115 protein-coding genes and 1 riboswitch (1 of these 116 cut by a window edge) are annotated in these 113710 nt (G+C 68.6%); of the genes, 57 read left to right on the forward strand and 58 right to left on the reverse strand.

Annotation, left to right across the window (positions count from 1 at the left end; all coding sequences use genetic code 11):
* The 6 genes from H7J06_RS12465 to H7J06_RS12490 form a co-directional block, all read right to left on the reverse strand.
* On the reverse strand, positions 1–483 hold a 483-nt coding region (locus H7J06_RS12465; protein ID WP_264039186.1), incomplete at its 3' end, for an amidase family protein.
* 27 nt (positions 484–510) lie between these two features.
* On the reverse strand, positions 511–2619 hold the full coding sequence (locus H7J06_RS12470) for a catalase (protein ID WP_264039187.1): 2109 nt from the start codon (positions 2617–2619) through the stop codon (positions 511–513).
* Positions 2620–2775: 156 nt separating this feature from the next.
* On the reverse strand, positions 2776–5013 hold the full coding sequence (gene katG, locus H7J06_RS12475) for a catalase/peroxidase HPI (protein WP_264039188.1): 2238 nt from the start codon (positions 5011–5013) through the stop codon (positions 2776–2778).
* A gap of 33 nt (positions 5014–5046) precedes the next feature.
* Positions 5047–5499, reverse strand: a complete 453-nt coding sequence (locus H7J06_RS12480) for a Fur family transcriptional regulator (protein WP_264039189.1) — start codon at positions 5497–5499, stop codon at positions 5047–5049.
* A 32-nt stretch (positions 5500–5531) separates the two neighbouring features.
* Complete coding sequence (locus H7J06_RS12485; RefSeq protein ID WP_264039190.1) at positions 5532–5876, reverse strand: DUF3140 domain-containing protein; 345 nt, start codon at positions 5874–5876, stop codon at positions 5532–5534.
* An 82-nt stretch (positions 5877–5958) separates the two neighbouring features.
* The gene (locus H7J06_RS12490) at positions 5959–6414 is read right to left on the reverse strand and encodes an FAS1-like dehydratase domain-containing protein (RefSeq protein ID WP_264039191.1); all 456 of its coding nucleotides are present in this window, start codon (positions 6412–6414) and stop codon (positions 5959–5961) included.
* Between the two features lie 184 nt (positions 6415–6598).
* Between H7J06_RS12490 and H7J06_RS12495 the strand changes: the two genes are divergently transcribed.
* Genes H7J06_RS12495 through H7J06_RS12510 form a run of 4 tightly spaced genes read left to right on the forward strand, consistent with a single transcriptional unit; the run spans position 6599 to position 10232 of the window.
* Positions 6599–7765 carry a glycosyltransferase gene (locus H7J06_RS12495; protein WP_264039192.1) on the forward strand — a complete coding sequence of 389 codons (1167 nt, stop codon included), beginning with the start codon at positions 6599–6601 and terminating at the stop codon, positions 7763–7765.
* The gene (locus tag H7J06_RS12500) at positions 7689–8672 is read left to right on the forward strand and encodes a glycosyltransferase (RefSeq protein ID WP_264039193.1); all 984 of its coding nucleotides are present in this window, start codon (positions 7689–7691) and stop codon (positions 8670–8672) included. The genes H7J06_RS12495 and H7J06_RS12500 overlap by 77 nt, the downstream gene beginning before the upstream one ends.
* Positions 8669–9520, forward strand: coding sequence for a glycosyltransferase family 2 protein (locus tag H7J06_RS12505; protein WP_264039194.1), 852 nt, complete (start codon positions 8669–8671; stop codon positions 9518–9520). The genes H7J06_RS12500 and H7J06_RS12505 overlap by 4 nt, the downstream gene beginning before the upstream one ends.
* Positions 9521–9560: 40 nt before the next feature.
* Positions 9561–10232, forward strand: a complete 672-nt coding sequence (locus H7J06_RS12510; RefSeq protein ID WP_264039195.1) for a GAF and ANTAR domain-containing protein — start codon at positions 9561–9563, stop codon at positions 10230–10232.
* A gap of 8 nt (positions 10233–10240) precedes the next feature.
* Here H7J06_RS12510 and H7J06_RS12515 read toward each other — a convergent pair whose 3' ends face one another.
* Positions 10241–10948, reverse strand: coding sequence for a HemK2/MTQ2 family protein methyltransferase (locus H7J06_RS12515; RefSeq protein WP_264039196.1), 708 nt, complete (start codon positions 10946–10948; stop codon positions 10241–10243).
* Between the two features lie 149 nt (positions 10949–11097).
* Between H7J06_RS12515 and H7J06_RS12520 the strand changes: the two genes are divergently transcribed.
* Both H7J06_RS12520 and H7J06_RS12525 read left to right on the forward strand, forming a co-directional pair.
* Entirely contained in the window at positions 11098–12315 is a 1218-nt protein-coding gene (locus tag H7J06_RS12520) for an NAD(P)/FAD-dependent oxidoreductase (protein ID WP_264039197.1), read from the forward strand.
* Positions 12316–12365: 50 nt separating this feature from the next.
* On the forward strand, positions 12366–12755 hold the full coding sequence (locus H7J06_RS12525; protein WP_264039198.1) for a nuclear transport factor 2 family protein: 390 nt from the start codon (positions 12366–12368) through the stop codon (positions 12753–12755).
* 60 nt (positions 12756–12815) lie between these two features.
* Here the strand turns inward: H7J06_RS12525 and H7J06_RS12530 are convergent, their stop codons facing one another.
* Together H7J06_RS12530 and H7J06_RS12535 are read right to left on the reverse strand one after the other, a co-directional pair.
* On the reverse strand, positions 12816–13172 hold the full coding sequence (locus H7J06_RS12530) for a VOC family protein (RefSeq protein ID WP_264039199.1): 357 nt from the start codon (positions 13170–13172) through the stop codon (positions 12816–12818).
* A gap of 106 nt (positions 13173–13278) precedes the next feature.
* Positions 13279–13458, reverse strand: coding sequence for a DUF6131 family protein (locus H7J06_RS12535; protein ID WP_264039200.1), 180 nt, complete (start codon positions 13456–13458; stop codon positions 13279–13281).
* A gap of 111 nt (positions 13459–13569) precedes the next feature.
* On the opposite strand from H7J06_RS12535, the gene H7J06_RS12540 reads away from it, so the two are divergent.
* Entirely contained in the window at positions 13570–14238 is a 669-nt protein-coding gene (locus H7J06_RS12540; protein WP_264039202.1) for a LuxR C-terminal-related transcriptional regulator, read from the forward strand.
* Between the two features lie 10 nt (positions 14239–14248).
* Here H7J06_RS12540 and H7J06_RS12545 read toward each other — a convergent pair whose 3' ends face one another.
* Positions 14249–15109: an SDR family NAD(P)-dependent oxidoreductase gene (locus H7J06_RS12545; protein WP_264039203.1), complete on the reverse strand. Its 861-nt coding sequence runs from the start codon at positions 15107–15109 to the stop codon at positions 14249–14251.
* 100 nt (positions 15110–15209) lie between these two features.
* Here H7J06_RS12545 and H7J06_RS12550 point away from each other — a divergent pair, with 100 nt between their 5' ends.
* The 3 genes from H7J06_RS12550 to H7J06_RS12560 all read left to right on the forward strand — a co-directional run bounded on the left by H7J06_RS12550 (position 15210) and on the right by H7J06_RS12560 (position 17373).
* Complete coding sequence (locus H7J06_RS12550; protein ID WP_264039204.1) at positions 15210–15782, forward strand: TetR/AcrR family transcriptional regulator; 573 nt, start codon at positions 15210–15212, stop codon at positions 15780–15782.
* 56 nt (positions 15783–15838) lie between these two features.
* A complete protein-coding gene (locus H7J06_RS12555) occupies positions 15839–15988 on the forward strand; it encodes a hypothetical protein (RefSeq protein WP_264039205.1) in 150 nt (49 codons plus the stop codon).
* Between the two features lie 164 nt (positions 15989–16152).
* Positions 16153–17373, forward strand: a complete 1221-nt coding sequence (locus tag H7J06_RS12560; protein WP_264039206.1) for a GGDEF domain-containing protein — start codon at positions 16153–16155, stop codon at positions 17371–17373.
* A gap of 8 nt (positions 17374–17381) precedes the next feature.
* Here the strand turns inward: H7J06_RS12560 and H7J06_RS12565 are convergent, their stop codons facing one another.
* Together H7J06_RS12565 and H7J06_RS12570 are read right to left on the reverse strand one after the other, a co-directional pair.
* Complete coding sequence (locus tag H7J06_RS12565; RefSeq protein WP_264039207.1) at positions 17382–17636, reverse strand: DUF6480 family protein; 255 nt, start codon at positions 17634–17636, stop codon at positions 17382–17384.
* Entirely contained in the window at positions 17633–17791 is a 159-nt protein-coding gene (locus H7J06_RS12570) for a hypothetical protein (RefSeq protein WP_264039208.1), read from the reverse strand. Before H7J06_RS12570 ends, H7J06_RS12565 begins: the two co-directional genes overlap by 4 nt.
* A gap of 103 nt (positions 17792–17894) precedes the next feature.
* Between H7J06_RS12570 and H7J06_RS12575 the strand changes: the two genes are divergently transcribed.
* Entirely contained in the window at positions 17895–18536 is a 642-nt protein-coding gene (locus H7J06_RS12575) for an SOUL family heme-binding protein (protein WP_264039210.1), read from the forward strand.
* Between the two features lie 71 nt (positions 18537–18607).
* Positions 18608–19042, forward strand: a complete 435-nt coding sequence (locus tag H7J06_RS12580) for a nitroreductase family deazaflavin-dependent oxidoreductase (protein ID WP_264039211.1) — start codon at positions 18608–18610, stop codon at positions 19040–19042.
* 17 nt (positions 19043–19059) lie between these two features.
* Here H7J06_RS12580 and H7J06_RS12585 read toward each other — a convergent pair whose 3' ends face one another.
* Positions 19060–20724 carry an ABC-F family ATP-binding cassette domain-containing protein gene (locus H7J06_RS12585; RefSeq protein ID WP_264039212.1) on the reverse strand — a complete coding sequence of 555 codons (1665 nt, stop codon included), beginning with the start codon at positions 20722–20724 and terminating at the stop codon, positions 19060–19062.
* Between the two features lie 102 nt (positions 20725–20826).
* Here H7J06_RS12585 and H7J06_RS12590 point away from each other — a divergent pair, with 102 nt between their 5' ends.
* Positions 20827–21822, forward strand: coding sequence for a glycoside hydrolase family 6 protein (locus H7J06_RS12590; RefSeq protein ID WP_264039213.1), 996 nt, complete (start codon positions 20827–20829; stop codon positions 21820–21822).
* A gap of 3 nt (positions 21823–21825) precedes the next feature.
* Here H7J06_RS12590 and H7J06_RS12595 read toward each other — a convergent pair whose 3' ends face one another.
* Together H7J06_RS12595 and H7J06_RS12600 are read right to left on the reverse strand one after the other, a co-directional pair.
* Positions 21826–22503 (reverse strand): IF2 family translation initiation factor, encoded by a 678-nt coding sequence (locus H7J06_RS12595; RefSeq protein WP_264039214.1) that lies wholly within the window; start codon positions 22501–22503, stop codon positions 21826–21828.
* Positions 22504–22529: 26 nt separating this feature from the next.
* The gene (locus H7J06_RS12600; RefSeq protein ID WP_264039215.1) at positions 22530–23087 is read right to left on the reverse strand and encodes a CsbD family protein; all 558 of its coding nucleotides are present in this window, start codon (positions 23085–23087) and stop codon (positions 22530–22532) included.
* Between the two features lie 250 nt (positions 23088–23337).
* Between H7J06_RS12600 and H7J06_RS12605 the strand changes: the two genes are divergently transcribed.
* A complete protein-coding gene (locus H7J06_RS12605; RefSeq protein WP_264039216.1) occupies positions 23338–24240 on the forward strand; it encodes a DNA-formamidopyrimidine glycosylase family protein in 903 nt (300 codons plus the stop codon).
* Here H7J06_RS12605 and H7J06_RS12610 read toward each other — a convergent pair.
* Positions 24237–25052, reverse strand: a complete 816-nt coding sequence (locus H7J06_RS12610) for a YhjD/YihY/BrkB family envelope integrity protein (RefSeq protein WP_264039218.1) — start codon at positions 25050–25052, stop codon at positions 24237–24239. The genes H7J06_RS12605 and H7J06_RS12610 overlap by 4 nt on opposite strands.
* A 24-nt stretch (positions 25053–25076) precedes the next feature.
* Between H7J06_RS12610 and H7J06_RS12615 the strand changes: the two genes are divergently transcribed.
* Positions 25077–25751: a CDP-alcohol phosphatidyltransferase family protein gene (locus H7J06_RS12615; protein ID WP_264039219.1), complete on the forward strand. Its 675-nt coding sequence runs from the start codon at positions 25077–25079 to the stop codon at positions 25749–25751.
* On the opposite strand, the gene H7J06_RS12620 is transcribed toward H7J06_RS12615, so the two are convergent.
* Positions 25660–27318: a phytoene desaturase family protein gene (locus H7J06_RS12620; RefSeq protein WP_308205773.1), complete on the reverse strand. Its 1659-nt coding sequence runs from the start codon at positions 27316–27318 to the stop codon at positions 25660–25662. The genes H7J06_RS12615 and H7J06_RS12620 overlap by 92 nt on opposite strands.
* Positions 27315–28433: a glycosyltransferase family 2 protein gene (locus tag H7J06_RS12625; protein ID WP_264039220.1), complete on the reverse strand. Its 1119-nt coding sequence runs from the start codon at positions 28431–28433 to the stop codon at positions 27315–27317. Before H7J06_RS12625 ends, H7J06_RS12620 begins: the two co-directional genes overlap by 4 nt.
* A gap of 90 nt (positions 28434–28523) precedes the next feature.
* Between H7J06_RS12625 and H7J06_RS12630 the strand changes: the two genes are divergently transcribed.
* Both H7J06_RS12630 and H7J06_RS12635 read left to right on the forward strand, forming a co-directional pair.
* Positions 28524–29315, forward strand: a complete 792-nt coding sequence (locus H7J06_RS12630) for a carotenoid biosynthesis protein (protein ID WP_264039221.1) — start codon at positions 28524–28526, stop codon at positions 29313–29315.
* Positions 29312–30907, forward strand: a complete 1596-nt coding sequence (locus H7J06_RS12635) for an FAD-dependent oxidoreductase (protein ID WP_264039222.1) — start codon at positions 29312–29314, stop codon at positions 30905–30907. The genes H7J06_RS12630 and H7J06_RS12635 overlap by 4 nt, the downstream gene beginning before the upstream one ends.
* Here H7J06_RS12635 and H7J06_RS12640 read toward each other — a convergent pair.
* Positions 30859–33117: a putative bifunctional diguanylate cyclase/phosphodiesterase gene (locus H7J06_RS12640; RefSeq protein WP_264039223.1), complete on the reverse strand. Its 2259-nt coding sequence runs from the start codon at positions 33115–33117 to the stop codon at positions 30859–30861. The two genes, H7J06_RS12635 and H7J06_RS12640, sit on opposite strands and share 49 nt — an antisense overlap.
* Before the next feature lie 179 nt (positions 33118–33296).
* Here H7J06_RS12640 and H7J06_RS12645 point away from each other — a divergent pair, with 179 nt between their 5' ends.
* Positions 33297–34037, forward strand: coding sequence for an SDR family oxidoreductase (locus H7J06_RS12645; protein WP_264039225.1), 741 nt, complete (start codon positions 33297–33299; stop codon positions 34035–34037).
* A gap of 10 nt (positions 34038–34047) precedes the next feature.
* Here H7J06_RS12645 and H7J06_RS12650 read toward each other — a convergent pair whose 3' ends face one another.
* Entirely contained in the window at positions 34048–34332 is a 285-nt protein-coding gene (locus tag H7J06_RS12650) for a hypothetical protein (protein ID WP_264039226.1), read from the reverse strand.
* 250 nt (positions 34333–34582) lie between these two features.
* Between H7J06_RS12650 and malQ the strand changes: the two genes are divergently transcribed.
* The gene (gene malQ / locus H7J06_RS12655) at positions 34583–36595 is read left to right on the forward strand and encodes a 4-alpha-glucanotransferase (protein ID WP_264039734.1); all 2013 of its coding nucleotides are present in this window, start codon (positions 34583–34585) and stop codon (positions 36593–36595) included.
* On the opposite strand, the gene H7J06_RS12660 is transcribed toward malQ, so the two are convergent.
* The 15 genes from H7J06_RS12660 to H7J06_RS12730 form a co-directional block, all read right to left on the reverse strand.
* Positions 36582–37274, reverse strand: coding sequence for a YoaK family protein (locus H7J06_RS12660; protein ID WP_264039227.1), 693 nt, complete (start codon positions 37272–37274; stop codon positions 36582–36584). The two genes, malQ and H7J06_RS12660, sit on opposite strands and share 14 nt — an antisense overlap.
* Positions 37275–38864 (reverse strand): gamma-glutamyltransferase, encoded by a 1590-nt coding sequence (locus H7J06_RS12665; RefSeq protein ID WP_264039228.1) that lies wholly within the window; start codon positions 38862–38864, stop codon positions 37275–37277.
* Positions 38865–38917: 53 nt separating this feature from the next.
* Positions 38918–39682 carry an amino acid ABC transporter ATP-binding protein gene (locus tag H7J06_RS12670; protein ID WP_275079347.1) on the reverse strand — a complete coding sequence of 255 codons (765 nt, stop codon included), beginning with the start codon at positions 39680–39682 and terminating at the stop codon, positions 38918–38920.
* Positions 39679–40473: an amino acid ABC transporter permease gene (locus tag H7J06_RS12675; protein ID WP_264039229.1), complete on the reverse strand. Its 795-nt coding sequence runs from the start codon at positions 40471–40473 to the stop codon at positions 39679–39681. The genes H7J06_RS12670 and H7J06_RS12675 overlap by 4 nt, the downstream gene beginning before the upstream one ends.
* A 3-nt stretch (positions 40474–40476) precedes the next feature.
* Positions 40477–41319, reverse strand: a complete 843-nt coding sequence (locus tag H7J06_RS12680) for an ABC transporter substrate-binding protein (RefSeq protein WP_264039230.1) — start codon at positions 41317–41319, stop codon at positions 40477–40479.
* Between the two features lie 138 nt (positions 41320–41457).
* Positions 41458–42132: a TetR/AcrR family transcriptional regulator gene (locus tag H7J06_RS12685; RefSeq protein WP_264039231.1), complete on the reverse strand. Its 675-nt coding sequence runs from the start codon at positions 42130–42132 to the stop codon at positions 41458–41460.
* Positions 42133–42226: 94 nt separating this feature from the next.
* Positions 42227–43240: a zinc-dependent alcohol dehydrogenase gene (locus H7J06_RS12690; RefSeq protein WP_264039232.1), complete on the reverse strand. Its 1014-nt coding sequence runs from the start codon at positions 43238–43240 to the stop codon at positions 42227–42229.
* Positions 43241–43253: 13 nt separating this feature from the next.
* Complete coding sequence (gene araA, locus H7J06_RS12695; RefSeq protein WP_264039234.1) at positions 43254–44765, reverse strand: L-arabinose isomerase; 1512 nt, start codon at positions 44763–44765, stop codon at positions 43254–43256.
* Positions 44762–45475, reverse strand: a complete 714-nt coding sequence (locus H7J06_RS12700) for an L-ribulose-5-phosphate 4-epimerase (RefSeq protein WP_264039235.1) — start codon at positions 45473–45475, stop codon at positions 44762–44764. The genes araA and H7J06_RS12700 overlap by 4 nt, the downstream gene beginning before the upstream one ends.
* A complete protein-coding gene (gene araB / locus H7J06_RS12705) occupies positions 45472–47148 on the reverse strand; it encodes a ribulokinase (protein WP_264039736.1) in 1677 nt (558 codons plus the stop codon). Before araB ends, H7J06_RS12700 begins: the two co-directional genes overlap by 4 nt.
* Entirely contained in the window at positions 47148–48176 is a 1029-nt protein-coding gene (locus H7J06_RS12710; RefSeq protein ID WP_264039236.1) for a LacI family DNA-binding transcriptional regulator, read from the reverse strand. Before H7J06_RS12710 ends, araB begins: the two co-directional genes overlap by 1 nt.
* Positions 48173–49174 (reverse strand): ABC transporter permease subunit, encoded by a 1002-nt coding sequence (locus H7J06_RS12715; RefSeq protein WP_264039237.1) that lies wholly within the window; start codon positions 49172–49174, stop codon positions 48173–48175. The genes H7J06_RS12710 and H7J06_RS12715 overlap by 4 nt, the downstream gene beginning before the upstream one ends.
* Positions 49175–49181: 7 nt before the next feature.
* Positions 49182–50267: an ABC transporter permease gene (locus H7J06_RS12720; protein WP_264039238.1), complete on the reverse strand. Its 1086-nt coding sequence runs from the start codon at positions 50265–50267 to the stop codon at positions 49182–49184.
* A complete protein-coding gene (locus H7J06_RS12725; RefSeq protein ID WP_264039239.1) occupies positions 50267–51799 on the reverse strand; it encodes a sugar ABC transporter ATP-binding protein in 1533 nt (510 codons plus the stop codon). Before H7J06_RS12725 ends, H7J06_RS12720 begins: the two co-directional genes overlap by 1 nt.
* 89 nt (positions 51800–51888) lie before the next feature.
* Complete coding sequence (locus H7J06_RS12730; protein WP_264039240.1) at positions 51889–52875, reverse strand: ABC transporter substrate-binding protein; 987 nt, start codon at positions 52873–52875, stop codon at positions 51889–51891.
* Between the two features lie 280 nt (positions 52876–53155).
* Between H7J06_RS12730 and chvE the strand changes: the two genes are divergently transcribed.
* The 4 genes from chvE to H7J06_RS12750 are packed head-to-tail and all read left to right on the forward strand — an operon-like array spanning position 53156 to position 57283.
* Positions 53156–54265 (forward strand): multiple monosaccharide ABC transporter substrate-binding protein, encoded by a 1110-nt coding sequence (gene chvE, locus H7J06_RS12735; RefSeq protein WP_264039242.1) that lies wholly within the window; start codon positions 53156–53158, stop codon positions 54263–54265.
* A 29-nt stretch (positions 54266–54294) separates the two neighbouring features.
* Complete coding sequence (mmsA, locus tag H7J06_RS12740) at positions 54295–55803, forward strand: multiple monosaccharide ABC transporter ATP-binding protein (RefSeq protein ID WP_264039737.1); 1509 nt, start codon at positions 54295–54297, stop codon at positions 55801–55803.
* Positions 55804–57042: a multiple monosaccharide ABC transporter permease gene (gene mmsB, locus H7J06_RS12745; RefSeq protein ID WP_264039243.1), complete on the forward strand. Its 1239-nt coding sequence runs from the start codon at positions 55804–55806 to the stop codon at positions 57040–57042.
* A 1-nt stretch (position 57043) separates the two neighbouring features.
* Positions 57044–57283: a hypothetical protein gene (locus H7J06_RS12750; protein WP_264039244.1), complete on the forward strand. Its 240-nt coding sequence runs from the start codon at positions 57044–57046 to the stop codon at positions 57281–57283.
* Here H7J06_RS12750 and H7J06_RS12755 read toward each other — a convergent pair.
* Positions 57280–58932: a diguanylate cyclase domain-containing protein gene (locus H7J06_RS12755; protein WP_264039245.1), complete on the reverse strand. Its 1653-nt coding sequence runs from the start codon at positions 58930–58932 to the stop codon at positions 57280–57282. The genes H7J06_RS12750 and H7J06_RS12755 overlap by 4 nt on opposite strands.
* A gap of 118 nt (positions 58933–59050) precedes the next feature.
* On the opposite strand from H7J06_RS12755, the gene H7J06_RS12760 reads away from it, so the two are divergent.
* Together H7J06_RS12760 and H7J06_RS12765 are read left to right on the forward strand one after the other, a co-directional pair.
* Positions 59051–59986: an SDR family oxidoreductase gene (locus H7J06_RS12760; RefSeq protein WP_264039246.1), complete on the forward strand. Its 936-nt coding sequence runs from the start codon at positions 59051–59053 to the stop codon at positions 59984–59986.
* Positions 59987–59994: 8 nt separating this feature from the next.
* Positions 59995–60837: a helix-turn-helix transcriptional regulator gene (locus tag H7J06_RS12765; protein ID WP_264039247.1), complete on the forward strand. Its 843-nt coding sequence runs from the start codon at positions 59995–59997 to the stop codon at positions 60835–60837.
* Here the strand turns inward: H7J06_RS12765 and H7J06_RS12770 are convergent.
* Positions 60834–61772, reverse strand: a complete 939-nt coding sequence (locus tag H7J06_RS12770; RefSeq protein WP_264039248.1) for a D-2-hydroxyacid dehydrogenase family protein — start codon at positions 61770–61772, stop codon at positions 60834–60836. The genes H7J06_RS12765 and H7J06_RS12770 overlap by 4 nt on opposite strands.
* Before the next feature lie 105 nt (positions 61773–61877).
* On the opposite strand from H7J06_RS12770, the gene budA reads away from it, so the two are divergent.
* The 7 genes from budA (at position 61878) to H7J06_RS12805 (ending at position 67034) form a co-directional block, all read left to right on the forward strand.
* Positions 61878–62606: an acetolactate decarboxylase gene (gene budA / locus H7J06_RS12775; RefSeq protein WP_264039250.1), complete on the forward strand. Its 729-nt coding sequence runs from the start codon at positions 61878–61880 to the stop codon at positions 62604–62606.
* A 1-nt stretch (position 62607) separates the two neighbouring features.
* Positions 62608–64275, forward strand: coding sequence for an acetolactate synthase AlsS (gene alsS / locus H7J06_RS12780; protein ID WP_264039251.1), 1668 nt, complete (start codon positions 62608–62610; stop codon positions 64273–64275).
* 38 nt (positions 64276–64313) lie between these two features.
* The gene (locus tag H7J06_RS12785; RefSeq protein ID WP_264039252.1) at positions 64314–64676 is read left to right on the forward strand and encodes a cupin domain-containing protein; all 363 of its coding nucleotides are present in this window, start codon (positions 64314–64316) and stop codon (positions 64674–64676) included.
* Positions 64677–64687: 11 nt separating this feature from the next.
* Positions 64688–64849 carry a hypothetical protein gene (locus tag H7J06_RS12790; RefSeq protein ID WP_264039253.1) on the forward strand — a complete coding sequence of 54 codons (162 nt, stop codon included), beginning with the start codon at positions 64688–64690 and terminating at the stop codon, positions 64847–64849.
* A gap of 72 nt (positions 64850–64921) precedes the next feature.
* Positions 64922–65113 (forward strand): hypothetical protein, encoded by a 192-nt coding sequence (locus H7J06_RS12795; protein WP_264039254.1) that lies wholly within the window; start codon positions 64922–64924, stop codon positions 65111–65113.
* 188 nt (positions 65114–65301) lie between these two features.
* Positions 65302–65949, forward strand: a complete 648-nt coding sequence (locus H7J06_RS12800) for a pyridoxamine 5'-phosphate oxidase family protein (RefSeq protein ID WP_264039255.1) — start codon at positions 65302–65304, stop codon at positions 65947–65949.
* 53 nt (positions 65950–66002) lie between these two features.
* The gene (locus H7J06_RS12805; RefSeq protein ID WP_264039256.1) at positions 66003–67034 is read left to right on the forward strand and encodes a fused (3R)-hydroxyacyl-ACP dehydratase subunits HadA/HadB; all 1032 of its coding nucleotides are present in this window, start codon (positions 66003–66005) and stop codon (positions 67032–67034) included.
* A 4-nt stretch (positions 67035–67038) separates the two neighbouring features.
* Here H7J06_RS12805 and pknB read toward each other — a convergent pair whose 3' ends face one another.
* On the reverse strand, positions 67039–68523 hold the full coding sequence (gene pknB / locus H7J06_RS12810; RefSeq protein WP_264039257.1) for a Stk1 family PASTA domain-containing Ser/Thr kinase: 1485 nt from the start codon (positions 68521–68523) through the stop codon (positions 67039–67041).
* Positions 68524–68715: 192 nt separating this feature from the next.
* Between pknB and H7J06_RS12815 the strand changes: the two genes are divergently transcribed.
* Together H7J06_RS12815 and H7J06_RS12820 are read left to right on the forward strand one after the other, a co-directional pair.
* Positions 68716–69624, forward strand: coding sequence for an MBL fold metallo-hydrolase (locus H7J06_RS12815; RefSeq protein ID WP_264039258.1), 909 nt, complete (start codon positions 68716–68718; stop codon positions 69622–69624).
* Between the two features lie 52 nt (positions 69625–69676).
* On the forward strand, positions 69677–70087 hold the full coding sequence (locus H7J06_RS12820) for an ester cyclase (protein ID WP_264039260.1): 411 nt from the start codon (positions 69677–69679) through the stop codon (positions 70085–70087).
* Between the two features lie 18 nt (positions 70088–70105).
* On the opposite strand, the gene H7J06_RS12825 is transcribed toward H7J06_RS12820, so the two are convergent.
* Complete coding sequence (locus H7J06_RS12825; protein WP_264039261.1) at positions 70106–70717, reverse strand: lysophospholipid acyltransferase family protein; 612 nt, start codon at positions 70715–70717, stop codon at positions 70106–70108.
* Between the two features lie 304 nt (positions 70718–71021).
* Between H7J06_RS12825 and H7J06_RS12830 the strand changes: the two genes are divergently transcribed.
* The 5 genes from H7J06_RS12830 to H7J06_RS12850 all read left to right on the forward strand — a co-directional run bounded on the left by H7J06_RS12830 (position 71022) and on the right by H7J06_RS12850 (position 76434).
* Positions 71022–71501: an SRPBCC family protein gene (locus tag H7J06_RS12830; RefSeq protein WP_264039262.1), complete on the forward strand. Its 480-nt coding sequence runs from the start codon at positions 71022–71024 to the stop codon at positions 71499–71501.
* Positions 71491–73083 (forward strand): phytoene desaturase family protein, encoded by a 1593-nt coding sequence (locus H7J06_RS12835; protein ID WP_264039263.1) that lies wholly within the window; start codon positions 71491–71493, stop codon positions 73081–73083. Before H7J06_RS12830 ends, H7J06_RS12835 begins: the two co-directional genes overlap by 11 nt.
* Before the next feature lie 73 nt (positions 73084–73156).
* A complete protein-coding gene (locus H7J06_RS12840) occupies positions 73157–73585 on the forward strand; it encodes a pyridoxamine 5'-phosphate oxidase family protein (RefSeq protein WP_264039264.1) in 429 nt (142 codons plus the stop codon).
* 188 nt (positions 73586–73773) lie between these two features.
* Positions 73774–74919 carry an ATP-binding protein gene (locus H7J06_RS12845; protein WP_264039265.1) on the forward strand — a complete coding sequence of 382 codons (1146 nt, stop codon included), beginning with the start codon at positions 73774–73776 and terminating at the stop codon, positions 74917–74919.
* A gap of 126 nt (positions 74920–75045) precedes the next feature.
* The gene (locus H7J06_RS12850) at positions 75046–76434 is read left to right on the forward strand and encodes an L-serine ammonia-lyase (RefSeq protein ID WP_264039266.1); all 1389 of its coding nucleotides are present in this window, start codon (positions 75046–75048) and stop codon (positions 76432–76434) included.
* A 24-nt stretch (positions 76435–76458) separates the two neighbouring features.
* Here H7J06_RS12850 and H7J06_RS12855 read toward each other — a convergent pair whose 3' ends face one another.
* Positions 76459–77133 (reverse strand): GntR family transcriptional regulator, encoded by a 675-nt coding sequence (locus H7J06_RS12855; protein ID WP_372515310.1) that lies wholly within the window; start codon positions 77131–77133, stop codon positions 76459–76461.
* A gap of 96 nt (positions 77134–77229) precedes the next feature.
* Positions 77230–77901, reverse strand: a complete 672-nt coding sequence (locus tag H7J06_RS12860; RefSeq protein ID WP_264039267.1) for a GntR family transcriptional regulator — start codon at positions 77899–77901, stop codon at positions 77230–77232.
* A 103-nt stretch (positions 77902–78004) separates the two neighbouring features.
* On the opposite strand from H7J06_RS12860, the gene H7J06_RS12865 reads away from it, so the two are divergent.
* The 5 genes from H7J06_RS12865 to H7J06_RS12885 all read left to right on the forward strand — a co-directional run bounded on the left by H7J06_RS12865 (position 78005) and on the right by H7J06_RS12885 (position 84503).
* Positions 78005–79243: a sarcosine oxidase subunit beta family protein gene (locus tag H7J06_RS12865; protein WP_264039269.1), complete on the forward strand. Its 1239-nt coding sequence runs from the start codon at positions 78005–78007 to the stop codon at positions 79241–79243.
* A 19-nt stretch (positions 79244–79262) separates the two neighbouring features.
* Positions 79263–79538 carry a sarcosine oxidase subunit delta gene (locus H7J06_RS12870; protein WP_264039270.1) on the forward strand — a complete coding sequence of 92 codons (276 nt, stop codon included), beginning with the start codon at positions 79263–79265 and terminating at the stop codon, positions 79536–79538.
* Positions 79535–82378, forward strand: a complete 2844-nt coding sequence (locus tag H7J06_RS12875) for a glycine cleavage T C-terminal barrel domain-containing protein (protein WP_264039271.1) — start codon at positions 79535–79537, stop codon at positions 82376–82378. Before H7J06_RS12870 ends, H7J06_RS12875 begins: the two co-directional genes overlap by 4 nt.
* Entirely contained in the window at positions 82371–82970 is a 600-nt protein-coding gene (locus tag H7J06_RS12880) for a sarcosine oxidase subunit gamma (RefSeq protein WP_264039272.1), read from the forward strand. Before H7J06_RS12875 ends, H7J06_RS12880 begins: the two co-directional genes overlap by 8 nt.
* A 168-nt stretch (positions 82971–83138) precedes the next feature.
* Positions 83139–84503, forward strand: a complete 1365-nt coding sequence (locus H7J06_RS12885) for an HNH endonuclease signature motif containing protein (protein WP_264039273.1) — start codon at positions 83139–83141, stop codon at positions 84501–84503.
* Between the two features lie 23 nt (positions 84504–84526).
* Here H7J06_RS12885 and H7J06_RS12890 read toward each other — a convergent pair whose 3' ends face one another.
* The 3 genes from H7J06_RS12890 to H7J06_RS12900 form a co-directional block, all read right to left on the reverse strand.
* Positions 84527–85234: an alpha/beta fold hydrolase gene (locus H7J06_RS12890; RefSeq protein ID WP_264039274.1), complete on the reverse strand. Its 708-nt coding sequence runs from the start codon at positions 85232–85234 to the stop codon at positions 84527–84529.
* Between the two features lie 86 nt (positions 85235–85320).
* Positions 85321–85749 carry an NAD(+)--rifampin ADP-ribosyltransferase gene (gene arr / locus H7J06_RS12895; RefSeq protein WP_264039275.1) on the reverse strand — a complete coding sequence of 143 codons (429 nt, stop codon included), beginning with the start codon at positions 85747–85749 and terminating at the stop codon, positions 85321–85323.
* 108 nt (positions 85750–85857) lie between these two features.
* Positions 85858–86949, reverse strand: a complete 1092-nt coding sequence (locus H7J06_RS12900) for a GGDEF domain-containing protein (protein ID WP_264039277.1) — start codon at positions 86947–86949, stop codon at positions 85858–85860.
* 140 nt (positions 86950–87089) lie between these two features.
* Here H7J06_RS12900 and H7J06_RS12905 point away from each other — a divergent pair, with 140 nt between their 5' ends.
* The 3 genes from H7J06_RS12905 to H7J06_RS12915 all read left to right on the forward strand — a co-directional run bounded on the left by H7J06_RS12905 (position 87090) and on the right by H7J06_RS12915 (position 89729).
* Complete coding sequence (locus H7J06_RS12905; protein WP_264039278.1) at positions 87090–87545, forward strand: Rieske (2Fe-2S) protein; 456 nt, start codon at positions 87090–87092, stop codon at positions 87543–87545.
* 97 nt (positions 87546–87642) lie between these two features.
* Complete coding sequence (locus tag H7J06_RS12910; protein WP_264039279.1) at positions 87643–88728, forward strand: NAD-dependent epimerase/dehydratase family protein; 1086 nt, start codon at positions 87643–87645, stop codon at positions 88726–88728.
* 45 nt (positions 88729–88773) lie between these two features.
* A riboswitch (ZMP/ZTP riboswitch) is annotated at positions 88774–88852 on the forward strand.
* Between the two features lie 16 nt (positions 88853–88868).
* On the forward strand, positions 88869–89729 hold the full coding sequence (locus H7J06_RS12915; protein WP_264039280.1) for a bifunctional 5,10-methylenetetrahydrofolate dehydrogenase/5,10-methenyltetrahydrofolate cyclohydrolase: 861 nt from the start codon (positions 88869–88871) through the stop codon (positions 89727–89729).
* 23 nt (positions 89730–89752) lie between these two features.
* On the opposite strand, the gene H7J06_RS12920 is transcribed toward H7J06_RS12915, so the two are convergent.
* Entirely contained in the window at positions 89753–90028 is a 276-nt protein-coding gene (locus H7J06_RS12920) for a hypothetical protein (RefSeq protein ID WP_264039281.1), read from the reverse strand.
* A 91-nt stretch (positions 90029–90119) separates the two neighbouring features.
* Between H7J06_RS12920 and H7J06_RS12925 the strand changes: the two genes are divergently transcribed.
* Both H7J06_RS12925 and H7J06_RS12930 read left to right on the forward strand, forming a co-directional pair.
* Entirely contained in the window at positions 90120–90578 is a 459-nt protein-coding gene (locus H7J06_RS12925) for a MarR family winged helix-turn-helix transcriptional regulator (RefSeq protein ID WP_264039282.1), read from the forward strand.
* 79 nt (positions 90579–90657) lie between these two features.
* Positions 90658–92259, forward strand: coding sequence for an alkaline phosphatase D family protein (locus tag H7J06_RS12930; protein WP_264039283.1), 1602 nt, complete (start codon positions 90658–90660; stop codon positions 92257–92259).
* 6 nt (positions 92260–92265) lie between these two features.
* Here the strand turns inward: H7J06_RS12930 and H7J06_RS12935 are convergent, their stop codons facing one another.
* Positions 92266–93465: an MFS transporter gene (locus H7J06_RS12935; RefSeq protein WP_264039284.1), complete on the reverse strand. Its 1200-nt coding sequence runs from the start codon at positions 93463–93465 to the stop codon at positions 92266–92268.
* Between the two features lie 92 nt (positions 93466–93557).
* Here H7J06_RS12935 and H7J06_RS12940 point away from each other — a divergent pair, with 92 nt between their 5' ends.
* A complete protein-coding gene (locus tag H7J06_RS12940; protein ID WP_264039285.1) occupies positions 93558–94106 on the forward strand; it encodes a TetR/AcrR family transcriptional regulator in 549 nt (182 codons plus the stop codon).
* A gap of 9 nt (positions 94107–94115) precedes the next feature.
* On the opposite strand, the gene H7J06_RS12945 is transcribed toward H7J06_RS12940, so the two are convergent.
* Genes H7J06_RS12945 through H7J06_RS12965 form a run of 5 tightly spaced genes read right to left on the reverse strand, consistent with a single transcriptional unit; the run spans position 94116 to position 99335 of the window.
* The gene (locus tag H7J06_RS12945) at positions 94116–95186 is read right to left on the reverse strand and encodes an ABC transporter ATP-binding protein (protein ID WP_264039287.1); all 1071 of its coding nucleotides are present in this window, start codon (positions 95184–95186) and stop codon (positions 94116–94118) included.
* Between the two features lie 32 nt (positions 95187–95218).
* Positions 95219–96043, reverse strand: a complete 825-nt coding sequence (locus H7J06_RS12950) for a carbohydrate ABC transporter permease (protein ID WP_264039288.1) — start codon at positions 96041–96043, stop codon at positions 95219–95221.
* A complete protein-coding gene (locus H7J06_RS12955; protein WP_264039289.1) occupies positions 96040–96987 on the reverse strand; it encodes a carbohydrate ABC transporter permease in 948 nt (315 codons plus the stop codon). Before H7J06_RS12955 ends, H7J06_RS12950 begins: the two co-directional genes overlap by 4 nt.
* A 3-nt stretch (positions 96988–96990) precedes the next feature.
* Positions 96991–98352, reverse strand: coding sequence for an extracellular solute-binding protein (locus tag H7J06_RS12960; protein ID WP_264039290.1), 1362 nt, complete (start codon positions 98350–98352; stop codon positions 96991–96993).
* Positions 98349–99335 carry a carbohydrate kinase family protein gene (locus tag H7J06_RS12965; RefSeq protein WP_264039291.1) on the reverse strand — a complete coding sequence of 329 codons (987 nt, stop codon included), beginning with the start codon at positions 99333–99335 and terminating at the stop codon, positions 98349–98351. Before H7J06_RS12965 ends, H7J06_RS12960 begins: the two co-directional genes overlap by 4 nt.
* Positions 99336–99485: 150 nt before the next feature.
* Here H7J06_RS12965 and H7J06_RS12970 point away from each other — a divergent pair, with 150 nt between their 5' ends.
* Positions 99486–100283, forward strand: coding sequence for a DeoR/GlpR family DNA-binding transcription regulator (locus tag H7J06_RS12970; protein WP_264039292.1), 798 nt, complete (start codon positions 99486–99488; stop codon positions 100281–100283).
* On the forward strand, positions 100280–101656 hold the full coding sequence (locus H7J06_RS12975) for a 6-phospho-beta-glucosidase (protein ID WP_264039294.1): 1377 nt from the start codon (positions 100280–100282) through the stop codon (positions 101654–101656). Before H7J06_RS12970 ends, H7J06_RS12975 begins: the two co-directional genes overlap by 4 nt.
* A 13-nt stretch (positions 101657–101669) precedes the next feature.
* Here the strand turns inward: H7J06_RS12975 and H7J06_RS12980 are convergent, their stop codons facing one another.
* The 6 genes from H7J06_RS12980 to H7J06_RS13005 form a co-directional block, all read right to left on the reverse strand.
* Positions 101670–102338 carry a cutinase family protein gene (locus tag H7J06_RS12980; RefSeq protein ID WP_264039295.1) on the reverse strand — a complete coding sequence of 223 codons (669 nt, stop codon included), beginning with the start codon at positions 102336–102338 and terminating at the stop codon, positions 101670–101672.
* Positions 102339–102522: 184 nt separating this feature from the next.
* Positions 102523–103326, reverse strand: a complete 804-nt coding sequence (locus H7J06_RS12985) for a class I SAM-dependent methyltransferase (RefSeq protein WP_264039296.1) — start codon at positions 103324–103326, stop codon at positions 102523–102525.
* Between the two features lie 77 nt (positions 103327–103403).
* Positions 103404–104618 carry an acetyl-CoA C-acetyltransferase gene (locus tag H7J06_RS12990; RefSeq protein WP_264039297.1) on the reverse strand — a complete coding sequence of 405 codons (1215 nt, stop codon included), beginning with the start codon at positions 104616–104618 and terminating at the stop codon, positions 103404–103406.
* Between the two features lie 145 nt (positions 104619–104763).
* On the reverse strand, positions 104764–105351 hold the full coding sequence (locus tag H7J06_RS12995; RefSeq protein WP_264039298.1) for a CGNR zinc finger domain-containing protein: 588 nt from the start codon (positions 105349–105351) through the stop codon (positions 104764–104766).
* 56 nt (positions 105352–105407) lie between these two features.
* Positions 105408–108251: an MMPL/RND family transporter gene (locus H7J06_RS13000; protein ID WP_264039299.1), complete on the reverse strand. Its 2844-nt coding sequence runs from the start codon at positions 108249–108251 to the stop codon at positions 105408–105410.
* A complete protein-coding gene (locus H7J06_RS13005) occupies positions 108248–108667 on the reverse strand; it encodes an MmpS family transport accessory protein (RefSeq protein WP_264039300.1) in 420 nt (139 codons plus the stop codon). Before H7J06_RS13005 ends, H7J06_RS13000 begins: the two co-directional genes overlap by 4 nt.
* 187 nt (positions 108668–108854) lie before the next feature.
* Between H7J06_RS13005 and H7J06_RS13010 the strand changes: the two genes are divergently transcribed.
* Genes H7J06_RS13010 through H7J06_RS13025 form a run of 5 tightly spaced genes read left to right on the forward strand, consistent with a single transcriptional unit; the run spans position 108855 to position 112446 of the window.
* Positions 108855–109163 (forward strand): metal-sensitive transcriptional regulator, encoded by a 309-nt coding sequence (locus H7J06_RS13010; protein WP_264039301.1) that lies wholly within the window; start codon positions 108855–108857, stop codon positions 109161–109163.
* 37 nt (positions 109164–109200) lie between these two features.
* Positions 109201–109827: a mycothiol-dependent nitroreductase Rv2466c family protein gene (locus H7J06_RS13015; RefSeq protein ID WP_264039302.1), complete on the forward strand. Its 627-nt coding sequence runs from the start codon at positions 109201–109203 to the stop codon at positions 109825–109827.
* A gap of 12 nt (positions 109828–109839) precedes the next feature.
* The gene (locus H7J06_RS32825) at positions 109840–110016 is read left to right on the forward strand and encodes a DUF8730 family Cys-rich protein (RefSeq protein WP_488199442.1); all 177 of its coding nucleotides are present in this window, start codon (positions 109840–109842) and stop codon (positions 110014–110016) included.
* Positions 110013–111197, forward strand: coding sequence for an NAD(P)/FAD-dependent oxidoreductase (locus H7J06_RS13020; RefSeq protein WP_264039304.1), 1185 nt, complete (start codon positions 110013–110015; stop codon positions 111195–111197). The genes H7J06_RS32825 and H7J06_RS13020 overlap by 4 nt, the downstream gene beginning before the upstream one ends.
* 58 nt (positions 111198–111255) lie before the next feature.
* Complete coding sequence (locus H7J06_RS13025; protein ID WP_264039305.1) at positions 111256–112446, forward strand: lycopene cyclase family protein; 1191 nt, start codon at positions 111256–111258, stop codon at positions 112444–112446.
* Between the two features lie 5 nt (positions 112447–112451).
* Here the strand turns inward: H7J06_RS13025 and H7J06_RS13030 are convergent, their stop codons facing one another.
* Positions 112452–113710: the 3' portion of an FAD-binding oxidoreductase gene (locus H7J06_RS13030; protein ID WP_264039306.1), read on the reverse strand. 151 nt of this gene lie beyond the right edge of the window; only the last 1259 of its 1410 coding nucleotides appear in the window; its start codon lies beyond the right edge, outside the window; it ends in the stop codon at positions 112452–112454.

Consider the following 113710-nt stretch of genomic DNA (forward strand, 5'->3'; position numbering starts at 1 on the left):
GCACGGCACGACACCCGCCGCGACCGCGGCGGCCGACCCGCCGGAGGAGCCGCCGGGCGTGCGCCCGACGTCCCAGGGGTTGCGCGCCGGCCCCCACGCCACGGATTCGGTGATGCCCTTGGCCCCGAACTCCGGGGTGTTGGTCTTGCCGAAGATGACCAGCCCGGCGTCGAGCCAGCGCCGGACGACCGTCGAGTGCTCCGCGGCGGGCCGCGACGTCAGCGCACGCGACCCCGCCGAGGTCGGCAGGCCCGCGTAGTCCTGTGCCAGGTCCTTGACGAGGAACGGCACCCCGGCGAACGGGCCGTCGAGGTCGTCGGTGGGCGTGGCGGGAACGTCACGGACGATGGCGTTGATCCGCGGGTTCACTGCCGCGGCCCGCTCGCGCGCCAAGTCGAGCAACTCGGCCGCGGACACCTCACGGCCGGCGACGAGCTTGGCGAGCCCGGTGGCGTCGTGGGCGCGATACTCCTCGAAGTCCATGCCTGACTGTAGATCCCGCCGACGTCCCTACGATCCAGCGGGCGGCACCGCCGACGCCATCACCTTCGACGCGCGATCCCACGCCCGGTGCATCCCGAGTTCCGCCACCAGGGTTGCGGTGAACGACTTGTCGACGTCGCCGGCGACCGCGATGCCGGCACCCTTGAGTGGTATGCGGGCGGCCTTGAGGACCGCCGTCCCGTCGCCCCACGCGGCGATCGCCTTGCAGTGCCGGAAGGCCTCCTGCAACAGCACCACGAGCTTGATGTCGGCCGCCGTGGTGCCGCCTGCGATCACCACCGCGTCGAACTCGATCGAGCGGGCGGTGGCGAACGTCCGGTCCACCGTCACCGAACGGCGACCCGACCTGAGAACGCCGCCGACCGGCGCTACCACCAGCGCCGTCGCGCCGAGTGCCGCCGCCGACTTGACCAACTTGGCGATGCCGGCGAGGTCGGACCCGGCATCGGCGACGATGCCGATCTTGCGTCCGTCGATCGGTCCGGGCTGGGCGACGATCTGCACCAGGGCCGGCGACACCACCACGTCCGTCGGAGGGGTACCGGTCGGCGCAGGCAGGCCCAGTCCCGCGGCCACCTGCCGGCATAGGTCGGCATCGACGTTTGCCAGGACCGCGAGCTGACGTTCCTTGATGGCCTGTTCGTAGACCTTGCCCAGTTCGAACGTGAACGCCTCCACGATGTGGGCCTTCTCCAGCGTCGTCATGCTCTGGTAGAACATCGCCGGCTGGGTGAAGTGGTCGTCGAAGGACGCGGGCTGCGCCCGCACCGCCGAACCCTCGACGCGGCGTGGGGTCTGGACGTAGCCGCCGTGATCCTCGTCGGCCGGCATCGGCTCGTCACCGTCGATGCTGTTGGGGTGGTATGCCGCCTGACCGGTGTGAATTGCGCTCTGGTGCATGCCATCTCGGAGCATGTCGTTGACCGGGCAATGCGGCCGGTTGATCGGCAGCTGGGCGAAGTTGGGGCCGCCGAGGCGGGTCAGCTGGGTGTCCAGGTAGGAGAACAGTCGCGCCTGCATCAGCGGATCGTTGGTGACCTCGATGCCCGGAACCAGGTGACCGGTGTGGAAGGCGACCTGCTCGGTTTCGGCGAAGTAGTTGGTGGGGTTGCGGTTCAAGGTCATCTTGCCGATGAGCTGCACCGGGGCCAGTTCCTCCGGGACCATCTTCGTGGGATCGAGGAGGTCGATGCCCTCGAAGGAGTCCGTCCCGTCGTCGGGCATGACCTGCACGCCCAGCTCGAACTCCAGGAACGCGCCGGCCTCGATGCCGTCGGCCATGTCGCGGCGATGGAAGTCAGGGTCGCATCCGGCGGCGATCTGCGCCTCCTCCCACACCAACGAGTGCACCCCGGCGACCGGCTTCCAGTGAAACTTGACCAGGCTGGTCGCGCCCTTGGCGTTGACGAGCCGGAACGTATGGACGCCAAAGCCCTCCATGGTGCGATATGACCGCGGGATGCCGCGGTCACTCATGTTCCACATGACGTGGTGGGTGGCTTCGGTGTGCAACGACACGAAGTCCCAGAAGGTGTCGTGGGCCGACTGGGCCTGGGGGATCTCGCGATCCGGCTGCGGCTTCGCGGCGTGGATGACGTCGGGGAACTTGATGCCGTCCTGGATGAAGAACACCGGCATGTTGTTGCCGACCAGGTCGAAGTTCCCCTCGTCGGTGTAGAACTTCACCGCGAACCCACGGGTGTCACGAACGGTGTCGGCCGACCCCCTTGATCCGAGCACGGTCGAGAAGCGGGTGAAGACCTCGGTCGTGGTGCCCTTCTTGCCGAGGAACGCGGCCTTCGTGAACTTGCCTGCCGTCCCGTAGGACTCGAACACGCCGTGGGCGGCCGCACCGCGAGCGTGCACCACGCGCTCCGGAATGCGCTCGTGGTCGAAGTGCGTGATCTTCTCGCGTAGGTGAAAGTCCTCCAGCAGGGTCGGCCCGCGGGGCCCCGCCTTGAGGGAGTGGTCGGTGTCGGGAAGACGCAACCCCTGCGCAGTGGTCAGATACGTACCGGACTGAGCGCGCGGATCTTGATGAGACGATTCACCGTTTACGACGCCGGTGGCACTGACGGGCGTCGGGGCGGACTGATCTGGCTTGCGAGCGGGCATGGAGCTCCTTGAACGGCGACGCGTGACTTCGGCATCTGCTCAGCCGGATTCATTGCCCTTACCCCCGCTCGCCAGCCTCACACCTGCCGGCCCCAAAGACGACCGGGCCGGATCCCGAAGGATCCGGCCCGGCATCGGACTACTACCTCGCGGCGACTACGACAAGTCGAACCGATCGAGGTTCATGACCTTCACCCACGCCGCGACGAAGTCCTCGACGAACCTCTGCCGGTTGTCGTCCTGTGCGTAGACCTCCGCGACGGCGCGCAGCACCGAGTTGGAGCCGAACACCAGGTCGTTGGCGGTGGCCGTCCACTTGAGCTCACCGGTTGCGCGATCGCTGCCCTCGTAGACGTTCTCGCTTGTCTCCGACGGCTTCCACGACGTGCTCATGTCGAGCAGGTTGACGAAGAAGTCGTTGCTCAGCTGACCCGGCTGATGGGTCAGGACACCAAGCTTGCTGCCACCGTGATTGGCGCCGAGCGCACGCAGGCCACCGATGAGCACCGTCATCTCCGGGGCGGTGAGGTCGAGGAAGTAGGCCTTCTCGACCAGGAGCTTCTCCACCGCCGTCTTCTCACCGGGCCGGATGTAGTTCCGGAAACCGTCGGCGCGCGGTTCGAGCACCGCGAAGGACTCCACGTCGGTCTCGGCCTGCGTGGTGTCGGTGCGACCCGGCGCGAAGTGCACGTCGATCTCGTACCCCGCGTCCCTGGCGGCCTTCTCCACCGCGGCGGACCCGGCCAGCACGATGAGGTCGGCGAGAGACACCTTCTTCCCGCCGGTTGCCGACGCGTTGAAGTCCTGCTGGATCCGCTCCAGAGCCGGCAGCACCGAGGCCAGCTCGGACGGCTCGTTGACTTCCCAATTGCGTTGCGGCTCAAGGCGAAGCCGGGCGCCGTTGGCGCCACCGCGCTTATCGGTGCTGCGGAAGCTCGACGCCGCGGACCAGGCCGTCTTGACCAGTTGCGGCACTCCGATGCCGGCGTTGAGCACCGCGGTCTTGAGCGAGGCGACGTCGTCCTCGTCGATCAACGCGTGGTCGACCGCGGGTACCGGGTCCTGCCACAGCTGCGGCTCGGCCACCCAGGGCCCGAGGTAGCGGGTGACGGGTCCCATGTCACGGTGCAGCAGCTTGTACCAGGCCTTGGCGAACGCCGCGTTGAGTTCCTCGGGATGGTCGAGCCACCGCCGGGTGATGGGACCGTAGATGGGGTCGACCCGCATCGAGACATCGGTGACCAACATGGTGGGCTTGCGCTTCTTGGTGGCGTCGAACGGATCGGGGATGATCTCCTCGGCGTCCTTGGCCTCGAATTGCCATGCGCCAGCGGGACTCTTGGTCAGCTCCCACTCGTGGCCGTAGAGCAGTTCGAGGTAGGCGTTGCTCCACTTCGTCGGGGTGGGGGTCCACACCACCTCGAGCCCACTGGTGACGGTGTCGCCTCCCTTGCCGGAGGCGTAGGCGCACTTCCATCCCAGGCCCTGCTGCTCGATGGGCGCACCCTCGGGCTCTGGGCCGACCAGTTCGGCGTCGCCGGCGCCGTGGGTCTTGCCGAGGGTGTGTCCGCCGACGATCAGCGCCGCCGTCTCCTCGTCGTTCATGGCCATCCGGCCGAAGGTCTCCCGGATGTCGTGAGCGGCGGCCAGCGGATCGGGCTTGCCCTCCGGACCTTCGGGGTTGACGTAGATCAGGCCCATGGTGGTCGCGCCGTACGGCTCCTCCAGCTGACGCTCGCCGGAGTATCGCTTGTCGGTACCCAACCAGGTGTCCTCCTGGCCGAAGAGGATCTCCTCGGGCTCCCAGATGTCCTCCCGACCGAAGCCGAAGCCGAACGTCTCGAAGTCGGCGGACTCCAGCGCGACGTTGCCGGCGAAGACCAGCAGGTCGGCCCAGGAGATCTTGTTGCCGTACTTCTGCTTGACCGGCCACAGCAGGCGGCGGGCCTTGTCGAGATTCGCGTTGTCGGGCCAGCTGTTCAGCGGGGCGAAGCGCTGGCTGCCCTGACCGCCACCACCGCGGCCGTCGAAGATGCGGTAGGTGCCGGCGGAGTGCCAGCTCATCCGGATGAACAGGCCGGCGTAGCTGCCGTAGTCGGCGGGCCACCAGTCCTGCGAGGTCGTGATGACCGACAGGACATCGGCCTTCAGCGCGTCGACGTCGAGCTTGGCGAACTCCTCGGCGTAGTCGAAGTCCGCGCCGAGCGGATTGCCCTTCTCCGTCTGGCGATGCAGCACGGAGACGTCGACCTGCTCGGGCCACCAGTCCTGATTCCTCAGGGGCGCATGCGCTTTGGGCTCGGGCGCATGGATCGCCGGGTTCTCGCTCTCGCTGTTGGAGCGGGTTCCGGAGGCCGGGGCTGGCGGGCGGCTATCGGATGTATCGGTGGACACGACATTCCTTCCGGGTTGACGAAACGGGCTGTTTCACGGGGTGGATCGAGCGGGGCTGACCGCCGAACAGTCGGGACAGTAGCCCCAGTAGATGACTTCCGCCTCGTCGACGGTGAAGCCCTCGAGGTGACCGTCGTCGGCGGGTACGAGACAGGGCGCATCGCCGACGGCACAGTCGACGTCGGCGACCGAGCCGCACGACCGGCACACCACGTGATGGTGGTTGTCACCGACGCGCGACTCGTAGCGGGCCAAGGATCCAGCGGGCTGAATGCGTCGTACGAGTCCGGCGGCGGTGAGCGCGCTCAGCGCGTCGTAGACGGTTTGATGCGAGACGTCGGGCACCTCGCTACGGGTGGCGCGGGTGATCGTCTCCGTGTCGGCGTGGGGGTTGGCGTACACGGCGCCGAGCACGGCGATTCGCGGCCGCGTCACCCGAAGCGCCGCCTCTCGCAGCAGCCGCTGAAACTCCACGGGACCACCCACGCCCTCTGTTCTAATACGCTTTCTGGAACCAGTCAAGAGTTCTCTTTGAGGGGATCGTGCCCCCAGTTCATCAGGGAGTGGCGCCACGCCGTGTCCTCGACGTCACCCGACGGCCGTTGCGCAACATGGCGTTTGACGTAATCGATCACCCTTCGCATCTGGTCGAAGTCGGCATGCGAGAGGTCGGACTTCTTCGTCTCGAGGATCTGCGCGACGTGTCGACCACTCGCGTGGCCGGTCGACTCGCCGCCGTCGGGCCGTTGCCCCACCGACTGCGAGTGGTCACCATCAAGCCACCTGCGAAGCTCCGACGCCGTCATGTTGACCGCGCCGGAGAATTCCCTCCACGTCCGTTGCCGCCCTACCTCGTCGTCCACCTTGGCGCTCCCCACCACACTTCGTGCGCATCGCCACGTGGCGGGCACTTACCCGGTGGGGCGCCGGGGAAACACCCGCCGGTCAGCCCTCGTCGGACTCGGTGCGGCCCGCCATGGTCGTGTAGTCCTCCTGGACCGTCTCGCCGTCCTGGTTGAGGATCCAACTCCGCAGCGTCAGCACGTCGGCACCGAAGGCCCGCCGCAGCGAGTCGATGCGGATGCGGCAGCGCAGGACGTCACCGGCCTTGATCGGAATGAGGAACTTCAACCCCTGCTCGGCCTGAATGAGCCGCTCGTCGGTGATGGTGATGTCGGCGTGGTCGAAGAACGCCATCTGGGCGTGATAACCGAAGACGGAGATGAACGTCAGCGGCGCCAGGATCGCGTCGTGGCCGAGGGCGCGCGCGGCCCCCTCGTCGACGTAGGCGGGGTCGTCGTTCTTCACGGCGACCGCGTACTGGCGGATCGCCTCGCGCCCGACGACGTAGTGATCGGGGTACTCGTAGGTCATCCCCACGATGTCCGGTGACAGCGCCATGGGTGTCGAATCTAGCTGGCCACGGGTCGCTGAACGCCAGCTGACCCGGTCCGGCGAGAACCGACGCGGATTGAGACGTTACAAGTCCGCGGGACCGGGTACGTAGGCTGGCGCATGGTCCGTCCGATGGATCATCATCGGAAGGGGTGCGTGTGGTCGTGGCCGGTCGCGAACGGGCAAGAGTGTGACGTCACGCCTGCACATCGCCCTCATCGCACACAATCGGTTCCCGATCCGTCAGCCGTTCTCCGGAGGCTTGGAAGCCCACGTCTGGCATCTGGCGCGCTCGCTCGCCGAGGAGGGCCACCGGGTCACCCTCTTCGCCTCCGCCGGCTCCGACGTGGGATCCGACCTGCCGGGTCTGACCATCAGCCCGCTGTGCCGCAGCGCCGCCGCCGACCGACCCTTTCCCCCGCCGGGGGCGGTCTGGGAGTCCGACCAGTACGCCTACCTGGACCTGATGGGCGGTCTCGTCGACCAGCGCCACCACCGCTTCGACGTCATCCACAACCACGCCCTCCATCACGTCCCCATCCACCTCGCCCCCCGGCTGCCCATGCCGATGCTGACCACCCTGCACACGCCGCCGATCCCGTGGCTCGAGTCCGCGATCGGGGCGACCGGCGGTGCCGGTTCCGCGTTCGCGGCGGTCAGCGGTTACACCGGCGACGCCTGGAGCCACGTCGTGGCCGACCGCATGCACGTCGTCCCGAACGGCGTCGACCCCGGCTGCTGGCCGCCCGGGCCCGGTGGTGACTACCTGGTCTGGTCGGGCCGTCTGGTTCCCGAGAAGGGAACGCACCTCGCCATCGCGGCGGCAGCGCTGTCGGGACGTCGCCTGGTGCTCGCCGGACCCATCGGAAACGCCGAGTACTTCCGCGAGGCGATTGCTCCGAAGCTGAGCGAACGAGTCTGCTACGCAGGGCATCTCGACCAAAAACGGCTGGCGTCTCTGGTCGGCGGCGCGGCCGCCGCCCTGGTCACCCCGGTGTGGGACGAGCCGTACTGTCTGGTCGCCGCCGAGGCGACGACGTGTGGTACCCCCGTCGTCGCCTTCGCCCGCGGCGGGATACCCGAGGTGATCGACGCTCAGAGCGGACGGCTCGTCACACCCGGCGACGTCGCCGCCATGGCGGCCGCGATCCCCGAGGCGATCGGGCTCTCACGGGAAGCCGTGCGCCACAGCGCGGTCATGCGATGCAGCGCCCGCTCCATGGTGACGCGGTACCTCGCGATCTACCGCAACCTCATCGACGAACGGAACGCCGCCGACAATGATTGGCTACTACGTGCATCATCACGGACGCGGACACCTCTCCCGAGCGACGAGCATCTGCGCACGTCTGCGTGAGCCGGTCACCATGCTGTCGTCGCTCTCGATCGAGGCGCAGCCGGGGGTGGCGACGGTTCGGCTTCCCCGCGACGACGACGGGGACGACTTCCCCGATGCGACGGCCAACGGTACGTTGCACTGGGCACCGCTGGGCAACAACGGGTTACGCGACCGGATGGCCATGATCGCCGAGTGGGTCTCGACGCACCGGCCGACGGTGATGGTCGTCGACGTGTCGGTCGAGGTGACCATGCTGGTGCGTCTGTTGGGTGTCCCCGTCATCGTGGTGGCGATGCCCGGTGAGCGGACGGACCCACCTCACGAACTTGCCTACCGCGTCGCCGAGCACATCCTGGCGGCGTGGCCGGAGAACCTCTACGAGCCACCGTGGCTGGTGCCGCACGCGGCCAAGACCACCTACGTCGGCGGCATCAGTCGCTTCGACGGCCGTCCCCGGCCGTCGCCCCCCTCCGACCATCGCCCCGGCGTGCTGGTGCTCAACGGTTCGGGTGGTGCGGATCTGGACGTCTCCGCCATAACACGTTGCGCCACGGCACATCCGGAGTTTCGGTGGTCGTCGCTGGGGGTGGCCGGGGGTCCGTGGGTCGAAGACCCCTGGCCGCAGCTGTGCACTGCCGACGTGGTGGTCTCCTCGGCCGGCCAGAGTTCGGTGGCCGACATCGCCGCCGCCGGCCGACCGGCGATCATCATCGCCGCCGAGCGTCCGTTCACCGAACAGCGGGCCACGGCGCGGGCCCTGGAGCGCGCCGGGCTGGCCGTGGTGCGACCACAGTGGCCGGACCTGGCGGACTGGCCACGCCTCATCGACGACGCGCGCGCCCTGGGATCGGACGTGTGGGAACGCTGGCGGACCGCCGACGCGGCCGCCCGGGCCGCGGCGGTGATCGAGCGGGTGGCGGCGTGAGGACGGCGGTCGTGACGGCGGTGCGCGGCCGCACCGGACACCTGCGCAAGCAGCTCGACGGTCTCGACCGCAGCACCAGTGTGGCGGACCGTCACGTCATCGTGGCCGTCGACGACGACACCGTCGCCGGGCAGGTTCAGGATGCACGGGTGACCGTCGTGCCGCTGAACTCGGATTCGCCGCGGATCCCAATGGCGGCGGCGCGCAACCTCGGTGCCCGGGTGGCGATCGACGACGGCGCGGATCTACTCGTCTTCCTCGACGTGGACTGCATTCCCTCGCCCGACCTGCTCGGCTACTACCAGCGCGCCGCGGGCACACCGGCGCACGAGGAGGCGCTGCTCTGCGGCCCGGTCACCTACCTCCCGGCGCCCGGGCCCGGCGGCTACGACCTCGCCCGGCTGGCCGAACTCACCGATCCCCATCCGGTGCGACCCGCGCCGCCCGCAGGAATGACAGTGGCAGGCGACGAGTACCACCTCTTCTGGTCGTTGTCGTTCGCCGTCACCGTCGCGGTCTGGCAGCGGATCGGCGGCTTCAGCACCGACTACGTCGGTTACGGGGGCGAGGACACCGACTACGCCCAGCTTGCGGCCGCTGCTGACGTCGGCTTGCGCTGGGTCGGAGGCGCTCATGCCTATCACCAATTTCATCCGGTGTCCGATCCCCCGACCGAGCACCTGGCCGACATCGTCGCCAACGCGATCACCTTCCACCGGCGCTGGGGATGGTGGCCGATGAAGGGCTGGCTCGACGCCTTCGAGCTGCAGGGGCTCATCACCCGCGACCTCCACGGCACACCCCGCGTCGTCGACTGGGCGCCGGTCGGTGGACCACACGTCGTTTGACCAGGCCGACCTGGGGGCATCCGGGGGGGTGTCCCAATCGATGAACCACGCGCTCGCCCTCCGCATGGCCGAGCTGGCGAGAAGCCTGGTGCCCAAGCCCAGCCTGGACACCATTCTCGAGGAGGTCACCGCGGCTGCCGTCGACCTGATCCCCGGAGTCGACACCGCAGGCATCCTGTTGCTGGAACGCGGCGGGAAGTTCAGCTCGGTCGCGACGACGTCAGAGCTTCCGCACCAGCTCGACCTCCTGCAGGTGACATTCAACGAGGGGCCGTGCGTGCAGGCCGCACTCGCCGACACGGTCGTGCGGACCGACGACTTCCGCGAGGAGACGCGGTGGCCGCAGTACTCCCCCGCCGTCGTCGAGATCGGGGTGCTCAGCGGTTTGTCGTTCAAGCTCTACACCGCCGACCGAACGGCCGGCGCGCTGAACCTCTTCGGATTTCAGCCGAACACGTGGAGTTCCGACGCCGAGACCGTCGGCACGATCCTCGCCGCCCACGCTGCCTCGGCCATCATCACCACCCAAGCCCAGACCCAACTGAACGCAGCCCTCTTGAGCCGGGACCGGATCGGGCAGGCGAAGGGCATCATCATGGAGCGCTTCGGCGTCGACGCCGTCCGAGCCTTCAACATGCTCCGGCAGCTGAGCCAGGAGGGCAACGTCAAGCTCACCGACATCGCCCAGCGGGTCATCGACTCCGGGAACTGAGCCCCTGCTCAGACCCGATCGGCTCGGACGACGGCCAACAACTCCTGGCGTCGGCCCACCTCGAGCAGCCCGATCCTTTCCAGCCAGTGCGCCCGCGCCGTCAGCACGGGGCCGAACGGAATCCACTGCTCGGCGACGACGCGCGCCCGCAAGCCGGCTTCCTCCAGACCCTCGACCGTCCGGTCCACGTTGGAGAACTCGGAGTGCACGATGAAGATCGTGCCGCCGTCGGCGAGCATTTCCGGTGCGCGTTCGCACAGCGGGTCCAGGATCCGGCGCCCGTCCCGTCCGGCATTCCACGCGGTTGCCGGCCCGGCCTCCTCCGACACCGGTGAGTCGTCGGCACCGTCGTCGAACGGCACGTAGGGAGGGTTGCAGGTGACGACGTCGAAGGGCTCGAATTCGACTGCCCGCGTCCACGATCCGCGATGCACCTTGACACCCAGACCGGCGGCGGCCGCATTGCGCCTGGCGCAGGCGACCGCGCGGGAACTCATCTCGAAGGCGGCAACCGATGCCGCGCCCTGCTCGGCCGCGGCCAACGCCACCACACCGCTGCCCGAACACAGATCGGCGGCACGGTTCCCGGCGGCCAGACCGGATGCCCGAAGGGCCTCGATCAGGAGGGCCGAGTCCTCCTGTGGCGGATACACACCGATCGGCACCTGAATCGGGCCGGATCGATCGGTGAGTTCGTCGGTGAAGATCGTGGTCACTGCGTTGCTCCGTCGCGTCTTTGGGGGCGGTGACTAGCGACATGCCCCGTCCCCGCGGCTTTAATCTCCGGATGGTGAACGAATCCCCCCGACTCCAGGGTGTCGCCGGCGGCGGGCGTGGAACGGCCCGTTGCGGGTAAGTCACTGCCATGACCTCACCGATCGGACACGTCGACGCGAGCTTCGAGGTCGTGGTCATCGGTGGTGGCAACGCAGGCATCAGCGCCGCCGCGCGGCTGCTCAAGAAGGGCGTCACCGACGTCGCAGTGGTGGAACCGCAGTCGGTGCACACCTACCGCCCGCTGCTCTCCTACGTCGGCGGCGGCCAGGCCGACATGCGCAGCGCCGAACGCACCCAACGCTCGGTCACGCCCAAGGGCTGCACCTGGATCCGCGACTCGGCCGTCGCGGTCGACGCGGGAGAGCGGACGGTGCGGTGCGCCTCGGGTCGCGCCCTTCGCTACCGCGACCTGATCCTGGCGCCGGGCCTGGTGCCCGACACCGACGAGCTTCCCGGCGTCGACGCGGCGATGGAGAACCCCGCCGTGACGAGCAACTACCTCGACGCGGCGGAGAAGACGTGGGAGTTGGTGCAGCGCATTCCCATTGGCGGGCACGCGGTATTCACCGTGCCCCGGCCGCCGGTGAGCTGTACGGGCACCACCATCAAGCCGCTGTTCCTCGCGGCCGCGTACTGGCAACGCACGCGTCGTCTTCCCGGCGTTCAGATGACGCTGGTGGTCGACCGTCCGACACTGCTGGACGCACCGGACCTGGACACCAAGATCCGCGCCGAACTCCGCAATCTCGGCGTGCGGGTGCTGTGTGACACCGCGGTCACCGGACTGTTCCCGGAGGACCGTCACATCACCGTCACCAGTCGACGCGACGGCGCGGTGCGCCCCATCTCCTACGACCTCCTGCACCTGGTGCCGCCGTTTCGCGGGCCGCGCTGGCTGGCCTCCTCGGGACTGGCCGCCGACGACGCCTGCGGCGTCGCCGACGTCGACCCGGCGACCTTCCGGCATCGCCGCCATCCCGAGGTGTGGGCAGTCGGGGACGGGGCGAACGTCGGCACCGACCCGTCCGGAGGCGCTCTGCGGCCGCAGGTCTCGATGATGGTGGACAACCTTCTGGCCGCGCGGCACGGTCACCCCGCGGCGGAGGCCTACGACGGGTACACCGTCGCACCGATCGCCACCGATGAGCGCCACCTCATCACCGGTGAGTTCACCAGAGACGGGGCGCTCGCCTCGTCGCTGCCTGCCTTTCTCGACCCACTCAAACCCAGGCGCACGGCATGGGCGTTCGACCGCTACGGCCTCCCGCAGATCTATTGGAACCTCTTGCTGCGCGGCAGACTCTGACGTTCGCGTCATCTTTGGTTGGCCGGATCGGCGCCGGGTAAGGGCAGGTCATGGATGAGCTGACGAAGAAGTTCGTGACCGCCCTCGGCGAACTGCACCGCGCCGACGACGTCGAACCACTGGTGGCGCTCTTCGGCGACGGCGCCACCCTGAACAAGGCCGGCATGCCCCACGGGCAGAGCGGCAAGGATGGTGCGCGAACGTTCTGGGAGCAGTACCGGCGCGTGTTCGGCGAGATCGAGTCGACGTTTCACCACGTCGTCACCGGAGACGGGATCGCCTTTCTGGAGTGGACGTCCAACGGCACGTTGACCAACGGCTCGGAATTCGGTTACGACGGGGTCAGCGTCCTGGAATCCAGCGGGGAGGAGATCGAGGCGTTCCGCACCTTCTACGACACCGCGGCGTTCCTCGAGAAGCAGAGCGCGATCAGGTCCTAGGCCCTCTCGACACCAAAGAGCCCCATTCCCAACAGAAATGGGGCTCTTGGCACGCCGACGTCACTCCGACGGCGGCTCGAACAGCTGCAGGTCGTTGCCCTCGGAGTCCTTGAACGCCGCGATCCGGCCCCAGGGATGCTCACTGACCTCGCCGACGAACGTGACGCCCGCGTCGGTGAGACGGACCAATTCGTCGTAGAGGGTGCCGTCGGGCTGCAGCGTGAGCACTGCCCCGCCGGTGTGCTCACCGTGCGTCTCCTCGCGACCGTTGAGTCCGATCGACACCCCGTTGGCGTCGAGCTCGGACCAGTCGTCGCCCTCGCTCTTGACCGTCAAACCGAGGGTCTCTCCGTAGAACTTCAGTGCCCGACCCATGTCTTCGACGGGCATCCACACCGTCGCCACACCACTAGCCATTGTTCCTCCACTCGTGAACCGATGTACCTCTGGTGCACTTACCCGGTGCATCGAGCACTACACCCGTTGAGCGGCAACACTTTCGCGAGGGCGACGACCGTGGGTGTCAGTAGTAGTGCCGGCGACCTCCGACCGCCCGGCCACGAGATCCCAGGAGCGCCAGCACGACGCCGACGACGAGCAGGATCACGCCGACGACCAGAAGTAGGTGCGCGAAGGCGAAGGTGGGTACGAGGCTCGGCAGGATGAAACCGAGGACGATGAGGACGATTCCCAGAACGATCATGATGGACCCTTCATTCGAGGTGGTACGCGCCGAGGGCGCTCGACGCTGAGTCCAATGAAAGACCCTTTGGGGTGGTCCGGATACACCCCTAGGGCGGTAATGTCCCTCCCCATGGCCCCCTCTGACAAGCGTCCGATCACCGTCGCACTCGTCGACGACTACGACGTCGTCGTCATGGGCGTGGCCAACATGTTCGACAACTACCGCGACCGCGTCGTGGTAGCCGAACTCGACACCACGATGGGCGTCAGCGACGAGGTCGACGTCGTGCTCTACGACTCGTTCGCCCAACCGGAGTCCGATCACCACGAGATCGGCGTGCTGGTCGCGAATCCGCGGGCCCGGCGAGTCGTGGTGTACACGTGGAACTTTCATCCCGACCTCATTGAGAGCGCCAAGAAGCATGGGGCGCACGGCTATCTGTCGAAGACGCTGCCGGCCCGCGACCTGGTGGCCGCGCTCGAAGCCGTCCACGCCGGCGAGATGGTGATCAGCGAGGCGCCGGCCCGAACCCGCAGCGCGGTAGGCCTCGACTGGCCCGGCCGCGGTGAGGGGCTGAGCGACCGCGAGTCGGAGATCCTGGCGCTCATCACCCAGGGCAAGAGCAACGCGGAGGTGGCGGCTCTGACCTACCTGTCACCCAACACGGTCAAGTCCTACATCCGCACGATCTACCGCAAGATCGACGCCACCAGCCGAACCAAGGCCGTGCTGTGGGGCGTCGACCACGGGTTCACCCCCGACCATCACCGGATCGAGCACTGGAAGGGTGGCCCCTAGGCTGCGTCGGTCACGCCTCCGCGGGGAACTCGACGGGATAGGGCTCGGCGAAGTCGGCTGATCTGCCCACCGCCGCCCACTTCCGGTCGGTGGCGAGCAGTAGCTCGTCCTGGCGGATGGATCCCTCGACGGCGTTGACCCCGAGCGGCAGGTGGTACGGCAGATCGCTGCGGCGCGACATCGTGACCAGGATCTCCGCGGCGCGCGCCGGATCGCCCGCCGAGATCGCGTCGCTGGCCCGGATGGCGTTCATCGCTCCAACCGTGTCGGCGTACCGGTCGGGGATGTCGGCGACCTCCATGGACGAGCCGGCCCAGTCGGTGGCGAAACCGCTGGGCTCGACCACGAGGACTCGGACGCCGAACGGCGCCGTCTCGGCCGCAAGCGTGCGGGAGAAGCCGTCGATGGCGAACTTCGCGGCCTGGTAGGAGGCAATGCCCGCCGACCCTCCGACGCGGCCGCCCATCGACGAGAACTGCACGATCAACCCGCCACCCTGCTCGCGCAGGACGGGGATCGCGGCCTTGGAGACGTGGTAGACGCCCCAGAAGTTGGTGTCGAACTGAGCGCGGAAGTCCGCCTCGTCGCCGGTCTCGATGGGCGCGACGTTGGCATATCCGGCGTTGTTGACCACGACGTCGATACGCCCGAACCGCGCCCGGGCCTGCGCGATCGTCGAGGTGGCCTGCGCCGGATCGGTGACGTCGAGCGTCAGGGGCAGGACGTGCTGCCCGTGGGCGTCGACGAGGTCGGCGAGTTGTTCGGGTCGACGGGCGGTGGCGGCGACGTCGTCGCCGGCGGCCAGCGCGGCGCGCACCAGTTCGCGCCCGAAACCTCGCGACGATCCCGTGACGAACCAGACCTTGCTCATGTTCTCCTCCATTCGGATATCCGATAGTCGAACTATCACATGGCTGGAACGTGCCCGCGCTAGATTTACTTCCCGCCGGACCGATCAGGGGGTGCCAGTCGTGCGTCGAGACGCCGCCGCCAACCGCGAACGGCTGGTGGCCGCAGCCGAGGCGGTGTTCGCCGAGCACGGATCAAGCGCGACGCTCGACGACGTCGCGACGGCCGCCGGCGTGGGACCCGCGACCCTGTACCGACGCTTCGCCAACAAGGACGCGCTGGTCCGCGAGGTGCTCTCCGCATTCTTCGGCCGCCTCGTGGAGGCCGCCGAGACCGCGGCCACGGGGCCCGCCGACCGCGGCCTCGAAACGTTCCTGCGGACCGTCGGCGTCGAACTCGCCCAGAAGTCGGGCCTGTCCGCTCCGGTCTGGGGCGAGCTTGCCCCCGAACCCGTCGTCGAGGAACTTCGCCGGCTCTCCACCGAGTTGCTGATCGGCGCACAGCGCGCCGGAGCGGTGCGAGCCGACGTGACCCCCGACGACGTGGCCGCGGCCGTCTGGGCGCTGCGCGGCGTCATCGCCTCCGAACGCGTCGACCCGGAGCGCCGCGGCGCCCAGCTGTGGCGGCGGCATCTGGAGACCATTCTCCGCGGTTTCGGCGACGACGCCGGGCCCAGCGGTCGTCGGACCGTTTGATCCGCGCGGCCCCGGGAACGCCCACGACGGTGTCCCATCTGGCGAACGGAGTGACTATGCCCAAAGGCAGCGGCATCTACGAGGACGAACCGCGCGAGCATCGCAAGACGTACTCGCAGGAATCGGACGACGACCCGCAGCGGGCGAGCGCGGAGTCGGCGCCGGACGACAGCTCGTCCGACGACGCCGGGGAGCCCACCGGCTAACCCGGCCTGACGCAGGTCGACCACATTGCGTGTTGGACCACTCCCCGCCCCGGGTAGAGTCGAGCGCTACCGGACGTGACCAAGACCCCGTCACGTCACGAATGTGGCAAATACGCGCGGCGTTGCTGCGCTCCGGTGTACCAGCCAGGCGGGGGAGCTCGATCGTGACGGCGATTCGATGGTGGTGGCGTCAGCCTGACCACTTCGATTGGCTCAGCGCCTTTCTTCACGTCCGCCGGATGGCGACGATGACCCGCGGCGTCCTGGTCGCGGTCACGCTCTGCCTCGCCGTCGTCCCGTTCGCCATGCTGCTGGGCTCCGCCCCGCCGGTGTCGACGCTCGACCGGACGCTCAGCGTGGCGGCCGGGATCGGTGGGATGGCCGGTGCGGCGCTCTGGCTCCATCGCTTCCCGTCGAAGACCCAGTCGATCGCCTTCTCGATCACCGCCAGCCTCAGCATCGCGTGCGCGGTGCTGGCCCAGAGCGATCCGCTGACCGCCATCCTGGGATGCACCACGTTCGCGACCATCTCCGGTTACATCGCGCTCTTCCATACCCCCGCGTTGATGGTCGCCAACCTGATGGTGGTCCTCGCGGTGTCGGCCGTGCCGGCCGTGGCCCTCGTCGACGTCGACGGCTACGTGCGCACGGCGAGCGCCTTCGCGGTCGTGCTCATCGGCAACGTCGCCGTCCCGTACGGCGTTCAGATCATCGTCCACACGCTGGGCGTCGACCTTCTCAAGGCGGACCGTGATCCGCTCACCGGGCTCTACAACCGCCGGGCGTTCTACCGACGGACCGCCGCACTGGCCACCGCCGGCGACGGTGACGGCACGCTACTCATCGCGATGATCGACCTCGACGAGTTCAAGCGCCTCAACGACACCCTCGGCCACACCCACGGCGATCTCGCCCTGGCGGCCGTCGGCCGGGCGCTGCGCGACCATGCGCCCCGCGGGTCGGTCATCGGCCGCGCCGGAGGCGAGGAGTTCCTGGTCGCCGTCGACGTCGGCCAGTCCACTCCCGCTGCGATCGGGCAGGGTTTGTGCAAGGCCATCGAGGTGCTGCCGTTTCCGACGACCGCCAGTGTGGGGACCGCGTGCGTCACGTTCCACGAGGTGCTGACGGGCGACGGCCCCTACGAGGCGATCACCAGCGTGATCGCCGCCGCGGACGCCGCGATGTACGAGGCAAAGCGCAACGGCGGCAACCGCACCCGCCACTACGTCAACCTGGCGAGGCCCCTCGACATGTCGTCCCGCCAGCGGACGTGGAGCCCGACCACCCGCCGCTGGGAGGCGCTACCCGCCGTCGGCGGGCCAGTACCGGCGCCCGCCGATCACCGGCACCGACTACGCGAGCGGGACTGGTCTGCCTCGTGGTGACCACCGCGTCACCATCGGTCCATGACCCCCGCAACCTGCAGTAGATAGACCACCGAGACGATCAGGAAGATCGCGAAGATGACCCCGACGGCGATCAACGCCGCGACACCGGTCGGCGTCATCTTGCTGCGCGGGGGCGGATTCCGGTTGGCCGACTGCGTCGTCGAGCCCGAGTCTGGCGGGGTCTCCCCGGGTTGCACACCATGGGCGTCGCCCACCGTAGGGATCTCGACGGGGTCCGGATCCGGTGGTACGGCCGTCATCGCCGCCACGCCGATCCGCCACCGGTCGCAACGTCGGACCGCGCCATCAGCGCCAGGAGCGGAATGTGCGGCTGCCCAAGGATGCGTTGGTTCCGCCCCGGTCGGACGAATTCCACCGCCCTGTCGAAAGCGCTGGTCAAAGTCGTCAACGTCATGGCCACCCCTCCTATCTGCTCGGTCTTGACGACATCCCCGCCCCCCGGTGGTCTCAAACTCCGGCGGCGGTTGCAGCGCCCGCCATCCGGGTACGGTCCAGGCATGACGCAGCCATTGCACCAACTGGCGAACGTGGTGACGCAGGTTGCCGAGTCCGTGCTGGGAATCGCCGGAATCCGGGTGGGCACCGAGGAGCCGCCACACGACACCGAACGGCTGGCCGACGGCCTGGAGATCCGCCGCTACCGACCTCGCATCGCCGCCGAGACGACCGTCGAGGCCCCCGAGGAGCAAGCGCGCAGCGAGGGCTTCCGGCGGTTGGCTCGCTACATCTTCGGCGGCAACGGGGGGTCCGACAAGATCGCCATGACGGCGCCGGTCAGCCAGGCGGCATCCGGCAGCCGCACGATCGAGATGACCGCCCCGGTGTCGCGCTCGGGTGACGACGAGAACGGCTGGGTGATCCGCTTCTTCATGCCCTCGAAGTGGACGATGGCCACGTTGCCCGCCCCCGACGACGACAGGGTGCGCCTGGTCGAGGTCCCCCCCGAGACCATGGCGGTGCTGCGCTTCACCGGCGACCGTGGCACGGCCGCGGTCGCCGCCAAGTCAACCGAACTCCTGAATGCGCTGCGCGACAAGGGAATCGAAGTCAGCGGCGAACCTCAGGCCTGGTTCTACGACCCGCCGTGGACGGTACCGTTCCGTCGCCGGAACGAAGTGGTCGTGCCCGTCGCGACCTGACGAGGTCGCGGCGCCCGGGCCAATCGGGACGACCCGGGAATAAATGCGACCGCATCGGTGTTGTGCGCCCCGTGACTGACAACGCCGGAACCGAAGCCGAACTAAGCCCCACCGACTGGGTGCGCGACCAGACCAAACGCATTCTCGAACAGGGCACCACCGACGGCGTCGAGGTACTCGACCGCCCGATCGTCCTGTTCACCACCACCGGGGTGAAGTCGGGGAAGAAGCGCTACGTGCCCCTGATGCGCGTCGAGGCCGACGGCAAGTACGCCATGGTCGCCTCCAAGGGTGGAGATCCCAAGCACCCGTCGTGGTACTTCAACGTCAAGGCCAACCCCACCGTCGTCGTACAGGACGGTGACAAGGTCACGACCCTGACCGCCCGTGAGATCGACGGCGAAGAGCGCGAGCAGTGGTGGAAGCTGGCCGTCGAGGCCTACCCGCCCTACGCCGAATACCAGACCAAGACCGACCGTCAGATCCCCGTCTTCGTCCTGGAGTGAGCCGGCCCGGGGCGGGTCTACACCTCGGTGACCCGCCCTCGCTCGACCACCAACGTCCGGTCCAACCGGACGTTCTGGAGCATCCGTCGGTCGTGCGTCACCAGCAGCAAGGCACCGTCATAGCCGTCCAGCGCCTCCTCGAGTTGTTCGATCGCGGCAAGGTCAAGGTGGTTCGTCGGCTCGTCGAGCACCAGGACGTTGGTACCCCGGGCCTGCAGCAACGCCAGGCCCGCGCGGGTGCGCTCACCGGGAGACAGGTCGTCGACGCCGCGTTCGACGTGATCCGCGCGCAGGCCGAACTTGGCCAGCAGCGTCCGTACGTCCGCCGTGGTCCACTCCGGCACCCGCTCGGAGAACCGGTCGACGAGCCGTCCCGCCCCGGTGAAGTCGGCGCGAGCCTGGTCGACCTCGCCGATCGCCACGTTGGCCCCGAGACTGGCCCGACCCGCGTCGGGCAGTTGACGACCCAGCAGCAGCCGTAGCAGCGTCGACTTCCCCGCGCCGTTGGGACCGGTGATCCCGATCCGCTCGCCGGCGTCGACCTGCAGTGACACCGGGCCGAGCACGAAGTCGCCCTGCCGCACGACGGCGTCGGCGAGGGTCGCCACGACCGAGCTCGAACGGGGCGCGGCGCCGATGGTGAATTCGAGGGTCCACTCCTTGCGGGGTTCGACGACCTCCTCCAGCCGCGCGATCCGGCTCTCCATCTGCCGCACCTTCTGGGCCTGCTTCTCACTGGACTCGGTGGCAGCCCGCCGCCGGTTCTTGTCGTTGTCCGGGGCCTTGCGCATCGCATTGCGCACACCCTGGCTCGACCATTCCCGCTGTGTGCGGGCGCGCGCCACCAGGTCGGCCTTCTTCTCGGCGAACTCGTCGTACTGCTCGCGCTTGTGGCGGCGACCGACCTCGCGCTCCTCCAGATAGCTCTCGTACCCGCCGCCGAAGACCGTGGTGGTGTTCTGAGCCAGGTCGAGTTCGAGGACTCGCGTGACGCTGCGCGCGAGGAACTCGCGGTCGTGGCTGACCAGAACCACCCCGCCCCGAAGGTCGTGTACGAACTGCTCCAGCCGGGCGAGGCCGTCGAGGTCGAGATCGTTGGTGGGCTCGTCGAGCAGCACGACGTCGAAGCGCGACACCATCAACGCCGCCAGCCCCACCCGCGCGGCTTGTCCGCCCGACAACGAGGTCATCGGGGTGGAGTCCGGTCGTACGTCGGTGGTGTCCAGCCCGAGATCGGCGAGCACCGCGGGCAGTCGCTCGTCGAGGTCCGCCGCGCCGCTGGCGAGCCACCGGTCCAGCGCAGCGGAGTAGACGTCGGCGGGGTCTGCCCCGCCAGGGCCGGAGGTCTCGTCCGCCAGCGCCGCCGCCGCATCGTCCATGGCCTTGGTCGCGGCGGCGCAGCCCGTGCGACGCGCGACGTACGCGGCGACGGTCTCTCCCGGCACCCGCTCGTGCTCCTGCGGCAGCCACCCCACGAACGCGTCCGGCGGGGCCAGGCTGACCGTGCCCTCGAGCGGTTCGAGGTCCCCGGCCAGGATTCGCAGGAGCGTGCTCTTGCCCGCGCCGTTGGCACCCACCACCCCGATGACGTCACCCGGCGCCACGGTCACGTCGAGACCTTCGAAGAGGGTGCGATGGGCGAATCCGCCGGCCACGTTCTTCGCGACGAGCGTTGCAGTCATGGGCCCATCGTCTCATCGTCGCAGCACGGACAGGATGTGCCGAGGGGCGCCGCGGTCGACGATTGGCACTTCCGCGGCCGGGCCGTTAGCTTCCCAGGGGTGATGACCTCAGCTGCCGGCGCAGTCGCACGGTGGATCTCCCCGTTCCTGGCGGTCGCCGCCGTCGCCACCACCACCGTCGTCGCGGCAGACCCCGCGCACGTCGTCAGCGCACCGGCGGTGCGGCTGGCCGCCGACGGAAACCCGTTGGCCACCTTGCCCTTCTACGTGAACCCGAACTCGAAGGCCATGCGCGCCGCGAACGGCGCCGGCAGTCCCGAGTTGACCGCCATCGCCAACACGCCCACCGCGTACTGGATGGACCACCTGTCCACCCCCGCCGTGGACGCGAAGTACATCGCCGACGCCCAGGCCGCAGGCACGATGCCGATCCTGGCGCTCTACGGAATCCCGCACCGCGACTGCGGCAGCTTCGCCGCCGGCGGATTCAGCTCGGCCGGGGCCTACCGCGGGTGGATCGACAACGTGGCGGCGGACATCGGGGGTGGGCCGGCCGCCGTCATCCTGGAGCCCGACGCGCTCGCGATGGCCGACTGCCTCTCCGGTGACCAGCGCCAAGAACGCTTCGACCTGATGAGCTACGCGGTCGACACGCTGACCCGCAACCCGGCCACGGCCGTCTACGTCGACGCCGGCCACTCCCGGTGGGTGAGCGCCGACGACATGGCCGCCCGGCTCAACCAGGTGGGCATCGCCAAGGCCAGGGGGTTCAGCCTCAACACCGCCAACTTCTTCACCACCGGCGAGGAAACCGGGTACGGCGACGCCATCTCCGGAATGGTCGGCGGCAAGCCCTACGTGATCGACACCTCGCGCAACGGCAACGGCCCCGTCGAGGGCGACCCGCTGTACTGGTGCAACCCCAGCGGGCGCGCACTGGGCGTCGCTCCCACCGCCAACACCGGGAACGGAAACATCGACGCGTTCCTCTGGGTGAAACGCCCCGGCGAGTCCGACGGCTCGTGCCGCGGGGGCGCCGGGGCGGGCACCTTCGTCAACCAATACGCGATCGACCTGGCCCGCAACGCGGGTCAGTAGGGATCAGGACTTGGCGGACCGCTCGGCCTGACGCTTTTCCTTCTCCACGTCCGCCAGCTCCTCGAGCCGGTCGGCGTCGGCACGCTTCGTCTGAGCGGCATCCCGTCGCTCCTTGGCGTCGTCCAACGTCGCGTCGGCCGCCTCGGTCACCCGCTTCTCGGCGGAGTCGATGCGCTGCTCGTCGGCCCGCTTCGCCGCCTCCGCCTGCTTCTTCAGGCGAGCGGCGATGTCGTCGGCTTCCTTCTTGGTGTCGCCGGCGCGCTTTTGGGCGGCCTGCGTGGCCGCCTGCTTGCGCTTCTCCGCGGAGACCTTTGCCTCGTCGACGGCCTGCTCCTTGGCGGCCCGTGCGTCGCGAACCTCCTCGACGACGTCCTGGCGAGAAGCCTTGAGCTCCTCCTCGGCCTGCGTCACCTCCGCGTTGGCCGCTGCCTCGAGGCGAGCCGCCCGGGCGAGTTCGTCGCTGCGCTTGGCCAATGACGCGCCGCGCCGCTTGAGTCGGGCGTCGCCAAGGGCGTTGCCGACGGTGGCGTCCAACACCCCCAGCGACCGCTCGTAGGCCAGGCGTGCCGGTGCCTCGGAGTCCATCCTGGCCACCACGCGCTCCTCGATGAGCTGCAACGGAAAGCGGATGAACTGGTACTGGAACCGCAGGATGGTGCGGGGAATGGTCACGATGCTCATGTCTGAATCCTTGGAGTGGTCGTCGTTCACGGCAGGTCGGCGTTGTCGGTCAGTTTTTCGGCGCGCTGCCGGGCCTCGTCGGCTGCGGTGCGGGCGGCGGCCGCGTCGTCGAGCGCCGCTTGGTGCTCGTCGACGGCGTCGGTGGCGTCACTGGCGGCAGCCCGAACGTCCACGCGCTCCTGCGCTGCGGCACGTTCCACTTCCCGTTGCGCGTCGACCTCGGCCTGCGTGGCCGCACGCTGCGACTCCTGCTGAGCAGCCTGCTCGGCGGCCGCCTTCTGCGTGGCCTGCTGCGTCACGATCGAACTCTCCACCGAGGCGGTACGCGCGTCGACCGCGATCCGCGCCTCGGCTCCCTCCAGCCTTGCTTCGGTCGCCTGGGCGCGGGCCTGCTCGGCCTCGGCGTCGGCGACGGCTTGAATGCTGTTGGCTTCCTTGCGTTCTCGAGCTTGCGTCTGCTCCAGCTGCCCCTCGGCAGTCAGCGAATCGTTGCCTACCATGGCGCCGGCGATTTCCTTGGCCTTGCCCTTGACCGAATCGATCAGGCCCTTGCGGGCCTCGTCGGACATGTCGTGTTCACTCACTGATACTCCTCTGACATCGAAAGCGGTCTCATTGTTCGGTCCGCCCATGACGACACCGTGGACTCGAAGGTCCATGGCTAAATGGATGCTCGGTTCCCGCCGGGTTGAAACACGGCGCGAGTGTGAGATTCACCGCCGGGCTCGGCCGACGTTTACGCGCCTCGAATTACCCTCGCGCAGAATCGCTTCCGGCCCTCCGCAGTCACGTCTTGATTGGCGTTTGAGTGACTTGGGTCCGGGTAGGTGAGGGATGTCGAGCGCTTTCAACCCCGTGAGCGCCACCGGCGAATTCGCACTCGGCTCGCCCGAGCCCTTCGGCGTCTCGCGAGGAGGGGGACCGAAGGTGCCCGAGGGTGACACCGTCTACGCATTGGCCCAACGGCTGGACGGCGCGCTGCGTGGGCAGACGCTGACCTACGGCCGGCTCCGGGTCCCGAGGCACGCGACGGCCGACCTGGCCGGGCGGACCGTCCTCGGTCACGACACCCACGGCAAGCACCTGCTGACCCGCCTCTCCGACGGCCTCACCCTGCACACCCACCTGAAGATGTCGGGCTCGTGGACAATCTCGACGGCCGGACGCTGGCTGCCGCGCACGGTCATGCCCGACGTGCGGGTGGTGCTGCGTACCGACGGCCCCGCCGCCTACGGCGTCGACCTCCCGCTCGTCGACCTCCTGCCGACGCGTGACGAAGCCCTCGCCGTGGGCCACCTCGGACCCGACCCCCTGCGGGCGGACTGGGACCTAGACGAAGCCGTCCGACGCGTCGCGGCCGACCCCGCCCGGCCCGTGGTGGCCGCCCTGCTCGACCAGCGCAGCGTGGCCGGATTCGGCAACCTGTGGGCCAACGAGCTGTGCTACCTCCGCGGCCTTGGCCCGTGGACGCCCGTCGCCGAGGTGGACGTCGGCGCGCTGCTCGAGCTCGGCGCCCGGGCGTTGCGTCACTCGGCCACCACCCCGGGCGCCATGCAGGTGACCACCGGGGTGCGCCGCAAGGGCGAGCAGCACTGGGTGGCCGGACGCGCGGGCCGACCCTGTCTGCGCTGCGCCACCACCGTGCGGGTGGTCGCCGAGGTGGCGGGCGACCCGCAGCGGCGTCGCACCTGGTGGTGCCCGACGTGTCAGCCGGGGCCGCCGCGCCCGCCCCGCTAATCCGCGCGCAGAGCCTCGTCGAGGACGATGGTCACCCGGAATCCGCACAACACCAGGATGTGCAGCACGAAGAGCCACAGCGCCAGGGCCGAGACCGCTCCGACGATGGGCAGGCCGCCGAACGGCGCCGACCACTCGACGGGGATGGCCAGGAAGAGCACGAAGCCCTGCAGGAATCCGGCGAGGATCGCCCCGGTCGAGAACGCACCGATCACCAGCGCCCGTGGGGCGATCCGGCCCGGTCCGATGAGCCCGAACACCCCGACCAGTGCCGTCGACACCGTGACCCACACGACGTGGAACGCCACGACGACACCCCAGATCAGGGACCATCCGCTGCCCGCGTACAGCGGGCCGACGTACGGCGCGGCCACCAGGACGGCCAGGACCAGGAACGGGGCGACGGCGGCCACGCCGAGCAGACCGGCTCGGCCGCGCCATCCGGTGAGGGTGTCACGCGCGGCCGACATCTGGACGAACGCCCGACGCAGACCCTCGCCGTAGAGGCTGGCCGGAAACAGCACCACCAGCGCCTGCACCCACGACATCGACAGCGCCACCTCGGTCAGCTTCCGCAACGCCGCCGGGGTCCCGTGCCCCTGTGGCAACCCGTCGATGCCGGCGTTCATCGCGGCGACGACCGTGTCGGGGCCCACCAGCGCGCCGACGGCCCACAGCGATGCCAGGGCCAGCGGGACCAGGCCGATCACCCCGAAGTACGTTGCGCCCGCCGCCCACAGCGCGAGATCGCTGCCGGGAAACGTCTTGCGCACCCCCGACGCGAGTTCGCGGACGCGGCTCCCCGCGATCATGGGGCGCCCTGGCAGTCTGGCTTCATGACGCCAGAGCGTTCCGACGACGAAGAATGGTCGGAGTTGCACGGCGGCGTGCAACCGTCGCCGGTCGTCCGCGGCTGGCTGCGCGTGATTCGGGTGTTGGCATCCGGTCCGATTATCCGCGTCCCGCCCGATGCCCTGTCCGCGGCCGGGGTGCTCGTGCTGGCCGGAGCATGGGCGGCGGTCGTCGGACCCGGCTGGCCGGCGCTGGTCGTGCCGCTCGTCGTCCTCGCCGGCGTCCTCGACGGGCTCGACGGCGCGGTCGCGCTGCGGACCGGGCGGGCCCGGCCGATGGGGGCAGTGGTGGACTCGGTCGCCGACCGGGTAGGCGACCTGGTGCTGGGCGGGATCCTGGTCGCGATCGGCGCCCCGCCGGCGTGGGTGCTGGCCGCGGTGGCGCTGGTGTTCCTGCTCGAGTACGTCCGGGCCCGAGCACAGGCGGTCGGCATGCCGGGGGTAGGCGCGGTGACCGTCGCCGAGCGCCCGACGCGACTGATCGTCGTCGCGATGGCCGCCGGCGGGGCCGCCGCGTGGCCCGCGGGGCTCCCGTTGCTGGGCTGGGGGTGGGGCGTCACGTTCGCGGTCACCTGGACCGCCGTCGGCGTCGTCGGAATGGGTCAGCTCCTGGTCGGCGTGCGGCGGACGGTCCCGCCGACGTTTCCGCCGGCCCAATGAGGGTGGCGACGATCTCGGCGGACATAAGCACCAGCGGAATGCCGCCGCCGGGGTGCGCCGACCCCCCGACCAGGTAGAGCCCCGGTATCGGACTGCGGTTGGCAGGTCGGCACAGCGCGGCTCGAGGCCCGTGCGAGGCGGTCCCGTAGATCGCCCCGCCCGGTGCTCCGGTGCGCCGTTCCAGGTCGGCGGGGGTGATCGTCTCGGTGAACCGGATCCGCGGGCGGACGTCGACGCCACGGTCGGCGAGCAGGTCGAGCACGTGCTCGGCGTACCGCTCGCGCAGGCCGGGGGCGTCCCAGTCGACCCCGCGCCCCGGGTCGTGGGTGGGCGCGTTGACCAGCACGAACCATCCCTCGGAGTCGTCGTCGGGCCGCAGTGCCGGATCGTCGGGCGAGTGCACGTAGACCGTCGGATCGGGCACCGGTCGGGGGTGCCGTCCGAAGATCGCGTCGAACTCGGCCTCGTAGTCGCGGGGAAAGAACACCCGGTGCGCCGCTCCCGGGTGCCGGCCCGACAGGCCGAGCAGCAGGACGAACCCGGCCATGGAGCGGGAACTGCCCCGCAGCGACCGCCGAACCGTCCTGGCCTGGTATCGGGGTAGGAGCCGGTCGTAGAGGACGGTCGCGTCGGCGTTGCACACCACGACGTCGGCGGGCACGTCGCGGCCGGCCACCCGCACGCCCGTGGCGCGTCCGCCCGTCGTCGTCACCGCCTGCACCTCGGCCCCGGTGTGGATCTGGACGCCGAGCTCGACGCAGCGTGCCTCGAGCGCGTCGACGATGCGCCGCAACCCGCCCGCGACGTACCACGCACCGAACTCCTGCTCGACGTAGGCCGTCACGGCGAGCACGGCCGGCGTGCGACGGGGGTCGGACCCCGAGTAGGTGGCGTACCGGTTGAGCCAGGTCCGCAGTCGCGCGTCGGGCAGCATCCGGCGGCCGAGGCCGTCGATCGTCTGCCACGGCGCCACCGTCAGCAAATCGGTGGGGCGCATGCTCATCCTGGCCAGTGCGGCGAGCGAAATGGGTTGGCGCAGAACGGGTTCACCGACGAGATCCCACAGCCGGCGAGAGCGCTCGTGCAGTCGGAACCACGACTGGCCGGCACCGGGACCGAAGGCCTCGTCGAGGGCGGCGGGCACGGCGGCCGCGTCGTGGGGCATCGACAGTTCGGTGCCGTCGGCGAAGCGGTACGAGCTCGCCGGGTCGACGGCGGTGGGAGTCAGCCCGGCCGGACCGCCGGTGTCGGCGAAGAGTTGCTCGAGCACGGCGGGGACGGTCAGCAACGAGGGCCCGGTGTCGAAGGTGAAGCCATCGCGTTCGACGACGCCCAGTTTGCCTCCGACGGTGGCGGCGCTCTCGTACACGGTGACGTGATGGCCGGTCGCGGCCAAGCGTGCGGCGACGGCGAGCCCGCCCAAGCCGGCCCCGATGACGAACCCCTGCCCGCCGGTGTCCATCCCCGAGTCGCTTCGCTCCTGCCCGCCGGTGTCCATCCCCGAGTCGCTTCGCTCCTGCCCGCCGGTGTCCATCCCCGAGTCGCTTCGCTCCTGCCCGCCGGTCACACCTCCCGACCCTTCCAGCGCAGCGTCCCCCGCACCCGACCCACCCACGACGACGCCAGCAAGCCGAGCAGGGCCACCACCGAGAGGGGCTGGGCCAGGGCGTCCCAGGGCCGCCCGCCCCATCGTCGCGTCAGCAGCCGGCCGGCGACGGCAGCGCCGTAGCCGAGCAGGCCGACGCGCGAGCCGGCCACCGCGGCCGCCGCTGGCACCACGTAGACGACGGTCAACGCCGTCGCGACCGCGAGCGCGCCCGCGGGCGAGCCGAACGCCGACCACAGGGACTTTCGGTAGCCCGCGCTCAGCTCGCGACCCGTCGCGTACATCCGACACGTCGCCAGCGCGGACCCGTCGGCGAGGCCGGTACGGCCGCCCACCGCCCGGACGGCGCGGGCCAAGCCGATGTCGTCGAGAACCGCACCCGACACCGAGTGCCAGCCGCCGGCCCGGCGTAGGGCCTCGGCGTCCACCAGCAGGAACTGGCCGTTGGCCGCGGCCATGGACGGTCTCGCCGACCGCTCGGCCAGCCGCAGCGGCAGCGTCGTCGACCAGGACCACGCCAGCAGCGGTTGGACGAGCCGCCCCAGGAACCCCGTCGACACCTGCCGCGGCCACGGACACAGCAGGTCGAGCGGTCGAGGTCCGCGCAGGACGGCCACCGCGGCGGCGACGGCGTGCGGCGCCAGGACGACGTCGGCGTCGACGTAGACCAGGGTCTCGCCACGGGCGGCAACCGCGAGCTGAGCGCACGCGTGCGGCTTCCCGAGGGCGCCCTTCGGCGGCACGGTCCCGGTGATGACCCGCACCCTGGTGTCGGAGCCTGCGGCGGCGCGGGCCACGTCGGCGGTCCCGTCGGTGGAGCCGTCGTCGAGCACCAGGATCTCGGCGTCGTCCAGACCACGCTGCGCGAGCAGCGATTCGAGCGTGGGGGTGATCCGGTGGGCTTCGTCACGGGCCGGCACGAGCAACGACACCGCCCCGGTCACCGGGGGCGGGTCGGCCGGCGGTCGGCGCAGCAGCCGCAGGTTCAGTAGTTGGTGGGCCGTGCCGAGGCAGGCCAGCGTCGATCCCGTCGCGACCAGAGCGCGTAGGGGTTTGACCGGGCGTGCGTGGGGCACCTACGAACCCTACGGACTCGCGTCCCGCCGCACCTCCGGCGGGCGCGGGTAACCTCGGCCTTTACGACTCTCGACGGGGAGGTGCTGCGCGTGGCCCTGGCCGAGCTCCGTGCGCCCACGACCTCGCGCCAGGCGGTGTGGGTGTTGGTGACGGCCGCCGTAGGCAGCCAGATCCTGTACCCGCTGATGCCGGAGTCGTGGCTCACGACCGTCACCATCGCCAGCGTCGTCCTCTTCTTCCTGGCAAGCGTCGCCGACGCGTACCGGGTGCTCGGGGCGGCGAGCGCGGCGGTGCTGGTGGCCGTCGCCGGAGGTGGCGGTTTGGTCGCCGAGTCCGTCGGGGTGGCCACCGGCTGGCCGTTCGGGCAGTACGCCTACACCGGCACGCTGGGGCCGGAGCTGCTCGGCGTGCCGGTCGTCGTACCGATGGCGTGGGTGATGATGGCGTGGCCCGCGCTGGTGGTCGCCCGCACGCTTGCTGGCAATGCCGTGGCGGTCACCGCGCTCGGCGCGGTGGCCCTCACCACGTGGGACGTGTTCCTCGATCCGCAGATGGTGGCGGCGGGCCACTGGCGGTGGTTCGACCCCGAGCCTGGCCTGCCGCTGATTCCGGGCATCCCGTTGACCAACTACCTGGGTTGGCTGGTGGTGTCGGCGGTGGTGCTGGCGACGCTGAACGCCTTGCTCCGTCGCCCCGACCGGCCCTCGGCACCCGCGGCGACGCTGTACCTGTGGGTGTACTTCTCCTCGGTGATGGGACATGCGGTGTTCTTCGGCCTCCCCGGTTCGGCGGCCACGGGTGGAGTCCTGATGGGCGTCGTCGCGATCCCGTTCGCCGTGTCGCTCGTGCGCAGCCGTGCTCGGCGACGGGCCCAGTCGTGAGCGCCGAGTCGACGAGCAGGGCGGCACCGATGCGGATGCGTCCCCGCCGACTGGTGGTGCCGGACCCCCTGCTGCCGAGGGACGTCGGGCCAGGTGCCGAGGCGGTCGTCGTCGGTGCCGGAATCGCCGGGGTGTCCGCCGCGGTCGTCCTCGCCGAGCGCGGCGTGCACGTGACCCTCATGGAGGCGGCCGACCACGTCGGGGGACGCCTCGGCGCGTGGCCCGACCGGCTGCCCGACGGCAGCGAACAGATCGTTGAGCACGGGTTTCACGCCTTCTTCCGGCACTACTACACGTGGCGGTCGATTCTTCGCCGCGCCGATCCGGAGCTGTCGTTCCTGGCTCCGGTGAAGAGCTATCCGGTGATCTCGGCGGACTGGCCCGCCGAAGACCTGTCCGGCCTACCATCGGCGCCGCCGCTGAACCTGCTGGCATTGGTCCTGCGCTCGAAGAGTCTGAGCAGGCGCGAGATGCTGCGGGCCAATCCCGACGCGGGGCGCGCGCTGCTGGCCTACGACCGCGCCACCACCGTCGCCGACCTCGACGGCGTGGACGCCGCGGCGTTCCTGGACCGGCTCGGCATGACCGAACGCACGCGCACGATGCTCTTCGAGGCGTTTGCCCGGTCCTTCTTCTGCAACCAGGGCGAACTCTCGGCGGCCGAACTCGTCGCGATGTTCCACTACTACTTCCTCGGCAACCCGGAGGGCATCGGGTTCGACGTTCCGAACACCGACCACGCGACGGCCATCTGGAATCCGTTGCGGGACGTGCTCGAACGGCTCGGCGCCGACGTCCGTACCGGCTCGCCGGTCACCGGCATCGAGCCCGACGGCCCGGCGTGGCGGTTGAGTGCGGCCACCGGCGACCTCGTCAGCCGCAACGTGATCCTCGCCCTGGACCCCGGGGCCCTCCGCAGGCTGGTCGGCACCTCGGCCGAGCTGGCGTCGGTTGCCCCGCTCTTGGCCCGGCAGTGCGACGCCGTTCGGGTCGCGCCACCGTTCGCGGTCAGCCGGATCTGGCTGGACCGCGACGTCGCCCCCGAGCGCGACCCGTTCAGCGCCGTCACCGGTCAGCCGACGCTCGACTCGATCGCCGTGTACTCCCGGCTCGAGGAACCGAGCGCCCGGTGGGCCCGGGCCACCGGCGGTTCGATCGTCGAATTGCACTCCTACTCTTGCCGATTGGACGACGCCGCCGCGGCGGCCCGCGCGCTGCGCGCCGAACTGGCCGTCCTGTGGCCGGAAACCGCCGACGCGACGGTGCTGCACAGCCACGACCGCCTGGAAGCCACCGCACCCGCGTTCCCGCCGGGTTCTGCGGGCACCCGGCCGACGGTCCGCACCGACGCCAGGGGCGTACGGGTCGCCGGCGACTTCGTCGAGCTGCCCTACCTGGCCGGGTTGATGGAACGGTCGGCGATGTCCGGCGTGCTCGCCGCCAACGACGTCCTGGCCGAGCTCGGCGCGGCGGCCGAGCCGATCATGGGCATCCCGCAACGCGGACTGCTGGCGGGATTGCCGACGTACGGTCGCGGCGCACGTCAGACGCCGGTCAGCTCCGCCAACCCGGCCGCGCGGCCGAATAGATAGCCCTGGGCGAGCCGGCACCCGGCCGCGAACACGGTGTCTGCCTGCGCCTCGTGTTCGATTCCCTCGGCGATCACCTCCAGGCCCAGTGCCGAGCACAAACCGATCACCGAACGGTAGAGCGCCAGCCCTCGATCGGGCTCGTCCCCGACGGCCAGGCTGCGGTCGAGCTTGACGACGTGCACGGGCAGGGCGTGCAGGTAGCTCAGGGAGTTGAACCCGGCGCCGAAGTCGTCGAGGGCGACCTGGATGCCGAGCGCGCCGAGCCGCTCGATGGCTGCGGCCCCTTCGGACAGGTCGACGATCGGGACGGTCTCGGTGATCTCCAGGACCAGCCGGCCGGGGTCGACGTCGTGGCGGTCGAGGGTCCTCGTCACCTGCTGTTCGAAGGCGCGATTGCCAAGCCTGGCTGCGCCGACGTTGACGTGGATGACCAGCGGCGAGCCGGCCTCCTGAATCTCGCGGCAGGCGAGGTCCAACACCATCGCGTCGAGCGCGGCACCGAGGCCGGCGCCCTCGGCGACGGCGACGAAGGTGGCCGGCGGGATCTGCATGCCGTTGGGGGCCGACCACCTGGCCAGGGCCTCGACCGCGACCGGGCGGCGGTCGGGCAACCTCACCACGGGTTGGTAGGCCAGGCTGAAGCCCGGCGGCACCCCGCCGGCGGCGCGTCTCAGGCTGCTGGGAAAGTCGACCACCACGCCGGAGGACGGGCGGTACACCACCGCGGTGTTCTTGCCGAGCCGCTTGCCGGCGTACATGGAGATGTCCGCCTGCCTCATCAGGTCGTCGGACGTCGGCGCCGGGTCACCGGCCTCGTATTCGACCAGGCCCATGCTGGCCCGCACCCGCACCGTCGACCCGTGCACGGCGAACGGGTCCCGGAGTGCGACGCGGAGACGGTCGGCGACCTCCTCCGGCACGTCGTCGTCGGTCCCGATCAGGATCGCGAACTCGTCGCCACCGATGCGCGCCAGCGTGTCCGCCGGGCCCACGCATCGGCGAAGACGCTCGCCAACGGCGCACAGCAGTTCGTCCCCCGCGGCGTGACCGAACTGGTCGTTGACCTCCTTGAAGTCGTCGACGTCGACGAAGATCAGCAGAAATCGTCCGTCGCGCACCGCGGCGTCGAGGCGCTGGCCGAACAGCAACCGGTTGGGCAGCCCGGTCAGCGCGTCGTGGTTCACCTGGTGGGCCAAGCGGCGCTGCGCTTCGTACAGCCGCTTGGTCAACTGGCGGGCGATGGCAATCGCCACGATTTGTCGGGCGCCGACCAGCACCACCATCGACATGCCGAGCCACACGACCGTGGTGGGCAGGGGCAATCCGATCAGCACGTGGGAGCAACACAGCACGACGATGCTCAGGAAGCCGAGGTAGGGCCACACCAACTGCGCCCAGTCCATCACCGCGTCCCCGACGCCGCCGTCGCCGTGCGGCGTCAGCTCGAGCACCGCGTAGGCAATCATCAAGGGACCCAGGATGTTTCCCGCCCCACCCCACACGTCCGGGGTGGGCACTCCGATGCTCCACAGGTAGGCGATCAACCGGTCCGATCCCGCCAGCAGGACGACGCCACCGGCGAGCAGCAGGTAGTTCCGCCGGTGCAGGCGATCGCGTCGATAGGAGGTGGCCACCAACACCGCCAGCACGACGACGATCAGTTCCAGCACGGAGTAGGCCGCCACCACCGTGCCGTCATAGGACCGGGGAAGTGCGACGGTGGTCGTCACACCGAGGCCACCGAGGAAGACGAGGATGGAGAACGCCGCCGCGGCGACGAGGCCGTCCAGCACGGCGATGGCCAGGGCACCGGGCGGCGACCCGCCTCGCCGTCCGGTCGGCCAGCCGCCGCTCTGCACCAGCAGCACCATCGCGACGAACGACAGGATCGGCGGCCCGAAGTAGGCGATCACGGCCGGCAGCGGCGCGGCGGCGCCCTCTCGACCGTCGTTCAGCCACCAGAGGACCTCGCCCACCAGCCAGCTCGTCATGGCGGCGACGACCAGCACCCGCCAGGCGCGCGCCATCCCGCGCGTCCGCCGTGCCGCGGTCACCGCGCAGATCATTGCGCCGGTGCCGACCACCGACTGCAGCACGAGTGCGACGAGGCGGGCCACGTCGCCGCCGTACGGCGCCAGCGCGTTGAGCGCCGTCAGGGCGGCTACGGCGGCGAAGATCCCGAGACGTAGCCGGCCCCCAGAGATCGACACGAAAACCTCGCTTCGGCTGCGCCGACGATGGCTCATCTTGGCACGGTGGCCGTCGCGGCGACCCCGCACTCGCGACATCCGGATGCCTTATCGTGACCTTAGCTTTTCCTTAAATTTCTTATTTTCGGTGTACCGTCGACCCGGACGATCGGCGATCATCCCGACGGAAGGAACCGCACGTGCACCACGTACCTGAACGAATCGTCCTGGTGACGGGCGCCTCGAGGGGCATTGGCGCCGAAGTGGCGCAGCAGCTGGCCGACCCGAACACCCACGTCATCGTGAACTATCGCGAGAAGGCCAAGCGGGCCGAGGACGTCGCCGCGGCCATCCGCGCCGCCGGCGGGCAGGCCTCGACGCTGGGCGCCGACATCTCCGACGACGCCGAGGCCAGGGCCATGATGGAGTCGATCGAGACCCGCTTCGGACGCCTGGACGCCTTGGTGTTGAATGCTTCCGGCGGTCTGGAGATGGGAGCCGATCCCGGCTACGCGATGCGCCTCAACCGCGACGCACAGCGCCGGCTCGCCCAGCTGGCCGTGCCGCTGATGCCCGTGGACGGACGCATCGTCTTCGTCACCAGCCACCAGGCCCACTTCTTCCCCAACAAGGCGGTACCGAAGGGCTACTCCGCGGTCGCCGCGAGCAAGCGAGCCGGCGAGACCGCGCTGTATGCCATGCGAGCGGTGTTCAGCCGTGCCGGCGTACGCCTCACGGTGGTCTCCGGAGACATGATCGACGGGACCATCATCGTCAGGCTTCTGCAGCGTCGCGACCCCGACGCCGTGCAGGCGCGGCGCGTGCACGGCACGCTGCCGACGGTGCACGAGTTCTCCGAGGCCATCGTCAGCGCCGTCACCATGCCGAGTCCCCCGGGAATCGTGTACGTCGGTGGCGCCGACTACCTGATGACCGCGTGACCCGAGCGCGTCAGCTCGACGGCGCGTCGCCAACGGCGCGCGCGAGGATGACGCCGAAGTCCCGGTGCAGGTCGTAGTCGTCGATCCACCCTCGCAACATCCCGACCATCTCCTCGGGTAGCGAAATGCGTTCGCGTACAACTACTTCGAGCACGCACTGGAACACCGGCGAATAGTCGCCGACGCCGAGGTGAATGAACGCGGTGTGGCGTTCGGCGTCGGTGAGATGCGCGTGGACGTGGTCGACGAGATCCCAGGCGAGCGTGGATTCTCGCGGTCGGTCGGTGGCCTTCACTTCAGTACCTTCGCAGCTGGCAATGGCGTCGGCGCTGGCATCCTGTGGCTGTTCGACTAAACCGGGCGAGGATCTGCGCGTTGGGTAATGACAACCGTATCCCGAATCGGGCCGCTCCGCTGTCCGTGCGGACCGCGTGGGCCACACCCGTCGCACCGCGGTGTACGCCCCGCGTTCCTGGGTACTAGAGCACCGTGTCCCCACAGTGCCGCCCGTGCCGTCTGCCCTCGACCGTCGTGACCCGTCCGTCATGACCGGCGAACCGAAGCCCGTCTCCGAGGACCTTCGCGCGATCGCCACGGCCCACGGTGTCGCGACGTCCTACCGCAACGAGCGCCGCGTCCCGGTGGAGGTCGACGCCGACGTCGTCGTCAAGGTGCTGTCGTTGCTGGACGTCGACGCGAGTTCGGAGGCCGCCATCCGCGCCGAGCTGACCCGCTTGGAGGAGGTCGACCGCGCCGGGGTGCTGGCACCCACGGTGGCCGTCCGGTTGACCGGCCGGCCGCAGGAGTTTCCCGGGGCCGTCGAGCTGGTCGACGAGAGCGGCACGCGCATCGAAGTGCACGACGAGCTGCCCGCCGACCTGGCGCCGGGCTGGTATCGACTGACCACGCGCGGCGGCCAGCAGGTCACGCTGGTGGCGGCCCCACCGAAAGTGCCTCGGGCGCAACCTACGTGGGGCTGGATGCTTCAGCTGTACGCGCTGAGGTCGGATCGGTCCTGGGGCATCGGCGATCTCGGTGACCTCCGGGAGTTCGTGGAGTGGACCGCCCGCGAACACCGGTCCGGCGCGGTGTTGCTCAACCCGCTGCATGCGCCGGGCCCGACTCATCCGGTGCAGCCCTCCCCCTACACGCCGTCGAGCCGTCGGTTCGCCAACCCGCTGGCGCTTCGCATCTCCGACGTCGACGCCTACCGGCGCGCGGATCCGGACACCCGCGCCGAGGTCGACGCCCTGCGCGTGTCGGCGGGCACGCCGCGCGTCGACCACGATCTGGTGTGGGCCGCGAAACGCGATGCGCTGGAGCTGCTGTGGCGCTCCGGGGGGCGCCCGAACCCACTCGACGACGCGGCGGCGTCGGACGGCCTACGCGACTGGGCGACGTACTGCGCATTGGCCGAACGGCACGGCGGCCGCTGGAGCCGTTGGCCGGAACCGCTGCGCGACGTCCGAGGAACCGCCGTCGCCGACGCGCGCCGCGAGCTCGCACCCCGGGTGGCCTTCCATGCGTGGGTGCAACGGCAGTGCGCCGAGCAGCTGGGCGCCGTCCGGACCGCCGCGTCCGACGCGGGGATGTCGCTCGGCGTGTTGCACGACCTCGCCGTGGGGGTGGACGCCGACGGCGCCGACGCCTGGGCGTTGGCCGACGTGCTCGCCACCGGCGTCAGCATCGGTGCACCGCCGGACAACTTCACCCCACGCGGTCAGGACTGGGGGTTGCCGCCGTGGCGCCCGGATCGCTTGGCCGCCACCGGGTATGCCGCGCTGCGCGACATGCTTCGGGCCGTGCTCGCGCACGCCGACGGGCTGCGGATCGATCACGTCGCCGGGCTGTGGCGACTGTGGTGGATTCCGCCGGGCGACGGCCCCGACCGCGGCACCTACGTCTACTACGATGCCGACGTCATGCTGGCGGTGCTGGCCTTGGAAGCTCATCGGGCGGGGGCCATCGTCGTCGGCGAGGACCTGGGTACCGTCGAGCCCGAGGTCACCGAGGCGTTGGCGGACAACGAGATGCTGGGTTGCGCCGTCTCCTGGTTCACCAGGGACACCGACGCCCCCGGGGAACCGCTTCTGGCACCGGAGAACTGGCCGACGCGCGCCGCAGCGAGCATCTCCACCCACGATCTGCCCACCGCCGCGGGCTTCCTTCGCGGCGAGCACGTGCGCGCCCGCGCCGACCTTGGTCTGCTCGACGACGTCGCGGGCGAGCAGGAGCACGCCGACGCGGAACGCGCCGAGTGGCTGGCGCTTCTGCAGGCCCGGGGGCTGTTGCCGGCCGGCGACGCCGAGCCCGACGAGGAGTCGATCATCGTTGCGCTGCACCGGTTTCTCGCGTCCACCCCGAGTCAGCTCAAGCTGATCTCTCCGTACGACGTGGTCGGTGAGCCCAGGCAGCCCAATCTGCCGGGAACGGTCGACGAGTATCCGAACTGGCGCCTGCCGTTGCCACTGACACTGGAGCAGTTGCGGGCCGACCCCAGGGTCGCGGAGATCACCGCCGCGTTTCGGGATGAGGCGCCTCGGGTTACGCCGCCCTGATCGTCGCGCGGTCCCACAGGCGGTGACCGATCAGCGCGGTCCCCAGCGTGGCGATCGCCGCGACGTACACCGGAACGCAGATGTGAAGTTTCATCATCACGCCTCCGACGAGCGCCCCGGCGAAGATCGCCACGACCGCCCACAACCGGCGGTGGGTGAACCAGGCGAGGCCACCGGCGAACAGCGTCTCGCTGGCGTACGAGGTGATGGTCGAGGTCACCACCACCGTCGTCATGTCGGTCACCGCCAGGAAGCGGGCGACCGAGGCCTGGGCGCCCATGGCGACGGCAATCGTTGCCGCCGCGAGGATTCCGCCCAAGGATTGTCCGTCGGTGGGCATCAGCAGCAGTGCCGTCGCGACCGCGCCGAGCAGCACGGCGTTGGCAACCAGCGTCGCGGTGACGGCTGGGCCCCAACCGGGTTCGCCACGCCGGATGAGCCGTCCGGCGACCGCCGCCCCGACCACGTAGGCCATCAGCGCGACGAGCGGGCCGGCGACCGGTAGCCCCTCCTCGGCGGCGATGCCCATGCCGAGGATCACCACGTTGCCGGTCATGTTGCCCGTGAACACCCGGTCGAGGCCCAGATAGCCGACGGCGTCCAGGGCACCCGTCACCACGGTCAGAGTCATCATCAGCCACAGCCGCAGATGACGGTCGACCAGCGCGTGCGTCTGCACCTACGACGTCCGCCGGTGACGGGCGTACTGCACCACCACCGCCGAGCCGTCGGCGCGCGGATCGGCGGCGGCGGTCAGCTCGCCGTCCGCGCCGGCGCGAACCACGTTGGCCTGGCCGAGGTTCTCCGAATGGCCTGGCACCTCCACGGTCTCGAAGCTGGACGCGCGCAACGACGCCTGGGCGGCGTCGTCGGCGTCGGCCTCGACGACGACGGAGTCATCCGTGCAGCCGAGCGCTTGCTGACCCACGACGGCGCGCGGCGCCGCGACGGCGTCGGCGGCGGACTGCCCGTCGAGCATGCGCAGCAGTACCTGGGTGAGGATCTGGGGCTGCCCCTGACCACCCATCGTGGACAGGACGTGGCGCAAATCGCCCTTCTCCGTGACGATGACGGGCATGAGCGTGTGCAGCGGCCGCTTTCGGGGGGCCAGCACGTTTTGCGAGCCGGCGTCCAGGGAGAAACTGGTCCCACGGTCGTGAAACAAGATGCCGGTGTCGGGGTCGACGAGCCCCGACCCGAAGGCGTGGTAGACGCTCTGGATCAGCGAGACCGCCCATCCGTCGCCGTCGGCGGTCGCGACCCCGACGGTGTCCCCGCGGGGCACCGACCGCGCCACGACGGCGTCGCCGACCGGCGTCGCGGCCCTGAGATCGTCGTGCACCAGGGCGGTCGTGTCGACCGCGGCCTGACGTGGGTCGGCCAGATACTCCGATCGCAAGCGGTTGCCGTGGTGGAACACGCGCATCAACGTGGCGAGGTCGTCACCCAGCGGCGCAGCCGTGTGAAACTCGTCGATGGCCGCCAAGGCGCGAAGCATGATGAACCCGTGGGTGTTTGGTGGGCTCGTCGACACCACCAGCCCGCGGAACTCCACCGACGACGGCGCCGTGATCTCGGGCCGGAAGTCGGCGAAGTCGGCCTCGTCGAGGGCCGAACCACGCGAGCGCAGATAACGTACGGTGCCCGCCGCGAGCTCACCCCGGTAGAAGACGTCGGGACCGCCGTCGGCCAGCGCGGCGAACGTGGCCGCGAGCGCAGGCTGACGAAGGTCGTCCCCGGTCTGCAGCAGGCGCCCACCCGGCCGGAACACGCGGTCGAAGTCCTCGGACCCGTGGAGGTCGACGTTCTCGGGGTCCGCGAGGTGCGCGCCGAGCGACGCGGCGACCGGAACGCCGGCGTCGGCGGCGCGCCGGGCGGGCTGCAACAGCCGGCGCCACGGCAGTCGACCGCCCATGCCGTGCAACGACTCCCAGCCACGCACACCCCCGGGCACCGTGACGGTGTCGGCTCCGCGGGCCGGCAACTCGGAACCGTGGTTGGCGCGCATCGCGCCGACGTCGACGGCCGCGCCGGCCCAACCGGAGGCGTTGACACACGTCACGGTGCCGGCAGGGCTGCGCACCAAGGCGATCAGATCGCCGCCGAGGGCGACGTTGTGCGGGTAGACCACGGTCAGGACGGCGGCCGCGGCGATGGCGGCGTCGACGGCGCTCCCCCCGTCCCGGAACGCGTCGGTCGCGGCGTCGGTCGCCAGGGCGTGCGGGGTGGCGACGGCGCCGGTGAACGACGACGCTGAAGAAACGGACACGGCGAACGTCCTCTCTGCTGGTGTGGTGGTGGGGCGGGGCTGAGACCGGCCGGTCAGTGGATCGTCGACAAGAAGGTCTTGGTCCGCTCGTTCTTGGGGTTGGTGAACAGCTCGTTCGGCGGGGCGTCTTCGATGATGCGGCCGGCGTCCATCACGATGATGCGGTCGGCGACCTCCCGGGCGAACCGCATCTCATGCGTCACCGCGACCATGGTCATGTGATCGCGCGCCAGTTCGCGCATTACCTCGAGCACCTCGCCGACCATCTCGACGTCCAGCGCGCTGGTGGGTTCGTCGAACAGCATCACCTTTGGTCGCATGGCCAGCGCCCGGGCGATCGCGACCCGCTGCTGTTGTCCGCCGGAGAGCTGGCTCGGTCGCGATTCGGCCTTGTCCGCCAACCCCACTCGCTCGAGGAGGGCGATCGCGTTGGTCCGCGCCTCGTCCTTGGGCTGGCCGAGCACCCGCACCGGGGCGTTCCACACGTTCTCCAGCGCCGTCATGTGGGGAAACAGGTTGAAGTGCTGGAAGACGAAGCCGATCTCGCGCCGTCGGCGGGCGAGCTCGGTGGTGCCGATCTTCTTGCCGTGGGCGCCGTGGGCGATGGACACGCCCCCGACGAGCACCTCGCCACTCGACAGCTCCTCGAGGTGGTTGATCGAGCGGAGCAGGGTGGTCTTTCCGGCGCCGGACGGTCCGATCAGCACCACGACCTGGCCGCGCTCGACGTCGAGGTTGACCTCGTTGAGGACCCGCTTGCCGCCGAGCATGCAGCAGGCGTTGCGCACCGAGACGATTGGTGCGGTGGTGTCGGTCATCGAGCCCCCTCGGCTTGCAGAGTTGCGTTGGCCGCCGCGCGCCGGGCGCCGAGCAGCCGGGACGTGATGGGCACGCGCTGCTCGATGCCGAGCTGGCGGGCCAGCCGATTCTCGATCCAGGCCTGGATGAACGTCCAAATCGTGGTCAGGGCAAGGTAGTAGATCGCCGCGACGATGAAGATCTCGAAGGTGTGGAACGTCGCCGAGCTGATCGACTGCGTGACGAGGAACATCTCGCTGACGCCGATCACCGAGAGCACCGACGTCGTCTTCATCATGCCGTTGAACGAGTTGCCCAGCGGCGGGACCATCACGCGCAGCGACTGGGGCACGATGATCCAGCGCATCAACCTGCCCGGTGTCATCCCCAGGGAGGCGGCCGCCTCGAATTGTCCCTTCGGCACCGAATCCAAACCGGCCCTGATGATCTCGGCGATGTAGGCACTCTCGTTGACCATCAGGCCGATGACGGCGGCCTGGACGGCGGCCTTCAGCGACCACCCCAGCAGGGAGACGTCGTTGAATTGGTAGATGCCGACCGCCGCGAAACCGGTGTAGATGATCACCAGTTGGACGAGCAGCGGCGTGCCGCGGATGACCCAGATGTAGCCGCTGGCGAACCCCCGCACCACGGCGAATTGCGAGCGTCGCATCAGCGCGATCACCAGTCCGAGCAGGATCGCCAGAATCATTGCCACCAGGGAGATCCCGATGGTGAGACCGAGTCCCTCGAGGAACGCGTCACTGGGGGTGAACAGCGACTTCCAGAAGAATTGCCAGTCGAATTGCATGGGCTACTTCTTGATGCTCAGGTCGGTCATGCCCCACTCGCCGAGGATCTTGGCGTAGGTCCCGTTGGTCTCGAGCGTCGACAGCACGGCCGCGATGGCGTCATGAAGCTGCGTGTCGTCCTTGCGTGTGGCGGCGCCAATGTCGATGGTGCCGAACGGTTGTCCAATCGTCTTGATCTTGGCGCCGGTCTTGGTCTCGTAGTACCCGAGGGTCTCGGCGGTGTCCATGAAGGCGTCGACCTGTCCATTTTGCAGCTGCTGCAGGGACACGTCGGCCTGGTTGCTCCGGTTCAGGTCGACCGCGGGCTTGCCTGCGGCAGTGCACTTCCCGGACTGCTCGGTGGCCAGCGACTCCGCCGTCGTCGCGACCGCGACCATGACCTTCTTGCCGCACAGGCTGTCGTCGAGGCCCGTCACGTCCGCGGGCTTGTTCGCCGAGACCGCGATGCCGGTACCCGACTTGACGTAGGGCACGAAGTCGACGACCTTTTCGCGCTCGGGCTTGACGTAGAGCTGCGCCATGATGACGTCGCATTGCTTCGCCTGCAGGGTGGGGATGACCGTGGCGAACGACGACTGGACGAAGTCGGACTTGAGTCCCATCTCCGATGCCAACGCCTTGCCGAGGTCGACCTCGCTTCCGACGAGTTCGCCCGATTCGTCGTGGTAGACGTTGGGTGGCGTGCCGTCGTTGGGCGCGCAGATCTTCAGCGTGCCGGCCTGCAGGATCGCCGGGGGCGCCACCTTCGCCGGGCCGCTGGGCTCCGGCGCCGCGGTGTCCGACGACGAACAGGCGACGAGCGGCAGGGCAGCTGCCGCCACGACGGCAATGAGCGCTCTCTTCATGGTTCCTCCCAAAGGTCGACGCCGAGAGGGTGATGCCGATCACCCGCTGGCCTATCGAACGATAGGGCAGCGACGGCATAAGCGCGACCCCTAGAGGAAATCCTTTACGTCGACGTCACGAGGGACGCCGCGACTGCCTCAGCGGGCGTTCGTCACGCCCACGTCGCGCAAGCGGGTGCGCGTCACGTCCTGGATCGTCGGCAATCGCGACTGGTCGACCAGCAGTGACCGGACGACGAAGTCCGCCGCTTGCAGGGGACGTTCCTGACGCATGCGCCCGGGACCACCCTGTTCCCGCAGCGTCTCGAACAACACGCCGTTGGTCGCCCGCAGGACGAAACTTGGCTCGAATGGCACGAACTCACCGGCTTCGCAGCCACCGTCGACGACGCGCTCGATCTGCTCGTGGAACAGCGCGATGCCCTCTCGTTCGTCGGAGAATTCGTCGAGTGCGAGAACGGCGTCCTGGTAGAGCCCGCGCGCGTCGAACGGCTGCGCCAAGATCTCCCGTACGTCGCAGGCGATGGCGAGGTGCAGCTTCTCGGCCCAGGTCGACTGTTCGCTCAGTCGTTGATTCATCCGGTCTATCGTTGGGCCGAGATCCAACTCGACGAGTTCGCGGAAGACCTCGTGCTTGGCCTGGAAGTGGTGGAACAGCGACGGCTGGCGGATCTGAACCGCCTCGGCGATGTCGCGCGTCGACGTGCCGAAGTAACCCCGCTGGGCGAACAGGACGGAGGCGGCCAGCAAGATGCGACCCCTCGTCGAGGTCCAGTCCACGGTCTTCGGCTGCCAGCCCGGCCCGTACTTCACCATCCCACTGTGACACACGACCGCGCCCGACAGGCAGCCCGCAGCCGAAAGTCCAAGCGGCCTAGCGCGTTCGGGTCGACTCGCCCGGGTGCCGTCAACTCGACGCCGACACGGCCACCATCACCTTGTCGCCCCGACGCTCGGCGGCCGAACCAAATGCCTTGGCGGCCTCGCTCAGCGGGTGGCGTTCGGTGACCAGCAGGTCCAGGTCGACGCCGCCGGCGGCCATGGCGATCGCCCGGGGATAGGTGTCGTTCATGCGCCGCACCATTGCGAACGTCAGGCCCTTGCGCCGCGCGACGGCCGCGGGGAAGGCCGAGTCGTCCTGGGACGGGATGCCCGCCAGAGCGATGCGACCACCCGGCCGGGATGCCGCGACGGCGGTCGCGATCGCGGCGTCCGTTCCGGCGACCTCCAGGACGACGTCGACGCCCCGGCCGCCGGTCGCCTCGAGGACCTCGTCGGCGCCGTGCTCGTCGGAGAACGCGGCGTCGGCGCCACTGCGCAACGCAGTGTCCCTCCGGTGCTCGAGCGGTTCGCTGACGAACACCCGCGCGGCACCCTGGCGACGCGCCACCTGGACGGTCAGTGCCCCGATCGGTCCGGCACCCACCACGAGGACGTCCGCGCCGGGCCGCAGATGACTCACCGCGACCGCGTGCAGTGCGACCCCGAGTGGCTCCAGCAGCGCCCCCGCGTCGTCGCTGACGTCGTCGGGAAGTGGGTACAGCAGGTGATCGGGCCAGACGAGATGCTCCTGCATGGCGCCGTCCAGTGTGCCGTGGCCGGCGAATCGCACGGTGGGACAGAGATTCTCGTGACCCATCCGGCACATCTCGCACGATCGGCACGCGATCGCCGGGTCGACGGCCACCCGGCGACCCGCGTGTGGCCCGGTGAGGGCGACGGCCGCGAACTCGTGCCCCGGCACGACGGGCCGCTCGATGCGGTTCTCGCCGATGCCCCCGTCGGTGAACCAATGCAGGTCGGACCCGCAGATGCCCACGGAGGTGACCGCAAGCAGCGACCAGCCCGCCGGCGGATCCCCTGGCGGGGGTTCGTCGGCGACCCGGAGGTCTCCGACGGCGTGCAGGCGGGCGGCGATCATCGCGTCCGTCCGCTCACAGCCCGGCGGCGACGTGGTGATACACGTCGTTCCACTTGAGTTCGTGCTGGAACCCCCGCACCGTGGTGGCGGCGTCGATGACCAACAGTTCGGTGTCGGTCATGGCGGCGAAGTCGTCGATCGCCTCGGCGTCCACGGCCGTGGACATCACGGTGTGGTGCGGCGCACCGGCCATCAACCACGCCTCGGCCGAGGTCGACCAGTTCGGCAACGGCTCCCACACCGCGCAGGCGACCGGAAGGTTCGGCAACTCGTGGGTGGGTTCGACGACGCGTACTTCGTTGACCACCAACCGGAATCGCGAGCCCATGTCGCAGATGCCGAGGATGATCGCATCGGACGGGGCCGCGGTGAAGCGCAACCGGACCGGATCCTCCCGACCGCCGATCGACAGCGGATGCACCTCCAGGGTCGGCGTCGACGCCGCGATGCTGGGGCACACCTCCAGCATGTGGGCGCCGAGGATGCGCTCCTGGCCCGGCGTCAGGTCGTAGGTGTAGTCCTCCATGAACGACGTCCCGCCGGGCAGGCCCTCGGCCATCACCTTCACGGTCCGCAGCATCATCGAGGTCTTCCAGTCGCCCTCGCCGCCAAAGCCGTAACCGTCGGCCATCAGACGTTGCACCGCCAGGCCCGGCAGCTGACGAAGACCGCCGAGGTCCTCGAAGTTGGTGGTGAACGCATGAAAGTCGCCGTCCTGGAGAAACTTTCGCAATCCGAGTTCGATCTGGGCACCGTGTCGTAGGAACGCGTGCCGATCTCCGCCGGGCAGCAGTTCGGCGGCGACCGCGTAGGTGCCCTCGTATTCCCTGACCAGTTTGTCGACGTCGGCGGGGCGAACTCGTTCGACGAATTCGACGAGGTCGTTGACGCCGTAGGTGTTGATCGAGGCACCGAAGTGCGCTTCGGCCTCCACCTTGTCACCCTCGGTCACGGCGACGCCGCGCATGTTGTCGCCGAAGCGGGCGACCTTCATCGTCGACAGCTCGGCGCGGCCGAGCGCCGCCCGCACCCAGGAGCCGATCCGCCTGCGGGTGTTGGGGTCGCTGACGTGGCCGGCCACGGTCTTGCGCGGGGTCGACAGACGGGTCTGGATGTAGCCGAACTCACGGTCGCCGTGGGCGGCCTGGTTGAGGTTCATGAAGTCCATGTCGAGGCTTTGCCATGGCAATTCGACGCCGAACTGGGTGTGCAGGTGCAGAAGCGGCTTGCGGAGCGTCTTGAGCCCGCGGATCCACATCTTGGCCGGCGAGAACGTGTGCATCCAGGCGATCACGCCGATGCACTCCTCGCTGGTGTTGGCCTCGCTCAGGATCTGGGCGATCGCCTCGGCGGTGGTGACGACGGGAAGCCACCGCACCTCGACCGGAATCTCGGAGCTGCCGTCGAGACGGTCGGCGATCTGGCGTGACTGGTCGGCGACCTGATCAAGGATGTCCGGCCCGTACAGGGACTGGCTGCCCGTGATCAGCCACACCTGGCTGGTGACGAGTCGGGACGCGATCATCGCTGGTTCTCCTGAGGGGTTGCGGTTGACGTGTCGGCCTGGCCGTAGACGTTCTGGTAGCGCTCGTAGAGGGCGGTCACGTTCGCGGCGTCGATCGGTGAGGTGGTGCCCAGTTGCCGGCTGATGTGCACGGTGCGTGCGACGTCCTCCACCATGACGGCGGCCTTGACGGCGTCGCGGGCCGTGCGGCCGATGGTGAACGGACCGTGGCTGTGCATCAGCACCGCCGGAGACCTGCTGTCCCGCAGCGTCTCCACGATGCCGCGGCCGATCGAGTCGTCTCCGATGAGGGCGAACGGCCCGACCGGCACGTCCCCGCCGAACTCGTCGGCGATCATCGTCAGCACGCAGGGGATCGGTTCACCGCGGGCCGCCCACGCCGTGGCGTAGGTGGAGTGGGTGTGCACGACGCCGCCCACCTCGGGCATGTGCCGGTACACGTAGGCGTGGGCCGCGGTGTCCGAGGAAGGGTTGAGCTCGCCGTCGACGAGGTTGCCGTACAGGTCGCACACCACCATGTCGTCGGCGGTCATCGAATCATATTCCGCACCAGAGGGTTTGATCACCATCAGGTCGCTGTCCGGCACCCTGGCGCTGACGTTGCCAGCGGTCCAGATGACGAGGTCGTAGCGGGTCAGCTGGGCGTGGAGGTCACAGACCTCGCGACGCAATTGGGCGATGACGCGGTTGGTCTCGGCGGTGACGGTCATCGGGACGCCCCCACGGCCTCGAGCGAGCCGATGCGGCGCAGGCGGCGCATCATGTCGTTGCCTCGTCCGAACCAGTCGTAGAGCCTGACGTACTCGCGATAGAGCTGATCGTAGAGTTCCACGTTCTCCGGAATCGGGGTGTAGGCGTTGCGCACTCGTTTACCCATCTGTTTGGCCGCGGCACGCACGTCGGTGAACGCGCCCGCGGCGGTGGCGGCATGGATCGCCGACCCCAGGGCCGGTGCCTGCGTCGACGGCACCGTCGACAGTGGCAGCCCGACGACGTCGGCGTAGATCTGCATCATCAGCTGGTTCTTGAGCAGGCCTCCGGCCACCACCAGCTCGCTCACCGGAACCCCGCAGTCGACGAACGTCTCGACGATCATCCTGGTCCCAAATGCGGTGGCCTCCAACAACGCCCGATACGTGTCGACCGCGGTGGTCTCGAGCGTCTGACCGACGATCACGCCCGACAGCTCGTGGTCGACCAGCACCGACCGATTGCCGCTGTGCCAGTCCAGCGCCACCAGACCGTGCTCTCCTATGCGCTGGCGGCTGGCGAGTTCGGTCAGGTACTCGTGCAGCGACTGGCCGCGGTTGCGGGCCTCGACCTCATACCGTTCGGGCACGCAGTTCTTGATGAACCAGGCGAAGATGTCACCGACCCCGGATTGGCCGGCTTCGTAACCCCAACTGCCCTCGAGGATTCCACCGTCGACGGCGCCGCACATGCCGGGCACGTCGCGTAGCACGTCGGAGTTCATCACATGGCAGGTCGACGTTCCGATGATGGCCACCATGTGACCGTCGTCGAGCGCGTCGGCCGCTGCCACCGTCACGTGCGCGTCGACGTTGCCCACCGCGACCGGGATGCCCTCGGGCAGCCCGGTCCACCGTGCCGCCTCTGCGGTGAGCGTGCCCGCCGCCTCGCCCAGCTGGCCGATCGGTTGGTCGAGCTTGTCGGCGACGAAGCCGGCGAAGCCGGGGTTGAGCTCGGCGAGGAAGTCCGCCGACGGGTATCGACCGTCCTGGCGAATTCCCTTGTACCCGGCGGTGCACGCGTTGCGGACGTACGACCCGCACAGCTGCCAGACGATCCAGTCCGCCGCCTCCACGAAGCGGTCCATGGCGGCGTAGACCTGCGGGTCGTCCTCCAGGATCTCCAGTGCCTTCGCGAACTCCCATTCACTCGAGATGAGCCCGCCGTAGCGCGGCAGCCAGGTCTCTCCACGTTGCGCGGCAAGGGCGTTGATGCGGTCGGCCTGCGGCTGCGGCGAATGGTGACGCCACAGCTTCCCGTAGGCGTGCGGCCGGTCGGCGTACTCCGGCAGCTCGCACAGCGGCGTGCCGTCGGCGCGCACCGGAACCATGGTGCAGGCTGTGAAGTCGGTTCCGATTCCGATCACGTCGCGGGGGTCGACGCCGGCCTTCTCGACGGCGGCGGGCACGGCCGTGCGCAACACCTCGACGTAGTCCGCGGGGACCTGCAGCGCCCACTGGGGTGGCAACCGACCCTCGTGCCCGGGCAGCGTCTCCGAGACCACGCCGTGGGCGTAGACGTGTTCGGCCTGGGCCAGCTCGTGACCGTCGCTCACGCGCACCACCACGGCGCGGCCGGACAGGGTGCCGAAGTCGACTCCCACCGTGTATTTTTCGGCAGGCTTCTCGCCCATCATCGGTTCTCCTCGTACGTTGCCGTGCTGTGACGGACGATCAGTTCGGGCGGTAGCAGTGGGACGTTCGTGGTCGAGCCGTCCAGAGTGGCGGTGACGAGGTCGATGGCCCTGCGGCCGATCGCCTGGAAGTCCTGGCGGACCGTGGTCAGGGCCGGGTTGAGGTACCCGGCTTCGGGGATGTCGTCGAAACCGACGACGCTGACGTCCCTCGGCACCACGAGGCCCGCCTCGGCAAAGGCGTGCAGCACGCCGATCGCCATCTGGTCGTTGGCCACGAACACCGCGGAGGTCTCACCGCGGCGGGCCATTTCGCGTCCGATCTCGTAACCGCGCGCGGGAGTCCAGTCGCCCTCCCACGGCTCTCGAACCTGCAGTCCGGCACCGCGCATCGCCTCCTCGTAGCCGGCGCGGCGACCCTTGGCCTCGGTGTAGCTCAGCGGGCCGAGGACGTGGTCGATCTCGCGGTGGCCCAGGTCGATGAGGTGCTGGGTGGCCTGGCGGGCGCCGTCGATCTGGTCGACGCCCACGCTGAGACCCCGACCGGACAGGTCGCCCTCGACCACGATCAGCGGGAGGCCCGGATCGGCCGAGTGCACGACGGCCAGCGCGTCCTCCTGGGCGGCGATCATCACGATCGCCTCGACCGCTTGTCGCGCAAGGTAATCCAGCGCCCCGGCAAGTTCCTCGACCGTGACCTCGGCCAGCGGCACCAGGCTCGAGAAGTAGCCGGCGGCGCGCGCGGCCTCTTGCACGGATCGCTGGATGCTCGACGGACCGTACAGGGCGCTGTTCGTGCCGACGATGCCGATGATGCCCGATCGCCGCGTGACCAGTGCGCGCGCCGCGGTGTTGGGCCGATAGCCGAGTTCCTCGATGGCCTGTTCGACACGGGCCTTGGTGGTCGGCCGGATGCTGGCCGAACCGTTGATCACCCGTGAGACGGTCTGGTGGCTGACGCCGGCCAGCCGTGCCACGTCGGCCATCACGGGTTTGGGCGCCGCGGGCGGCAGGGGGTGGCTGCTCATCCGGGCTTCCTCACCAGTAGTCGCTGAACCAGGACGAACACCAGCAGCAGCACGCCGGTCATGATTCGGGTCCAGTACGAGTCGAGATTAGCCGCCGTGACGAAGGTCTGGATCGTACCGAGCACCAGTACCCCGATCAGCGAGCCGAGCACGAATCCCACTCCGCCGGACAACAGCACGCCGCCGATCACCGCGGCGGCAATCGCGTCGAGCTCGAGCCCGATGCCGTTGAGGCTGTAGCCCGACAGCTTCTGCACGCCCAGCAGCAGCCCCGCGAAGGCGGCGCACAACCCGCTGATCGCGTACACCGACACCCTGGCCCGTGAGGCGTTGAGTCCCATGAGTTGGGCGGATTGCCGGTTGCCGCCCACCGCGTACACCGTGCGGCCGAACCGGGTCTGATGAAGCACGTAGACCGCGATCAGGACCACCGCGAGTGCCGCCACGACGGTCCAGCGAATGAACTTGTCCTCGTACAGATAGACGTAGTTCAGCCCGAACTGGCGCAGCGTCGGATCCTTGATCGGCAGCGTGTCCACGCTGATGACGTAGCAGAGCCCGCGGGCCAGGAACATCCCGGCGAGCGTGGCGATGAAGGGTTGGACGTCGAAGTACTCGATGACCAGACCCATCATCACGCCGAGCAGGGGGCCGACCACGAGCACCGTGCCGACCGCCAACGGCATCGGCCAACCGGCCTTGAGGGCGGTGGCCAGGATCACGGTGGACAGCGCGACGACCGACCCGACGGACAGGTCGATGCCGCCGGTGAGGATGACGAAGGTCATGCCGACCGCGAGCACGATCAGATAGGCGTTGTCCACCAGGAGGTTCAGGAACACCTGGGTGGGGCTGGCGAAGTCGTAGCGTGCGACGACCGCGGTGAACATGACCACGAACAACACCAGCGACGCGACCGGGGAGAGGTAGCGACCCCGGATCCGACGCATGACCTCTGCGGTGTCGACCCGTGGTCGACCGACGGTCTGAACGCTCATGACTTCCTCACTTGGCGGCCATCGTCGGCGGAGACGGCACCGAGACCTGCTGTCCGCCGATCTCTTCGGTCTCGGCGTGGCCGGTGGGTGCGGCGGGCCGCTTGCGCCGGCGCGACATCAGGGCGCGGAACTTCGGCGCCTGCAGCAGGCATACGGCGATCACCACGAGCGCCTTGAACACCAGCGTGGTCTCCGGGGTGATGCCCGCGGTGTACACCGTGGTGGTCAGCGTCTGGGTGATGAGCGCGCCGAGGATGGTGCCGGTGAGGCTGAAACGTCCACCCAGAAGCGAGGTTCCTCCGATCACCACCGCGAGGATCGCGTCCATCTCGATCCACAGTCCGGCGTTGTTGGCGTCGGCTGCCGAGATGTTGGAGGCGATCATCAGCCCGGCGATTCCGGCGCAGAGCGCGCAGAACACGTAGACCGCGAAGACGATGGTGCGGTACCGCACCCCGGCGAGGCGGCTGGCCTCGGGGTTGATGCCGACCGACTCGAGCAGCATGCCCAGCGCGGTCCGTCGGGTCAGCAGTCCCACCAGCGCGAACACCGACAGGCTGACCAGGATCGCCACCGGCAGTCCGAACACGAAGCCGGAGCCCAGGATCTTGAACGGCGCACTGGTGACGGTGACGATCTGGCCGTCGGTGATCAGCAGCGCGATGCCGCGCCCCGCCGTCATCAGGACCAGCGTGGCGATGATGGGCTGAACGCCGAACACCGAGACCAACATGCCGTTCCACAGCCCGAGGCCGACGGCGACGCCGAGGGCGATTCCCATGGCGGTCAGCACCGTTCCCGCGCCGGCCGGGTCGTCGGACGCGGCGATGTGCGCGCAGGCCAGTGCCCCGCTGACGGCGACCACCGCCCCGACGGACAGGTCGATGCCGCGCGAAGCGATGACGAGGGTCATGCCGAGTGCCACCAGCATGGTGGGTGCACCGTTGCGCAGGACGTCGACGGTGCTGCCGAAGAGATGACCGTCCTGGACGCGGATGCTGAGGAAGGTCGGCGTCACGATGACGTTGACGATCAGCAGTGCGACCAGCGCTAGTGCCGGCCAAATGAGCGGAGATGCGCTGAGCCTCTTCATCATTGCTCTCCTCCGGCCGCGATGAGGGCGGTGAGTTCGCGGACCGAACGGTCCGAGCCGACCTGCGCGACGCACGTGCCGTCTCGGAGGACGGCGATCCGGTCGCTGATCCGGGCAACCTCGTCGAGTTCGGCGGAGATGAACACCACGCCCATGCCGTCCTTGGCGAGGTTGGTGACGAGCTTCTGGATCTGGGCCTTGGCGCCGACATCGATGCCGCGGGTGGGTTCGTCGAGGATGAACAGCTGCGGTTCGGTGATGAGCCACCGGGCGAGCAGCACCTTCTGCTGGTTGCCGCCGCTGAGATTCTTGACCGGGATGCCGGGGTTACGCGGCCGGATGTCGAGCGCCTCCATGTAGCGGTCGACGAGGTCGTCCTTCACCTTCTTCGACAGCGGGCGGGCGAAGCCGCGGCGCGCCTGCAGGGCCAGGATCAGGTTTTCGCGGACGCTCAGGTCACCGATGATGCCCTCGCCCTTGCGATCCTCGGAGGAGAAGGCCAGTCCCTTGGCGATGGCGGCGCGTGGCGAGCGGATCGCGTCCGAGGACCCGTTGACCGAGACCCGTCCGCTGCTGGCGCGGTCGGCGCCGAACAGCAAGCGCGCCAACTCCGTTCGGCCGGATCCGAGCAGACCCGCCAGACCCACCACCTCACCGCGATGGACGTCGAGGTCGACGGGCGCCAACTTGGGCTTGCGGCCGAGTCCGCGCGCACTCAGAACGGGCTCACCGGTGGACGGGGTCGTGGCCGAGGCGGCATCGCCGATCTCCTCCAGCACGTCCAGCTCGTGACCGAGCATCGCGGCGACCAGCTGCACCCTGTCCAGTTCGGACGTCTTGTACTCACCGACCAGACGACCGTTGCGCAGCACCGTCATTCGATCGGACACGGCGTACACCTGGTCGAGGAAGTGGGAGACGAACAGAATCGCGGTACCGCCGTCGCGCAGTCGTCGCATCACGCGGAACAGTTCGGCGACCTCGTCGGCGTCGAGGCTCGACGTCGGCTCGTCGAGGATCAGCACTCGAGCGGAGATCGCGGTGGCCCTGGCGATGGCGACGAGCTGCTGCACGGCGATGGGATGCGCCCCGAGGGTGGACCCGGGGTCGACGGTGAGATCCAGCTGGCCGAGGAGCTCCGCGGCGCGGCGCTTCATCGCGCGATGGTCGATGCGTCCGAGTCGACGGGGCTCACGACCCAGCAGAATGTTCTCTGCGACAGTCAGATTGGGGCAGAGGTTGACCTCTTGGTAGACGGTGCTGATGCCGGCGTCCTGCGCCTGGCGCGGGCCGGCGAACCGTTGCTCGACCCCGTCCACGGTGATGGTTCCCGCGTCGGGGTCGTAGACGCCGGTCAGCACCTTGATCAGCGTCGACTTGCCTGCCCCGTTCTCCCCCATCAGCGCGTGGATCTCGCCGGGAAGCAGGCGGAAGTCAACGGCGTCGAGCGCCTTCACACCCGGGAAGTCGATGGTGACGCCCTGCATGCGGACCACCGGGGAGGCGGTGGGCCCGGCGGGAGGTGAAGTCATCGGCACGTCCTTTCCGGTGGTAGCCGACGCCGCTCGGAGCGTTGGGGGGTCTGCGTCCGAGCGGCGTCGACGGTCTGTACGTGGTGCGGCTAGTACTTGCGGTCGGGCAGCGCAGCCGTCGCCTGCTGCTGGTCGAAGGTCTGGTCCGGGGTGACGATGCGGGCGGGCACCGCCTCGCCGGCCACGACCTTCTTCGCGATGTCCATCAGTTGCGGCCCGAGCAGCGGGTTGCACTCGACGATGAAGTTCATCTTGCCGTCGGCCAGGGCCTGCATGCCGTCGTGCGTGGCGTCGATGGCCACGATCTTGATGTCCTGTCCCGGCTTGAGCCCGGCGGCCTCGATCGCTTCGACGGCGCCGAGGGCCATGTCGTCGTTCTGCGCGAAGACCATGTCGATCTTCGGGTTGGCCTTGAGGAACGCCTCCATGACCTGCTTGCCGCCGGAGCGGGTGAAGTCGCCGGTCTGCGAGGCGATCACCTTGAGATTCGGGTTGGCCTTGATGGCGTCGGAGAACCCGGTGCTGCGCTCGAGCGCGGGGTCCGAACCCGTGGTGCCCTCGAGCTGGACGATGTTCACCGGACCGGGTGCCGAGGCGAAGTTCTTCACCGTCCACTCACCGGCCCACTTGCCTTCTTGAACGAAGTCGGCGCCGAGGAAGGTCTTGTAGACGTCCTTCTCCTGGGTGTCGACGGCGCGGTCGGTGAGGATGACGGGGATGCCGGCGTTCTTGGCCTCGAGCAGGACGGCGTCCCAGCCGGTGCGCACCACCGGGCTGAAGGCGATCACGCTGACACGCTGCTGGACGAACGAGCGGATCGCCGAGATTTGGTTCTCCTGCTCGCCGTTGGCGTCGGAGAACTTCAGGTTCACGTCCGCGGCCTTGGCTGCGTCCTGAATGGACGTCGTGTTCGCCGTGCGCCAGCCACTTTCCGCGCCGACCTGAGAGAAGCCCATGGTGATCTGGCCTCCCCCTGCGCCGCCGCCGGATCCGCTGGACGGCGCCGGGCCACTGCCGCACGCTGCGAGAACGCCGGCCGTCGCGATGCCGAGCACCGCGGTGAGGACTCTCTTCACAACATCTCCTTTGATGATTTGGATGCCGAACTGGATGCGTTGCCAGCGTGTGTTCCAAGAGCCGCGGAGGGCGGTAGGTGAATGTGACCGGCGTTACACCGACAGGATGTTAACGCTCACATTCAAACGCTGTCAACGATTTGTAAGCGCTCACATTCGGCGGTGGCCGGGCTTGACAAAGACGTGAGCGGCGTCACAAGATCCATATGTTAGCGCTCACATGGGCGCCCGCCCCGGCCTGTGAGACCGCGGTGCGAACCCACTCAGTCGGGAGGATTTCATGCGCAAGGGCATCGTTCGGATACTGGGGGCTTTGGCCCTCGTGGTGGCGGTAGTGGCCACGCTGTCGGGTTGTGGTCGGTCGACCACCACGGATCAGCCGGCGGCCAGCGGCGGCCAGAGGTCGGGCACGGTGGGCATCGCCATGCCGACCAAGTCGTCCGAGCGTTGGGTCGCCGACGGCAACAACATGGCCGAGCAGTTCAAGAAGCTCGGCTACGACACCGACCTGCAATACGGCGACGACGTGGTGCAGAACCAGGTCTCGCAAATCGAGAACATGATCACCAAGGGCGTCAAGGTGCTGGTGATCGCGCCCATCGACAGCTCGTCGCTGACCGACACCCTGCAACGCGCCGCCGACGCGAAGATCCCGGTCGTCAGCTACGACCGGCTGATCCGCGGCACCGAGAACGTCAACTACTACGCGACCTTCGACAACTTCAAGGTCGGCGTCCTGCAGGCCAGCTACATCGCCGACAAGCTGGGCCTCGCACAGGGCAAGGGCCCGTTCAACATCGAGCTGTTCGCCGGGTCCCCCGACGACAACAACGCGACGTTCTTCTTCAAGGGCGCGATGAGCGTGCTGCAGCCCTACATCGACAGCGGCAAGCTCGTCGTCAAGAGCGGCCAGACCTCCTTCGACCAGGTGGCCACGCTGCGCTGGGACGGCGGGCTGGCGCAGTCGCGGATGGACAACCTGCTGAGCAAGGCCTACACGAGTGGCCGGGTCGACGCGGTCCTCTCGCCGTACGACGGCATGTCGCTGGGCATCATCTCGGCGCTGAAGAGCGCGGGCTACGGCACGCCGACCAACCCGCTGCCCATCGTCACCGGGCAGGACGCCGAGCTGGCGTCGGTGAAGTCGATCATCGCCGGCGAGCAGACGCAGACGGTGTTCAAGGACACCCGCGAGCTGGCGAAAGCCGCTGTGCAGATGGCTGATTCGCTTCTCACCGGCGGCAAGCCCGAGGTCAACGACACCACCACCTACGACAACGGCGTGAAGGTCGTGCCCTCGTTCCTGCTGCAGCCGGTAAGCGTCGACAAGACCAATTACCAGAAGGTGCTCGTCGACTCCGGGTACTACACCGCCGGACAGCTGGCGTGACGGTCGCCGACACCGCTCCGCTCCTCGAAATGCGGGGCATCACCAAGCGTTTCGCGGGGGTCACGGCGCTCAGCGAGGTCAACCTCGTCGTGCGCACCGGCGAGATCCACGCGATCTGCGGTGAGAACGGTGCCGGGAAGTCGACGCTGATGAAGGTGCTGAGCGGGATCTACCCGCACGGCAGCTACGACGGCGAGATCGTCTTCGACGGTCAGCCGGGCGACTTCAAGGACATCAGGTCCAGCGAGCGACGTGGCATCGGCATCATCCATCAGGAACTGGCGCTGGTTCCCGTGCTGTCCATTGCGGAGAACATCTTCCTCGGCAACGAGCACGCCTCCGCCGGGGTGATCAGCTGGCACGAAACCATGACCGACGCCGCTCGGCTGCTCGCCCGCGTGGGGCTGGCCGAGAGCCCCCGCACCCGGATCGCGGACATCGGCGTCGGCAAGCAGCAGCTGGTCGAGATCGCAAAGGCCTTGTCCAAGAAGGTGAAGCTGCTCATCCTCGACGAGCCCACGGCCGCGCTCAACGACGAGGACAGCAGGCATCTGCTGGACCTCATCGTCGAACTGCGCGACCAGGGCCTGACGTGCATCATCATCTCGCACAAGCTGGGCGAGGTGATGCGCGTCGCCGACAACATCACGATCCTGCGCGACGGCCACACCATCGAGACCCTCGCCGTCGGGGAGGAGCTCACCGAGGAGCACGTCATCCGCGGCATGGTCGGCCGCGACATGACCGACCGCTTCCCGGAGCGTGCGGATCACCCGATCGGCGAGGTCACCTTCGCGATCGAGGACTGGACCGTCTTCCACCCGTTGGACCAACAGCGCAAGGTGGTCGACGGGGTGTCCATCAACGTCCGTCGCGGCGAGGTCGTCGGGCTGGCCGGACTGATGGGCGCGGGCCGCACCGAGCTGGCCATGAGCGTGTTCGGTCGCAGCTACGGCAAGAAGGCCGGCGGCAAGGTGTTCAAGGACGGCAAGGAGATCCGCACGCGGACGGTGCCGGAAGCCATCGCCCACCGGATCGCCTACGCCACCGAGGACCGCAAGCACTACGGGCTCAACCTGATGGACGACATCGCGCGCAGCGTGACGCTGGCCTCGCTGGCCAAGGTCAGTCGGGCGTCGGTCATCAACGAGCACGAGGAGACGGTGGTCGCCGAGCGGTTCCGCAAGGACATGCACATCAAGGCCACGTCGGTACGGGCCACGACGGGAAACCTCTCGGGCGGCAATCAGCAGAAGGTGGTGCTGAGCAAGTGGATATACGCCGATCCCGACGTGCTGATCCTCGACGAGCCGACCCGCGGGATCGACGTCGGCGCCAAGTACGAGATCTACACGATCATCAATTCCCTTGCCGCTCAAGGTAAGGCGGTGATCGTCATCTCGTCGGAACTACCCGAACTGATCGGTCTGTGCGACCGCATCTACACCCTCAACGAGGGCCGGCTGACCGGTGAGGTCGCCCGCGCGGATGCCAAGCAGGAGACCTTGATGCGATACATGATGAAGGGACGCAGCTAGATGACCACCACCCCCACGGTGAGCACCGCCTCGAGCGCGCCCCCGCCGTCGACGCCGCCCGCGTCGCCGGGTCAACGGTTGCGCGCGGTGCTGCAGGGCAACTTCCGGCAGTACGGCATGGTGGCCGCGCTCGCGGTGATCGTCATCCTGTTCCAGGTCTGGACCAGTGGCATCCTGCTCAAGCCGTTGAACGTCACCAACATCGTGCAGCAGAACGGCTACATCCTGATCCTCGCGATCGGGATGGTCATCGTCATCATCTCCGGTCACATCGACCTGTCCGTCGGCTCGATCGCCGGCTTCGTCGGGGCGATGTCGGCGGTGCTGATGATCAAGAACGACATGCCATGGCCGCTCGCGGTCCTGCTGTGCCTGCTCCTCGGTGCGGTCATCGGTGCGTGGCAAGGCTTTTGGATCGCCTACGTCGGCATCCCGTCGTTCATCGTGACCCTGGCGGGCATGCTGGTGTTCCGCGGTGCCACGCAGTATCTGCTGGAGGGGCAGTCCATCGCGCCGTTCCCCCGCAGCTTCAGCCAGGTCAGCAGCGGCTTCCTGCCGGAGATCGGCGGCGGCGGCGGGCTCTACCACTGGCCGACGGTGATCCTCGGCCTGTTCGTCATGGCGGCGGCCGTCTGGCAGCAGGTGCGGCAGCGCAGGACGCAGTCCCGCTACGGCTTCGACGTGTCGCCGCTGGGCTGGTTCGTGTTCAAGTGCGCGGCCATCGTCGCCGCCCTGGCCGCCTTCACCCTGCTGCTGGCCAGTTACCGCGGCGTTCCCGTGGTCGGCATCATCCTGGCCGTCGCCTTCGTCATCTACGCATTCGTCATGCGCAGCACCGTCTTCGGCCGCCAGGTCTACGCGGTCGGCGGCAACGAGGCGGCCGCCCGGCTGTCCGGCGTCAAGAACAAGCGCGTCACGTTCCTGGTGTTCGTCAACATGGGTCTGTTGTCGGCCCTGGCCGGTCTGCTGTTCGCGGCGCGGCTGAATTCCGCCACTCCGCAGGCAGGCATCGGCATGGAACTGGAGGCCATCGCCGCGGCGTTCATCGGCGGCGCGTCGGCCAGCGGCGGCGTCGGAACGGTGCTCGGCGCCATCATCGGTGGCTTCGTCCTCGGCGTGCTCAACAACGGCATGTCGCTCATCGGCATCGGCAGCGACGTGCAGCAGGTCATCAAGGGCCTGGTCCTTCTCGCAGCGGTCGGCTTCGACATCTACAACAAGAAGAAGGGTGGGTCCTGACGTGCCCAACGGTTTCATCGCGGATCGCTTCGCGCACGACATCGTCACCTTCATGCGCAACTGGGCGCCCTACGGCGGACCGCCTGCCGACGAGGTGCTTGCCGAATTCGGGCTGACCCGGGAGCAACTGGTGACGCGGTATCAGGAGATCATGACGGCGGCGGCCGCTCGGCGCGGACCGGCAGCCCGGCCCGCGCCGGGCGGCTTGACCCGTCCCACACATCGCCCCACCACCGGCTAATTGCAGGTCGTGGCACAGTAATTGGCCAGCACCCGAACGTGGGGGGCAACGGCGTCCAGCTCGTGCCCAGGCCTGGAGAAGATCTCCAACAGGTAACCGCGGTCGGCCGATCGGACCCCGACGGCCAGCACCGCGTGATAACCCAGTTCGGTCAGCAGGGCCGACTCCGCCGGATCACAATCCGGCCGTCCCACCTCCGCGATGAACGCCGCACCGGGGGACGCGATCACCTGGGCCGTCCACGGGTAGTCGGCCACCGCGTAGGCGGTGCCGGCGTCGATCTTGCGTAACTTCGCCAAGCCGGAGTACTCGTCGAGCACGCTGTCGACGCCACGGATGGTGCGGATCGTTCCGCCGTCAACCGTGGTGTCCGATATCGCCCAGGCGGCCGCGTCGACGGTGTTGTGTACTTGCATCGCAAGGACTTCCAGTGCGGCGACGACCTCAAGCGGTGCGTGCTCGTCAAGGATCGACAGCACCCGGGGAACCAGTAGGTCGATCGCGGCCCCCACGCCGTCGGACTGGGTGGTGCGTCGACTCGGACTGGCCACCGCGGGGCGGTCCACCCCGACGTTGAAGCGTCCCGGCCCCAGCCGCTTGGCGTCGAGCAGCGCGGCGTCGGCGGCGCACAGCAGATCCTGCCCCGAAACGGTATGCGGCCCAGAGACTGTCGCACCCCAGCTGAGGGTGACGTCGGTGCCCAGAATCCGTCGGACGCGATGGCTGGTCTCACTGGCGACACGTTCGGCCGCCTCCAACGTGCAGTTCGGCATCAGGACGCAGAACTCGTCACCGCCCAGGCGCACCGCCGTGGCGTCGCTCGTCGACGACGCGACCTCGCCGAGAACCGCGCCGACCTCGCGAAGCAACGCATCGCCAGCGGGATGGCCGTCCCGGTCGTTGACGGTCTTGAACCCGTCGAGGTCACCAACCAGCAGCGCAGCGGGCGTCGTCGTCCAGTCCACGTCGTCGAACAGCCGCTCGAGCTCGCGCCGGTTGGCCAGCCCGGTCAGGGGATCCTGGTGCGCGAATCGCCACACCGTGCTGAACAACTCCGAGCGACCGATCGCCACCGCGGCGTGCGCGGCGATGGCCTGCAGCAGCTGGACGTCGTCCGGACCGAATCGGCGTCCGTCGACGCCGGACGCCCACAGCTCGCCCCACATGACGTCCTCGTACATGATCGGTACCGCGAGTTCGCTCTGCTTGCCGATGCTGCGCAGCCACGCCGCCTCGGTGGGGTTGGCGGCCTCGTCGTCGAGGGAGAACACGTAGGGCTGACCGTGCCGCAGCAGCGACATGACCGGGCCGTCCTCGCTCACGTCGTAGATCTCGGCTTCCGGCCACCGCTTCTCGCCGGGGCCCAGTCCGCCGACGTTGATCAGCGTGCGAACGTCGGTGTCGGGCTCCCATCGGCTGATGGATACCGACGCCGCGCCGAGCGCCACCTGCGCTTGCTCGGCGATGACCTCCAGGGCCTCGTCGAAGTAGTTGGCCCGCAGCACGGCGTGGGAGATCCGCAAAAGGGCACGCAAAACCGGCGCGTCGGCCATGTCGATCTCGGGATCCGACGCGCCCGCCCGCACTTCTCTCCCCGCGACCGGCGACGCGTTCAACGCCCGCCGCCGCTGCAACGCCCAATCCGGCACCCGCACCCCTCCGCAAACCGCCCCTTGCGAACCACGGATCCTACAGTCGGCACCTGGGTGCTTAGCCACGGATCTTCTGACCCTGGCTGTCGCCCCCCGCGACATGTCGAATGAGGGCATGAGCCCAGACGAAGTAGACGTACCGAACCTGTCCGGGCGGCTGGCCGTCGTCACCGGGGCCAGCGACGGGCTTGGACTGCACCTGGCCCGCCGACTTGCCCAGGCCGGCGCGGAGGTCGTCATGCCGGTCCGCAACCACGCCAAGGGCGCGGAGGCGGTGGCGGCGATCAGACGGGCGGTTCCCACCGCCGCCGTGTCGACCCGCCCACTTGATCTGTCCTCGCTGCAGTCGGTGGGCGACCTGGCCGAGTCACTGCTCGCCGAGGACCGTCCCATTCACATCCTGGTGAACAACGCCGGGGTCATGACGCCGCCGCAACGACGCGGGACGGTGGACGGATTCGAGGTGCAGTTCGCGACGAATCACCTCGGTCACTTCGCCCTGGTGGGCCGGATCCTGCCACTGCTGCGCCGGGGGGCCGCCCGGGTGACCACCCAATCCAGCGTCGCCGCCGCGCAACACGGCGTTCACTGGGAGGACCTGCAGTGGGAGCGCGACTATTCGACGGGCAAGTCCTACTCGTCGTCGAAGATCGCGGTGTCGCTGTTCGGCATGGAACTCGACCGTCGCAGCCGAGCGGGCGGGTGGGGAATCAGCAGCAACGTCGCCCACCCGGGGGTGGCAGCCACCAATCTGCTCGCCGCGCAGCCGGAACTGGGCCGCGAGAGTGACGGCCTCTCGGTGCGCGTGATCCGCACCCTCGCCCGGCTCGGGGTGCTGGGCACCGCGGAGACGGGGATGCTGCCCGCGCTCCACGCGGCGACCAGTCCCGACGCCGGCGGAGGGAAGTTCTACGGTCCCAACGGCTTCCGACAGCTGCGTGGCCGGCCCGCCGAGCAGCCGCCGTACCCGAACGTGGCAGACGGGGCGGCGGCGGCACGGATCTGGTCGGTCTCCGAGGATCTCACCGGCGTGCGCTTCCCGACGGGTTGACTGTGACCATGGACCGTGAACAGTTGGCCGACTTCCTGCGGAGCCGGCGCGAGGCGCTGCAACCCGAGGACGTCGGGCTCGGGCGGGGTCGGCGGCGGCGCACCGCAGGGCTGCGTCGCGAGGAGGTCGCCGCTCTGAGTGACATGTCGGCCGACTACTACAGCCGCCTCGAACAGCAACGCGGACCGCGGCCGTCGACGTCGATGCTGGCCGCGCTCGCCCGCGGTCTCCGGCTTTCCCTCGACGAACGCGACCACCTCTTCGCCCTGGCCGGGTTCGCCGCCCCGTCGCGGGCCGCGAGCGTCGACTACGTCGGCCCCGGCTTGATGCGGATCTTCGACCGGCTGAACGACGTTCCCGCCGAGATCGTCACCGCGCTGGGCGAAACGTTGGCCCAGACCCCGGCCGCGGTCGCGCTGACGGGTGACCTGACCAGCTACACCGGGCTCCACCGCAGCATCGGCTACCGCTGGTTCGCCGATCCCCACGGGCGGGACCGCTACCGTCCCGAGGACCACGATCGGCTCTCGCGCGGATTCACCGCCGGTCTGCGCGCGGCCCATACGAACCCCGCGACGCGGGACCGCGCGGTCGTGTATCGCGACGCGCTCCTCGAACGCAGTCCCGAATTCACCGAGCTGTGGCGCCGACACGAGATCGTCGTCGCCCACGAGCAACACAAGCACATCGTGCATCCCGAACTAGGCGAGCTGGAGTTGCAGTGCCAGGTGCTGACCGATCCCGACGGGGGTCACTCGCTGCTCGTCTACACCGCCACTCCCGGCACGCCGAGCCACGACAACCTGGCGCTGCTCGGCGTCATCGGCGGGCAGTTGCCCCGCCGGAGCTAGTCTTCCGTCGTATTGTCGAGCCACTCGGTGATGCGCGCGACCGCGTCACCATAGAAGGTGCGGTACAGCTCCTCCTCGACGTACCCGATGTGCGGTGTGACCAACGCGTTGGGCAGTGAGCGCAACGGATGGTCGGTAGGCAGGGGTTCGGTGTCGAAGACGTCCAGCGCGGCGCCACCGATCGATCGGGTCGTCAGCGCCTCGATCAGCGCAGCCTCGTCGACGATCGGACCTCGCGAGGTGTTCACCACCCAGGACGTCGGCTTCATCAGCGCGAGTTCGTCGGCGCCGACGAGACCGCGGGACCGGTCACCGAGCTTGAGGTGGACGGTCAAGGTGTCGGATTGCCGGAACAGTTCGTCCTTCGACACCAGCGTCGCCCCGGCCTCCTCCGCCGTGGCGGCGTCCAGGTTCTGGCTCCACGCCACGACGTTCATCCCGAAGGTGGCGCCGATGCGGGCAATCTCCGTGCCGATGTTGCCGAGACCCAGGACGCCGAGGGTTTGGCCGCGCAGTTGCCGACCGACCGTGGTCTGCCAGCCGCCGGCGCGGACGGAGCCGCACTCGTCGACGAGATGACGGGCACTGGCCATGATCAGGGCCCAGGTCAGTTCGACGGTCGAGGTGGGGTCGTAGCCGGTGTCGGTGACGACGACGTCGCAGTCGGCCGCGGCGTCGTAGTCGATCGACGCGTTGCCAGGACCGGTCGAGGCGATGAGCTTGAGCCGGGGCAGGCGTTCGATGACCTCTCGCGGCAGCGGCGTGCGCTCCCTCATCACGCAGACGACGTCGAACGATTCGAGCCGGTTCACCAGGTCGTCCTGATCGGCGAGGTGGTCGGCGAACACGGTGATCTCGGCGCGACGTTCGAGGGCCGACCAATCGGCCATGGCCAGCGCGACGTCCTGATAGTCGTCCACGATTGCGATCTTCACGTCGAGGACATACCCGCAATCCGCCGTGCCATACCGGCTAGCCCCCACCGGGGGTTGGGGGCTACCGTCGACGCCCCGCGCCGGGCCCTCGACCAGAGTTGAGCCATGGCACCGGACACCCCCGAACCGAACGAGATCTACCAGACCGCGACGATGGAGGCGCTCCTCGACGGCGTCTACGACGGTGACGTCACGATCCGGGAACTGTTGACTCACGGCGACTTTGGGCTCGGCACCTTCAACGGTCTCGACGGCGAGATGCTGATGCTCGACTCGGTGTGCTACCAGCTTCGCTCCGACGGCAGTGCCACCAAGGCCAACCCCGACGAATTGGTCCCCTTCGCCGTGGTCACCCGGTTCCGGCCGCAACGGACCATCGAGGTGACCGAGGAGTCCGATCGCGCGGCCGTCACCGCCCTCGTCGACGCCAGCGTGGGAAGCGACAACCTGATGGTCGCGGTCCGCATCCGCGGCGAGTTCGCGTCCGTGCGCACCCGCACCGTCAGCAAGCAGGAAGCCCCGTACCCGCCGTTCACCGAGGCCACCCGCGACCAGGGCGAGGCCACCATGACCGACGTGTCGGGCACGCTCGGCGGGTTCCGGATGCCGCAGTGGGTGCAGGGCATCTCGGTGGCCGGCTACCACGCCCACTTCCTGGACGCCGACCAGGCGCGGGGAGGGCACGCGCTCGACTACCGCTTGCTTCGCGGCACCGTCGAGGTGGGCGTGTGCTCCGATCTTCACCTCAGCCTGCCCCGGACACCGCAGTTCGAGGCGGCCAACCTCTCCGACGACGACGCCGACGGACAGATCCGTCGCACAGAAGGGCAATGAGATGAGCTCTCCCTCAACACGTTCCGCGCAGGGCATGGTCGACACACTGTCCGCCTACGGCGTTCAGTTCATCTTCGGCATCCCCGGCGCCAAGATCGATTCGGTATTCGACGCACTCGACGACGGCGGACCGCAGCTGATCGTGTGCCGCCACGAGCAGAACGCCGCGTTCATGGCCGCCGCCGTCGGCCGTCTCACCGGCACCCCTGGTGTCGCACTGGTGACCTCCGGCCCAGGAACGACGAACCTGGCCACCGGCCTGGTGACCGCGAACACCGAGCAGGACCCGATGATCGCCATCTGCGGGGCCGTCGGGCGCGCCGATCGACTCAAGCGCACGCACCAGTCGATGAACGCCGCCGCGATGCTCGCCTCGGTCACCAAGTACACCGGCGAAGTCACCCACCCCGACAACGCGGCCGAGGCAGTGGCCAACGCGTTCCGGGCCGCCACCACGGTGCCCCGCGGAGCCGCCGCAGTGGTGATCCCGTCGGACGTGGCCGCCGAGCCGACCGCCGCGGTGGTCACCCCCGTCCCCGTGGCACCACTGGGAGCCGCACCGGCCGAACGGGTTTCGCATGCGGCCGACCTGATCCGCGGCGCCCACCGACCGGTCCTCCTGGTCGGGATGCGCGGTGGCGATCCCCGGGCCTGTGCGGCGATCCGGGACCTGCTCGCCGTCACCGACCTCCCGGTGGTCGAGACGTTCCAGGCCGCCGGTGTCGTCTCGCGCGATCTCGAGAGTCACTACGTCGGCCGGGTGGGCCTGTTCCGCAACCAACCGGGTGACGTTCTCCTCGACGAGGCCGACGTCCTCCTGACGGTGGGCTACGACCCCGTCGAGTACGACCCCAAGCTGTGGAACTCCGATCCGGCTCGCGTCGTGATCCACCTCGACGAGATCGCCGCGGACGTCGACGTGCACTACCAACCGGCACTCGAACTTCGTGGCGACGTCGAGGCCACCCTGCGCGCCCTCATCCCCGAACTGTCGGGCCTTCGCCTGTCCGAGTCGGCGGCTGCGTCCGTCGAGGAGAAGCGCGCCGCCCTGGCCGCCATCGACGAGGCCGCCGCGACGCACGCGGACACCGAGGTCGGGGTCAACCCGGCAGCATTGGTACTCAAGATCCGCGACCTCGTCGACGACGACGCCACGGTCGCCTGCGACATCGGGTCGAACTACATCTACGCCGCCCGGCACCTTCGCGCCTACGAGCCCCGTCGGCTGCTGTTCTCCAACGGTCAACAGACCCTCGGGGTGGCCCTGCCGTGGGCCATGGCGGCCGCCCTGGTGCGGCCGGGCACCCAGGTGGTGTCGATCTCCGGCGACGGCGGATTCCTCTTCAGCGCACAGGAATTGGAGACCGCGACCCGATTGGGGCTCAGCTTCACCCACGTGATCATGCGCGACAACACCTACGACATGGTCGGCTTCCAGGAGGAGCTGAAGTACGGCCGGACGTCGGGCGTGCAACTGGCCGACTACGACGTCACCCAGTACGCGGCGGCATTCGGAGCCACCGGTGTCCGCGTGAGCGGCCTGGCCGACTTCGAGACTGCCTTCAAGGAGTCGCTGGGCACCCCCGGCGTGACCATCATCGACGTCTGCGTCGACTACCGCTCCAACACCGATCTCGCCAAGCAACTCCACGACGACGTCCTGGAATAGCGTTACCCATCATCATCCGATCGAAGGAAGGGTCAGCCATGATTCGCGCGTACCGCCTCTACACCGGTCCTGACGGCAACTCCCACGTCGAGCGCGGCAGCATCACCGGCGGACAGTTGGTCGACGCCGAGTCGATCGAGTTCAAGGAAACGGCACCGCATTCCTCGCTCGACTGGCACAACGATCCGATCCCGCAGTACGTCATCACGCTGTCCGGCGTGCTGGAGTTCACGACGGTCGGTGGCGAGTCGTTCACGATCCACCCGGGCGACGTCCTCTTGGCCGTCGACCACACCGGTACCGGTCACGAATGGAGGCTGGTCGACGACGCACCGTGGAAGCGCGCGTACGTGGTGTTCAAGACGGGCGCCGACACCCATTTCGTGCCCGATCCGGCCTGACGCCGACAACCGTGCCCGGACGCGCCGTCACCCTCGACACCCTCGGGGCCTGGGTGATCAAGTGCAACCCCAGCAAGACCGACGTCGAGCCGATGCGTGCGGCCGGTGAGACCAAGCCGTCCTGGTGCGTCGCCGACAACTACCGGACCCGGCTCATTCGCCCCGACCAGTAGGTCCTGTTCTGGGTGTCCGCCCACCCTCGACGCGGCTTCTGGGGATCCGGTCGGGTCACGGGAGCAGTCACGATGGAGGACGGTCAGCTACATGTTCCCGTCCACATTCCGTTGTTCGCCGAACCGTTGACCGCCGCGGAGCTGAGCCCCATTGTGGGCCTCGGCTCGATGGAGGTCTTCCGCTCGCCGCAGCAAGCCAACCCGTCCTGGGTGAGCACCCACGAGCTCGCACTCGTCGAACGGCTGCTGGCCTCTCGGCGGTGACCGGGCGTGCCTTCGGGCCCGGTTGCCGCCGCGCGTCCCCGCGCTTCCTCCGCGCTTCCCCCGGTGCGACATAAACGGTGGCGACGACACGCCGCTGGACGCCGCCACTGCTTATGTCTCACGAGTGTGTCGGAATCCGGCCATGGACTGCACAATTACTACGTCCAGGCCCCCGAAGGGAGACACCGGTGAGCAAGCACTACGGCGCCATCGCGTTCACCGACGCCGTCGTCGACGTCCAGCGCGAGCACGGCAGCGACGGCTTCTACGGCCGCAAACGCGTGCAGGGCAAGGCCGTTCCCGGGATCGACGCGCTCACCGACGACGAGCGGGAGTATCTCGCCGAACGGGACGGCTTCTATCTGGCCTCCGTCAGCGAGACGGGATGGCCGTACGTCCAGTTCCGCGGTGGCCCTCCGGGTTTCCTGCGCGTCGTCGACGACCACACCATCGGCTGGGCCGACTTCCGGGGCAACCTGCAATACATCACCACCGGCAACGTCGGTGGCGACGACAGAGTCGCGCTGATCGTCCTCGACTACGCCCAGCGGCGCCGGCTGAAGATATTCGGCCATGCCCGCGTCGTCACGGTCGCCGACGACGCGGCCCTCGTCGAGAGCTTCGCCGACCCCGGCTACGCCGCCGACGTGGAGCGCGCCGTCCTGGTCACCGTCGAGGCCTTCGACTGGAACTGCCAGCAGCACATCACCCCGCGGTTCAGCGCCGCCGAGCTCGAACCACACCTCGCCCCGTTGCGGCGTCAGCTGGCGGACCTGCAGGCCGAGAATGCACGACTCCGCGAGGGACTCGAAGGCGGCGAGCCGCCCGCCCGTTAGTGTGCAATGGTCGGCCCCCAGCGAACTGACCGATAGAAAAGATGAGCACATCCATGACCGCAACAGCAGAAACCTCGGAGCTCGAATCCCGAGTCGGCCACCATTACCAGGCGGACGGCACCTACCTCGTCGGCCGCGAAAAGGTGCGTGAGTTCGCCCGTGCGGTGCAGAACTACCACCCCGCGCACTGGGACGTCGCCGCTGCCGCGCAACTGGGCTTCCCGGATCTGGTCGCCCCGCTGACGTTCACGTCGACCCCCGCAATGGCCTGCAACCAGCGGATGTTCGAGTCCGTGGTCATCGGATACGACATGTACCTCCAGACCGAAGAGGTCTTCGAGCAGCACCGGCCGATCGTGGCAGGTGACGAGCTGACGGTCGACGTCGAGCTCACGTCGGTCCGGCGGATTGCCGGTCGGGACCTGATCACCGTCACCAACACGTTCACCGATGCCGAGGGCGAGCGCGTCCACACCCTGCACACCACCGTCGTCGGCGTCACCGGCGAGGACGTCGACCCGGCGATCAGGCCGGCGATCCAGGGCGTGATGATGCACGACGTCAACCTCCTCGGGGTCGACGAGTCCGGCGCCACCTACGAGAAGACCGTGCGGCCCGACGGCGAGGCTCGAATCTCCGAGGGAGGTGTCAGCCGCACGCCGACGACGCCGTCCTTCGACGAGGTGACGGTCGGCGACGAGCTTCCGGTGCATCACGCCCGGCTGTCCCGCGGTGACCTGGTGAACTACGCGGGGGTGTCCGGCGACGCCAATCCGTTGCACTGGGACGAGGACATCGCCAAGCTGGCCGGGCAACCCGACGTGATCGCCCACGGCATGCTCACCATGGGTTTGGGCGCCGGCTTCGGCTCTGCGTGGCTGGGCGATCCCGCGGCGATCACCCGCTACGCGATCAGGCTCTCCCAGCCCGCGATCGTCTCCGCCGCCAGTGGCGCGGACATCGAGTTCGGTGGCCGGATCAAGTCGCTGGATCCGGCCACCCGCACCGGTGTCGTCATCGTCACCGCCAAGTCGGCCGGCAGGAAGATCTTCGGTCTGGCCACGCTCGAGGTCCGCTTCCGCTGACGCCTCAGGGGGTGCCCGCGACGGGGCCCGAGCCCATCACGACGGTGATGACGGCCGTGCTCTCGGCACGCCGCCGCGCAGGCGGATTGGTGGCCAACACGCGGTCCGTCATCTCCGGGGACGACGGCAGCGACGCCTGGCGGAACCCCCGGAAGCCCGCATTCGTCAGAACGCGTATGGCGTCGGCGTAGGTCAGCGCCGCCACGTCGGGAACCTCCAGCTGGGCACCGTCGGGCCGGTCGGGGCCGGGACCCGTCGAGGCCTCGATGGTGATCTCGGAGCCCGCGGCCACGGCAGTCCCTGCCACCGGGTCGGTGTCGATGACGTGGTCGACGGGCACCGTCGGATGCACCCTCTTCTCGACGCGAGTGCTCAGACCACGGTCGTGCAGGACGGCGATGGCGTCGGCGACCGTTCGACCCCGCACGTCGAGGAGCGCCTCGTCGGTCGAGCCGACCGTGCCGAGGCCGACTGCGACCACCGCCGCTGCCGCGACGAGCACCGTCACCATGCCGATTGCCATCAGCCGTCGAGACCGGGGACGCCTGCTTCCCGGTGCGGCCCCGTCCGGCGCCACCATCGTGCGAAGCTCGGCCACGGGCAACGGCGACGTGGAGTCGGCCGGCCGTCGTGCGGCCGCATAGGGGACGTCTCCGTTCTGGAGGCGGATCAGGTCGACGCGCATGTCCGCGGCCGACTGATAGCGCTCGTCGGGATCCTTGGCCATCGCCTTGGCCACCACCGCGTCGAAGGCCGGCGTGAGGTCGCCGTTGCGGCGCGAGGGCGCACCCGGATCCTGGTGGACGTGCTGGTAGACGATCGCCACGGGTGAGTCACCGCTGAAAGGCGCTTGGCCGGTGGCCATTTCGTACAACACGCAGCCCACCGAGTAGACGTCGGAGCGGGCGTCGACCGGGCCACCGCGAGCTTGTTCGGGCGACAGGTAGTGGGCGGTTCCCATCACGGCACCGGTCCGAGTGATGCCACCGTCCCCGTCGGCGAGCGCTCGGGCGATGCCGAAGTCGACCACCTTCACGGCACCGTCCTTGGTCAGCATGATGTTGGCCGGCTTGACGTCTCGGTGGATCACCCCGTGTCGATGGCTGAACTCCAGCGCCTCGCACACGTCCGCGATCACCGAGACCGCTCGCCGCGGAGTCATCGCACCGCGGTCGCGGACGACGTCGCGCAACGTCGGACCGTCGACGTACTCCATCACGATGTACAGAGGAGAACCGGTTGCCGTCTCCCCCACACCGGTGTCGTACACGGCCGCGATGCCACGGTGGTTCAGGCCGGCCGTCTTTTGCGCTTCCCGACGGAACCGCGCACCGACACTGGCGTCGTCGGCCAGGTCCGCGTGCAGCACCTTGACCGCCACGTCGCGATCCAGCCGCAGGTCGCGGGCCAGGTGCACTTCCGACATGCCACCGACACCCACGAGCTCCCGCAGTTCGTAGCGATCGGCGAAGCGTCGTGGCGCGCTCATGGCCGCATCACGACGGACGTCGTGTCGGGCGTTGCAGTGGTGCCACCCGTCGATCCTGACACGCGCCGTCTCGGACCTCTCCTCGATTGCCATTCAACGGATGAATCCCGTCGCCGTGCGGCGTTCGACGGGGCAGACGGGTCACCTGGAATCCGTCCCCTCGAGCGTTCTGCAAGGAGTAGGTACACGAGTTTGGTCGACGTCTCACATTCCCGTTCGGCGGCAGCCGACGAGTTGGTCCCATCGCGGTATGCGGTTCAGGTCGGCGACGTCGACGTGATGGTGATCAGTGACGGTATGTTGCCGATCACCGCTTCCACGCTGGCCACCAACGTCGCCCCCGCCGACCTGACGGCGTGGCTCAAGGACATGTACCTGCCTCCGGAGATCACGGACTGGCCGCTGAACGTCGCGGTGGTACGCAGTGCCGACAAGACGATCCTCGTCGATTCCGGTCTGGGATCGGAGTTTCCGGGCTTCCCGCGCGCCGGGCAGTTGTCGATGCGTCTGGACGCCGCGGGGATCGATCCGGCATCCGTGACCGACGTGGTGCTCACCCACCTGCACATGGACCACATCGGTGGCTTGCTCGTCGACGGTCTGAGGGGCCGGCTGCGCACCGACCTGCGGGTCCACGTGGCAGCCGCCGAGGCGGACTTCTGGGCGGCGCCGGACTTCTCCCGCACCGTGATGCCGGCCCCCATTCCCGAGGTGCTCCGGTCGACCGCCTCCCGCTTCCTCGACGTGTACCGCGGTCAGCTACGAACGTTCGAGACCGAGTACGAGGTGGCGCCCGGGGTTCTGATTCGCCGCACCGGTGGTCACACGCCGGGCCACAGCATCGTCCGCGTCGAGTCCGGCGGCGAGGCGTTGACGTTCGCCGGCGACGCGGTGTTCCAGCCAGGCTTCGAAAACCCCAACTGGCAGAACGGGTTCGAACACGATCCAGAGGAGTCGACCCGGGTGCGGGTCCGACTGCTGACAGAGCTTGCCGCGACGGGTGAGCAGTTGGTCGCCACCCACCTGCCGTTCCCGTCACTGTGTCACGTGGCCGAGGCGGGCAACGCCTTCCGCTTCGTGCCGACCGTGTGGGATTACTGAGTCCGAAACCGCTGGGAAACACGAATACTCGGCGTTCGCCTAGTCTTGCCGAATGGCGAGCACGCGCGACGACTACGAATCGCTCTACCGGGCGTACCTCGAACTGTGCAACGCGCACGACTTCGAGGGCATGACGGCGTTCTACACGCCGACGATCAAGGTCAACGACGCTCCGATGGAACCGGATTCGGTCGTCAAGCAGTTCGCTCCGCTGGTGGCGGGGTTCCCCGACTGGAAGTGGGAGGTACGCAGCCTCCTGGTCGACGGCGACCTCCTCGCACTGCACTTCTGGGTGGGAGGAACCCACCTGGGCACCTTCCGCGGGATCGAGGCGACCGGCCGGCGGGTTCGGATGTCGGAGTTCACGCTGTACCGAGTCGAAGGCGACAAGTTCGCCGAGGTGTGGGACGTCTCGGACATGGAATCGCTGATGGCGCAGATCTCGTCGACGGCGGATCGGTAGTCACCGCCTGCCGAGGTGTCACCGACCGCCGTCGGGCGGAGGCTCCAGCGTCGTGATGCGCAGGTGCACCTCGTCGAGCAGCTCGGGGACCGACGCGAAGTCGTCGGGATCGATGGGCTGGCCGAAGATCACGTAGACCGAGTGCCCGAGGTCGGGCAGCTTCTTGCCGACCGGCAGGACGCGGTTGGCGTTCACCAGACGAACCGGGATGATCGGCACGCCCGTGCGCTTGGAAAGCACCGCGACGCCCGGCCGGTACGGTACGACTTCCCCTGGCAGCATGCACTTCTGCTCGGGAAAGATCCCCACCAGCGCGCCGTCGAGTAGCGCCTGCGTCGCGCTTTCCATCGCCTGCTTCCCGGACTCCGAATCTCTACGGACGACGGGGATCTGGCCAAGCACTTCGACGAGCCAACGGGTCAGCGGCGACTTCCACAGCTCCGCCATCGCCATCGCGATCGCCTCCCGACGCAGTGCCGCGAGGATGAACAGCACGTCGATCATCGACGTGTGATTGGCGGCCAAGAGCACCGCACCCTTGGCTGGCACCACGTCGGCATTCACGATCGTGGTTCGAACGACACGCGTGAAGCCCAACGTCCACAACACCAGCCGGATGGACCAGGTCACCACCCAGGCTCGTCGTCCGAGCCCACGTGACCGGGGTCGCCTCCACCGTCGGGTCACTCGACTCCCCCTCCGCGGTCGTGCACTCGTCGCCGGCACCGGGCGTGCGCCCCAGTCAACCTCGTGGCACGAGTTCCGGCTGTGGTGACAGCGCTGGTTGATCACGTGCAGCCCGTCAATGAATGATGACGATCGTCAACGGATGATGACGGGCTTGAACTCGTCCCCAACTGGAGAAGGCCGAGCTGTCCACGGGTTTGGCCACCCCGTCGGCGGGTACGACAGTCGCTGACCCTGAGGAGCCTCCATGACCCATCACCCGCCGGAATCCAAGAGTCAACTCACCGTCAAGCGTGAGACGACGGCCAGTCGGCAACGGGTGTGGGACGTCATCGCCGACGGCTGGACCTACTCGCAGTGGGTGGTCGGCAACAGTCGCATGCGTGCGGTGTCCCCGGACTGGCCTGCGGTGGGCAGCATCATCCACCACTCCGTGGGCGTATGGCCGCTGCTGCTCGACGACCAAACCGAGGTGCTGGAGTGCGTGCCCCAGGAGCAATTGGTGCTGCTGGCCAAGGGAAGGCCTTTTGGCAAGGCGCGGATCACGTTGCGGCTCTTCGACGTCGGCGGCGGCTGCCGCATCGAAATGGCCGAGGTGCCCGTGGGAATGCCGATGGGCTGGGTGCCGAGCCGGGTGGCCCTCGCGGCTGCCATCCCGCGCAACCGGGAGTGCACCTGGCGACTGGCGGCGCTCGCCGAACGCCGGGCGTCCGACGATGACGAGTAGCGCCGTCGACGCGGTGGTGATCGGCGCCGGGCACAACGGATTGGTCGCCGCGGCCCTCCTGGCCGACGCCGGCTGGGACGTGCTGGTCCTCGAGGCGCAGCCCGAGCCGGGCGGGGCGGTCAAGAGCGCCGAGGTGACGCCGGGGTACGTGAGCGATCTCTACAGCGCCTTCTACCCGCTCTCGGTCGCCTCACCCGCGTTGCGCGAGCTGAATCTCGAGGACCACGGCCTGCGGTGGACGCACGCCCCGGCGGTCGTCGGGCATCCCAGGAACGCCGCCGACACCGACGCACCGGTGATCCATCGCGACGTCGACCGCACCGCAAGGGAATTGGATCGGCATCATCCGGGCGACGGGCAGCGGTGGTGCGACCTGTTCGAGCAGTGGCAGCAGATCAAAGAGCCGTTGTTGGAGACGCTGTTCGCGCCCTTTCCGCCGCTGCGCGGTCCGCTGAGCCTCCTGCGCGGATTGGGCACCGCGGAGGCGCTGCGGCTGGTGCACCTCCTGCTGATGCCAGCCGGGGTGATGGCGGACCACCTGTTCGACGGGGACGCCGCCCAGCTGCTGCTATTGGGCAACGCGATGCATGCCGACGTCCCGATCGACGCCCCGGCCAGCGGCGTCATGGGGTTCCTGCTCATCATGATGGCGCAGGACGGCGGATTCCCAGTGCCGGTCGGCGGTGCTGGCGAGTTGACCGCGGCGCTGGTCCGCCGAGCCGAGTCAGCCGGGGCACGGGTCGAGTGCGGCAGGCCCGTCGCCTCGATCGAGCTGAGCGGTGACCGCGCCACCGCCGTTCGCACCGCCGACGGGGCGACCATCAGGTGCCGCCGGGCCGTCGTCGCCGACACGTCGGCACCGCAGCTCTACCAGCGGTTGTTGCCGTCCGACGCGCTGCCCGCGTCGATCCGACGCGGACTCGACCGATTCGTCTGGGACACACCAGTTCTGAAGATCAATTACGCCCTCGACGCGAAGATCCCCTGGAGGTCGACGAACCTGGCCGACGCCGGTACCGTCCATCTGGGCGCCGACCACGACGGGCTGATTCGGTGGATGGCCGATCTGAACACCCGGACCCTGCCCGAGAACCCGTTCATGTTGTTCGGGCAGATGACGACGGCGGATCCGACGCGGTCCGCCGCCGGCACCGAAAGCGCCTGGGCGTACACCCATCTCCCACGCGGGCTCGCCGACGACGACTCCGCCGACCGCCTCGCCACACGGGTCGACGACGTCCTGGAGCGGCACGCGCCGGGGTTCGCCGCCCACGTCGTCGGCAAGACGACGCAACGCCCGTCGGATCTCCAGGCGAGTGACGCCAACCTGCACACGGGCGCCGTCAACGGCGGCACCTCACAGTTGTTTCAGCAGCTCGTCTTTCGTCCGGCGCCGGGCTTCGGCCGGGCGGAGACCCCGCTTCAGAACGTGTTCCTCGGAAGCGCGGGCGCCTCCCCCGGCGGTGGCGTGCACGGCGTCTGCGGGCGCAACGCGGCTCGGGCCGCCCTGGCCGCGGACGGTGCCACCGGCTGGCCGAGGCGCCGGCTCAACCGGGCGGTGACCCGACTTCTGGTGCGCTGAGCCCAGCATCGTGCGCAGGAGCCGTAGGCGTCCGAGGGAATAGTGTGCGCCAGTTCACGTGTTGGGTCCGACCATGAGGCCCTTCACCGAAGATGAACGACGCCGGTTCCTAGAAGATAAGCGAGTCGGCGTGTTGTCGGTGGCGGCCGACAACGGCCGACCGCCCGCGAGCGTCCCGATCTGGTACGACTACACCCCCGACGGCCACATCCGAATCAACACCGGGACGGGTTCGCGCAAGAGCCGACTGATCGAGCAAGCCGGTGTCGTGACGCTGGTCGTGCAGCGCGAAGAGCCGCCATACCAGTACGCGGTCGTCGAAGGCACGGTCGTCGACACCACCACCCCGGCGCCGCTCGAGGTGCGGGAGGCCATCGCCATCCGCTACCTCGGCGAGGAGGGCGGGCGAGCCTTCATCGAGGGGATGGGTGACACGCCGAACACCCTCTTCACCGTGCGGCCCGACCGCTGGATCACCGCGGACTTCTCGGGCGACGTGTAGCGGCCGACGCTCAGCCCTACCGCAACGCCTCGACGACGCGGGCGCCGACCAGGTCGACGACGTCGTCGGTCATGGCGGTCGACAACGCGAGCAGCCCGTTGGTGGCGCTGGTCATTGCCGAGTAGGTTCGCGTTGTCGTATCGGTGCGTATAGTCACTCCTGATCTATACGACTCGATACGGAGAGCTGTGCTGCCAAGTCCATACTCCCCCGGCGCGGTACCCGTCTACCTCGCGGGCCGCGGCACCGAACTCGAGACCATCCGTACCCGCTTGGCGCGCACCCGAATGCTGGGCCGCTCCGGCGGGCCGTTGCTGGCGTTCTACGGATCCCGCGGCCTCGGGAAGACCTCGTTGCTCCGGGCAGCCCAACGCGAGGCCGCCGAGGCGGGCTACCTCACGGTGTGGGTCACCGGCCGCGACGACGTGGCACTTGCTCCGGACTTGGCGGCGTCGTTGACCGAGGAGATCGGCCGCCGGTCGACGGGTCAGAAGGCCAAGGGGCTCCTGCAGAACCTCGCCAAGGTCCAGGTCGAGGTGGGACTTCCGGGCGCGAAGGTGGGCGTCGCGGCCGACCGGACCCGCGTGACGGCTGCCGTCGAACGCAACCTCGCCGACGCCGGCAGGTTCGCCCGCCAGCACGATCATCACGGACTCGCGGTGTTCGTCGACGAGTTCCAGGAGGCCCAACTGGCCGACCGGCGGTCTCTCCTCATCGCGCTTCAACACTTCGACGGCGCCCCGGAGGGCTACCCGGTGGCCATCATCGCCGCGGGGTTGCCCTCCCTGCTCGGCGCGGTCCCGGAGGCCGCGACCTTCGGGGAACGCACCGACTTCGTCGAGATCGGCCTGCTCGGCGAGGTCGCGGTGGCCGAGGCGTTGCGGCTGCCGGCCCAGGAACTCGGGGTGTCGTGGTCCGACGGGGCCGTCCTCGCGGCCATCGAGGCCGCCGCGGGCTATCCCCACCGCGTCCAGCTGATCGGCGACGCCGCGTGGGAAGCGGGGCGACCGCAGCGGGGCGACGTCGTCGAAGAATCTCACGTGCGGCTTGGCGCCGAGCGCGCCGACCAGCGGATGGCAGCGGTGTTCCGCAGCCGGATGGCCAAGATCAACCCGGAGCAGCGTCGCGTCGTCACCGCCATGGCCGAACTTGGCGACCGACCCGTGTCGCGGGCGGCCCTCGCCGGCCGCCTCGGCATCTCCTCCGAGGCGCTGAGCCGGCCGCGGCAGGAGCTCATCGACCGGGGACTGATCGAGTCGGCGGGTCGCGGTCTGCTCCGCTTCACCATTCCCGGCTTCGCGGGCTTCCTGCGCGCCCACCCCGATCTCGACTGACCCCGGTCGGACCGTCGTCGGCGCAGTAATATATCAACTGGTGATCACCCCATCTGTTGCTTCTCGTCGTCCGGCGGAGTCGGATGACCACAGGACGCATCACCGGCAACTCAGAAGGGCCGTCTCATGACGATCAGCGTGTTCGAACTGTTCTCGATCGGCATCGGACCGTCGAGTTCGCACACGGTGGGACCGATGCGAGCCGCGGCACGATTCGTCACCGACCTGGCGACCCTCGGCGCGCTCGGCGCCACCGCCGACGTCCGCGTCGACCTCTACGGTTCGCTGGCCGCCACGGGCGCCGGGCACGGCACGATGACGGCGATCCTGCTCGGCCTGCAGGGCCTCGTTCCCGAGGAGCTCGAGACCGAGGAGATGGAGCGGCGCATCGACGCGATGCGTGCCACCGGCCGCATCGCCCTGGGCGGCACCCACGAGATCGCACTCACCGAGGACGACTTCGTCCTGCGGCCCCTGACGATGCTGCCGTTCCATCCGAATGCCCTGACGATCACCGCCCGCGACGGCGCCGACGCCGAGCTGCATCGCGAGACCTACTTCTCCGTCGGCGGAGGTTTCGTCGTCACCGAGGCCGAGAGCCGCGAGACCGCGTCGGGCCAGGTCGACCGTCACCCCTCGAGCTTCGGCTCCGCCAAGCAGCTACTCGAGCTGTGCCACGAGAAGGGCTGCAAGATAAGCGATCTCATGCTCGAGATCGAGAGCGCCACCCGTCCGGAAGCGGAGATCAGAGCGCGCCTCCTCCACATCCGCGACGTCATGGTGGAGTGCGAACAGCGCGGTGTCCGGCGGGGCGGCAACCTGCCGGGCGCGCTGCAAGTCCGCCGCCGCGCCAAGGACTGGTTCGAGCGCCTCGAGGAGGAGGATCCCGAGCGGAGTCCCGAGTTCGCCGAAGACTGGGTGAACCTGGTGGCCCTTGCGGTCAACGAGGAGAACGCCTCCGGTGGACGCATCGTCACCGCTCCCACCAATGGCGCCGCGGGGATCGTGCCCGCGGTGCTGCATTACGCCATGCACTACACCCCCGCAGGCAGGCGCGACCGCGACGAGACCACGATCCGCTTCCTGCTCGCCGCCGGCGCGATCGGCTCGCTCTACAAGGAACGCGCGTCTATCTCGGGTGCCGAGGTCGGCTGCCAGGGCGAAGTCGGTTCGGCGGCGTCCATGGCGGCGGCCGGCCTTGCCGAAACCTTGGGCGGCACAACCGAACAGGTAGAGAACGCCGCCGAGATCGCCATGGAGCACAGCCTCGGGCTGACGTGCGATCCGATCGAGGGGCTCGTCCAAATCCCGTGTATCGAGCGCAATGCCATCTCGGCCGGCAAGGCCATCAATGCGGCCCGGATGGCGCTGCGCGGCGACGGCACTCACCGTGTCAGCCTGGACCAGGTCATCGAGACGATGCGGACCACCGGTGCCGACATGCATTCGAAGTACAAGGAGACCTCGACCGGCGGCCTTGCTGTCAACGTGCCGGTCAACTACGTCGAGTGCTGAACGTCGTGGTCGCGTCGGACGAGATCAGATGACGGCGCGCACCGACTCCTCGAACCCGGTGACGTGCTCGAGTGCGATCGCCGCGGCCGCGTCTCCGTCGGCGGCGGCGATGGCCCTCAGGAGCCGTGCGTGTTCTCCCACGTGCGTGGCCACGGTCGGCAGCCGATCCAGGAACAGGCAGAAGATGCGGGTCGCGAGGTTGTCGTACCGCACGAGGACGTCTTCGAGATGGGGGTTCCCCGCGGCCCGGTAGACCGCGCGGTGGACCACCAGGTCCCACCGCATCAGTTCGTCGGAGTCGATCCCGGCGACGTCGAGCGCATCGGTGTCGTCGGCCAAACGTGAAAGTTGCTCTCTGGTGGCCGGACTCGCCGCCTCAGCGGCCGTCCGTGCCGCCACGGGTTCGAGGTTCACCCTGATCTGCGAGATGTGCCGGAGGTCGGCGACGTCGACCCCGGTGGCGAAGGTGCCCCGGCGCGGATACGACACGACAAGTCGGTCGACTTCCAGCCGCTTGAGGGCCTCTCTGACGGGGGTCCTCCCGAATTGCAGTTCGGCCGCCAGGGCGCTTTCGACGATCGCCTCGTTGGGGCGGATGTCGAGCATGATCAGCTTGTCGCGGATGGCGAGGTAGGCGCGATCGGCGAAGGACGTGCTCTCGGGGTCGGCCTCCGGCTGCCCCGAGTTCAGCATGGCCAAGGTCACGATCCTCTCGACGACGACGTCTCGCACTCGGCAGCCCAGCCGATCGTGCCGTGCCGATGATATATCAGTCGGCGGGGGCCAAGGCGGGCGTCAGAGCAGCGCGCGAATCTCCCGTTCGAAGCCCGTGACGTGGGCCAGCGTGAGGTCGGCCGCGGCCGTCTCGTCACCCGCGACGATCGCCTCGAGCAGGGCGGCATGCTCTCGCACGTGGCTCGCGACGTCGGGCAGGCGATCCAGGAACAGGCACCAGATCCGCGTCGCATGGCCGTCGAGGGTGATCAGGATCTGCTCGAGGTGCGGGTTGCCCGACGCGCGATAGATCTCCCGGTGCACGTAGACGTCGCGGCGCAACACCTCACGCGGATCGTCACCGTCGTCGATGGTGGCGATGCTCCGCGCCAGGGCCTCGAGACGCGCGCGTGCCTCGGCGGATGCCGTGCGGGCGGCCCTGGCGGCCGCGGTGGGCTCGAGTTGCTTGCGAATCTCGGAGATGTCCGCAAGGTCGGTGAGGTCGACCGCGGTGGCGAACGTGCCTCGCCGGGGGTAGGCGACGACGAGACGGTCGCGTTCCAGACGCTTGACCGCCTCGCGCACCGGCGTGCGGCCGAAGCCCAGTTCCGATGAAATCCGGTCGTCGTTGATGGGTTCACCGGGACGGATGTCGAGCATCACGAGGCGCTCGCGGATCACCTCGTACGCCCGGTCGGCATTGGTCTCGACGCCCAGGTCGACGCCGTCGGTCGAGTAGTCCGACACGGTCATCGACGCCTCTTTCGTTGATCTGTTGACGCGAACGCGTTTTGATCCTAGCCTCATCGCTAACTGATATACCAGTATTCGTGCAATCGGATTCCAGAAAGGCCCGATGACGACCCCGACCGCGCCGCCCGGTGCACACCTCCCGGAGCATCCCGAATTCCTCTGGCGCACACCGACACCGAAGAAGACCTACGACGTCGTCATCGTCGGCGGCGGAGGCCACGGGCTGGCCACGGCGCACTACCTCGCGAAGAACCATGGCATCACCAACGTCGCCGTGCTGGAACGTGGCTGGCTCGCCGGCGGAAACATGGCCCGCAACACCACCCTGATCCGATCGAACTACCTGTGGGACGAGAGCACCCGCATCTACGAGCACGCACTCAAGCTGTGGGAAGGGCTCGAGGACGACCTGGACTACCCGATTCTGTTCAAGCAGTGTGGCGTGCTCAACCTCGCCCACAGCCTGCAGGACGTGCGCGACAGCGTGCGACGGGTCGAGGCCAACAAACTCAACGGCGTCGACGCCCACTGGGTCGACCCCGACGAGGTCAAGAAGCTATGCCCGATCGTCAACGTGTCCAACGACATTCGCTATCCCATCATGGGCGCGACCTATCAACCGCGGGCCGGCATCGCCAAGCATGACTACGTCGCATGGGGCTTCGCCCGTCGCGCCGACCAGGCGGGCGTCGACGTCATCCAGAACTGCGAGGTGACCGGATTCGTCACCGACGGCGACCGAGTCACCGGGGTGCGGACCACCCAGGGTGACATCGGCGCAGGCCAGGTCGCGTTGTGCGCAGCCGGGCACACCTCGACGCTGACCGACATGCTCGGCATCCGCACCCCGCTGCAGAGCCATCCCCTTCAGGCCCTGGTCTCCGAACTGCTGGAGCCCGTGCATCCGACCATCGTCATGTCGAATGCCGTGCACGTCTACGTGTCCCAGGCACACAAGGGCGAATTGGTGATGGGCGCCGGCGTCGATTCCTACAACGGATACGGCCAGCGCGGGGCATTCCACATCATCGAACGCCAGATGGCCGCCGCCGTCGAGTTGTTCCCCGTCTTCGCCCGCGCCCACCTGTTGCGCACCTGGGCCGGCATCGTCGACACCAGTCCCGACGCCTCTCCGATCGTCGGCCGCACGCCCTACGAGAACCTGTACGTGAATGCCGGTTGGGGTACGGGCGGGTTCAAGGCGACGCCGGGCATCGGGTGGTGTCTGGCCGACACCATCGCCAACGACGAACCACACGAGTTCATCGCTCCGTTCGGCCTCGACCGGTTCGTCAGCGGTGCGCTGGTCGACGAACACGGCGCCGCCGCCGTCGCGCACTGATCACCCACAGGAGCAGAACATGCAACTCATCGAATGTCCTTGGTGCGGAACGCGTGAGGAGACCGAGTTCCATTACGGCGGGGAAGCCCACGTCCCCTACCCCGACGACCCGCAGGCGCTGACCGACGAGGAATGGGCACGCTACGTGTTCTTCCGCACGAACCCCAAGGGGCTCTTCGCGGAGCGTTGGAGCCACAGCGCGGGCTGCCGCCGCTGGTTCAACGCCGTCCGCGACACGGCCACCTACCGATTCCAAGGCGTGTACCGACCCGGCGAGCAGAGGCCCACCCCATGACCGCGCCCTTCCGTACCGAACGCGGCGGCCGCGTCGACCGCACCACCACCCACACCTTCGTCTTCAACGACCGGGAATTGACCGGGCACGCCGGCGACACGCTCGCATCGGCTCTGTTGGCCAACGGAATTCACCAGGTGACCACCAGCATCAAGCTGGGGCGACCCAGGGGCTTCACCGCGGCGTGGGCCGAGGACACCGGCGGCCTGGTGCAGATCGAGTACCCGTTCCCCGAGCCCATGCTGTTGGCCACCACCGTCGAACTCTTCGACGGGCTTGCCGCCCGGGGCATTCCGGGTCAGGGTCGCCTCGCCGAGATCGCCGACACCGCGACGTACGACGCCACGCACGCCCACGCCGACGTCCTGGTCGTCGGGGCGGGCCCGGCTGGACTGTCCGCCGCACTGACCGCAGCCCGGTCGGGAGCGCGGGTCGTGCTCCTCGACGAGCAGAGCGAAGCCGGAGGCGCATTGCTGGGCAGCGCCGACACGGTGGCCGGCAGGCCCGCGCTGGAGTGGGTCGACGACGCCATGGCAGAACTGGCCACCTTCCCGGACCTCCTGCATCTGCAGCGCACCACCGCCTTCGGGCACTACGACGACGGCTTCGTCCTGGCGTTGCAACGCCGCACGGATCACCTGGGCGTCGACGCGCCGGCGGCTGTTAGCAGACAACGGGTCTGGCGGATCCGAGCCCGTCGGATCGTGGTCGCCACGGGCGCCCACGAGCGTCCGATCGTGTTCACCGACAACGACCGGCCCGGCATCATGCTGGCCAGCGGCGCACGGACCTTCCTGCACCGCTACGGCGTCAAGGTCGGCGAGCAGGCCGTCGTGTTCACCACCAACGACAGCGCCTACCGCACGGCCTTCGACCTGCAGGACGCCGGCGTGCGGATCAACGCCGTCGTCGACGCGAGGACGGACCTCTCGCCAGACCTGCTCGAGGAGTGCACGTCTCGCGACGTCACCGTGCATCTTGGCTCGGTGGTCACGGGCACGCGGGGCGAGGGGCGCGTCACCCACGTGGACGTCTCGGGCGTCGACGACCCGGTGGCCTGCGACGTGCTGCTGGTCAGCGGTGGCTGGAATCCGGCGGTACACCTGTACAGCCAAGTGCGCGGCAAGCTGCGCTACGACGACGCGCTCGGCGCCTTCGTACCCGACGAGCAGCTCGACGGAGTCGACGTCGTCGGCGCGGCGACCGGAGTCTTCGACCTGCCGGGCTGCCTGCGCGGTGGGCGCCAAGCCGCCGAATCTGCTTTGACTTCACTCGGTTTCGACGCCGCGCCGAAAGCGCTACCGGGTGAGTCGGATGCCGTTCGGACACCGGGGCCGAGCCTGGTCCTGTGGTACGTCCCCGCCCCTGCCGCGGCCACCCGTCAGTTCGTCGACCTTCAGCGCGACGCCACGGTCGCCGATCTGGTCCGGGCGGTGGGCGCGGGCATGCGCTCGATGGAGCACGTCAAGCGCTACACCACCATCGGAACCGCGCACGACCAAGGCAAGACCTCCGGCGTCGTCGCGTCGGGCATCACGGCCGCACTGCTCGGCAGCCGGCCGGAAGACCTGGGGGTCACCACCTTCCGGCCGCCCTACACGCCGGTCGCCTTCGCCGCATTGGCCGGCCGCAACCGGGGCCACATGTTCGATCCGGAGCGGGTCACCGCCGTGCACGACTGGCACGTCACCCGGGGTGCGGTATTCGAGGACGTGGGCCAGTGGAAGCGCCCTCGCTACTACCCGTTACCGGGCGAAGACATGGACGCCGCCGTCCTTCGCGAATGTGCCGCCACGCGAGGCGGAGTCGGCATTCTCGACGGATCCACCCTCGGCAAGATCGACGTTCAGGGTGCGGACGCCGGTCAGTTCCTCGACCTTCTATACACCAACCTGATGAGCAGTCTCAAGGTTGGGATGATCCGGTACGGCGTGATGTGCGGCGTCGACGGCATGGTCATCGACGACGGAACCGTCATGCGCCTCGCGGAGGACCGCTTCCAGGTGTTCACCACCACCGGTGGCGCGGCCCACATCCTGGATTGGATGGAGGAGTGGTTGCAGACCGAATGGCCACACCTACGGGTGCGGTTGACCTCGGTGACCGAGCAGTGGCACACCTTCCCCGTCGTTGGCCCCAAGTCCAGGGACGTGATCGGCGCGGTGTTCACCGATCTCGACGTCGGCAACGACGCGTTCCCGTTCATGGCGTGGCGCGACACCACCCTCGACGGGGTGCACGTCCGGGTCGGTCGCGTCAGCTTCTCCGGCGAACTGGCCTACGAGGTCAACGTGATGGGCTGGCACGCAACCGCGGTGTGGGAGAGGCTCGTCGAGGCCGGTGAGCGTCACGGGATCACGCCGTACGGCACCGAGACGATGCACGTGCTGCGCGCCGAGAAGGGCTATCCCATCATCGGCCAGGACACCGACGGCACCATCACCCCGCAGGACCTCGGCATGAACTGGGTGGTGTCGAAGAAGAAGGTCGACTTCATCGGCAAGCGCTCCTTTACGCGCAGCGAGAACCTCAACCCGCTACGCAAGCAGTTCGTCGGACTGCTCCCGGTCGACGCCGAGACGGTGTTGCCCGAGGGCGCGCAGATCATCGAGCCCAGCGAGGACGGCGAGCTGCCTCCGCCACCGGTGCCGATGCTCGGACACGTCACGTCGAGCTACCGCAGCGCAGAGCTGGGCCGTCCGTTCGCACTCGCCCTGGTGAAGGGCGGCCACGCCCGCATCGGCGACACCCTGAGTGTCCCGGTCAACGGAACCCTGGTGGCGGTCGAGGTCACCGGTTCCGTTCTCGTCGACCCCGAAGGAGCCCGCCGCGATGGCTGACAGCCTCATCCGACACAGCCCCCTCGAAGGCTTCGCACCACGGTTTGCACACATGCCGGAATCGGGTGCCGCCCAGGAGGAACCGTTCGTTGCGATGGTGGACCTGTGGGTCGACCCGTCCAGTCCCGGTGCCTCGGCGGCCGCACGGGCCCTCGGCGTCACCGCGTTGCCCGACACCGCGTCGACGACGGCCACGGCTGCCGACACCACGGTGATCTGGTTCGGGCCCGACGAGTGGCTGGTCACCTCGACCACCAAGGCCCCCGAGGAGTTGGAGTCCCGGTTGCGCGACGCGGTGGTCGAGCACGGCGGGGCCGCGGTCGACGTGTCGGCGCAACGGACCACCGTGCGGCTGCGCGGCGCCCATGCTCGAGACGTCCTGGCGAAGGGCTGCTCGATCGACCTGCACCCCAGCGTGTTCGGGCCCGGGACCGCGGTGCAGACGATGCTGGGGCAAGCCGCGGTCGTGCTGATGCCGTTGTCCGACAACGGGACCGACTACCGAATCCTGGTTCGGTCGTCCTTCGCCCGCTACCTGGCGGAGTGGTTGATCGACGGCGCCGAGGAGTTCGGCGTCGACTGGTCGCGCTGAGGGCCCACGCCTTCACTCCCGCTCGGCGTCGTCACGCGCTCTTCGCCTTGGGGTGGGTATGCCCGCCTCTGAGCGAATTGGTTTTCGTCCCGAGTTCTCCTGTGTCACCTGCGTTTCAGGTGTCGCAGGTGCGGATTTCTTGTCGGTGGGTCGTACTAGTGTTCGAGTATGAGTTCGGATCGGGTCACCGCGGCGGTTGCCTCGCTGGTGGCTGCCGTCGCCGAACTCGCCGACCTGGACTGCGATCAGTTCACCCACCTCGAATTGGTGGAGTTGCTGGGTGAACTGGAGGCGGTGACGTGGCAGCTGCCGGCGGTGGGGCATCGGGTGATCGCCCGCCTGCAACGCGAAGCCTCCCCGACCGAGCTGGGCGCCAAGTCATTGGGGTCGGTGCTGACGCAGCGGTTGCGGATCTCCGGCAAGGAGGTCCGCCGCCGACTCAGTGAGGCCGAGGATCTCGGGCCGCGGACCACCCTCAACGGGCAACCGTTGGACCCGAAGCTGGCCCCCACCGCCACCGCGCAGCAGTCCGGGACGATCGGACCCGAGCACGTCACCGAGATCCGCTCGTTCCTCGGCAAGCTGCCGATGTGGGTGGACCCCGAGGTCCGGGAGCTCTCGGAGAAGACCCTGGTGCACGTCGGGTCCGGCACCGGTCCGGAGGAACTCGGCAAGGTGGCCAAGCAGCTGGCCACCGCGATCGACCAAGACGGACCCGAACCCGACGACCGGGACCGGGCGCGGAAACGATCGGTGACGATCGGACCCCAGCAGGCCGACGGGATGAGCCGCATCACCGGACTGCTGGACCCCGAAGCCCGGGCGACCCTGGAGCCGATCCTCGCCAAACTCGCCGCCCCCGGGATGTGCAACCCCGACGACCGTGAACCCCGAACCTCAGGCACGCCGTCGCAGGAGCAGATCGACGCCGATGACCGCAGCGTCGGGCAACGCACCCACGACGCGCTCATCGCCATCGGCCGGTCCGTCCTGTCCTCCGGGGAACTCGGCCAGCGCAACGGGTTGCCCGTCACCGTCATCGTGTCCACCACCCTGCAGGACCTGGAAGCTGCCCGCGGCAGTGGGGTCACCGGTGGTGGGTCCCTGCTGCCGATGGCGGATCTGATTCGGATGGCCGCCCACGCGCATCATTACTTGGCGGTGTTCGACAAACATACGAACGAAGCCCTCTACTTGGGCCGCACCAAACGCCTCGCCTCAGCCGGACAACGGATCGTGCTCCATGCGCGGGACCGTGGGTGCACAAAACCCGGCTGCACCGTCCCTGGGTACGGCACCCAGGTGCACCACACCACCGCCTGGGCGAAGAACGGCCACACCGACGTCGACGACGTAGTCCTGGCCTGCGGGCCGGACAACCGACTCGCCGAACACGGCTGGACGGTCCAACTCCGCGACGGTGTGGTGGAGTGGATCCCACCCCCGGAGCTCGACGTCGGGCAAGCCCGAATCAACTACCTCCACCACCCCGAACGGCTCCTCGCACCGGTGGACGACGAAAGCGCGGCCTGACGCCTGGCTACGCCGAGGGTGCGTCACGCGTCGCGCGCCCGCAGCGCCCGCGTAACGGTCTCGACCCACACGGCTGGGTCGGTCGCCCAGAAATTGTGGGGCACGTCGGGCAGTTCTTCGAACCGTCCCTCGGGGACCAGGGCGGCGAGTTGCCGCAACGGCCATGGCGGACGAATGTCGTTCTGCGCGGCGATGAACGACATGGAGACGGTGGAGTCGGCGAGTCGCCGAAACACGCCAGGCTCGTGGATCCACTGCACGAACGAGTCGTTCAGCGCAGCGTGAACGTCTGGCACCCAGTCGATCACGACGTCGTCCTCGAGATGCCGCGACGCTTCGTAGTCCTGCGACCAGGTGCGGTCCTCGTGCAACCCATGACCGGCGATCCCGACCACCGAATCCACGCGGTTAGGATGATCCAGCGCATAGCGCACCGCGAGGTCCGAACCCCACGAATGCCCGAGCACCGCCCAAACGTCAACGCCGACAACCCTTCGCACCGCCTCTAGGTCGGCGACCGCCTGATCGAGGTCGTGTGGCCCACCCCCGGAGCGTCCCACTCCCCTGGGCTCCGGGTACCACGCCCGCATCCCTCGTGGCGCTAGGTCATCGGCCTCGAGGTAGTGGACACAACCGGGTCCGCCGGAGAGAACCACGACATCAGGGCCGTCTCCAGTCACGCCGACGTGCAACGAGGCGCCGTCGTCGGCGAGGATGCTCGTCGACTGCATCGCACGTGCCTCCAGCTGCCGATCGGGCGACGGCCGTCATGCCTCAGTCGCGGTATAGCTCTTCGACGATGGTAGCCGTCAGACGGCTAGTCGTAGATCACGTCGAGCCCACGACGCCGCAGTTCGGCCAGACCGTCGCGCATGGCGTGGAGCTGCGCGTCGGAGTGTCCGACCCAGTCGGTGAGTTCCCCGACGATCCGTACGGGTTCCCGCGTGCGGTAGGACATCGTCGGGTTGCCCGGAAGCTTCGTGTCGGTGACGTTCGGGTCGTCCTCGACTGGACCCTCGGGTTCCACCACGTAGATGCGGCACCTGCCGTCGCCCTTCGCGAACTCAGCTCCCCACACCGCGGCATCCAGCGTCTTGGTCACGTACACGTGGTTCATGACGCGTCCCTCGTCGTAGTTGGAATTCCGTCCCGGGACGAGCAGATCGCCGACCGAGAGGTCCGCTTTGGTGCCGTGCAGAAACGCACCGGACTGGTGTTGTTCGAAGGGTTTTGGCGACCTCGGCACGACGACTCCCGACTCTCGATTACGTGGCGGCGAGATTGTGCCGCACGTCGGGGGTCTTGCCGCAAGACCCCCATCTCGCCTTACAGTGAGAGGGGGATGGCGACTGCCCTATGTGGTGGTCGAGTTTCCGCCCTTGCGCTTCGCGTGGAACATCGCGTCGTCGGCACGAGTGATGCTGCTGTCGAGCAGCGCGACGCGGTCCGTTCCGGGCGCGGTGAAGTCGGCCAGGCTGACGCTGGTAATCCCGACGCTGGCGGTGACGGCGGGCTCGGCGGGTGCGGCGATAGCGTCCCTGATCCGGTCAAAGTCCCACTGCTCGTCGTCGGCGAGGTCGACGACGACGAACTCCTCGCCGCCCACCCGGGCGACCAGGGCGCTGCCACGCACCGACGACTTGATTCGCCGCGCGCTCCGAATAAGGACCTCGTCACCGACGGTGTGGCCGAACCTGTCGTTGACGTCCTTGAAGCGATCCAGGTCGATGACCACCACGACCACGTCGGTGAGCCCCGGCGGGGTGTCGCGCAGCAGATCCTCGACGTGCAGGTACAGGCCGCGCCGGTTGAGCAGTCCGGTCAGCGGGTCGGTGACCGACTCGTGCGCGTCCTTGCGCATCGCCCAGATCCCCAGTTGGACGCCCAGCGGACTGAGGACCACCGGCGTGATGGCGGCGACGGCGCTCACGGTGAACGACGGCGCGGAGAAGCTCGTGCTGGCACTGATCTGGACGGCAAAGGCCGTCGCCGACAAGAGAGTCCACAGGGCATGTCCGGCAAGGACTTTCGGTCCGTCGAAGAACACGAGATACACCGAGATCATCGCGAACGCATTGAATCCGAACAACCCGGCCAGCCAACTCGCGTCGACCTGCACCATCGCCGCTATGCCGATGTCCGCGGACACGACGAAGGCCAACGACGTCCAGCGTGACGGCCACGGCCGCAGGCACCACACCCATCCCCACAGAATCTGCATCACGCCGAACGACGCGACGACGACGTGAGCGGCGAGACCCCCGACGAATGGCAGGACCACTACCAGCGTGATTATGCCGTGCGCACCGGTACCGAGGCCGATCAACGTCTTGATGGCACGGGCCACCCCGCGCTTGCCGAAGTACTCGACTTGCGCCACGTAGTCCACCGGTTCGCTCCACCACTGACGGACGAAGCCGCCGAACGCACCGACGCTTCCCTGCATGGCTACCCCCGCATTGGCCCGTCCTCGGCCGCTCGTCCAGCGGCGCAGCAGTCAGCTTTGGCTAGGGTAGTCGGTCGATCCGCGGCGTGGAGCCGCTGGCCGCCCCGTTTCACCCGTCCCGGCCCGGGTATCTGCGCCCGATGAGCATTCTTTGCAACGACCCGCACGGACGCGGCGTCGAGACCACGGGTCTCCTGCCGCCGATCACTTACGACCATCCGGTCCATGCCAACGGTCGTCGTCTCCTCGACGTCGACCAACTCGACGACCGGCGCGTCACCGAGGTGCAGACCGAGGAGCACGGCGTGTTGGCCGTCGGATTGACGCCCGACGGTTCGCCGTTCGCCGTTCGCAACCTGTGCCGGCATCAGTTCGCCAAGTTGGGTCGGGGTCGCGTCACCGACGACGGATGTCTGCAATGCCCCTGGCACCGAGCCGATTACGACGTGTCGGACGGGGCCATGACGTCGGGTCCCAGGGGGCGGATCTTCGGCTTCAAGCCCTATTCGTGGGCCATCAAGACCTTCGGCAACGTGGCGCGGTTGCGGACGTTCGTCGTAGAGCTGAAGGACGGCGTCATCTGGCTCCTCGAATGAGGTCGTGACGCCCGAACCGCGGCGGTTTGCCGTTGCACCACGCGGGTAAGTCGCCCCACTAAGCCCGCCTTCCTTCACCTGCCGAAGGGCACACCTCATGCGCATCGTCATCACCGGAGCGAGCGGAAACGTCGGAACTGCCCTCCTACGTGCGCTGCCCGCCGAACACGACGTCGTCGGCGTGGTGCGCAGGCCGCCGCCGTCGTCGCAGGACGTCTATCAGCAGGACGTCTATCAACGGGTGGACTGGCGTGCACTGGACCTCACCGATCCCGACGCCACCGCGACACTGCGCAGTGTGTTCGACGGCGCCGACGTCGTGGTTCATCTGGCCTGGGGTTTCCAGCCGACCCGTGACGTCGAGTACTTGCACCGCCTGGGCGTCGGCGGCTCGTCGGCCGTGCTGCAGGCCGCCGACGCCAGCGGCGTCGGACAGCTCGTCCACATGTCGTCGGTCGGCACCTACGCTGCCGGTCGCTACGGTCAGCGCGTGGACGAATCGTGGCCGACCACCGGAATCGAGACGTCGCCCTACAGCCGCGACAAGTCAGCGGCCGAGTCAATCCTCGACGAGTACCAGGAGCGCCGCGGCAGCGCGGCGATCCCGATCGCGCGGATGCGTCCCGGCTTCATCCTGCAGCGCGCCGCCGCGAGCGGACTCATGCGCTACGGATTGCCGGGATTCGTTCCCATGCAACTGGTTCCGTTGCTGCCGGTGCTGCCGTTGGACCGGAAGCTCTGCATCCCCATCATCCACGCCGACGACGTAGCAACGGCGATCGTGCTCGCCGTCGAACACCGCGCGACGGGGCCGTTCAACCTCGCCGGCGAACCTCCGATGGGACGCGATGACGTCGCCGCTGTCCTAGGCGCGCGCCCCGTTCACGTGCCCTCCGGCGTACTGGGCACCCTGGTGGATCTGACGTGGCGGGCCCGGTTGCAACACATCGACCGGGGGTGGCTCGATCTGGCGTTCAGCGTCCCGCTGCTCGACTGCTCACGCGCCCAGGCGGAGCTCGGATGGACGCCGAGGTGGACGGCGCCGGAAGCGTTGGACGACTTCCTCAAAGGTGTTGCGCAGCAAGCCCACACTGACAGTCCGCCGCTGCGACGCCGCTCGCTGGTCGACCTGCTGCGTCGCGACCTGACCGACGGGCTGATCTCGTCGCGCCGGCTGCCGTGAGACCAAACCCCGTCGACCGGGTGATCCAGCTCCCGTCCCGGTAAGGTCGGACGCGGCGACTGGCGAAGGTGGGCTACCACCGGGAAGCAAAGTCTTGGACGCATCGACCGCCTGGGTGCTCCTCATCACGAGGAGAAGCCATGTCCGCAACCGTCGTCGACGGCGTCCGCGTAGCCGATGCGATACTCCGCGACACCCGAGAGAAGGCTCTCGACTTCGAACACGCCCAGGGTCGCAAGGCGTGCCTGGCCACGGTCCTCGTCGGGGACGACCCCGCGTCGCACACCTACGTGCGGATGAAGGCCAGCCGCTGCCGCAGCACCGGACTGGAATCGCGCAGCCACCATCTGCCCGGGACGTCGTCCACCGCCGACGTCGTCGCACTAATCGACGACCTCTCGAATGACGACACCGTCGACGGCATTCTGGTGCAACACCCGATGCCTGCCCAGATCGACGAACGCAATGCCTTCGAAGCCATCGCCGCCAGCAAGGACGTCGACGGTGTGACCATGGCATCCTTTGCCGCGATGGCCTTGGGAACGAGGGGTTTTCGTGCCTGCACGCCAGGCGGGATCATACATCTGCTCGATGCCTACGACGTCGATCCGACCGGGCTTCACGCGGTCGTCGTAGGGCGCAGCCCCATTCTCGGCAAGCCCGTCGGAATGCTGTTGCTCGCCCGCGACGCCACCGTCACCTACTGCCACTCGCGGACCGTGGACCTGCCGCACGTGGTGGCGGAGGCCGACATCGTGGTCGCCGCCGTCGGCCGACCCGAACTGGTCAAGGGTGCGTGGATCAAGCCGGGAGCGGTGGTCGTCGACGCGGGTTACAACCCCGGCAACGTGGGCGACGTCGAATACGCGTCGGCCGCCGAGCGCGCCAGCCTCATCACCCCCGTACCCGGCGGTGTCGGACCCACGACGATTGCCGTCCTGCTCAAGCAGACGGTGAACGCGGCTCACCGCGCCAATGGGACACGCGCCGGACGCGCCTAGAGGCACTCGTCGCGTTGGACGAATCAGCGTCCGTCCTGCGCGAGGATCGCCGCGACCACTGGCGAACGCGGCGCGAAGACCTCGAGCAGACCGACCGCTCGCAGCGCCGGCGCAAGGGCTCGGAGTTGGTCCTCGATGGCGTTGCGGGCTGCGTCCCCGGGGGCCAGCTGCGCGAGCTTGTTGGCGTTCGCGACGAACGCGGCCACGGTGCCCTTGCGGACCTCCAGTCCGTCGACGGTCGTCGTCTCCACGCCGTCGGCGAGGACGTCCTCGGGACGGATCGGGGTGGTGTCGGGCATGGTCGCCTCCTGAAAAATACGGGGTATGCGTGCATCTTGCACGCAGTGAATCTAACCTCGATGCGTGTAGAAGTCACGTAATATTTTGCAGGTGACCGCTGCTTCACCCGGCGACCTGGTCGCCGAGCAACTGGGCCGACTGCTGCTGCGCAGCACCCGCCAACACCTCTACCTGCGACTCGTCGCCGGCGTCGACGGACTGGACGTGGCCACCTACCCGGTGCTGTCCGGCCTGGGCAGGCTCGGGCCGACAACTGCGACGCACCTCGCCTCGGTCATCGGTGTCGACCGCTCCGCCACCACGCGCTATGCCAGCAAGCTCGAAGCCGGCGGGTTGGTTCGCCGCACGGTCGACCCCGGCGACGCCCGTGCGACTCGTCTCGCGCTGACACCTGCCGGTACGACGGCCCTGACGGCGACGCGACGCGCCTTGAGTGCGGCGATGGACGACGTCCTGTCCGGGTGGCCGGCCGCCGAGGCGGCGGCCTTCGCGGCGTCCCTCGAGCGGTTCACCAACCGACTCGAGGGCATGGGCGGCGTCGACCGTTAACGTGCAGAACACCAGCCGGTCGCCCGTTGCCTCTCCGGAGTTCGCCGTCGCGTCGTGAAGACGCCGCATGCTGACCCGCATGGCCCCCATCGAGCACCGCCGAATCGACCGGCGCACCGTCCTGCGCGGCTCCCTGGCCGGGGCACTGCTGGTGCCCGCGGCGGCAGCCCTGCAGGCCTGCGGCACCTCGGGTACCGGCGGGCCACCGGCCAGCACCGGCCTGATCGCCAACCGCCCCCGCCTGACCCACGGTGTCGCCAGCGGTGATCCCCGGACCGACGGCGCACTGGTGTGGGCACGCTCCGACTCCCCTGCCCGCATGATCGTGGAAACCTCGGCGACCGAATCGTTTTCGAATGCGGTCCGCGTCGACGGGCCTCAATTGACCCCGGCCTCCGACGGCACCGGGCGGGTCCGCGTCACCGGCCTCGAACCGGGCCAGACGGTGCACTACCGGGTGACGCTGGAGGGTGACGGCGGCGCCACGTCGGAGCCCGCCGTCGGTGTGTTCAAAACCGTTGCCGCACAGCCTCAGGACGTTACGTTCGTCTGGTCGGGCGACGTCGTCGGACAGGGGTGGGGAATCAACCGGCAGGGCGGGATGGCGATCTTCGGTGCCATGGCCGACCGCCAACCGGACTTCTTCCTGCACTCCGGGGACGCCATCTACGCCGACGGTCCCGTTCCCGAGACGCAACGGCAAAACGACGGTGGCACCTACCGGAGCATCACGGCCCCCGCCAAGGATCACGTCGCCCAGACCCTCGACGACTTTCGCGGCAACTACGCCTACAACCTCACCGACGAGCACTACCGCCGTTTCAACGCCGCTGTCCCGCAGGTAGTTCAGTGGGACGACCACGAAGTGCTGAACAACTGGTTTCCCGACGAGTCGCTCGCCGGCCAGAACCGCAAGGGCTACACGGACTCCAACGTGGACGAGTTGGCCGGTTACGCGTCCCAGGCGTGGCGCGAGTGGCAGCCCGTCGAGCCGTCGGAGGCCGTCGATGGGCGGGTGCACCGCAAGATCTCCTACGGACCGCTGCTCGACGTCTTCGTCCTGGACATGCGTTCCTACAAGAACCCCAATCCGCAGGCGTGGGCGCAGCACGACGACGGCGGCATCCTCGGCCGCGAGCAGACACAGTGGCTGATCGACGGCTTGGACGCCTCCACGGCGGTGTGGAAGGTCGTGGCCAACGACCTGCCGATAAGCATCGTGGTGCCGGACGCGGCTTCCAGCCCGGTCGACGGTCCCCCGTCGATGGAGGCAGTCGCGCAGGGTGAGAACGGCCGGCCACTCGGCCGTGAAATCGCTTTCTCCCGAATCCTTTCCGCGACCAAGGAGGTGCCCAACGTCGTGTACCTCACGGCCGACGTGCACTACACCGCGGCGATCTCCTATCACCCCGAACAGGCCGGTTTCACCGACTTCGCCCCGTTCTGGGAGTTCGTGTCGGGGCCCCTCAACGCCGGCGCCTTCCCGCAAAGCCCGCTCGACGGCACCTTCGGCGCCCGCTACGAGTTCGTCCACGCACCCGAGGACCAGAATGCCTCGCCTGCCGAAGGCTTCCAACACTTCGGCGAAGTCGGCATCGACTCAGACAGCCGGGTGTTGACGGTCAACCTGCGAGAAGCGTCGGGAAAGTCGTTGTACTCGAAGGCGTTGTCGCCGGCCTGACGGTGGTCAGTGGACGGCCGGGGTGGGCAGCGGCGGCGTCGGCACCTTGGCGAGGCCGGGCAGCGGGCCGAACGCCCTGGCGACGAGCGGGCTCGTCGCGGCCAGGACGGTCATGACGACCGACACCGCGACCGCACCGCGCGGGCCGTACGCGTCGGTGGCGACGCCGGCGACGGCGGTGCCGATGGAACCCCCCACGATCGCCGCGCTGCTGAGCCAGCCGAACGCCTCGGTGGCCATGTGCTGACCGACTTCTCGCGACACCATCAGGTACAGCGCCGACATGGCAGGCGCGAATCCGACGCCCGAGATGAACAACGCCCCGAATTGCAATGGCAGACTGCCGGCGTCGCCGTAGAGGCCGACACCGACGCCGACGGTCGACAGCGCTGCGACCACACCGGACAGGCCCAGGCGCCGATGCCCGAAGACGAGCCCGCCCAACAGCGAACCGACGCTTGCCGAGGCGATCGCCGCTCCCGCGGTGAAGCCGTCCTTGCCGAGCGCGGCGATGATGCCCACCTCCAGCGCGGTGAAGGACCCCACCAGGACCAGGCTGGACACCATCGCCAGAATCACCGCCCGGTGCAGCAGGACGCGACCAAACCTGCTTTCGCTCACCGCCTTCTCCGGGTGCAGGCGGCGCGAGCCGAGGAGGAACCAGACCGTTCCCACGAGGGTGACTGCCGCACACAGGATCAACGGGAAGATCGTGGAGATCGTCGATGCCAGGACGGTGGCCGCGACGGGGCCGATGACCCAGATCAATTCCTGTGCCGTGGTGTCGAGGGCGAACAGGGTGCGCACTTCGTCGTCGGGGACCATCCGGGGGTAGAGGGCCCGCACGACGGGCATCAGCGGCGGTATGGACGCCCCCACGACCACGCCGAGCACCGTCAACGGCAGCGCGGACGATCCGGCGAAGGCCAGTCCCAAGGTGCTGACGGCGTTGATCCCCGCCGCCGTCATCAAGGTGCGCGCCACTCCGAGCCGGCCCGCGAGTCGCGAGGTCAGAGGCATGGCGACGGCTTCTCCCGCGCCGACCGCCGCGACGACGGCGCCCGCCAGCGCGTAGGAGCCCGTCAGTCGGTGCACGTGCATCAGGATCGCCAGGGACAAGATGCCCAACGGCAGGCGCGCGAAGAGCTGCGAGGCCGTCACGTTGACCACGCCGGGCACCCGCAACAGGTTCCGGTAGGTGCCCATCGTCCCGTTCCTCCGCTCCGTACCCATGCCGAGCCACGGGACTACACCGTCCAGACGGTACACTTCAGGGCGGTCATCGTAAACTGACTTTCGTGACCTCCTCCCGCGACCGCATCCTGGATGCGTATGCGGATCTCCTCATCACCGAGGGGGAGCGTCAAGCCACGCTGGAAGCGGTCGCTGCCCGGGCCGACGTCTCCAAGGGCGGGCTGCTCTATCACTTCCCGTCCAAGGACCAACTCGCCGTGGGACTCTACGACCGGCTCGCGGTCTTGGCCGCCAGTGACGCAGAGATGATGCGCGCCGCCGACGAGGGACCGGCGCGCTACTACGTCCGCTCGTCGCAATACGCGAACACACCCCTGGACCGGGCCCTGGTGGCGGTCTCCCGGTTGCGCCAGTCCGGTGACACCCGAGCGCGGGCGGCAATCGAAGCCGCTTCCGACGCGTGGTTGGCGATCCTGCACGACGCGCTCGGCGACTTGGACGTCGCCCGCGCCGTGAAGTTGATCGGGGACGGCCTGTACTACAACGCGCTCAACCGGGCGCTCGGTGGGCATCCCCCGGCGCCCGGGGTAGACGGGGGACTGCTCGACGTGGTCGACCGCATCACCAGGACGGCCAAGCTCTCCGAGGGTTAGGAGCCGACGTCAGCTGACGCGCAGGCCGGTCACCCCGTCGAACAGATGTATCGCGTGTCCGTCGGCGGTGAGGTGCACGGTGTCGCCCGTCCCGACGCGTTCTCGGTTGCCGATGCGGGCGATGACGTCGGCGTCACCCCCCTCCACTCGCGCCGTGCCGTACAGGTACGCGTCGGCCCCCAGGGTCTCGACCACCCCGACGGTGACGGCGATGCCGTCGCCGGGGGTCGTCAGCCGCCAGCCCTCCGGACGCACTCCGACCACGACCGGGCCGTCGTGTGCACCGGAGGTCGGCAACGACATCGAGTGTCCACACACCGTCACCGTGGTACCGACGAGGTCCGCGTCGAAGAACTTCATCGCAGGAGATCCGATGAACCCGGCGACGAAGACGTTGGCGGGGCGGTCGTAGAGTTCCATCGGGGCGCCAACCTGCTGCAGCACACCATCTTTCATGACGCCGACGCGGTCACCCATGGTCATCGCCTCGGTCTGGTCGTGCGTCACGTAGACGGTGGTGACGCCGAGGTCGCGTTGCAGCTTGGCGACGTCGGTACGGGTCTGCACGCGCATCTTGGCGTCCAGGTTGGACAGCGGCTCGTCCATGCAGAAGACCTGGGGGTTGCGCACGATGGCCCTACCCATCGCGACCCGTTGGCGCTGGCCGCCCGACAACGCCTTGGGCTTGCGGTCGAGATAGTCGGTGAGCCCGAGCGTCTGCGCGGCCGCAGCCACCCGGCGCTTGCGCTCGTCGCGAGACATTCCGGCGTTCTTGAGGCAAAACTCCATGTTGCCTCCCACCGTCATGTGGGGGTACAGCGCGTAGTTCTGGAACACCATTGCGATGTCGCGGTCCTTGGGCGCCGTCGTCGAGATGTCCCGATCACCAAGGTAGATCGATCCCGAGGTGAGCTCTTCGAGGCCGGCCAACATCCGTAGCGTCGTCGACTTGCCGCAGCCGGACGGGCCGACCAGCACCATGAACTCGCCGTCGGCGATGTCCAGGTCCATTCCGGCGACGGCCGCCGTCGGCGCATTCGGATACCAGTGCTGGGCCTTCTCGAATCGGATGGCGGCCATGGGTGCTCCTGTGGGTCGTGGTGGAGACGCGGTCAGCGCGACGAGATGCCGCCGACCATGCCGTTGATGAAGCGCTTCTGCAGCGCGAAGAACAGCACCGCGATGGGCAGTGCGACCATCACCCCGGCCGCGGCCAGCAGTGAGTAGTCGGTCAGGTGCTGACCCTGGAACAGCGCCAATCCCAATGGGGCGGTGCGCCGACTGTCCGAGACCACCATGACCAGGGGCAGCAGGAATTCGTTCCAGGTCCACATCGTGATGACGACGGCCATCGTCATCATCGGCGCCAGGGATGGTGGGACGACGACCCGCCACAGCAGGCGCAGATCGCTGCAGCCGTCGAGGCGTGCGGCCTCGATGATCTCGCCGGGAAAACCCCGAAACTGGTTGCGCATCCAGAACACTGCGAAGGCCAGCGACTGCGCGGTCTGCGGCAGGATCAGCGCCCAGTAGGTGTCGGTGAGTCCGATCGTGCGCAGGTTGAAGTACAGCGGGATGATGAAGGCCTCCGTCGGCAGGGTCAGCCCGATCAGAAGCAGGTGAAACAGCACCGACGAACCGCGAAAGTTCATGCGGGCGAACGCGAATCCGGCGAACGTCGCCAGTACGACGCTCAGGATCACCACCGAGGCGGTGACGAGCACGCTCGAGAACAGATAGCTGCTGAAGTTGCCGCGACTCCACGCCGCCCCGTAGTTGCCCAGGTCGACGGAGTCCGGGATCGCGAACCCGCCGGAGTTCTCGCGGGCCGGTGTCACCGACGACAACAGCACCCCCAGCAGCGGAACCACCGCGAACGCCGCGAAGACGGTCAGGATCAGCTGGTTGACGACCCTCTCGGTGCGGGAGACGTTCACTCGGACTCCCGCGGGGCGATGCGGCTGATCGACACCGTCAGCGCGACGATCACGACCGTCAGCACGACGGCGATGGCCGAGGCCAGCCCGACCTGACCGGTGTTGAACGCGCGGTTGTAGGCCTCGAACGCGGGCACGGACGTGGCGTTGCCCGGACCACCGCGGGTGGTGATGAAGACCAGGTCGAAGGTCTTCAATGCCGACACCACCGTCAGCGTCAACGCGACGGCGATCTGGCCGCGCAACGACGGCAGCGTGATCGCGATGAATTCCCTTGTGCGCCCGGCTCCGTCGAGACGCGCGGCCTCGAAGAGTTCGGGTGCGATGTTGCCGATGCCGGACAGGAACAGCACAAGGCACAGGCCGATGTTGAGCCACGTGCCGACCAGGCCGATCGCGGCGAGGGCGAAGGTGTGGTCGCCCAGCCACACGCGGCTGAGCGAGTCGAGTCCGACCAGACGCAAGGTCTGGTTGAGCAACCCGTCCTGAGAGTAGATCGAGATCCAGATGGTCGCGATCACCACCGTCGCGATCACCTGCGGCAGGAACAGCACCGTTCGAAAGAACGACATGGACCTCATCGCGTGCGCTCGAGAGATCAGCGCACTGAGGAACAGTCCGAGGAGAACCGGTGCGGCAGCGTAGAACAGCATCAACACCCCGGCGTGCAGGAAGGAGTCCCGCAGCCGTTCGTCGGTGAACACGGCGACGTAGTTCGACAACCCGGCGGCGGTGGACCTACCCAGGCCGTCCCAGTCGTAGAACGAGTACTGCACGGTCTGCACCACCGGAGCACCCAGGAAGGCGGCGAAGACCAGGAATGCCGGCGCCACATACAGATACGCCTTCGCCGAGTGACGGGCCGGCCGCCGCCGAGCAGGAGCTGCCACCTCGCCGTCACTCGATCCGGTAAACGCCCGCTGCTCGGGTTGATGCAGCGTCACGGGCTACTTCTTGCCCGCCAGGAAGCCCGCGTAGTCCTTCTGCAGGGCGTCGACGAACTGTTGTGGGTCGGACTGGCCGCCGACGAGTTCCTGCATCCCCGCGGTGATGGTGTCGTAGAAGGTGGGGGTGGAGTAATCCAGGTACGGCACTTCGCCGTTGGCCTTCTGGACGTCGCGGTACTGGGTCGCGATGTCGGCCGCGACGGTGCCCGGCTGTGGCTGGTAGTCCGCCGGCAGCACGGTGGGCAGGTTGCCGGTGTCCAGGAGAGTCTGGGCGGCCTTGGCATTGGTGATGAAGTCCACGTACGCGGCCGCGACGTCGGGGTGGGCCGACTTCGACGTGATGGCCCAGGCCAGTCCCTGACCGCCGGTGGTCGCCGGACTGCCGTCGGTGGACGTCAGCGTCGTGAAACCGACGTTGCCACCGAGGTCGTCCTGCATGGTCTGTTGCAACCACGTTCCGGTCAGCGTGAACAGGGCCCCGCCCTTGCCAAATGCGGCGACGGCGTCGTCGCGGGACACCCCGTTGGTGCCCGGGGTGAGATACCCCTGCTTGCTCCAGTCGGCGATCTGTTGGGCTGCCTTCAACGACGGCTCGTCGGTCCATGCGCCGCCCTGGCCGCTGACCAGTTCGTTGACCGCCGGAGCGCCGGCCAGTGCGGCCTGGACGACGCCGAACATGTGGATTCCCGGGCTCTTGTCGAGGTTGCCGAACGCCATCGGCAGAATGCCCTTGGCCTTGGCAGCCGCCATCGCAGAGTTCAAGTCCGACAGGGTCTTCGGCGTCTGCAGCCCCAGGGAGGACAGCAGCTGTCGGTTGTAGTAGATGCCGACCACCTCGCCGGTCTGGGACACGCCGAACAGCGTGTCGCCCTGCCAGGTCTTGCCGTCGTGGGAGAAGCTGTTCTGCTTGAGCAACGCCTGTGGGTAGTAGCCGTCCCAGCCGTAGAGCTTGGCGTAGTCGTTCATCGGGCGCAGCATCCCGGCGGCGACGAAGGCGCCCATGTCGGGATAGCCCTGGTTGGCCTGCACGACGTCGGGCGGGTTGTTGCTCGACAGGGCCAGTTTCAGGGTGGTCTTCAGATCGCTGAACGACTCCACGGTCCGCTTGATGGTGACGTTGGGATACTTCTCGTGGAATTGCGCGTTCAGCTGGTCTTGGGCCTTGGAGATGCCGCCGTCGGTGTTCTGGTCCCAGACGGTCAGCGTCACCGGGCCCGCCGACGAGATGTCCTTGGACGCCTCGTTGGTGGGCGACGGGGCCGCCGTGTCGCCGGAAGGCCCTGGGGCACAGGCAGACATCGACAACACCACGCCGACCGCGGCAACCGCGGCGCCGAGTCGGAACAATCGGTTTTTCGTCATGGCGTCAGTGCTCCTGGGGTTGCGGGGACGGAGGATTGGCAACGTTGTTCGGCCCACCGCCGGACCGGGGTCCAGCCGGGGTCGGAATGGTGATCGGCCAGCAGCTGCGCGATCTCGACGGGGTGGGGTGCGCTGCGCGCTCCGCCGGCGCTGCGCACCGAGCAGGTGGCGCACACGCTGGCCAGCCGCAGGCGATCCTGCAGCTCCCAATCCCACGCCGTGGCGGCCATGAAGGCCGCGGCGAACGCGTCCCCGGCGCCCGTGGGGTCGACCGCGTCCACCACGATCGCCGGCACGTGCAGCCGGTCGGATCCCCGCGCAGCCACCGCACCGCGTGGGCCGAGGGTCACGACGGCCGTGTCGACCACCCGGGCCAGGACGTCGAGTGCGGCGTCCACCGTGCCAGCTCGGGTGTACTGGACCGCCTCGTGATCGTTGACGATGAGGACGTCGACGCCTTCGAGATGGTCGAGGAGGGTCTCCGACCACTGCCCCGAGGGATCCCATCCGACCCCGCCGACGATCGTGGTTCCGTTGGCGCGCAGCCGTGTTGCCTGAGGGGGGACGGGACCGCGGCCGAGGCCGACGTGGGCAACTCGCACCGGGGTGGACGCCGGCCAGGGCGGTAGTTCCCCGGAGTGTTCGTAGGTGACGAACGAGCGCTCGTGGCCGTCGGTGATCGCCACGGATATCGGGATCTGGTAGTCCGACCGCTGGACGGCGAACCGCAGATCCAGGTCGGGCTCGGCGCGCAGACTGCGCGCGACGATGGACCCGATGGGGTCGTCGCCCAGCTCGGCGACCAACGCGGTGTGAGCTCCGAGCCGCGCGGAGGCGACCGCGCGGTTCGCGGCACCTCCCGGTGAGATCGCGAATCCGTCGGCGTACACCTCGGCGCCGGGTTCGGGCGCGTGCACCCCGGTGAAGACCAGGTCGGCGAAGACCCGACCCGCCACTAGGACGTCGATGTCACGATCGGTCACTCCCGGCTACCTCCACCGTCTGACGTAGTTTGACGTTCTGTGCGTGCTCATCCTGCGTTCACTGCGTGACGATAGCGTTGCGGCCGTGCCTCTGCCGGATATCCGAGATATTTGAACCAAAGTCGGCCAGAGTCGCGCAGAGTCAGTCAGATGATGGGTACGATTCCCCGCATGTTCCTCGCCGAGCGCCACGAGCGGATCCTCGCTGCGCTCAGCAGCGGGGGGCAATCGGTCGTGCAACTCGCCGGGGCGTTGGGCGTCAGCGAATCCACCATCCGCCGCGATCTGGACGTGCTGGCCAAGGGCGGGCGCCTCGAGCGCCTCTACGGCGGAGCAATGCTCACCCAGGGCAGCCGCGCGAACATCACCGACTCCGGCGGTGTCGAGGACCCCTTCCTCTCCGAGACCCGAGCCGACTACGAGCTACGGCAGCGGATGGCCGTCGAGGCGGCCCGGCTCGTCGGTGACGGCGACGTCGTCGTGCTCGACATCGGGTCGAGCACCCCGCTCGTCGCACGGGAGCTCCGTGGCCGGCCCGTCACCATCATCACGTCCAATCTGGCGGTGCTCGACGAGGTCCGCGGTGACGACGCGGTCGAGCTGGTGCTGCTGGGCGGGGTGCTGCGCCGCAACCAGCAGTCGCTGGTGGGGCCATTGGCCGAACAGGTCCTCGGCCAACTCAGCGCGGACGTAATGTTTTTGAGCTGCACCGGTGTTCGCGGTGGACGGGTGCTGGACAACATGGCGGTCGAGGCCCCCATCAAACACGCGATGATCGCCGCGTCCCATCGCATCGTGCTGCTGGCCAGCGAACTGAAGTTTCCTGGATCGGGGGCGCTACGGCTGTGCTCCCTCGACGAGGTCGACGTGCTCATCACCACCCCCGGCACCCCGGAGGAAGAAATCTCTGAGCGCCGCGAAGGCGGCGGAAAGGTCATCGTCGCATGAAGCTCGTGATCCTCGGTGGCGGCGGATTCCGCACCCCCTACGTCTGGCAAGCCCTCATCCGCGATCAGGGGTCGCCCCGCGTGACGGAGGTCGCCCTCTATGACGTCGACGAGTCGCGGCTGGCCACCATCACCGCAATACTCGACCAACTCGCCGACGGATTCGCCGACGTACCCACCCTGCGGACCCACACCAGTCTCGAATCCGCCGTGGAGGGAGCCGACTTCGTGTTCGCCGCCATCAGGGTGGGCGGCGTCGAGCAACGCTGCTGCGACGAGCACGTCGCGCTCGACCTCAACGTGCTCGGCCAGGAGACCACGGGGCCGGGCGGTATCGCCTACGCCCTGCGCACCCTGCCGGTGATGCTCGACATCGCGACGACCATCCGCAGGGTGGCCCCAAAGGCCTACTTCCTGAACTTCACCAACCCGGCCGGCATCATCACCGAAGCGCTGCAGAGCGTGTTGGGTGATCGCGCGCTCGGAATCTGCGACACCCCTTCGGGTTTGGGCCGACGGGTGGCCGGCGTGCTCGGCTACGACCACACCCGCATCCAGATGGACTACGTGGGCCTCAACCACCTGGGGTGGATGCGGCGCGTCCTGGTCGACGGCGTCGACGTCCTACCCGCGCTCCTTGCCGACGATCGGCGTCTCGCTCGGATGGAGGAGACCCAGGTGTTCGGCGCCGACTGGTTGCGAACCCTCGGACTGATCCCCAACGAATATCTCTACTACTACTACTTCAACCGGGACGCCGTGCGGCGCATCCTCGAATCCCCGCAGACCAGAGGAGACTTCCTGCTGGAAACCCAGGGCCGATTCTTCGACGACGCCGCCGCCGAACCCCACCTCGCGGCCAAGCTGTGGACGGGTGCGGTCGACGAGCGTGGCGCCAGCTACATGGCCGAGGCCAAGGGCGGCGTGCAGGGCGCGCCCACCGTCGAACGGGATCGTGAGACCGACCCCGCGCACCTGGGATACGCCGGAGTGGCCCTCGGGGTGATGACGGCGATCAGCCGGGACGAGAGGCGCACGATGATCCTCAACGTGCGCAACCGCGGCACCATCGCCGGCCTGCCCGACGACGCCGTGGTGGAGGTGCCGACGATGGTCGACGCCAACGGCGTGCACCCCTTGACGCTGGAGACCCAGCCCGACCTCCACCAGCTGGGATTGATGCAGCAAGTCAAAGCCGTTGAACGCCATGCCATCTCCGCCGCCACGACGGGATCGGTATCGGAAGCCCTCAAGGCGTTCGCGCTGCATCCACTCGTCGACTCGGTCACCGTGGCGCGCGAACTGCTCGCCGGCTACCTCGCGGCCAATCCGGACCTTGCGCGAACGTTGGGGCAGCGCTCGCCCGCGGCGTGACGGTGCGGTGCCGTCACCAACCCAACGCCGTCGCAGTGAAGTCGGCCGCCCGGTCGATCGACCCGTTGTCCACGTAGGCACTGTGAGCGGGACGATCCCGCCCACCCGGCTCGCACACCGGATCACCCGGGTTGCACAGCTCGAGGATCTTGCCGGCGAAGAGATTTCCGACCTCGATCGGTGGCGCCTGCGAATCCAACAGGGAGACAACGCGGTCGGTCGGAAGCCCGAACAACACCACCGCGGCGACGTGAGAAGCGACCTCCGGCGGCAGTGGACCGGCGATGCCCGGAGGCAGGACGACGTCTGGCGGCAGGTGGTCGAAGGTGGTGTACGCCGCGACGGCCGCCCCCTGGGAGTAGCCGCCGACCACCATCTTGGTCTGCGGACACGACTGTGCCACGTCGCGGATGGTGTTGCTGGCGTCGACGACACCGTCGACCACCCGTGGAAAGTCCAGCGACGCGGGGTAGTCCACCGCATGCTGGTCGACAGCGCGCTCACCTGCACGTGCCCGCACCGCGGCGATGAACGGGTCACCCACCTTTCCCACCCCCGGTGCCTCGAACGTTCCCCGCGCGAAGATCACCAAGACGTCCGAACAGCCGTCGGCCGACGCCGTGGCGGGGTTCGCATTCGACATGCCCACGGCTCCCACGGCGGCGAGCAATGCCGCCGTCACGACCTTCACCTGGACCAAGATCGATCGAAAGATGGTGTGCCCCCTTCACCGACTCGCCTCGTGTGGTCAACGGACGGTGGGCCCGACGGTGGAGTCACCACGGGCGAGACAGGCAAGTTCCACCGGGTGAGGGTCTCACCAAATCGGATGATGCGCAGGTTGATCGTGAAGACGGTCGGCGGCCCTATCCCCTGGTCGCCGTGAGTACTTCCAGGGTCACGGGTTCGGTGAACCGACCGCTGGGTTCGATCTCGAGCATTGCCGCGGCTACTTCTCGTTCGAAGGCGGCCCGCCGGTTTCCCAGCAGTCGGCGCAGGGGCAGCGAGGTGGAGTAGAGGTAGCCGATCGTCCGGTCCACCGTCCACGACCGCGTGAACTCGTGGACCACCCGGTGCACGCGGGGAAAAGGCGAGCGAGCCAGCACCGCCTCGTGCGAATCGCGGAGATCGGCCATCGCCGCGCCGGCGTCCAGCGCGGTGGGCGGCAAGAAGCGGCCCTGAAGCGCGTCGACGGCCCGCTGCCATGTCGTGACCGGCCGGACGAGGCAGCTGTCGTTGGCCATCACGACGCCGCCGTCGGCCTCGACCATGTCGTCGAGAGCGGTCAAGACGCGGTCGCGGTCCATCCAGTGGAATGACCTCCCCATGGTCACCAGCGTGAAGCGTCCCAGCCCTCCCGGCAGCTCCGCCGAACTCCCCTGCGCCCAGACGACATTGGCGACGTCGTCGTCTCGAGCCTGGCGGGCGGCCTCGGCGAGCATCTCCGGCTCGGGGTCGACGCCGACGGCTTCGGCGACGTACCGCGCGAGCGGAATGGTCAGCTGACCGGTGCCACAGCCGAGGTCGAGGAGTCGCCCGGTGCCGTCGAGCCGGAATCGGGAGACGAGGTCGTCGAAGAACGCCTCCGGATAGCCGGGCCGGTACCGCGCGTAGTGCCAGGCAGTGCCCGCGAACAGGCCGTCACCGGAACTGCCAGGTGGTTCGGTCACACGCGTCTCCTGCGCTCACCTACTCGAGTCGTCGCACCCAATGTTGCCGGATCGGCTTCGGTTGCGGGTGAGGGTGTTCAGCGGACGGTCTCGAACACTGCCGCCAGACCTTGCCCGCCGCCGATGCACATGGTCTCCAGCACGAACCGGGCGTCGCGGCGTCGCGCTTCGAACGCCGCCGTCGCGAGGATACGAGCACCGGTGGCCCCGATCGGGTGGCCCAGCGAGATTCCCGAGCCGTTGGGGTTCACGCGTTCGTCGAGCGGGTCGATCTTCCACTCCGACAGCACGGCGAGGACTTGAGCGGCGAAGGCCTCGTTGAGTTCGATCAGGTCGACGTCGGCGAGGCCGAGGCCCGCCCGGTCCAGCGCGGCCGCAGAGGCACTCACCGGTCCTATGCCCATGACGTCGGGTGAGCAGCCGCTGACCGCCCACGAGCGCAGGGCCAGCATGGGGGTCAGCCCACGCGCATCGGCCTCGGCTCGGGTGGTGACGATGCACATCGCGGCGCCGTCGTTTTGTCCGGAGGCGTTTCCGGCGGTCACCGTCGACTGGTCGTCGACCTTCACGCGCATGGGGCGCAGGGCGGCCAACCGCTCGGCGGTGATGTCGGCGCGCGGATGCTCGTCGCGGTCGACCACGGTGTCGGGGCGGCCCCGCGCGCCGGGGACCGTCACCCGCACCAGCTCGTCGGCGAATCGACCCTCGTCGTGGGCGGCGACGGCGCGGCGGTGAGAGCGGACCGACAGCTCGTCCTGGTCCTCCCTGGTGATGCCGTATTCGCGACGCAGGTTCTCGGCCGTCTCGATCATGCCTCCGGCGACGGGATGCTTTGCCCCTCCGGCTGTTTCGCGGGCGCGATCGAGACGATCCAGCAGAGTGATGCCACCCTGGCGCACACCGGTCCGCAGCCCGAGGGCGTAGTGCTCGACGTTGGACATCGATTCCGCACCGCCGGCGACCACGACTCGGGCCGCTCCGGTGGCGACCTGACCCGCCGCGTAGAGCACCGCCTGCAGGCCCGAACCGCACCGGCGGTCGATCTGCAGACCGGGCACCGAGGTTCCCAGTCCGGCGTCCAGCGCCGCTATTCGTCCGATGGCGGGCGCCTCTCCGTTGGCGTAACCGTTGCCGAGGATGACGTCGTCGACGTCGTCCTCGCCCAACCCGGAGCGTTCGACGAGCGCCTTGAGCGTGACCGTGGCCAGCTCGGCCGCGGTCAGCGGGGCGAGGACTCCGCCCATCCGGCCAACGGGGGTGCGTAACGGGTGGCAGATCACGACGTCGGACATCGTCTCACCGTAGAACCGCGATTAGACGCTGTGAAATACATGGATCGAAGTGATTGAGATGCTGAGCATTCGAATCGGCGGCGACGCCAATCTCGGCGCCGAGTCTGACTCACCACGAAGGACGCCAGGATGCGCCGGTCGATGGTCACCCCGGAGCGCTTCGCCTCCGCGCCCGTGAGGCCCGGAGGTTGGCGACGTTGCCGCACGTCTTCACGTCGTGCCACACCCGACTGCCGTTCTTCGACTGGTCGTAGAACGCGGCGCTGCACTCGGAGTTCATGCAGACGCGCAGCCGGTTGACCGTGTTCGCCCGTGACGACAGCAGGATCTCCATGCCAACCAGGGCGGTCACGCCGGCGGCCCCGTTCGCTCGCGGGCCGTAGCCGGGACGGCCCGCCTCGACGCCGACCGTCATCGCCCTCGGGGGGACACTCAGGGCGGTCGAATCACCGGCGACCAGCCACCGCCGCAACTCCGCGCGCAGCCTGCGCAGCGGGGGCAGATCACCCTGGGCGAGGATCAATTCGCAGGGCGGCTGGCCCGTGCGCTTGCTCCAGGTACGCACGGCCTCGACGACCCATCGCTGAGCCACCTCGACGTCGGCCAGCAGGTCGGGAACCCCGAAGGCGTCTATCGCCTCGGTGTTGACCAGGTCCTGGACGATGCAGAGACCCTGCGGCGCCAGCTCCAGACCCAGGCGCAGAGAACTCGAGACGGCGTTGCGTACAGCCATGCCGCCACCCTACTCGTCCATGCGACATAACCATTACCGGTGTTGGGTACGTCTCGTCACAGCGGAGCGGACACGGGCGAGTCGTTGCGAACCCGTTGCCGGCGCGGCCGATTGGGAATGTTCAGCGGCCACCAGAACCAGCGACCGAGGATCGCGGCGATCGACGGGGTCATCAAGGACCGCACGATGAGGGTGTCGAACAGCAGCCCGAGCCCGATCGTCGACCCCGCCTGCCCGATGTGGCGCAGGTCGCTGGCCAACATCGACGCCATCGTGAACGCGAAGACCAAGCCTGCCGCGGTCACGACGCTTCCGGTGCTGCCCATGGTCCGGATGATGCCGGTCTTGATGCCCGCGCCGACCTCTTCCTTGAATCGCGACACCAGGAGCAGGTTGTAGTCGGAACCGACCGCCAAGAGGATGATCACGGAGAACGCGAGCACGATCCAGTGCATGTCCACGCCGATGATGCGTTCCCAAATCAGCACCGACAGCCCGAACGACGCACCGAGTGACACCACGATCGTCCCGACGATCACCAGTGACGCCACCAGGGCACGGGTGATGAGCAGCATGACCAGGAAGATCAGGACGATCGCGGCAAAGGCCGCAATCATCAGGTCGAATTTGGCGCCACTCTGGATGTCCCGGTAGGTGGCTGCGGTTCCCGTGAGGAAGACCTTGGCATCGGCCAGCGGTGTGCCCTTGACGGCTTCCCGAGCGGCGACGAGCTCGTCGTCCACCGCCGAAATGCCCGCCTCGGTGGCCGGATCCACGTCATGGGTGATGATCAGGCGGGCGGCCTTGCCGTCGGGTGAGAGGAACAACTTCAAGCCGCGTTGAAAGTCCGGGTTCTGGAACACTTCCGGCGGAAGGTAGAAGTAGTCGGCGCTCTTGGACGCGTCGAATGCCTGTCCCATCGCGGTGGCGGTGTCGGTCATCTCCTTCATCTGGTCCAGCAGCCCGGCAAAGGTCGTGTGGATCGCCTGCAGCGTCTGCTGCATCGTCGTCGCCGTGGCGATGATGGGCGGCAGCTGGGCGGCCAACTGCGGGGTGAGCGCGTTGACGTCGCCGAAGTCCTTGATCAACGCGCCCATGTCTCCACTGAACCCGTCAACGCCGTCGACGGCGTCGAACGCCGACCGGGCTCCCCAGCACACCGGGATGTTGAAACAGTTGGGCTCCCAGTAGAAGTAGTTGCGTAGCGGACGCACGGCGTCGTCGAAATCCGCCAGGTGATCTCGCATCTGGTCCACGGAGTCCTTCATCGCGGACATGTCCACGACGGTCCGCGCGGTGGCGTCGGAGAACCGTGCCATCATCTCGTGCATCGCCCTCAACGAATCGATCATCGAACCGAGATCGGTTGCCATGGTGTCGATGTCGTCGATCCTGGTCGTGAGGAATTGCAGATTCTGGGTGATCGGAACCGATTGCATGCTCACTTGATAGGGGATGGAGCTGTGTGCGATCGGTGAGCCCAGCGGCCGGGTGATGCTCTGCACCATCGCGATGCCACGAATCGCGAACAGGCTCTTGGCAATCCTGTCCAGCACGATCATGTCGCTCGGGTTGCGGAGATCGTGGTCGGATTCGATCATCATGATGTCGGGATTCAATCGTGCGGCACTGAAGTGCTTTTCGGCTGCGTTGTACCCCTCGTTCGACGGCACGGACTCGGGTATGTAGTGGCGGTCCTCGTAGCTGGTGGTGTATCCGGGGACGGCCAGAATTCCCAGGATGGCGACGGCAGTTGCGACGGCCAGGATCGGCACGGGCCACCGAACCGTCGCGGTGCCGATGCGACGCCATCCTCGGGTCTTCATGGCTCGTTTCGGTTCCAACAGCCCGAACCGGCTCGCCACTGCGAGAATTGCCGGCGCCGCCGTGAGTGCCGCGGCGACGACGACGATCACCCCGATGGCCGCCGGAAGGGCCAACGACGTGAAGTAGGTCAACCGGGTCAGCCGCAGACAGAGCACCGCTCCGGCGATCGTCAGTCCGGAGCCGAGGATGACATGCCACACTCCGCGGAATGCGCTGTGGTAGGCAGACTCTCGATCTTCGCCGTTCTGACGCGCTTCGTGGTATCGGCCGATCAAGAAGATCGCGTAGTCGGTACCCGCGGCGATGGCCAGCGCGGTGAGCAGGCTGACCGCGAAGGTGGAGAAGTCGAGGAGCCGGGCGTGTCCCAGCAGCGCGACCACACCGCGGGCTGCACCCATCTCGATGCCGACCATGGCAAGGATCAGCAGGACCGTGCCGATCGAGCGGTAGACGATCGCCAGCATCACGGTGATCACGACCATCGTGACGGCCATCATCACCACCATGCTCTTGTCACCAGCCTGCGCGGTGTCGGTGGTCAGCGGCGCGGGGCCGGTGACGTAGGCACGCACGCCGGCGGGCGCGGCGACGTGGGCGACGTCGTTGCGCACCGCCTCGACCGACGCGTTGCCCTCGGTGCTGCCCTGGTTTCCGGCGAGGTTGAGTTGGACGTAGGCGGCCTTGCCGTCGCTGCTTTGCACGCCGGCAGCCGTGATCGGGTCCCCCCAAAAGTTCTGGAGGTGCTCGACGTGCGCGGCGTCCTCCTGCAACGTGGCGATCAGGGTGTCGTAGTAGCGATGAGCCTGCTCACCCAACGGGTCGTCGCCGACCAACACCACCATCGCCACGCTGTCAGAGGTGAATTCGCCAAACTTCTGTCCCATCGCCTTGGCCGCCATCACCGCCGGGGCGTCCTGCGGGGACGACGACACCGCATTCTGCTGACCCACGACCTCGATCTGGGGCACCAGCAAGTTCAGGGCCGCCGTCACGGCAATCCACGCCAGGATGATCGGGATGGCAGCCACCCGGATGATCCGGGTGGCGCGTGAGGGACCGCCGTGCGCGCTCATGCGGACTTGTCCAAGCAGAACGCCTGCGCGTCGCGTCCCGTTGCGTGCCGTTCCACGGTGACCGTTCCGTTCACCAGAATGAGGCACCCGAGCGTGGCGCTGTCCGACTGGGCCACGAGGTTGGCGAGTACTCCAGGATCGGTGGTGCTCACCGAGACCGACCACGGCAGGTGTGTGAAGGTGGCTTCCCGAGTGTTCCCGTCGACGTCGAGGTAGCTCACCGAACCCACGGCCCGCGCCGGCCCGACGACCTCGTACGTCACCGTCTTGCGGTTGAACGCCACGATCGCAGCCATCTGGGCACCACCAGCCGAGGCCGGACGATCGGATCCGAAGAATCCGCGCAGGCGCGAGACCACGACGGCGGCAACCACGACTGCCACCATGACGATCAACACCACCCAGAATCGTTTCACTGCAACGACTATCGCTGTCATGACACTTCCGTTCTCGGACGTCCGCCGAATCGGCGCACGGGACGCGGGACGGTCTCGTCGACCGTGGGTCTGGTGGCGGAGAATGGCCGCGCCTTCCGCCACCAGACCCACGCTCGGCGAGGTCTCAGCTCCAGATATACCCTACGGGGTATGGTATAAAGAAATCATGACCACGCAGAGCGATGCCACATCTCGTTCCCGGGCGCATGCCAGCGCCGACGTCGAGGCCACCCTGAACCGTTTGCGCCGGGCTCGTGGTCAGCTCGCCGGGGTGATCGGCATGATCGAGCAGGGTCGCAACTGCAAGGACGTCGTCACCCAACTCGCCGCGGTGTCCAAGGCACTTGACCGCGCCGGTTTCACGATCGTCGCCACCGGCCTGCGGGACTGCCTGGACCAGCCCGACGCCGCCACGGGCGGCACTCCCCCGATGACCGTCGACGAGCTGGAGAAGTTGTTCCTCAGCTTGGCGTGACGCCCATCCCGGGCACTTCAGGAAAGGAAGTACGACGATGACCGAACATGACGACGGGACGAATCCCCGCACCCCCTCGGTGACGATGTGGTTCGACCCGGTGTGCCCGTTCTCGTGGAATACCGCTCGATGGCTCGTCAAGGCAGGTGGCGCAATCGGTTTCGACGTCGACTGGCACCTGGCGAACCTGGCGATCCTCAACGAGGGCCGGGAGCTTCCGCCGCCGCAGCAGGCGCGGATGGCCGATTCGCGGCGTGTCGGCAGGCTCATGGCCGCCATCCGGCGCGAGACCGGATCGGCCGGCCTGGCCGCCGCCTACTTCACCTTCGGTGAGCACTACTTCGACCGGTCGCCCGGCGTCGTCGACGACGACCTGATGGAGAAGGTGCTCCACAGTGCCAATGCGGGTGTCGTTTCGGCTGCCGCGCTGGCGGACTCGTCCCTCGACGAACTGGTGGCGAACTCCCACGCCGCCGGGCAAGCCGCTCTCGGCGAGACGGGCGGCAGTCCCATCGTCTCCGTCGACGGGCATGCGTTCTTCGGACCGGTGCTGACCTCGGTGCCCACCGACGACCAGACGGTGCCGCTCTTCACGGCCCTCGCCACGCTGGCTGCCACCAGTTCGTTCACCCAGCTGCAGCGACCTCGCCCAGCTCACGACTAGAGGACGAGAACCATGTGTCACGCCGCGAAGTGCCGCACCTGCGGCAAGACCACGTGGTCGGGATGTGGCCGCCACGTGGACGTGGTGAAGCGAGGCGTGCCCGCCGCCCACTGGTGCGACGGCCACCCCGAGACCCAGGCTTCGACACCCCGTCGACGCCCGTTCACCGAAGAAGAGGTAGGAACATGACGACGAAGAAACAACTGGTCATCCTGGGCGCCGGGATCGGCGGTCTCAGCGTCCTCAAGGAATTCGCCGACACCGGCGTCTCGACGGACGACGTGGACGTCACCATCGTCGACGCGGACTTCTCTCACTTCCTCGGTTTCACGCTGCCATGGGTGATGCGCGGATGGCGTGACGAGGACAGCGTCCCCATCCGACCGAACGACCAAGCGCTGCAGGGGATCAACACCGTCACCGGCTTCGTCGAACGCGTCGACCCCGAGCTGCGGACCGTCACGCTCTCCGACTCGACCGTCATCGCCTTCGACGCCCTGGTGATCGCCACCGGTGCACGCAACGCCGTCGACGCGGTCCCCGGGCTGCAACGAGCCGTCGACGGGGGATCGGCCGTGCACTACTACAGCGCCGCGGCAGCCGCGGACGCCCACCGAGCACTGATGCGTTTCGCCGGCGGAAAGCTGATGTTCCTCGTCACCTCGGCCCCCTACCGCTGCCCGGTCGCTCCGTACGAAGGCGCCCTACTTGCCGCAGACCTACTGCAGGACAACGGGTCCCGATCGGACACGACGATCGACGTCTACAGCCCGGAGAAGCAACCAATGCCCTCCGCCGGTCCTTACGCCGGCCAGGAACTCATCACCATGCTCGCCGGAAACGGCATTGAGTTCCACGGCGAGCACACCGTGGCCACCGTCGACGGCGATCGTCGCCGCGTCGAATTCGCCGACGGCTCGACGGCCGACTTCGACCTCCTCGTCTTCGTCCCCCCGCACGCGCCGGCAGTCACCCTCGACGGAGACGGCTGGATCACCGTCGACGCGGCCACCATGCAGACCGCGCACCCCGGGATATTCGCCATCGGTGACGCGACGACCGTGACCTCCCCGTCCGGGCGCCCCCTCCCCAAGGCTGCGATCTTCGCCAAGAACGGAGCGTCCGCCGCTGCGCAGAACGTCCTGCACTACCTCGGCAAGACCGACCACGCGAACCCCCTCTCCGGTGAGGGCTACTGCTTCATCGACACCGGCTCACACACCTCGGCCCAGGGCAAGGGAGACTTCTTCGGCCTCCCCCACCCCGCGATCCACCTCACCGCGCCGTCAGCCGAACTCCACCACGACAAGCAGCAGGAAGAGGACGTGTGGCGGGCACTCTGGGAGGCGGATGCCGTCGCCGCGAACTGACCGCCCTTCGCACCCGCTACCTTCGTAGGGTGTCGGCACGCTTTGGAGACGGGGCGCGATGAACCACGCGGACGTTCTGGTGGTGGGCGGCGGCCCGGCGGGCCTGGCCCTCGCCGGGGCGTGCGGGCGCCTCGGACTCGCGACCGCGTTGGTCGACCTCGCACCGGAGCGGCCGTGGACGGCGACCTACGGCATGTGGAGTGGTGAACTGCCGGTCGACCTGCCGACCTCGGTGGTGTCGGCACGTGCCGCCGGTCGCGCGATCGCCGTGTCCGAACACCAGTTGGGTTGGGAGTACGCCGTTCTCGACGTACCCGCCCTCCAGCGACACCTCGTCGACGGCCTCACCGACGTGCGCATACACGCCGCACGCGTCGTCGGGTCGCCCGACGCCGGCGTCGTTGCCCTGGCGGACGGGTCGCACCTACGGGCCTCGGTCGTCGTCGACGCCGGAGGTGGTGCGCGACCGTTGGACCGGACGACGCCGCGTCGGCCGGCTGCGGCCCAAACCGCCTACGGACTGGTCGTCGACGCAGACGCGGCCGCACCGTTCGTGGAGCACGGCGACGCCCTGTTCATGGACTGGCGCGCCGACCACGGCGAAACCGGCTGGCCGACGTTCCTCTACGTGATCCCGCTCGGCGACGGCACCGTGCTGATGGAGGAGACCTCACTGGCGCGCCGGCCCGGGCTGCCGCTGTCGACGCTGCGACGGCGGCTTCACGCCCGGCTGGCCCGGCACGGCGTCGAGCCGCCGAAGGATGCTCGCAGCGAACGGGTTTCGTTCCGGGTGGACCACCCGCGACACCGCGGGTCCGCAGCGCTCGGCTTCGGTGCGGCCGCCCCACTGATCCACCCCGCGACCGGTTTCAGCCTGGCGACGTCGCTTCGGCTGGCGCCGCAGGTGGCCGCGGCCGTCGCCGAGCATCTTGCGGACGGTCCCCGCGCCGCGCTGGCGGCCGCGCAGAAGACGGTGTGGCCGCTCGACGCCCGCGTGGTCCACCACGTGCGGCGGATCGGATTGGAGTCGCTGCTTCGCATGCCGCCGGCCGACGTCCCGGGCTTCTTCGAGCAGTTCTTCGCGCTCCCGGACTCGCACCGCTGGACGTATCTGACCGCCCGTGACGACGTCCGCGGCATCGTGGCCGCGATGAACTGCCTCTTTCGTACCTCCGATGGGCGGTTGCGTCGGCATCTCGTCACCTCGGCCCTGCTGCCGGCGGTGACGAGCAACGACGCGACCAGCTGACCGCTCTACTCGAAGATCTTGCCGGGGTTAAGAATTCCCGCCGGATCGAGGGCGTTCTTGATCGCCCGGTGCAGTCCCAGCACCGTCGGCGACAATTCGTTCACCAGGCCGCCGCGCTTGAGCAAGCCCACACCGTGCTCCCCGGTGATGGTGCCGCCGAGGGACAACGCCGCCTCGAGGATCCCGTCGAAGGCGGCGTGGATGCGCGGCCACAGGTCGGCGTCGTCGTCCGACGGTCCGATGATCAGCGGGTGCAGGTTGCCGTCGCCGGCGTGCGCGATGTTCGCGATCTGAACGTCGTGTCGAACCGCCAGCGCCTCGATGCGGGCCAGCATCTCCGGGACGTGCTCCTTCGGCACGCAGACGTCCTCGGTGATCACCGGCCCCAGCCGCTCGAGCGCCGGGTAAGCCAGTCGCCGGGCCGCGAACAGGGCGTCGCCCTCCTCCGGGTCGGTCGACCGTTCGGCCCAGGTCGCGCCGCTGGCACGGAAGTGCTCGACGATCTCGTCGGCGAGTGCGGTGCCGGTCGGCTCCGGGTCGTCCACCCGCGCGAGCAGCAGCACGTCGCCTGCGTCGGTCAGGCCCATCTGTTTCCAATCGTCCACGGCGCGAAGGCAATACCGATCCATCAGCTCCAACGCCGACGGCGTGATACCGGCCGCGCCCACTGCCCGCACCGCGTGGCCGGCCGCTACCAGCGAGGAGAAGAACCCCGCCACCGTGATGGGTGCGGCGGGCAGGCTGCGGAGCCGGACGGTGATCTCGGTGACGATGCCCAAGGTGCCCTCGGACCCGACGAGCAGACTGACCAGGTCGTACCCGGCGACGCCCTTCGCCGTCCGGCGCCCGATGCGGATCACCTCCGCCGAGCCGGTCACCACCTCTAGTTCGAGCACGTATTCGCCGGTGACGCCGTACTTGACGCAGCAGACTCCGCCCGCGTTCGTGGCGACGTTGCCACCGAGCGTGGACCACGGCGAGCTCGCGGGGTCGGGTGGGTACCACAGCCCGTGCTCGGCGACCGCCGCACGAAGGTCGTCGTTGACCACGCCCGGCTGGACCACCGCCAACCGTTCCAACGGATTGATCGCAAGGATCTCCGACATGGCCTCAAGGGAGAGCACCACGCAGCCGTCGACGGCGTTGGCGCCACCGGAGAGCCCGGTGCCGGCTCCGCGGGCCACGACGGGAGTACGGTGACGCAGACAGATCTCGACCACCTGACGGACCTCTTCGGTGCAGCGGGCCCGCACGACGGCCGCCG

This window comes from Mycolicibacterium hodleri, assembly GCF_025822245.1.
Classification (GTDB): Bacteria; Actinomycetota; Actinomycetes; order Mycobacteriales; family Mycobacteriaceae; genus Mycobacterium; species Mycobacterium hodleri.

Coding starts and splice junctions, on each gene's coding strand:
- H7J06_RS12850 (WP_264039266.1), top strand. CDS start 75,046: ATGACGATCAGCGTGTTCGAACTGTTCTCGATCGGCATCGGACCGTCG.
- araB (WP_264039736.1), bottom strand. CDS start 47,148: ATGGGCGAGAAGCCTGCCGAAAAATACACGGTGGGAGTCGACTTCGGC.
- H7J06_RS12500 (WP_264039193.1), top strand. CDS start 7,689: ATGATTGGCTACTACGTGCATCATCACGGACGCGGACACCTCTCCCGA.
- H7J06_RS12710 (WP_264039236.1), bottom strand. CDS start 48,176: ATGAGCAGCCACCCCCTGCCGCCCGCGGCGCCCAAACCCGTGATGGCC.
- H7J06_RS12805 (WP_264039256.1), top strand. CDS start 66,003: ATGACCGCAACAGCAGAAACCTCGGAGCTCGAATCCCGAGTCGGCCAC.
- H7J06_RS12870 (WP_264039270.1), top strand. CDS start 79,263: ATGCAACTCATCGAATGTCCTTGGTGCGGAACGCGTGAGGAGACCGAG.
- H7J06_RS12470 (WP_264039187.1), bottom strand. CDS start 2,619: ATGCCCGCTCGCAAGCCAGATCAGTCCGCCCCGACGCCCGTCAGTGCC.
- H7J06_RS12540 (WP_264039202.1), top strand. CDS start 13,570: ATGGCCCCCTCTGACAAGCGTCCGATCACCGTCGCACTCGTCGACGAC.
- H7J06_RS12960 (WP_264039290.1), bottom strand. CDS start 98,352: ATGACGAAAAACCGATTGTTCCGACTCGGCGCCGCGGTTGCCGCGGTC.
- H7J06_RS13015 (WP_264039302.1), top strand. CDS start 109,201: ATGACCGAACATGACGACGGGACGAATCCCCGCACCCCCTCGGTGACG.
- H7J06_RS12590 (WP_264039213.1), top strand. CDS start 20,827: ATGACCTCAGCTGCCGGCGCAGTCGCACGGTGGATCTCCCCGTTCCTG.
- H7J06_RS12720 (WP_264039238.1), bottom strand. CDS start 50,267: ATGAAGAGGCTCAGCGCATCTCCGCTCATTTGGCCGGCACTAGCGCTG.
- H7J06_RS12690 (WP_264039232.1), bottom strand. CDS start 43,240: ATGATCGCCGCCCGCCTGCACGCCGTCGGAGACCTCCGGGTCGCCGAC.
- H7J06_RS12990 (WP_264039297.1), bottom strand. CDS start 104,618: ATGTCCGACGTCGTGATCTGCCACCCGTTACGCACCCCCGTTGGCCGG.
- H7J06_RS12765 (WP_264039247.1), top strand. CDS start 59,995: ATGGACCGTGAACAGTTGGCCGACTTCCTGCGGAGCCGGCGCGAGGCG.
- H7J06_RS12490 (WP_264039191.1), bottom strand. CDS start 6,414: ATGGCGCTGTCACCGGACATCGTGGGGATGACCTACGAGTACCCCGAT.
- H7J06_RS12875 (WP_264039271.1), top strand. CDS start 79,535: ATGACCGCGCCCTTCCGTACCGAACGCGGCGGCCGCGTCGACCGCACC.
- H7J06_RS32825 (WP_488199442.1), top strand. CDS start 109,840: ATGTGTCACGCCGCGAAGTGCCGCACCTGCGGCAAGACCACGTGGTCG.
- H7J06_RS12920 (WP_264039281.1), bottom strand. CDS start 90,028: ATGCCCGACACCACCCCGATCCGTCCCGAGGACGTCCTCGCCGACGGC.
- H7J06_RS12975 (WP_264039294.1), top strand. CDS start 100,280: ATGAAGCTCGTGATCCTCGGTGGCGGCGGATTCCGCACCCCCTACGTC.
- mmsB (WP_264039243.1), top strand. CDS start 55,804: ATGACCACCACCCCCACGGTGAGCACCGCCTCGAGCGCGCCCCCGCCG.
- H7J06_RS12680 (WP_264039230.1), bottom strand. CDS start 41,319: ATGAAGAGAGCGCTCATTGCCGTCGTGGCGGCAGCTGCCCTGCCGCTC.
- H7J06_RS12675 (WP_264039229.1), bottom strand. CDS start 40,473: ATGCAATTCGACTGGCAATTCTTCTGGAAGTCGCTGTTCACCCCCAGT.
- H7J06_RS12900 (WP_264039277.1), bottom strand. CDS start 86,949: ATGCAGGGAAGCGTCGGTGCGTTCGGCGGCTTCGTCCGTCAGTGGTGG.
- H7J06_RS12610 (WP_264039218.1), bottom strand. CDS start 25,052: ATGATCGCGGGGAGCCGCGTCCGCGAACTCGCGTCGGGGGTGCGCAAG.
- H7J06_RS12670 (WP_275079347.1), bottom strand. CDS start 39,682: ATGACCGACACCACCGCACCAATCGTCTCGGTGCGCAACGCCTGCTGC.
- pknB (WP_264039257.1), bottom strand. CDS start 68,523: ATGAGCGCGCCACGACGCTTCGCCGATCGCTACGAACTGCGGGAGCTC.
- H7J06_RS12545 (WP_264039203.1), bottom strand. CDS start 15,109: ATGAGCAAGGTCTGGTTCGTCACGGGATCGTCGCGAGGTTTCGGGCGC.
- H7J06_RS12930 (WP_264039283.1), top strand. CDS start 90,658: ATGGCCCCCATCGAGCACCGCCGAATCGACCGGCGCACCGTCCTGCGC.
- H7J06_RS12555 (WP_264039205.1), top strand. CDS start 15,839: ATGCCCAAAGGCAGCGGCATCTACGAGGACGAACCGCGCGAGCATCGC.
- araA (WP_264039234.1), bottom strand. CDS start 44,765: ATGATCGCGTCCCGACTCGTCACCAGCCAGGTGTGGCTGATCACGGGC.
- H7J06_RS12700 (WP_264039235.1), bottom strand. CDS start 45,475: ATGACCGTCACCGCCGAGACCAACCGCGTCATCGCCCAATTGCGTCGC.
- H7J06_RS12525 (WP_264039198.1), top strand. CDS start 12,366: ATGGATGAGCTGACGAAGAAGTTCGTGACCGCCCTCGGCGAACTGCAC.
- H7J06_RS12970 (WP_264039292.1), top strand. CDS start 99,486: ATGATGGGTACGATTCCCCGCATGTTCCTCGCCGAGCGCCACGAGCGG.
- H7J06_RS12935 (WP_264039284.1), bottom strand. CDS start 93,465: ATGGGCACCTACCGGAACCTGTTGCGGGTGCCCGGCGTGGTCAACGTG.
- H7J06_RS12615 (WP_264039219.1), top strand. CDS start 25,077: ATGACGCCAGAGCGTTCCGACGACGAAGAATGGTCGGAGTTGCACGGC.
- H7J06_RS12605 (WP_264039216.1), top strand. CDS start 23,338: ATGTCGAGCGCTTTCAACCCCGTGAGCGCCACCGGCGAATTCGCACTC.
- H7J06_RS12905 (WP_264039278.1), top strand. CDS start 87,090: ATGAGCATTCTTTGCAACGACCCGCACGGACGCGGCGTCGAGACCACG.
- H7J06_RS12820 (WP_264039260.1), top strand. CDS start 69,677: ATGGCGAGCACGCGCGACGACTACGAATCGCTCTACCGGGCGTACCTC.
- H7J06_RS12915 (WP_264039280.1), top strand. CDS start 88,869: ATGTCCGCAACCGTCGTCGACGGCGTCCGCGTAGCCGATGCGATACTC.
- H7J06_RS12880 (WP_264039272.1), top strand. CDS start 82,371: ATGGCTGACAGCCTCATCCGACACAGCCCCCTCGAAGGCTTCGCACCA.
- H7J06_RS12715 (WP_264039237.1), bottom strand. CDS start 49,174: ATGAGCGTTCAGACCGTCGGTCGACCACGGGTCGACACCGCAGAGGTC.
- H7J06_RS13000 (WP_264039299.1), bottom strand. CDS start 108,251: ATGAGCGCGCACGGCGGTCCCTCACGCGCCACCCGGATCATCCGGGTG.
- malQ (WP_264039734.1), top strand. CDS start 34,583: ATGACCGGCGAACCGAAGCCCGTCTCCGAGGACCTTCGCGCGATCGCC.
- H7J06_RS12530 (WP_264039199.1), bottom strand. CDS start 13,172: ATGGCTAGTGGTGTGGCGACGGTGTGGATGCCCGTCGAAGACATGGGT.
- H7J06_RS12535 (WP_264039200.1), bottom strand. CDS start 13,458: ATGATCGTTCTGGGAATCGTCCTCATCGTCCTCGGTTTCATCCTGCCG.
- H7J06_RS12585 (WP_264039212.1), bottom strand. CDS start 20,724: ATGACTGCAACGCTCGTCGCGAAGAACGTGGCCGGCGGATTCGCCCAT.
- H7J06_RS12725 (WP_264039239.1), bottom strand. CDS start 51,799: ATGACTTCACCTCCCGCCGGGCCCACCGCCTCCCCGGTGGTCCGCATG.
- H7J06_RS12995 (WP_264039298.1), bottom strand. CDS start 105,351: ATGGCTGTACGCAACGCCGTCTCGAGTTCTCTGCGCCTGGGTCTGGAG.
- H7J06_RS13010 (WP_264039301.1), top strand. CDS start 108,855: ATGACCACGCAGAGCGATGCCACATCTCGTTCCCGGGCGCATGCCAGC.
- H7J06_RS12840 (WP_264039264.1), top strand. CDS start 73,157: ATGAGGCCCTTCACCGAAGATGAACGACGCCGGTTCCTAGAAGATAAG.
- H7J06_RS12595 (WP_264039214.1), bottom strand. CDS start 22,503: ATGAGCATCGTGACCATTCCCCGCACCATCCTGCGGTTCCAGTACCAG.
- H7J06_RS12890 (WP_264039274.1), bottom strand. CDS start 85,234: ATGCAGTCGACGAGCATCCTCGCCGACGACGGCGCCTCGTTGCACGTC.
- H7J06_RS12510 (WP_264039195.1), top strand. CDS start 9,561: ATGAACCACGCGCTCGCCCTCCGCATGGCCGAGCTGGCGAGAAGCCTG.
- H7J06_RS12520 (WP_264039197.1), top strand. CDS start 11,098: ATGACCTCACCGATCGGACACGTCGACGCGAGCTTCGAGGTCGTGGTC.
- mmsA (WP_264039737.1), top strand. CDS start 54,295: ATGCGGGGCATCACCAAGCGTTTCGCGGGGGTCACGGCGCTCAGCGAG.
- H7J06_RS13025 (WP_264039305.1), top strand. CDS start 111,256: ATGAACCACGCGGACGTTCTGGTGGTGGGCGGCGGCCCGGCGGGCCTG.
- H7J06_RS12795 (WP_264039254.1), top strand. CDS start 64,922: ATGGAGGACGGTCAGCTACATGTTCCCGTCCACATTCCGTTGTTCGCC.
- H7J06_RS12760 (WP_264039246.1), top strand. CDS start 59,051: ATGAGCCCAGACGAAGTAGACGTACCGAACCTGTCCGGGCGGCTGGCC.
- H7J06_RS12835 (WP_264039263.1), top strand. CDS start 71,491: ATGACGAGTAGCGCCGTCGACGCGGTGGTGATCGGCGCCGGGCACAAC.
- H7J06_RS12575 (WP_264039210.1), top strand. CDS start 17,895: ATGACGCAGCCATTGCACCAACTGGCGAACGTGGTGACGCAGGTTGCC.
- H7J06_RS13020 (WP_264039304.1), top strand. CDS start 110,013: ATGACGACGAAGAAACAACTGGTCATCCTGGGCGCCGGGATCGGCGGT.
- H7J06_RS12785 (WP_264039252.1), top strand. CDS start 64,314: ATGATTCGCGCGTACCGCCTCTACACCGGTCCTGACGGCAACTCCCAC.
- H7J06_RS12865 (WP_264039269.1), top strand. CDS start 78,005: ATGACGACCCCGACCGCGCCGCCCGGTGCACACCTCCCGGAGCATCCC.
- chvE (WP_264039242.1), top strand. CDS start 53,156: ATGCGCAAGGGCATCGTTCGGATACTGGGGGCTTTGGCCCTCGTGGTG.
- H7J06_RS12910 (WP_264039279.1), top strand. CDS start 87,643: ATGCGCATCGTCATCACCGGAGCGAGCGGAAACGTCGGAACTGCCCTC.
- H7J06_RS12860 (WP_264039267.1), bottom strand. CDS start 77,901: ATGACCGTGTCGGACTACTCGACCGACGGCGTCGACCTGGGCGTCGAG.
- budA (WP_264039250.1), top strand. CDS start 61,878: ATGGCACCGGACACCCCCGAACCGAACGAGATCTACCAGACCGCGACG.
- H7J06_RS12945 (WP_264039287.1), bottom strand. CDS start 95,186: ATGGCCGCCATCCGATTCGAGAAGGCCCAGCACTGGTATCCGAATGCG.
- H7J06_RS12570 (WP_264039208.1), bottom strand. CDS start 17,791: ATGACGTTGACGACTTTGACCAGCGCTTTCGACAGGGCGGTGGAATTC.
- H7J06_RS12830 (WP_264039262.1), top strand. CDS start 71,022: ATGACCCATCACCCGCCGGAATCCAAGAGTCAACTCACCGTCAAGCGT.
- alsS (WP_264039251.1), top strand. CDS start 62,608: ATGAGCTCTCCCTCAACACGTTCCGCGCAGGGCATGGTCGACACACTG.
- H7J06_RS12565 (WP_264039207.1), bottom strand. CDS start 17,636: ATGACGGCCGTACCACCGGATCCGGACCCCGTCGAGATCCCTACGGTG.
- H7J06_RS12885 (WP_264039273.1), top strand. CDS start 83,139: ATGAGTTCGGATCGGGTCACCGCGGCGGTTGCCTCGCTGGTGGCTGCC.